We start from the raw sequence: 115,343 nt of genomic DNA, 5'->3' as shown, positions 1-115,343 counted from the left end.
ATACTATGATAGTTCTGATTAATCTATTGCTTTCGGCCATTAACATCTATTTCTATATTCTGATTGTCAGTGTATTCATGAGCTGGGTGCCTAGCATTAAAGAATCGGGCTTCGGCCAACTGATTTCTAAAATTACGGATCCCTATCTGGATATATTCAGACGCTTTATCCCGCCAATCGGTATGATTGATATTTCTCCGATTGTAGCAATTTTCACTTTAAGCTTAGCGAGCCAAGGTATTGTCGTATTGGCCGGTTATCTCATTTAACTCAAAACCTCACGTATGTGAGGTTTTTTTCTTGAAGAACTTATCATATGTGAAGGAGAATCTAGATGGAAGAGATATTTCAGCATTTCAGAAAAGAAGAGCAGCAGTTTATCGAACAAGCATCAGGGTGGCTTCGTGAAGTGGAAGACCGCTATTCGCCGAAGCTGACGGATTTTTTGGATCCCCGCCAGCGTTTTATCGTAGAAGCCGTGATGGGATCGAGTGATGTGAAAATGATGTCTTCGGGAACTTTCAAAGATGCAGAAAGGCAACGGGTGCTGCTGTATCCTTCTTATTTTGAACCGCAGCAGGAAGATTTCAATACAACGGTCTTTGAATTGAAATACCCTTCAAAATTCGTTAATTTGCGCCATCCTGATATTTTAGGGTCATTGATGTCACTCGGACTCGACCGCAGTAAATTTGGTGATATCCGCATAGATAATGAACGCGTCCAGCTTGCAGTGATGAATGAAATCAGTCCATATCTGCAAAGCAATTTTGTCAGCGCCGCGAAGGTGAAGGTGCAACTAAATGAAGTGTCTGATGCAGTTGAATTGATTGAAACGAGTGAAGAGTGGACCGAAGAGTCGTATACGGTCAGCTCAATGCGGTTGGATACGGTTATGAGTTCGGTCTATAATATTTCCAGGCAAAAAGCGTCTGCGCTGATACACGGTGGAAAAGTGAAAGTCAATTGGACCATGCAAGAGCAGCCATCATTCGAGCTGCATGAATCAGATATGATTTCTTCAAGAGGCTATGGCCGAGTCCGGTTGATCATGATCGAAGGCCGCACGAAAAAGGACAAAGTCCGGTTGCAGGTCGGCCGCCTGGAAGCAAAAAAATAGGCGGCTTTTAAAAAATCCGAAATAATACTGAAATTTAGTGCCATGAACTGTATAATAGGAAGATAAGATGACAAGTTAAGGAGAGGTTTACTCAATGCCATTATCCCCGTTAGATATACATAACAAAGAATTCAGCCGAGCATTCCGAGGATATCAGGAAGATGAAGTAAATGAATTCCTGGAACAGATCATGAGAGATTATGAAATTCTGTTGAAAGACAAGTCGACCCTGGAAGAACGGTTGCGGACAACCGATGAACGGGTTGGACATTTTAATACAATCGAATCGACGTTGCAAAAATCGATTTTTGTCGCTCAGGAAGCTTCAGAAGAAGTTCGCCGCAACTCACAAAAAGAAGCCGAATTGATCATCAAGGAAGCGGAGAAAAATGCAGACCGCATCGTCAATGAATCTTTGACAAAAGCACGCCGCATCGCTCAAGAAATCGAAGAGCTGAAAAAGCAATCACGCATTTTCAAAAATCGCTTTAAAATGCTGGTTGAAGCCCAATTGGATTTGATCGAAACAGATGATTGGGAAACATTGCTCGAATATGACATTGATACACAAAATCTCGAGAAGATTGAGAAGGATAAAGAAGAGTCGAACTCTTGACTCTGAGACTTTCTGCTTCTATAATTACGACATACAAAAAAACGCACAGATAGAGACAGTAAGCCATGCAGGACGGTAAAGCGAACCAGGGACAGTGAGAGCCTGGCACGAACGCATGGACGAAAATCACTCTTGAGCAGAATTGGTGAACGACAGTATCCAATTCCGTCTACGCCACGTTACGGTGATCGAGTGGCAGCTATCTAGCTGCAACAAGGGTGGTACCGCGAGTCTAAGCTTCTCGTCCCTTTCCAGGGATGGGGGCTTTTTATTATGCCTACAGGAGGAATGGAAATGGAATACAAAGATACGTTATTGATGCCGAAAACAGATTTTCCGATGCGCGGCAATTTGCCGAACCGGGAACCGGAAATGCAACAGAAATGGGAAGAAATGGACATCTACAAAAAAGTATTGGATCGGACAAAAGGCCGTCCCTTCTTTATTCTTCATGATGGTCCTCCCTATGCAAACGGCGATTTGCATATGGGCCATGCACTGAACAAAGTACTAAAAGATATGATCGTCCGCTCCCGTTCGATGATGGGCTTCCACGCACCATACGTTCCGGGCTGGGATACACACGGATTGCCGATTGAACAGGCTTTGACGAATAAAGGCGTAAACCGCAAAGAAATGTCATTGGCAGAGTTCCGCAAACTATGTGAAGAATATGCCTATCAGCAGATCGACAGCCAGCGCTCACAATTCAAACGCATCGGTGTCCGCGGCGACTGGGAAAATCCATATGTGACGTTAAAGCCGGCATACGAAGCCCGCCAAATTGAAGTGTTTGGCAAAATGGCCAATAAAGGCTATATCTATAAAGGGTTAAAGCCGGTTTACTGGTCTCCATCAAGTGAATCATCACTTGCTGAAGCAGAAATCGAATACCACGATAAAAAATCACCATCAATTTATGTATCTTTCCCCGTCACTGATGGCAAAGGCGTATTGGCTGAAGGCACGAACTTGGTGATCTGGACCACAACTCCTTGGACAATCCCGGCAAACCTGGGGATTTCTGTGCATGCCAAATTGGACTATGCGGAGGTTTCCGTTAACGGATCCCTGTATATCATTGCGCAGGAACTTTTAAAGGAAGTTGCGGAAGAATTGGGCTGGACAGATTACGAAGTTGTCCGAGTATTAAAAGGTGCTGAAATGGAGCATATCTTGGCGAAGCATCCATTATATGACCGCACTTCACTGGTTATGCTTGGCGATCACGTTACGACTGATTCTGGTACAGGCTGCGTCCATACGGCTCCTGGCCACGGGGAAGATGATTTCCTGATCGGCAAGAAATATGGATTGGACGTTCTTTGTCCGGTCGATGAACGCGGAGTCATGACTGACGAAGCGCCTGGATTTGAAGGCGAGTTCTACGACAAAGCAAATAAATCAATCACGGAAGCGCTGGATAATGCAGGTGCTCTTGAGAAACTTTCGTTTATCACGCACTCGTATCCGCATGACTGGCGGACGAAAAAGCCGGTCATCTACCGTGCAACGGCTCAGTGGTTTGTATCAATCGATGCTTTCCGAGACCAAATTCTGAAAGCTATCAAAGAAACTTCATTCACGCCGGCATGGGGCGAAACGCGCCTGTTCAATATGCTGCGCGACCGTGGAGATTGGAATATTTCGCGCCAGCGTGTATGGGGCGTTCCGATTCCGGTATTCTACGCTGAAAATGGCGATCCTGTCATCACAGAAGAAACCATTGCCCATATCGCTGATTTGTTCCGTGAAAAAGGATCGAATGTTTGGTTCGAACGTCCAGCTGCAGAATTATTGCCGCCCGGATTCACGCATCCAAGCAGCCCGAACGGCTTGTTCACAAAAGAGATGGACATCATGGATGTTTGGTTCGATTCAGGATCATCTCACCAAAGCGTCCTTGATGAACGCGAAGATCTTCAATATCCGGCAGACCTTTACCTGGAAGGATCTGACCAATACCGCGGCTGGTTCAACTCCTCGTTGACTACGAGCGTCGCAATCAATGGCATCGCGCCTTACAAAGGCATCTTAAGCCACGGCTTTACGCTTGACGGCAACGGCCGCAAAATGAGCAAATCACTTGGAAATGTCATCGTGCCAGCAAAAGTGATGAACCAGATGGGTGCAGATATCCTGCGACTTTGGGTTGCTTCTGTAGACTATACGGCGGATGTCCGTGTTTCTGACGAGAACTTTAAGCAAGTATCGGAAGTTTACCGCAAAATCCGCAACACGCTGAAATTCCTTCACGGGAACTTGGCTGACTTTAATGAAAAAGAGCACCGGGTAGCATTTGAAGACATGCGCGAAATGGATCAATACATGGCGATGAAATTGCAGAAGATGGTAGAAACGGTGCGCAAAGCATACGAAACCTACGAATTCTCGACCATCTATCACGCATTGAACAATTACTGTGCAAATGATTTGAGTTCGTTCTACTTGGATGTGGCAAAAGATGTTGTTTATATCGAAAGTGCAGATAACTTGCACCGCCGTGCCATGCAGACCGTTATGTTCGATTCATTGATGGCGATCTTGAAGCTGTCAGCACCAATCATTCCGCATACAGCTGATGAGCTGTGGTCTTACTTGAGCTTTGTTGAAGAAGAAAGTGTCCAGTTGACCGACTTCCCAGAAGCAGTTTCAAGTCCAGTGTTTGAAGGCTTGAATGAAAAATGGAGCCGTTTCATGGACGTTCGTGATGATGTATTAAAAGCACTGGAAGAAGCACGTGCCGCTAAAACCATCGGCAAATCTCTGGAAGCAAAAGTGACTGTTTACGGCAACGATGAATTGGCGACGCTGCTCGCTTCGACAGATGAAAATCTTGCCCAGTTGTTTATCGTTTCCAAATACGAATACGGCGGCACACAGGATCAGGCGCCGGAACACGCTGTGAAGCTGAACGAAGTTTCGGTTACAGTCGAAAAAGCAGAAGGCGAAAAATGTGAACGTTGCTGGACGATTTCAGAAGAAATCGGCAGAAGCGAAGCGCATCCGGCATTATGCCCTCGCTGCGCAAGTGTAGTAGAAAAGCAATACGCTTAAGAAAAACATAGGTTGAACTACAGAAGAGGTCTGGAGAACCGGGATTCCGGTTTTTCAGACCTTTACTTTTTCCCCTGACATTGTGTTAAAATAGATTGACTGATGAATTGACGGAGGATACGGATGTTTATTTATTATGGAATCGCATTATTGATAATCGCAGTAGATCAATGGACGAAATGGCTGGTCCTGAAAAATATGGAACTGGGTGAACGGATTCCGGTTATTGAACCTTATCTTGGCTGGCTTTCGCATCGCAACCGTGGTGCTGCCTGGGGAATGCTTGAGGGACAGATGTGGCTGTTTGGCATCATTACCGTGGCAGTCATCATCGGAATTCTTTACTATTTTCATAAACACGCACAAGGGCAGCCCCTGTTTCAGTTAAGCTTGATGATTCTCTTAGGCGGAGCGATCGGCAATTTTATCGATCGAATGGTGCGCGGGGAAGTCGTCGATTTTGTCGATGTGCTGATTCCAGTGATCAATTACGAGTTTCCAATATTTAATGTTGCTGATGCCGCTTTAACGATCGGTGTCGTTTTGATGATTATCTATATTATTTATGACGAAAAACAACAAAAGAAAAAGGTGTCTTAATGGAAGATTTAACGATTGAAATTACAGAAGAAATGGCCGGCGAACGAGTAGATAAAGCTGTGTCGTCGATAGATGAAGAATGGTCGCGTTCACAGATCGCCAATTGGGTCAAAGATGGTGCCGTAAAAGTTAATGGCCTTACCGTCAAACCAAATTACAAAGTACGTTTGCAGGATATTATCATCGTAACGCCTCCAGAGCTTGTAGAGCTGGATATCGTGCCAGAAGACCTGAATTTGGAGATCGTCTATGAAGACGAAGATGTTCTTGTCGTCAACAAACCAAAAGGTATGGTCGTTCATCCAGCTCCAGGGCATGCCAATGGAACGTTGGTTAATGGCTTGATGCATCATTGCCAGGACCTTTCCGGCATAAATGGCGTGGTACGCCCAGGAATCGTCCATAGAATCGACAAGGATACATCCGGTTTGTTGATGGTGGCAAAAAATGACGCTTCCCATACTTCACTGGTTGACCAATTAGTGAAAAAGACTGTTACCCGTAAGTACGTAGCGTTGGTCCATGGCCATATTCCCCACGACAAAGGAACGATCCAAGCACCGATTGCACGCGATCCAAAAGAGCGCCAGAACATGGCCATCGTTGATAAAGGAAAGCATGCAGTAACGCATTTCCGCGTATTGGAACGTTTTGGAAACTTCACGCTTGTGGAATGCCGTCTCGAAACAGGAAGAACCCACCAAATTCGTGTCCACATGAAATACATCGGCTATCCGCTTGTTGGCGATCCGAAATACGGACCGAAAAAAACAATGGATGTCGGGGGACAAGCTCTTCACGCGGAAGTTATCGGATTTGTTCATCCGAAAACAGCGGAATACCTGGAGTTTTCTGCAGAGCCTCCGGCTGAATTTGCAGAACTTCTGGAATCTCTTCGCGACAAGGATTGACAAACCCGAACGTCTTTCTTTATACTTGAAAAAACGAATCGAATAACGAACACCTTTAATAACAGTCCAGAGAGGCTGAGAAGGTATTTACGCAAGCCGGAAGTCTGTCTTCCGTGCTGAATTTTTCTGCGCATCTATCCTCTTGCCTCTCAGGCAAGAGGTTTTTTATTTGCAAAAAAGGAGCGGATCTCATGGTGGAAAAAGCGGACATTCTGGACGAACAAGCGATCAGCCGGGCTATCACCCGAATCGCGCATGAAATCATCGAGCGCAACAAAGGCATCGATGATTGCATACTGGTCGGGATCAAAACGCGTGGAGCTTTCATTGCAAAGCGGCTGGCGGAAAAAATTGAAAAAATCGAAGGGCGCCCAATCATGAAAGGCGAACTTGACATCACCCTGTACAGGGACGATCTGAGCATCAAAACAAAAAATCAGGAGCCCTTGGTTCAGCAGGTTGATATCAAACACAGCATACTCAATAAAAAAGTCATTCTTGTGGACGATGTGCTTTACACAGGACGGACAGTACGGGCTGCAATGGACGCTGTGATGGATCTCGGCAGGCCGGCGCAAATTCAACTGGCTGTACTGATTGACCGAGGCCACCGCGAGCTGCCAATCCGGGCAGACTTTGTCGGGAAAAATATTCCGACTTCAAGCGATGAACGGATTGTCGTACAAATGATTGAAAGCGACCGGGTTGACCGGGTAGCCATTCACGAATAGAGAGAAAGAGACAGGGGAGAATGGACAGTGAGTGAAGCAATTTTAGATGTACAAGATAAACCGAAAGCAGTCCAATGGGTTTCATTAAGCCTGCAGCATATGTTTGCAATGTTTGGAGCGACCATCCTGGTGCCGCAACTGGTCGGCTTGAGCCCAGCTATCGCGCTGTTGACAAGCGGAATCGCCACCATCATCTTTATCATCATCACGCAATTTAAAGTACCCGCATATTTAGGTTCTTCATTCGCCTTTATCGTGCCAATCACGATTGCCACTGAAACTGGAGGCATCGGCTCCGCTATGATCGGTGCCATGTTCGTTTCAGCGGTATATGCCATCGTCGCATTGATCATCTGGAAAACCGGCTACCAGTGGCTGATGAAGCTGCTGCCGCCGATTGTGGTGGGCCCCGTCATCATCGTCATCGGACTTGCCTTGTCAGGAACGGCTGTAGACATGGCCATGAATATTCCTGTCGGAAACGGATCGGAATACAGCCTGATCCATTTCTCAGCTGCCATTGTCACCTTATTGACGGCAATCATCTGCAACATCTATTTCAAGAACATCATTTCACTGATGCCCATCCTGATTGGCATTATCGTGGGTTATGTTTACTCGGCTGCCATTGGCATTATTGACTTTACGGCGATCGGCGAAGCAAGTTGGTTTGCAGTGCCGGAATTCCTGATTCCCGGAGTGGATTATTCGTTCCAAGTAACACCGACTTTGCTGTTCGTTATGGTGCCAATTGCCATCGTCACCATTTCTGAACACATCGGCCATCAGCTGGTGCTCGGCAAAATCGTAGACCGCAATTACATAAAAGATCCGGGCCTGCACCGCTCGATACTGGGCGACGGCATCGGAACCTTTATTTCTTCACTGGTCGGCGGTCCGCCAAAGACCACATACGGCGAAAACATCGGCGTTCTTGCCATAACCAAAGTATTCTCGGTTTATGTCATCTTAGGAGCTGCGGTGTTTGCCATCGCGTTTTCATTCCTGGGCAAACTGATGGCGGTGATTGAGACCATTCCGACAGCTGTTCTTGGCGGAATTTCCATCCTGCTGTTCGGCATTATCGCTTCTTCCGGATTGCGCATGCTGGTGGATAACAACATCGACTTTGGCAACAACCGCAACTTGGTTATTTCCTCAGTCATCCTGGTGATCGGCATTGGCGGAGCCAAGCTGGAATTCAGCGAATCCTTCGCGATTGAAGGAATGGCACTTGCGGCAATCGTCGGCGTAATCCTCAACCTGGTGCTGCCGGGACTGAACAAGAACGAATTAGACGACGGAACTGAATAATCACCTTTTAATGAATGTCCAGAGAGGCATGGAAAGGGTTGAAAATCGGGGTGTATTCTGCCCTTTTTTCCTCACACCTTCCTGCCCCTGGGAAGGTGTTTTTTTATAGCGGATGAAAGGATGAGATGATTTTGGCAAACTTACTATCTATGAACAACTTAGAAAACCAAACCATCATGACCTTGCTGGAACGGGCCGAAAAGTTCCGGCAAGGTGAAAAAGCACCGATAGACGGCACAGTCGTCAACCTGTTTTTTGAACCGAGTACGCGGACCAAGATGAGTTTTGAAATGGCCGAGAACAAAATGGGACTGGCCGTGCTGCCGTTTGAAACAGCCTTCTCGAGCATCTTAAAAGGGGAAACGCTGTACGACACGGTCAGGACGATGGAAGCAATCGGGGTGGATGCAGTCATCATCCGCCACGAGGAAGAGGAATACTACCAGCAGCTTGAAGGGTGCAAGGTCGCGGTCATCAACGGCGGAGATGGCTCTGGGCAGCATCCGACGCAGTCGCTTCTGGACTTGCTGACCATCTATCAGGAGTTTGGCCGAGTCGAGGGCATCCACGTCACCATCGTCGGAGATATCGCGCACAGCCGCGTAGCAAAATCGAATGCAGCGGCACTCAAACAGCTGGGGGCTGAAGTGACTTTTATCTGCCCGGAAGAATGGAGCGGAGAGTACGACTCTTCGGAACATCTGGACGACTTTATTGAAAAGACGGACGTCGTCATGATGCTGCGCGTTCAGCATGAACGCCATGCGGTATCGGCTATGTTTTCAAAAGAAAACTACCACGAGCAATACGGTTTAACGATTGAACGGGAAAAGCGTATGAAAGAGGGCGCCATCATCATGCATCCTGCGCCGATCAACCGGGGTGTTGAAATCGCAGATTGCCTTGTTGAATGTGAACGCTCACGAATTTTTAAACAAATGGCTAACGGAGTATTTGTCCGGATGGCAGTACTTGAATACGCATTGAAAGGGAGAGATTAACTTGAATTTATTCATAAAAAATGTAAACATGCTGCAAAATGGAGAACTTGCACCAACCAATATCCGCATCACCGATGGCAAAATCAATGAAATCGGCAAAGATTTAAAAGTGAAGGACGAAACGGAAATTGACGGCAATGGCCGAATGATCGCACCAGGATTTGTTGATATCCACGTTCACTTGCGTGAACCAGGCGGCGAGCAGAAAGAAACGATCGAAAGCGGGACGAAATCAGCGGCAAAAGGCGGATTTACTACAATCTGTGCCATGCCGAACACGCGCCCTGTTCCCGACACGAAAGAAAATCTGCAGCTGGTCAACGGATTGATCGAAAAAAATGCGCTTATCCGGGTTTTGCCGTATGCTTCCATCACGATCAGAGAAGCCGGGAAAGAACGCACGAATTTGCAGGAGCTGAAAGAAAACGGCGCGTTTGCCTTCACCGATGACGGTGTTGGCATCCAGCAGGCGGGCATGATGTACGAAACGATGCAGGATGCCGCAAAAATTGATATGGCGGTCGTCGCCCATTGTGAAGACAACAGCCTGATTTATGACGGTGTTATGCATGAAGGCAAACGCAGCAAAGAGCTGGGGCTTAAAGGCATTCCTTCCATTGCAGAATCTGTGCATATTGCGCGCGACATTTTGCTGGCCGAAGCTGCAGGGGCGCATTACCATGTTTGCCACGTCAGCACGAAAGAATCTGTGCGCATTATCCGTGACGCAAAACGCGCGGGTGTTCGCGTGACGGCTGAAGTAACGCCGCACCACTTGTTATTGACAGAAGACGATATTCCAGCAGATGATGCAAACTACAAAATGAACCCGCCGCTTCGTGCCAAGGAAGATTGGCAGGCTTTGCACGAAGGCTTGCTTGACGGGACGCTGGACTTTATAGCAACAGATCATGCACCGCATACAGCAGCAGAGAAAACCAACGGCATGAACGGATCGATGTTCGGCATAGTTGGATTTGAAACAGCGTTTCCGTTGCTCCACAGCAAATTCGTCAAAACAGGCGTGTGGACGCTGCAGCAATTGATCGACTGGTTGACAATCAAGCCGAGTAAAACCTTTAACTTGCCTTATGGCACGATGGAACCTGGCCAAACAGCCGACCTGGTGCTCTTGGATCTGGATAAAGAGCAGCCAATTCAGGCAGATGAATTTTTATCAAAAGGCAAAAATACACCGTTTGACGGCTGGAACTGTACAGGATGGCCGGCAATGACCATTTTTGGTGGAGAAATCGTATGGCAGGAGGAGAAAAATTGATGAAACGCTATTTGATCTTAGAAGACGGTACGGTATTTGAAGGAACAGCATTCGGCGGCGAAGATGCCTCGGTTGGGGAAATTGTCTTTAATACGAGCATGACCGGCTATCAGGAAATTTTATCAGACCCTTCCTACTGTGGTCAGATTATCACTATGACGTATCCATTGATCGGCAATTACGGCATCAACAGCGATGATTTTGAATCGATTGAACCAGCAGTCAAGGGAATGGTGGTTCGAGAAATCGCTGAGTTTCCATCCAACTTCCGAAACAATTTAACATTGGATGAATTGTTCAAAATCAAAGGCATCCCCGGAATTTCCGGAATTGATACACGCAAACTGACACGCCTGATCCGTTCAAAAGGCTCCATTAAAGGAGTATTGACGGCAGCAGGCGAAGATGTTCAAACTGAAGAAGTGGTCAAGACGCTTCAGGCGACCGTTTTGCCAAGAAACCAAGTGGCACAAGTTTCATCAGCACGCCCTTATCCGAGCCCGGGCCGGGGCAAACGAGTGGTACTCATTGACTACGGCATGAAGCACGGCATCTTGCGCGAGCTTAACAACCGCGATTGCGATGTAATTGTTGTGCCATATAATACGCCGTCAAAAGAAATTTTGGCTTGGGGACCGGACGGCGTCATGCTGTCAAACGGCCCTGGAGACCCTAAAGACGTAGAAGAATGTGTAGAAGTGGTGCGGGAACTGCTCGGGAATGTTCCAATCTTCGGCATCTGCCTGGGCCACCAATTGTTTGCAAGAGCCTGCGGTGCGGATACCTTTAAGCTGAAGTTCGGCCATCGCGGCGGCAACCATCCAGTCCGTGACTTAATCACCGGAAGGATCGAAATCACTTCCCAAAACCACGGCTACGCTGTAGATGAAGAAACACTGCAAGGCACGAGATTGAAAGTGACGCATAGCGCATTGAACGACGGAACGAATGAAGGACTGACCCATTTGGATTACCCAGCATTCACCGTCCAGTACCATCCGGAATCTTCACCGGGACCTGAAGACTCAAACTACTTATTCGACCGATTTATAGATGTAATGAACGCAACTCGAAAGGAGCAGCAACATGCCTAAAAGACAAGATATTCAAAGTATACTCGTAATCGGTTCGGGACCAATCGTTATCGGACAAGCAGCAGAGTTTGACTATGCCGGCACGCAAGCCTGCCTGGCATTGCGAGAAGAAGGTTACCGTGTCATCCTGATCAACTCAAATCCAGCAACCATTATGACGGATACCGAAATTGCAGATAAAGTCTATATCGAGCCAATTACCTTGGAATTTGTCAGCCGCATCCTCCGCAAAGAGCGTCCGGACGCGCTGCTTCCGACACTGGGCGGTCAAACAGGGTTGAACATGGCCATCGAACTAGACGAATCAGGAATTTTGGACGAGTTGAATATCGAAATCTTAGGGACCAAGCTGGAAGCCATCCATAAAGCGGAAGACCGTGACTTGTTCCGAACTTTGATGAACGAACTGGGAGAACCGGTTCCCGATTCGGATATTATCCACAACATGGCAGAAGCAGAGAACTTTATTGCACGGGTCGGCTATCCGGTTATCGTCCGTCCGGCCTTTACATTAGGCGGCACCGGCGGCGGTATCTGCCACAATTACGAAGAATTGAAGGAAATCGTGGCGAGTGGCCTGAAATACAGCCCGGTCACGCAATGCCTGCTGGAAAAATCAATTGCCGGCTTCAAGGAAATCGAATACGAAGTGATGCGCGATAAAAACGATACGGCAATTGTTGTCTGCAACATGGAAAATATCGATCCGGTGGGCATTCATACAGGCGATTCGATTGTTGTGGCGCCCAGCCAAACATTGTCTGACCGCGAATACCAGATGTTGCGCAATGTCTCGCTGAAAATCATCCGCGCATTGAAAATCGAAGGCGGATGCAACGTGCAGCTGGCGCTGGATCCATTCAGCTTTAATTACTACATCATCGAAGTAAACCCACGTGTCAGCCGGTCTTCTGCACTGGCTTCAAAAGCGACAGGCTACCCGATCGCCAAACTAGCCGCTAAAATCGCAGTCGGCTTGACACTGGATGAAATGATGAACCCGGTCACAGGCCGGACCTATGCCGCTTTCGAGCCGGCATTGGATTATGTGGTTACGAAAATTCCACGCTGGCCGTTTGATAAATTCGAATCGGCAAAACGCAATTTGGGGACGCAGATGAAAGCAACTGGAGAAGTGATGGCTATGGGCCGGACGTTCGAAGAGTCAATCCTGAAAGCTGTCCGATCGCTGGAAACAGGCCAATTCCACCTGGAGTTGAAAAATGCTGACGCCATGAGCGACGAATGGATTCAAAAACGCATCTGCCGGGCTGGAGATGAGCGCTTGTTCTTTATCGGCGAAGCGCTGCGCCGCGGAGTGACGATTGAAACCATCAACGAATGGAGCCAAATTGATTTATTCTTCCTGAAGAAGTTCGAAAACATCGTCCAATACGAAGAAACATTGAAAAACGCTGCTTTTGACTATGAGACAGCGAAACGCGCGAAACGTCTGGGCTTTGCTGACCGGACGATTGCGAAGCTATGGAATACGACCGAGCAGGAAGTTTACAATTGGCGCAAAGAACAAAAGTTGATGCCGGTCTATAAAATGGTTGATACTTGTGCTGCGGAATTCGAATCCGAAACGCCTTATTTCTACGGTACGTATGAAGATGAAAATGAATCCGTGAAAACCGACAAAGAATCCGTCATCGTTCTTGGATCAGGTCCGATCCGCATCGGCCAAGGCGTGGAATTTGATTATGCGACGGTGCATTCTGTCTGGGCCATCAAAGAAGCAGGCTATGAAGCAATCATCGTCAACAACAACCCGGAAACCGTCTCGACAGACTTCTCGATTTCGGATAAATTGTATTTTGAACCGCTGACAATCGAGGATGTCATGCACATTGTCGACTTGGAGCAGCCAAAAGGCGTTGTCGTCCAGTTCGGCGGGCAGACAGCCATCAACCTTGCAGAAAAATTGGAACAGAACGGCGTTAAAATTCTTGGGACAACTTTGGAAGATACGGACAGAGCGGAAAATCGCAATAAATTTGAAGCAGCCCTGCACGAAATCGGCATTCCGCAGCCTCTAGGCAAAACGGCCGTCAACGCAGAAGAAGCGATCATCATTGCAGCTGACATTGGCTACCCGGTGTTGGTCCGCCCTTCCTATGTTCTTGGCGGACGCGCAATGGAAATTGTTTACAACCAGGAAGACTTGAAGCATTATATGGAACATGCCGTAGAAGCAAGTCCGGAACATCCGGTTCTGGTTGACCGTTACCTGACTGGAATCGAAATCGAAGTAGATGCCATCTCGGATGGAAAACACGTATTGATCCCAGGCATCATGGAGCATATTGAACGAGCAGGCGTCCACTCGGGCGACTCAATTGCGGTCTATCCGACACAAAACATCTCTACGGAATTATTGGATACCTTGGTTGACTACACGACGCGCCTGGCAAAAGGGCTGAACATTGTCGGCTTGCTGAATATCCAGTACGTCATTTCCAAAGGTGAAGTTTTCGTCATTGAAGTGAATCCAAGATCAAGCCGGACGGTGCCGTTCATGAGCAAAATCACGTCGATCCCGATGGCCAATATCGCGACAAAAGCAATTCTGGGGCAGAGTATCGTGGATCAAGGCTATACGCCAGGACTTGCGCCGATCTCAAAAGGCGTATTCGTCAAAGTGCCGGTGTTCTCATTCGCGAAACTTCGCCGGGTGGACATAACGCTTGGGCCGGAAATGAAATCCACCGGAGAAGTCATGGGCAAAGACACGACTTTGGAAAAAGCACTTTATAAAGGGTTGGCAGCAGCCGGCATGGAAGTAAAAGACCACGGCACAGTGCTGCTGACGGTTGCGGACAAGGACAAAGAAGAAGCGATCGGTTTAGCGAAACGCTTTAAAGCGATCGGCTATCAGATTATGGCGACCGGCGGGACAGCCAAAGCTTTTGAAGAAGCGGGTATTTTGGTAGCGCCAATCGGCAAGATCGGATCAACAGGCAAAACCTTGCTGGATGTCATCCAAAACGGCGACACCCAAATCGTCATCAACACATTGACGAAAGGCAAGCAGCCGCAGCGCGACGGTTTCCGCATTCGCCGCGAATCAGTCGAAAACGGCATTCCTTGCCTGACTTCACTGGATACGGCAGAAGCGATGCTGCGCGTCATCGAATCGATGACCTTCTCAGCTGAAGAAATGGGGGCAGGTGTATGATCAAACAAGAGCGTATGCAAGTCATCAACCAGCAGGAAATCGCCAAGCACATTTTTGAACTGACAGTACAAGGCGAACTGGCCAATGAAATGGCAGAGCCGGGACAATTTGTTCACATTCGTGTGGCAGATAGCTTTGAACCCTTGCTGCGCCGGCCGATTTCTGTGGCTTCCATCGATCTGGAAGCTTCACAATTCACGATGATCTACCGTGCAGAAGGCCGCGGCACTGGACTGCTGGCAGAGAAAAAGCCAGGTGACACATTGGATATTCTTGGACCTCTTGGGCACGGCTTTCCCGTGGAAGAAGCACAGAAAAAAGCGTATTTGATCGGCGGAGGAATTGGCGTTCCTCCCCTATATGAACTCGCCAAACAATTGAACGCACGCGGCATTGAAACTGTTCATATCCTCGGATTTGAAAGCAAGCAGGCGGTCTTCTATGAAGACAAGTTCCGCAAACTTGGCGATACGCACATTGCCACAGTCGACGGCTCTCACGGCACCCAAGGGTTTGTGACGCATATTCTCAATGAACTGCCAATTGATTTTGATACGTACTACAGCTGCGGTCCGACCGCCATGCTGGAAGCAGTGCAATGGGCATATCCGCAGAAAAAAGGCTTCCTGTCCTATGAACAGCGGATGGGCTGCGGCATCGGGGCATGCTTTGCCTGTGTCTGCCGAACAACAAGAAGCGAAACGGATTATATCAAAGTTTGTTCAGACGGACCGGTATTTCCAGCAGGAGTGGTGATCTCATGACAGACTTAACCGTAAAACTACCAGGACTCGATTTAAAAAATCCGATCATGCCAGCTTCCGGCTGTTTTGGTTTCGGCAAAGAATATGCGCAATTGTATGACTTGTCGCAGCTGGGCGCCATCATGATCAAAGCGACGACTGTAGAGACGCGCCTCGGCAATCCGACGCCGCGAGTAGCGGAAACGGCATCCGGTATGCTCAATGCCATCGGTCTGCAAAACCCGGGACTTGAAAAAGTGGCCGGCCAGGAGTTGCCATGGCTGGAACAATACGATGTTCCAATCATCGCCAATGTTGCCGGAACGACGACCGAAGATTATGTGGAGGTTGCGAAAGCCATTTCACAGGTTCCGAATGTCCATGCACTAGAAATTAACATCTCCTGCCCGAACGTCAAACTGGGCGGCATCACTTTCGGTACTGATCCGGACGTTGCCCGCGAATTGACGCGTGCAGTAAAGGAAGTTTCTTCCGTGCCTGTTTATATCAAACTGTCGCCGAATGTTACAGACATCGTCTCAATTGCGAAAGCGGTCGAAGCGGGTGGAGCGGATGGCATCACCATGATCAACACGCTTCTGGGCATGCGGATGGACACGAAAACTGGGCGACCGGTCATTGCCAATATAACCGGTGGTTTGTCTGGACCAGCAATCAAACCGGTTGCATTGCGAATGGTTTATGAAGTCAGCAAGCATACCAGTCTGCCAATTATCGGCATGGGTGGGGTCACCAATGTGGATGATGTCATCGACTTTCTGTCTGCCGGCGCCAGCGCTGTTGCAGTTGGAACGGCGAATTTCGTCAATCCTTTTGTCTGCCCCGAAATCATCGGGCAATTGCCTGAACGCCTGCATGAACTTGGCTATGATTCAGTAGAACAGCTTGTCGGAAGGAGCCACCGTCTGTGAACAAACCAATCATTGCTTTGGATTTTGCATCGAAAAACCAAGTAGAAGAATTTTTGGCACAGTTTTCCGAACCGCTTTTTGTCAAAGTAGGTATGGAACTTTATTTTCAAGAAGGGCCGGAACTGGTCCGTTCCATAAAAGCACAGGGCCATGACATTTTTCTGGATCTGAAACTGCACGATATCCCGAACACTGTTGAATCCGCAATGCGGGGCTTAGCCAAACTGGATGTTGACATGGTCAATGTCCATGCCGCAGGCGGACTCGAAATGATGAAGGCGGCAAAGCGGGGGCTGTCAGGCAGCAACACGAAACTTATCGCTGTGACGCAATTGACTTCGACCAGTGAAGAAGACATGCATGAAGATCAGCTGGTTTATGTCAGCCTCGAAGAGTCGGTGCTGCATTATGCGAAGCGGGCCATGCAAGCCGGTTTGGATGGCGTCGTCTGTTCCGTGCTGGAAGCTGGTCCTATCGGAGAAGCATGCGGCCAGGATTTCTTGCGTGTTACGCCAGGCATCCGGCCAGCAGCGGTTTCCGTCGATGATCAGAAACGGGTGGCAACACCAGCCGAAGCTCAGGCAAAGGGATCTAGCCATATTGTCGTCGGCCGAGCCATTACAAAGTCGGAAAATCCGTCGGAAAGTTACGCGCAAATTGCAGCAGAATGGGGTGGACAATCTTGAAATCTAAAATAGCAAATCATTTACTGGCCGTCGGGGCAGTCGAACTTCGCCCGCAAGACCCGTTCACATGGGCATCAGGCGTCAAATCGCCGATTTATTGTGATAACCGTTTGACGATGTCTTATCCGGCAGTGCGAAAAGACATCGCCGCTGGGTTAGCAGATACCATCAAACAATTTTATCCGGAATGCGAAGTGGTGGCAGGCACAGCGACTGCCGGAATTCCGCACGCGGCTTGGGTCAGCGATTTGCTTGAATTGCCGATGGTCTATGTCCGATCGAAAGCCAAAGAACACGGCCAGACGAATATGATTGAAGGCAAAGTCGAACCGGGCAAGAAAGTGGTCGTTGTGGAAGATTTGATTTCCAAAGGCGGATCGGTGCTGCAGGCAGCTCAGGCACTGGAAGCAGCAGGTTTTGACGTACTTGGGATCGTTGCCATCTTCACTTACGATTTGCCGCAGTCGATCGAAGCAATCACGGGCTCCGGCTACACATTCCATACGCTGACGGATTTCCCGGCGCTCGTTGAACAGGCGTTAAGCACAGGAGCTATCCGTGAAGAAGATATGCCAATGCTCGCTGACTGGCATGAAAAATTAAAAGCAGGATCTCTGTAAAAACCAGCCAATTGGCTGTTTTTTTTTAGAGTTGTACTGGAAATGGTTGACAGCGAGAAAGGGATTGACTATAATCAAAGCAACTAGTTGGTAATGCAAGGTAGTTATTTTTTTGCGTCACTATCTTGCATTACCGAATACCGGAAGGAGGAACAACTATGGCTCTTAGAAGCCAGTTGCTGAAAGGGGTTTTGGATGCTTGTGTAATGGCGGTCGTAGAAGAGCAGCCAGTTTACGGCTATGAGCTGTCGCAAAAGCTGCAGAGGATCGGTTTGCCTGACATCAGTGATGGCACCATATATCCGGTGCTGCTGCGGCTTCAGAAAAATGGCTTTATTCGCGGAGAAATGAGGGCTTCTGCATCAGGGCCGAACCGCAAATATTATTTTTTGACAGATAGCGGAAAAATGGAGCTGGAGCAAATTGCTTCCGAATGGCTTCAAATTGCAACACCTGTCAGCCAATTACTGAGAAGGGGTGGAGTAGATGAGAAAAACGACTGAATTGATTGAGGAGAACAATGATAAAAGGGAACTGCTGAATTCTGACAATGAGCAAGTATATGAAAATTTGCTGCTGTATATTCGGACAGACCTTCGTGTGGACGAGCATGCGGGAGAGGAAATTTTGATGGATTTGCTGGATCATCTCCTAGAAGCGCAGGAAAACGGCAAAGACGCAGCAGACTTATTTGGCGATTCCCCACAAGCCTATGCAGATGAATTGATTGCCAATTTACCTAGCCAAAAACGCAGAAATGTCTTTTGGTTAGTGGCTTCAGGAATTATCGGATTAGTGGGCTGGTTTGCCATTACTTATGGAATTGCTAATGTTGTTATTTCTGTATTTACAGAGTGGAATAATGAAATTGCGCTTGGCAGCATCCTGTTGATTCTGCTATCAGTCAGTTTGTTTGGCTCAATCGGCGTCAAAATATTTTTTAAGATTATCCGTTCTTCTGTCTTTAAACCGAAAGATCAGCAATGGAAAACGTATGTGAAAGTAGGATTATATGGCATGGCGACATTTGCTTTTATTTTAGGGACAGCCTTCCTGTTTGATGGAATCGGTCCTGTAATGCATGTGGAGTGGTGGCTATTCCTGCTGATTGGCATTGCGTTGTTGCTTATCAACAAAGGAATCGGACGACTGTCGAACGAACAGTAAAAACATTCCATACGAGGATGAATTCTTTTAGGCTGTCCTGTATGATGAAGCTATTAGGACAATCGAACGGAAGGGGATTTATATGACCATTTTGCAGTCTCAACTAAACAGCTGGATTGAAAAATATCCATTGTTAAAGAACGTCATTGATTTAGAGCCGGTTGTCTGGCTCAATCCAAACCGACAAAAGATGGACAGCATGTCTGGTCTGGCAGTAAACCTGGAGGATATGAAACAGGCAGAAGAGCTTTGGCAGCGCTTCGCACCTTTTTTGGCAGCAGAGTTTCCAGATACGTCAGCAGCTAAGGGCATTGTGGAATCGCCGCTCTGTGAGATTTCCAATATGAAAAAGCAGCTCCAAAACCGCTGGGGCGGAGAAATTGCAGGCAGTCTGTACCTGAAATGCGATAACGACCTGCCAATAGCGGGATCCATTAAAGCGCGCGGTGGTGTTTACGAGGTGCTGCATCATGCAGAGCAGCTCGCTATGGATGCAGGCCTTCTGAGCAATGAGCAGTCTTACGAGCAGTTTTCATCCGATCGGTTCAAGCAATTTTTCAGCCAGTACGCTATTGGAGTAGGCTCCACGGGGAACCTTGGCCTCAGCATCGGCATCATCAGTGCAAAACTGGGCTTCCAAGTATCCGTCTATATGTCTTCAGACGCCAAGCAGTGGAAAAAAGATCTGCTTCGTGACAAAGGGGCAACCGTGGTGGAATTCGATGGCGATTTTAGCGAAGCTATCCTATCAGGGCGCAGGGAGACGCTTGCTAAGCGGGATGCTTATTTTGTGGACGACGAAAAGTCGAAACACTTGTTTTTGGGTTATAGCGTTGCGGCGTTCCGGCTCAAGCAACAATTGGAGAATGAGGGTATACCAGTGGATGCCGACCACCCGCTGTTTGTTTATCTGCCCTGCGGAGTAGGAGGGGCACCGGGCGGCATCGCATTCGGGCTGCGGCAAGTTTTCGGTGACGCGGTTCACTGCTTTTTTGTGGAACCGACCCACTCGCCTGCCGTGCTGATCGGTTTAATGACTGGCGAAAAAGAAAAGCTATGCGTCCAGGATCTCGGCATCGACAATGTGACCGAAGGAGATGGACTGGCAGTCGGCAGGTCATCCAGCTTTGCTTCCGGCATCAGCGAAAAAACAGTCAGCGGCATTTATACGCTGGAAGATCGGCAGCTGTTTGAACTATTGGCTCTGCTAGGAGACAGCGAAGAAATTTTTGTCGAGCCATCTGCTACTGCAGGATTGCTGGGCCCATTGAAAATCCTGGAAACCGATTATGCCGAAGCGAATGGCATTTCCATGTCTTCTGCAAACCACATTGTTTGGGCAACCGGTGGGGCTTTAGTGCCGAAAGAAGAAATGGGCGGATTTTATCAACGCGGTAAAACCTATTTGGGAGGTGCTGAATAAATGGATTTATCTTGGATACTGATTATTATTGGAGCCGTTCTAGTGTTTGGATACGTCTTTTATAATGCTACAGAACAGCGGGTAAAAGCCTTGGAAACCAGGATCAGGCATGTAGAGAAACTTCTCCAACACGCTACGCAAGGTCAAAAAATAACAGAGCCTGATATCAATGAGGAACTGCGCGAGCTTCTGCAAAAAGGAAGAATGGTCGAAGCCGTCAAACGGACAAGACAGGAATTTGGCTGGTCCCTGTTGGAAGCGAAGCAATATGTAGATGAACTGAAAGCGGGCAAGTAATGCAGCAATGTGTAAACTGCCGGACGCCATTTTCTTGGAAGCAAGTCAGTAAATCATTATGGCTAGCGTACAAGCCGATTGCCTGTCCCAACTGCGGCAGCCTCCACAAAGTTCAGTTCCTTTCACGGCTTTTGGCTTCTATATTTATGGTAATTCCAATTTATGCTGCTTACTTTTTTACACAACTGATCGGCCCAGGAACTTTTCTAATCAGTGTGCTGGTCATTATGCTATCGGTTATATTGGCGATTCCTTACTTAATGCGTTATCGCCTTGTTTAAAAGATCCTTTCCAGGGATCTTTTTTTTATTTGCAGGATATTTCAGTCGTACAGAGAATTATAGGGTTACAAAATAAAAAGAGAGGAGGGGTGAACGTGAATGTCCAAGCCAGGCAAATTTTTGTCAATCTACCGGTTAAGAATCTCGAGCGCTCAAAAGCTTTTTTTGGAGAAATTGGATTTGAGTTTGATCAACAAATGACAGATGAAAAGGGAGCCTGCATGATTATCGGGCCGTCGATTTACGCAATACTGCTGACCGAAGATTTTTTCAAGAATTTCTCAAAAAGGGAAATCGCTGATACCACTAGCAGTGCCGAAGTGATAACGGCCATTTCTGCAAACAGCAAAGCGGAAGTGGATGAGCTGACCAATGCTGCGTTTAAGGCAGGTGGCCAGCAAGCAAGCGAAACAATGGATGATGAATCTATCTACCTCAAGAGTTTCAAGGACCTGGACGGCCATATGTGGGAAGTATTCTATAGGCCGCAGGAAGCAACGGAATAGCCGCAAAAAAAGCATCCGGAAAAAAATTTCCGGATGCTTTTTTATAGATAATCTGCATAGCGTTTTTCAAGGTAGTTTTGCAGAATGGTCATTGCCGAACAGATGGCCCAGTAAACCAGTGCAACCAAAATCAGCATAGTCAATAAATCATATTCGCGGGCACCGACAATGCGTGCTTTCTGAAAAATCTCGGGAACGGTGATCATGGCTGCCAGAGAGGAGGCTTTGATCAAGTCCAAGTAGACATTCGATAATGGCGGAACCGCAATCCGCACCGATTGCGGCAAGATGATACGGCGCATGGTTTGCCAATAAGTCAATCCAAGGGCAGTGGACGATTCCCATTGCCCTTTATCGACTGAAGCCAGGGAGGAGCGGAAAACTTCTGCAATATAAGCGGCGCTGTTTATGGTGAAGCCAATCAACGCGGCCTGCACCGCTGTAAATTCAATGCCGATGACGGGAAGGGCAAAATACAGCAAGAACAGGATGACGAGGATTGGTACGCCACGCATAAAGGAAATATACAGCCTTGCCGGAAATTGCAAAATCTGCAATCGGGATGTCCGGGCAAGAGACAAGAAAAAGCCTATGATCAACCCCATAATCATACTGGCGACAGATATCAGCAAAGTATAACCGATGCCTCCCAGTACATAAGGCAGGGATTCAACAGCTAAGGCAGGGTCAAACAGCAGTCCCCATTCAATGTCATTCATAAGATGACCTCCTTAGTTTTCTTCAATATCAGGTTTGACGGAAACATCGGCACCGCCGAAAAATTCTTCGGAAATTTTAGTGATCGTGCCGTCTTCGAGCATTTCTTCCAAGGCATTGTTAACATTGTCAGCAAGCTCGGTATTGTCTTTGTTCATGACAAGGCCGACCTCTGACGGAGCGTATTTGATATCTGGGTGAATGGTAATGTTCAGCTCAGGAAAAGCCGCAACACCGAATGTCGATAAATAATAATCATTGAGGATGACATCCGTACGCCCGATTGAAACGTCACGCAAATACACTTCGTTCGTGGCATTGTCATAGGTCACTTCTTCTGCACCGTAATCACGTGCGATTTCCATGTAAATAGAGGTAGAGGCACCTGCTGCTTTTTTGCCTTCCAAGTCTTCCAAAGAAGCGATGCCGGAAAGATCATCTTTGCGGACAACCGCAGTGCCGTAGGAGTGTTTAATCGGAGTGGAGAAAATAAACTGTTCTGCACGGTCTTCGGTTATTTCAATATCATTGGCGGCAATATCGATCTGGCCGGTATTGACACTGGTCAGCATTTCATCAAATCCAAGCTCGGTAAACTCGATATCCAAATCCAGGCGTTCTCCAAGTTCCCGAACCACCTCCACCTCAAAGCCCGTCAATTCATCGGAATCTTCGTCACGGAAAGAAGTGGCAAGCAAAGTTCCGGAAGTGGCGACAGTCATTGAACCTTGTTCCTGAATTTTGTCCCAAGCTGTAGCTGTTTCTTCGGTTTGGCTTTCTTCATTGCCGCATCCTGCCAGCAATGCAAAAGCAACAGCTCCGTTGGCCATCAGCATTTTCTGCTTTGAAATATATGTATACATGCATAAAGCCCCCTAAAAATTAAGTCCTTTAAGAACATAGCATTTACTGATGGGCAGGGCAACGGGTAGAGCTTAACTTGTGAGAAAACTCAATGGTTTTAAATATTTTTATTATGTTAACTTAATGCAGCTTTTAAAAGTGATCAAGAAAAAATTTTGATGGATACAGCTAAAAACTGAGGGTCGCTTTGATTTCACTTCATCTCTTAGCGAAGGCACGTCCAGGGGCTGGGCGGAAGCGGTTTATAACATGATGATTCTCAAGTTCACCTATCTAGACTTTTTAAAGCTTCCACAGCTGACGAGCAATACAAAAATACTTAAATTGTTTGCGCTTCCTTACTTATGCGCAAAAAAACCGGAAAGCCAAAAGCTTTCCGGTTCACAAAACTACTTTTTCAACTTGATGACAAGCTCTTCATCTGGCGTCACAAATACCGTTTTTTGTTCGAAATAAATGACAAATCCAGGCTTCGATCCATTCGGCTTTTTCACTTGCCGAACTTCGGTATAGTCCACGGGGACAGAAGACGACTCGCGGGCTTTGCTGAAATAAGCTGCGATGGTGGCCGCTTCAAGTATAGTTGTTTCGTCCGGATAGGTGTCATGAATGATGACGTGTGACCCTGGAATATCTTTGGTGTGGAGCCATGTATCGGATTTGGCCGCTACTTTAAACGTCACATAATCGTTTTGCTTATTGTTTTTGCCGACAGAAATTGGCGTGCCGGTAGAGGAAACATAAGGTTCCACAGAAGGTTTTGTCGGTTTTTTCTTTTTCTTCGACTTTTGTGCTTTCATAAAGCCCTGCTCGGACAGTTCTTCACGGATTTCTTCGATATCGGAAATGCCCGCCTGTTGGACCTGCGACATCAAGGTTTCAAAATACTCGATATCTTCTTCAGTTTTGTCGATCTGTTCCTGCGTTTTCACAACGGCCGTTTTCGCTTTCTGGTAGCGCGAATAATAGCGCTGCGAGTTGTCGATCGGCGTTTTGCGAGGATCCAGAGTGATCGTCACTTTTTCATCGTTGTAATAATTATCGACTTCAATTTCCTTCATGCCTTTGGTAATGCGGTGAAGGTTGGCCATGATCAATTCGCCATTCAATTGAAGCAGATCGCGTTTTTCTGCCTGGTCTTGTTCTTTTTTTAACTTTTTCAGCTTGAGTTTTAGTTTGGAAATCTCATTTTGCAGCCATCTTTCCAAATCGCCTGCTTGCTGTTTAACACGGTCTCGTTCGGCTTTGGCGTAATACATCCGGTCGAGCAATTCACCAAGCGTCGGGAATTCCAGCCCTTCTTCTGCAATGTGGGTCAAAGGCGTTGCAGAAAAGAAACTTTTTCCTTCGTGCTCGACATAATAGCCGGTTGGCTGTGCTACTTGGAAATCTTCAAGAAATGCCTGAGCGGTTTCAGTTTTTTTGTCAGTTGACTCAAGCCGGAATGCAAGCTCACGGGCATTCAGTGGAGAAAAGCCGGAGAATTGGCCGACGATTTCCTTGGCTTCTGTTTGTGCCAATCTATCGATAGCTTCGAACGGATCTTTTTTCTCCTGGGAAGGCGGGAAGATATAGGGCTGTCCAGGAAGAATCGTCCGGAACGAATTGACGCTCGGCGGCAAATGCTTCAAGCTGTCGAGAATCATCGTCCGTTCGGCGTCAATCAGGATGACATTCGAGTGCCTCCCCATCATTTCAACATGCAGCTCGCGTTCGATGTCATCGCCGATTTCATTTTTCGCTTTGATTTTCAGCATGATGAGGCGGTCCATTCCGTATTGCGAAATCTCGGTGATGACGCCGCCTTCAATATGCTTGCGCAGCAGCATGCAGAACATCGGAGGTTCCGAAGGGTTGATGTTTGCTGCTGCTGTCAAGTGGATCCGTGAATACGACGGGTGGATCGAGATCAGTAACTTATGGTTTTTTCCTTGGGCGCGTATATGTAAAAGCAGTTCAAGCTGGTTGGGCTGATGAACTTTTGAAATCCTGCCGGTGACCAGCTGTTGAAGTTCGCCAGTCATCGATTTTGTGAATAATCCATCAAATGCCATTAAATATCCCTCTTTCAAATCGTTTTGTTCCATCTTATCATTTTCTCGGTGTATTATGATATAATAAGACAGTTAGTTAGAAAACGAAGAATAGGGATCAGCAGCGAATGGCGGTGAAGAGTGTGGCGGAAAACGTGAAGTTTATTTCCATCGGCGGCGGCAATGCAATTTCGGTCAGCCGAATAGTTGCTGTCGTTACACCGGATTCTGCACCGGCAAAGCAGCTGATCCAAGAATCGCGCAGCAAAGGGCTGCTGGTTGACGCCACAAGCGGTAAAAAAACCAGATCGATATTCATTATGGATAGCGACCATGTGGTGATTTCTGCGGTAGCTGCAGAAACGGTGCTCCCGCGATTAGAAGAAAATGATGACAAGGCAAATGAGGGATAAAATGAGAAACCAACGTGGACTGCTGATAGTCCTATCAGGGCCTTCGGGTGTTGGAAAAGGCACGGTACGAAAAGAGCTGTTCTCACAGCCGGATACAAATTACGAATACTCCATCTCGATGACGACCCGTTCGCCGCGGGAAGGTGAGGTTGATGAAGTAGATTATTTCTTCAAGACCAAAAGTGAATTTGAGGGGCTGATTGAAGAAGATCAGCTGCTTGAATATGCGGAATTTGTCGGGAATTATTACGGCACTCCGCTAGCGTATGTCAACAAGATGCGCGATGCGGGCCGCGACGTGTTTTTGGAAATCGAAGTGCAGGGCGCTGCACAGGTTCGTTCGAAAGTTCCGGATGGCCTGTTCATTTTCTTGGCACCGCCGAGTTTATCGGAGCTGGAAGAGCGGCTGGTCGGCCGCGGAACCGAGTCGGATGAAGTGATCGCTTCCCGCCTGCAGGCCGCACGCCAAGAGCTGGAAATGATGAACCTCTACGATTATGTAGTGGAAAACGATGAAGTTGAAAATGCCTGTGACCGAATCAATGCCATCATCATTGCGGAACATTGCAAGCGTGAACGTGTTGAAAAACGATATTTTGATATGCTAAAGGAGAATGTCTGATGTTATACCCATCCGTTGATAAACTAAAAAGCCGAATTGATTCAAAATACTCGCTGGTGGCACTTGCTTCTAAACGTGCCCGCCAACTGCACGAACACGGTGATGAAAAATTGGATTCATACGTTTCCACTAAATCGGTCGGAAAAGCACTTGAAGAAGTTGCAGCCGGCGCTTTAACACAGGAAAAACAAGATGAATTTGCAGTATACGAAGACGAAATTTAACCATTAATCGCAACAGACGACTCCCAGAGCAAATTTGTTCTTTGGGAGTTTGTTGTTTAGAAAGGGTGTTTGAGTTGTTGGAGAATCGTAAAATTCTACTATGTGTCAGCGGGGGAATCGCCGTCTATAAAGCTGTTGCACTCGTCAGCAAGCTGTCTCAGGCAGGCGCGGCTGTCAAAGTAATCATGACGGAGTCAGCGCAGCAATTTGTAAAGCCGCTGACGTTTCAAGTGATGTCCAGAAACGATGTATACACGGATACTTTTGATGAAAAGGATTCTTCTGTCATTGCGCATATTGATCTTGCAGATTGGGCTGATCTGATCATTGTAGCCCCGGGGACTGCCAATGTCATCGGCAAGCTGGCAGGCGGCATCGGCGATGACATGGTCACGACAACGTTGCTGGCAGCAACTGCCCCTATTTGGATTGCTCCGGCAATGAACGTCCATATGTACGACCACCCTGCGGTAAAACGCAATATTCAGCAGCTTCATGAAGACGGAATCCGTTTTATCGAACCATCCGAAGGGTTCCTGGCATGCGGCTATGTCGGCAAAGGCCGATTGGAAGAGCCGGAAAAAATCACGGAGCTGGTCAAGGACTACTTTTCGCGCGAGCACAAGCTGGCAGGCAAAAAAGTGGTTGTAACGGCCGGCCCGACACGTGAACGAATTGATCCGGTCCGTTTTTTGACCAATTTTTCGAGCGGCAAAATGGGCTATGCCATGGCCGGTGCTGCAGCAGAGATGGGTGCTGAAACCATTTTGATCAGCGGTCCCGTATCGCTGCCGGTTCCAAGCGGTGTAACACGTATTGTTGTAGAAAGCGCAGAAGACATGCTGCAGGCTGTAGATGCGCATTACGATACGGCAAACTACGTCATCAAAACGGCAGCAGTTGCTGATTATAGACCGAAAGCAGTGGCTGACAAAAAAATGAAAAAACAGGAAGGCGGTTCGACCATTGTTCTCGAACGGACCGTCGATATCCTCCAGCATCTGGGCCAGCAGAAAAAAGGCCAGGTATTGATCGGTTTTGCGGCTGAAACAAACGATGTCGGACAATACGCTAAAGAAAAACTGGAACGCAAAAATGCGGATTACATTATTGCCAACGATGTAACAGAAGCACAGGCGGGCTTTGAAGCGGATACAAATCGGGTGACTGTTTACGGGAAAAATGGCTTTGTGCAGGATTTTGAACTTATGTCCAAACAGCAATTGGCTCGCCAGTTGCTTGAAATGATCACTGATAAGGAAGAGCCGCATGATAGCTGAAGTGATCGTGGACGTTGCAGCGCATCCTATTGACCGCCCTTTTGACTACGCCATTCCGAAAAATGTGGAAGTTTTGGCAGAGCCGGGAATGCGTGTTAAAGTACCGTTCGGCAACCGCAAAGTGCTTGGGTTTATTACCAAAATTAAAGAAACCTCAGAGTTTGATCCGAAACGCCTGAAACCGATTCATGAGTTGATGGACGTTGTGCCGGTTTTAAATGAAGAATTATTGAAAATGGCCCAATGGATGAAAGAGCAGACAGTGTGTTTTGAAATTGACGCATTGCAGGTCATGGTGCCGGCAGCACTCCGTGCGAAATACGAAAAGCGCTTTGTGCTGAATGCAGCGCTTGATGAAATTGCAGCGCCATTGCGTCCATATTTTGAAAAACGTTCATTTATTCGGCTGCAAGATGCCGTCGATGTGTATAGTTTGTTGAAACAAGAAATGGAAAAAGGGAACATCTTGGCTGATACCGATATTCAGCAGCAGACAGCTGTGAAAAAAGTACGAATGATTCATATTGCTGACAGCACGGAGAAGTTGGAATCCATAGATATCCGTGCCAATGCCAAACAACAGCTGAAATTGATGGAGTATTTTCTGGAAAATGCAGGACGTTCAATAGAGTCTTCCCAGCTGCAGAAAGAAGCAAATGTTTCCCTGCCGACCATCTACAGTTTGGTGGAAAAAGGAGCGGCTCAGATTTCCAATATGGAATCTTACCGGGATCCGAAGCTGCTGACAGCGATTGAGCAGAAGTCTTCCCTGAAATTGACAGGTGCCCAGCAACTCGCTTTTGATTCGATCGAAAGCGCATTAAATACGCCTAAAACCTTCCTGTTGCATGGCATCACGGGCAGCGGAAAAACGGAAATTTATCTCCAGACGATTGATCAGGTGCTGAAGCAAGGCAAGGAAGCGATCATGCTGGTGCCTGAAATTTCACTGACGCCCCAAATGACCATACGCTTTAAAGAACGTTTTGGCGACCAGGTCGCGGTTCTCCATAGCGGATTGTCAGCTGGTGAGAAATACGATGAATGGCGTAAAATTCAACGGGCAGAAGTGAAAGTTGTTGTCGGGGCACGCTCAGCCATTTTTGCCCCATTTCAAAACCTGGGCTTGATCATCCTTGATGAAGAGCATGAATCGAGCTATAAACAGGACGATTCGCCGCGCTACCATGCACGGGATATGGCGATATGGCGCAGTGAATACCACAATTGTCCAGTAATTCTGGGCAGCGCAACGCCATCGCTGGAATCCTATGCACGTGCGCAAAAAGGCGTCTATGAATTGCTGGTGCTGGAAAAACGCGCAAAAGACCAGCCTTTGCCGGATGTCCATATTGTCGACATGCGGGAAGAATTGCGTACCGGAAACCGGTCCATGTTCTCGGTGCAATTGGCGGATGCCATCCGCGACCGCCTGGAGAAAAAACAGCAAACTGTGCTGTTTCTCAATAAACGCGGCTATTCCTCGTTTGTTCTGTGCCGGGACTGTGGAACAGTCATGCAATGCCCGAACTGTGATATTTCATTGACATATCACCGCTCCAGCGAAACGATGAAATGCCATTATTGCGGCTATGACGAACGCGTGCCGAAAACCTGTCCGGAATGCGAAAGCGAACATATCCGGTTTTTCGGAACCGGTACACAGAAGGTCGAGGAAGAGCTGGCGAAATTGGTGCCGGAAGCTCGCGTTTTGCGAATGGATGTCGATACGACCCGCAACAAAGGCGCACATGAAAAAATTCTTTCCGCTTTTGGCGAAGGCAAAGCCGACATCCTGCTGGGCACTCAAATGATTGCCAAAGGATTAGATTTCCCGAACATTACATTAGTGGGGGTATTGTCTGCGGATACGACGCTTCATTTACCTGATTTTCGGGCCGCAGAAAAAACTTATCAGCTCTTGACACAGGTCAGCGGCCGTGCGGGAAGAGATATTCTTCCCGGCATGGTATTTGTCCAGTCGTATACACCGGAACATTACGCCATTACGCTGGCAAAAGACCAATTGTATGAACCTTTTTATGAACAGGAAATGGCCATGCGCAGAGCAAGCGGCTACCCGCCGTATTACTATGTTGTCAACATCCAATTTACGCATGAAGATTTGATGACGGTTGCCGAGTACGCGGATCAAACAGTCCGTTACCTGAAGAGCCACCTGTCACCAAATACCTTAATTATCGGACCTTCAGCGTCCCTTATTGCCCGTGTCAACAATAGATATCGCTATCAATGTTTGATAAAATACAAAAAAGAACCGAAACTGACCGATACGATGCAGCAGCTGATTAAAATCCACCGTACCGAGTGGCTGAAAAAAGGTGCGACACTGTCGATCGATATGAATCCGACATCGGTCATGTAACAGAAAAGAGGAAATGAGTATGTCAATTCGAATGGTAGTGAAACACCCGAACGAAGTATTGGAAAAAAAATGTTTGCCTGTCACCACTTTTGATAAGAACTTAGCGGTTCTTTTAGACGATATGCATGAAACGATGGTGGAATCGGATGGCGTCGGCATTGCCGCGCCGCAAGTTGGGGTTGCAGTCCGTGCAGCCATTGTCGATTTCCGGGAAGGGCAGGATCCGATTGAACTGATCAATCCGGAATTGGTGCTGTTTGAAGGTGCGGAAACCGATATTGAAGGCTGCCTGAGCTTCCCTGGAATCTTCGGTGAAGTTGAGCGCTGGGACCATATCAAAATCAAAGCGCAGGAGCGCGATGGTTCCTGGTATGAATTAGAAGCAGAAGGCTACGAAGCCCGCGCGATCCAGCATGAAATGGACCACTTAGATGGAATCTTGTTTACCAGTAAAATCACAAAATATGTTACCCAGGAAGAATTGGATGAAATGATCCGCCAGCAGGAAGAAGAGGAGGAACAGGTTTGACCAAAATTGTATTTATGGGAACACCTGCCTTTTCGGCACCGATCCTGCGCATGCTTGTTGAAGAAGGCTATGACGTCATTTCCGTCGTGACGCAGCCAGACCGCCCAGTCGGACGCAAAAAAGTAATGACGGCAACACCGGTCAAAGAAGAGGCCATGCGCCTCGGCTTGCCGGTGTACCAGCCGGAAAAACTGAAAAACCCGGAAGAACTTCAGCACGTTCTTGATTTAGATGCTGATTTAGTTGTTACGGCCGCTTTTGGGCAGATTTTGCCGAGCGAATTGCTGGAGACGCCGAAACTTGGCGCCATCAATGTCCATGCTTCGCTTTTGCCGGATTACCGCGGAGGCGCGCCGATTCACCAGGCCATTATAGATGGCAAAGTCGAAACAGGCGTGACCATCATGTATATGGTAGACCGTTTGGATGCGGGGGATATTATTTCGCAGGTAACGGTGCCGATCGAAGAACGGGATCACACGGGAAGCATGTTTGATAAACTGAGCATTGCTGGACGCGACCTTTTGAAGAGAACTTTGCCTCTAATTATTGCGGGTACGAACGAACGGATTCCACAAGACGAAGGGTCCGTCACTTATGCGCGAAATATCTCGCGCGAGCAGGAACGCATTGATTGGTCCAAATCAGCTGCAGCCATTTACAATCAAGTGCGCGGCTTGCATCCATGGCCAGTTGCCTATACGACGTTCAACGGCGCCAACATGAAAATCTGGTGGACGGAAAAAACTTCGTCCCATGCCAGCGGCCAGGCCGGTCAAGTGGTAGGGCTGACCGATGATTCAATTCTGGTGCAGACCGGTGAAGGCGTTTTGGCCATCACGGAACTGCAGCCATCCGGCAAAAAGCGCATGACCGCAACAGAGTATTTAAAAGGACCTAAAATCCAGGCAGGAGATTTATTCGAATGAAAAACAAAAAACTTCAAGGCAATGTCCGCGATGCCGCTTTCTCAATTCTTTGGGCAGTTGAAAACAAGCAGGCCTACAGCAATCTATTGCTTCACCAAACAATCGAAAGCTATGGCATTGCAGCAAAAAATAGAGGGTTGCTGACAGAGATCACATACGGCACACTGCAGCATCAAATGACGTTGGACTACTATCTGGAACCTTATTTAAAAGGGAAAATCGAGCCATGGGTCAAAACCCTGCTGAGATTGTCGCTGTATCAAATCGTTTACCTAGACCGCATTCCGGCACACGCAGTCGTCCACGAAGCGGTTGAAATCGCCAAGCGACGCGGCCACGGCGGCGTGGCTTCAGTCGTCAATGGCGTACTGCGTTCAGTACAGCGCAACGGTGTCCGTTCGTTCAATACGATCAGCGATCCATACGAAAAGATTTCCATCGAAACGAGCCATCCGGTATGGATGATCAAGCGCTGGGCAGAACAGTTTGGTTTGGAGAAAACGCGTGAAATGGCATTGGAAAACAACAAGACGCCTTCCCAGACCGTGCGGGTCAACACAGCCCGGGCAACTGTTGAAGAAGTGATTGAAATGCTCCAGTCCGAGGAGTTGGAAGCTATATCGAGTAAATTGATCCCTGAATGTTTGATTGTCACGAATGGACAGCCGGCACGGACGGCAACTTTCGAAAAAGGCTTTATCACCATCCAGGATGAGAGTTCCATGCTTCCTGCCTACGCACTGCAAGTCAAGCCGGATATGACCGTGCTCGACATGTGCGCGGCGCCGGGCGGGAAAACCACTCATATTGCCGAAAAAATGAATAACAGCGGTACGCTTTATGCGCTTGACCTGCACCAGCATAAAGTCAAGTTGATTGATGAAACTGCCAAACGGCTCGGTCATACAGTCATTGAAACGGTAGTTGGAGACGGCAAGCAAAGCGTCGAACGGTTTGGTGAAGAGAAATTTGACCGTATTCTTGTAGATGCGCCTTGCAGTGGATTGGGTGTTATCAAGCGTAAGCCTGACATTAAATACACGAAAAAAGAAGAGGATTTTGCCCGTTTGCAGGAAATTCAAATTGAATTGCTGGACCAGGCCGCGCGTTTATTAAAACCAGATGGCATTTTGGTCTACAGTACCTGTACAGTGGATGCTGTTGAAAATCGGGGCACGGCAGAGCGATTTCTGAAAGAACACCCTGAAATGGAAAAGATCCAGGCAGCATTGCCTGCAGCTATGGGCATCAAGCATACAGGCTTTGTCCAAGTGTTTCCTCAGGATTATGGAAGCGACGGTTTTTTCATCGCTGCTTTTAAAAAGACTGAAAAGACCGCAACAGCTTGATGCAGGAAAAGACTAGAATCGGGGTGTCGTGATTTGTTCCAATATGTGGTAGAAAGTGATACGGGTAAAATTCGTGAAGTGAACGAAGACAGTGTGGCGGTCTTGAAACGTCCGGACGGACTGATTCTGGCAATTGTGGCCGATGGCATGGGCGGACATAAAGCTGGCGATGTTGCCAGCAAAATGACTGTCGACCAGCTGGGCCGTTATTTTTTAGAAGACCAAGAAGAAGCATTTTCGACACTTGATAATAAGAAAGAATGGCTGTCTGAGCGTGTTCAGTTGATTAACCGGTCGGTCTATGACCACTCAATGGAGCATTTGGAGTGTAAAGGGATGGGCACAACCCTGATCGCTGCGCTGCTTGAAGGCAACGAAGGCATTTTATGCCATATCGGCGATAGCCGTGCCTACCTGATAAACGGCGGAATTGAGCAGATTACACGGGACCATTCCTATGTCAATGTGCTGGTGGACAGCGGGGAAATCAGCCAGGAAGAAGCGGAAGAGCATCCAAAGAAAAACTGGATTGTTCGTGCGCTTGGCACTGAAGCCGATATTGAAAGAGAGTTGATCCATTTTTCATTTGTGGATGCTTCTTATTTACTGATTTGTTCAGATGGCTTGAGCAACAAAATTCCGAAAGAAGAACTCGCCTCCATCGTTCACACAACGGCTCCTTTATCTCAAAAAGGCCAGGAGCTGGTAACCATTGCCAACGATCGTGGAGGAGAAGATAATATTTCATTCGTTCTTCTGTCCTCTATGGATGAGGAGGTGTAAACATGCTGATTGGCAAAAGCATTAACGGCCGCTATAAAATCAAAAAATTGATTGGCGGCGGGGGAATGTCCAATGTGTATTTGGCGCATGACATGATTTTGGACCGGGATATTGCGATCAAGATTTTGCGCTATGATTTTTCCAATGAAGAAGAACTGCGCAGGCGCTTCCAAAGAGAGGCCTTGTCTACGACCAGTTTGGCGCATCCGAACATCGTCAATATTTTTGACGTCGGGGAAGATGGTTCTATTCATTATTTGGTAATGGAATATGTTCCGGGAAAAACTTTGAAAGACTACATAATCGAACATTCACCAGTATCCCCTGAACGGGCTGTTGAGATTATGAAACAATTAACATCGGCTTTGGCACACGCCCACCACAATCAAATTGTCCACCGGGACATCAAGCCGCAAAATATCTTGATGGATGCAGAAGGCAATGTGAAAATATCCGATTTTGGCATAGCGATGGCATTAAGTGCAACATCCTATACCCAAACCAATTCGGTGCTTGGAACAGTCCATTACTTATCCCCTGAACAGGCGCGAGGCGGGATGGCAAATAAAAAATCTGATATTTATTCACTCGGCATTGTCATGTACGAATTGATTACAGGCAAGCTGCCGTTTTCGGGAGAATCGGCCGTGTCAATTGCTTTAAAACATCTGCAGACGGATACCCCTTCTTTGCGCGAAACCGTTCCCAACTTGCCGCAAAGCCTGGAGAATGTGGTGTTAAAAGCGACGGCAAAAAACATTCAGCACCGCTACCAGTCTGCTGATGAAATGGAGGCAGACCTGGAGACGGTGTTATTGCCGGAACGGTTGAATGAACCAAAATTCGTGGTGCCAGTCGACCAGGATGAAACACGTGCCATGCCGGCTATCAAAGATGCGGCTGCATACACGAGCGCTGCAGAGACGAAAACCATGCCGTTGCCGCTGAACAAGGAGAAAAAAGAACCGAAGAAAACTCCTGAAAAAAAGAAAAAGAAGTGGCCATGGATCCTGGGCATCCTGGCATTTTTGCTGATTGGCGGACTGATCCTCGCAATTGCATTTCCAGGTCTGTTCGAACCGAGGCAAATTGCTGTACCGGATGTTTCGGAAATGGAGCATAACGAAGCGCTTGAAGAGCTTCAGGCAGCTGGTTTTGTTGCAGGTGAAGAAACCGAAGAATACTCGGAGCAGGTCGAGGCAGACCATATTATCCGGACCATTCCGGAAGCCGGGAAAATGAGGGACCGTGAAACGGAAATTCAACTATTCGTCAGTCTGGGCAAAGAAATGACCGAAATGGACGATTTTGTCGGCAGCACGATTGAAGAAGCAAACGAGGCACTCGAAGACGAGAATTTCGCCTCAGTGGAATCGACTGAAGAGTTTTCCGAAGAACCGGTTGGCACAATCCTAAACCAAGAACCATTGGCTGGAGAAAATGTCATCGTCAGTGAAACCAATGTGGAATTTATCGTCAGCAAAGGTGAAGACCTGCGTGAAGTCGAAGATCTGGCTGGCTTTACAGAAGAGAATCTTAACGACTATGCCCGTTCTTCCGGCTTTAATATCCGCATCATTTCAGAGCAGTCATCAGACACAGTGGAGGCAGGCAAAGTCATGTCCCAAACTCCGGCAGCTGGCGAACAGCTTGTAGCTGGCAGCACAATTGAAGTTACCCTGTCGTCGGGTGTGGCAGAACAGCCGATGAAGACTTATATCCATACCGTGGAAATTCCTTACGAACCGGCTGAACCTGCCGAAGAAGGCGAAGACCCTGTAGAACAAACAATCCAGGTTTATATTCAGGACAACACCCAGACCATGGTGGAGCCGTTCGAAGAGTTTACGATCACGGAAGATCAGTCACACCGCATTGAATTGGAGATTGCAGAAGGTGAAACGGCGTCATACCGGATTGTCCGAGATTCCACGATTATACTGGAAGAAACTTTTGAGTATTCAAGCGTAGAATAAAACAAGAGCAAAAGGAGTGAAAAGATGCCGAAAGGTCAAATCAGAAAAGCATTGAGCGGGTTTTATTACGTACTGGATGAAGATGGCAAGCGCTATATCCAGTGCCGGGGACGCGGGGTTTTCCGCAACCGCCAGATAACGCCGCTGGTTGGAGATTATGTCGATTACAAAGCGGATAACGACCTGGAAGGAACAATTTTGCACGTTTACGAACGAAAAAACGAGCTGGTGCGTCCGCCAATTACGAATGTGGACCAGGCAATTCTTGTTTTTTCGGCCAAGCAGCCTGATTTTCATCCATTGCTATTGGATCGATTTTTAACAGCCATCGAATCCCATTCGATTCAGCCGATCATTTGCCTGACAAAAATGGATCTGTTAAAAGAAACAGAAACAGAAAAGATTCAGCATTTTATTGCAGATTATGAAAAAATCGGCTATGAAGTGATTCCGACATTCATCGATGACCCTGCCTTGAAAGACCGTTTGATGCCGGTGCTTGAAGGCAAAATCAGCGTACTCGCTGGCCAGTCGGGTGTTGGGAAATCGACTTTGCTGAATACTATTCTGCCATCGCTGGAACTAAAAACAGACGATATTTCAAAAGCGCTGAACCGAGGCAAGCATACGACGCGGCACGTGGAACTGATTGCCGTCAACAACGGACTGCTGGCAGATACGCCAGGCTTTAGTTCGTTTGACTTTGAAACCATGGAACGGGAAGAGTTGTCTGCATGTTTCCCTGAATTTGCTGCACGCTCCAACGCTTGCAAATTTCGGGAATGCCTGCACATGAACGAACCAAAATGCGCCATTAAAGCTGCTGTAGAAGCCAAGGAAATACCGGAATATCGCTATAAGCATTATTTGAAATTTTTAGAAGAAATCATGAGCCGAAAGCCGAGGTATTCAAATGATTAAAATTGCACCGTCTATCCTAGCCGCCGATTTTTCGAAACTTGGAGAAGAAGTATTGGAAGTGGAGAAAGCTGGAGCCGATTGGATTCATGTTGATGTCATGGATGGCCACTTTGTTCCGAATATTTCATTTGGGCCGATTGTCTTAAATGCCATCCGGCCGTTGACCAAATTGCCAATGGATGTTCATTTGATGATTGAAAATCCAGATCAGTATATTGAAGAGTTTGCAAAAGCAGGCGCTGACTTTATCACCGTTCATGTAGAAGCCTGTCCTCACTTGCATCGGACCATTCAATTGATCCGCTCGCTGGGCGTCAAGCCGGGTGTCGTCCTGAATCCGCATACACCGATCGAAACTATCCAGCATGTCCTGGAAGATATTGATCTGGTGTTGTTCATGACGGTCAATCCCGGATTTGGCGGACAGAAGTTTATTCATTCGGTTGTGCCGAAAGTCAAACAGCTTTCCGACATCATTAAAGAAAAAGGGCTGTCTGTCGAAATTGAAATTGATGGCGGCATCAATGAAGAAACAATCGGAGCCTGCGCAGAAGCGGGAGCGACTGTTTTTGTAGCCGGTTCAGCCATCTACAGTAAGAAAGACCGGACGCAAGCACTTCAAGCAATCAGGAAAGCGGGAGAAGAGGCGATTTCATGAACGTTATTTTAATCGCAGGAGGTCCGGCAGGCGAACTGCCGGATTTCTCTTTTTTCCCGGAAGCCCTCTATATCGGAATCGATTCCGGGACACTGGTGCTGCTTGAGAAAGAGATTCAGCCCGCTGCCGCTGTCGGAGATTTTGATTCGGTCAGCGACGAAGACTATGAGAAAATTCGTGCCGCATTGCCGGAACTGGAACGTTATCCATCTGAAAAAGACCAGTCTGATACAGAGCTGGGACTGGAGAAAGCAATGGAGTATCAGCCGGAGCAGGCCATACTCACGGGAGTCACTGGAGGGCGATTGGATCATTACATGAGCGCGCTGCACACAATGTTCAAGTACCAGCAGGAATTTCCTGCAACACGCTTTCTGCTGCTGAACAACCAAAATCGCATCCGTTTTCTAAAGCCCGGCACGCATCTGCTGGTTAAAGATGAACAGTACCGCTACGTATCGTTTTATCCGTTTGCGGAAGAAGTCGGCGGCTTGACGCTGACAGGGTTTAAATACCCCGTAACGGACGAAGCCGTTCCATTTGGTACGACACGCTTTATCAGCAACGAACTATTGGGTCGTGGAAGCGTAACTATCCAAAGCGGCCACTGCCTGATGGTGGAAAGTTCGGACACTTGAAACAATTGCTGAACAAAAAACAGGCAACGAAAAGGGAGATCCTTTCGTTGCCTGTTTTTGAATTGTTCTATTTATGCTGAACTTGCAAATCATCATTTTACAAATTGCTTGTGCTGCTTTGGACAAAATAAAGACGATTGCTTATCGCCGAGCTTCGCCCATAGTCGGCAACCGCGCTAAGAATAGTTGCTCTAGACCACGAAAAAATGCCGGGCTGATTAGATCAGCGCCGGCATTATCGATGAGCGATTATACGCGCTCAACTTTTCCTGATTTCATTGCTCTTGCAGAAACCCATACACGTTTCGGTTTACCGTCTACAAGGATGCGAACTTTTTGAAGGTTTGCTCCCCATGTACGTTTTGTCGAATTCATTGCGTGCGAACGGGCATTTCCGGCGCGAGCTTTACGTCCACTAATTGCACATACTTTAGGCATGTAAGTCCCTCCTCACAAGTGAAGCTGAAAATTATTATAGAATTTCAGTTCGTTTTTCGTTTCACATACTTTAATAATTTACCACAGACATATCGTGTTTGCAACTAAATTTAGAGGTCTTTAAAGAAAAAAACCTTTACACCCTAAAACGGCTGCTTTTCTTCTATAAGGCTTTAAGGTAGAATGATAAGAGTGAAATAGGACTTGAGGAGGAATTTCAATGTCGATTGAATTGAAGAACGAATATGGTCAAATCGATATTTCCAATGATGTAATTGCCCAAATAGCAGGCGGTGCAGCAATTGAATGCTATGGCATTGTAGGCATGGCAACTAAGCACCAAATACGTGATGGCTTAACGGATATACTCCGCAAAGAAAATTTTGCCAAAGGAGTTCTGGTACGCCAGGAAGATGATGATTTGGTAGTGGATATGTATGTCATCATCAGCTATGGAACTAAAATTTCCGAAGTGGCTTATCAGGTCCAGTCCAAAGTAAAATATACGATCAACAAAACATTGGGTATGTCAGTAAAAGCGGTAAATATTTTTGTCCAGGGCGTTCGTGTAACGAACCCGTAGGAGGAGGAAGAGTCGGTTATGAAGTCATTAAATGGAGTAAAGTTCGCAGAAATGGTACAGATGGGATCTCATCATCTTTTTCAAAATGCGGATTATGTTGATGCATTAAATGTTTTCCCTGTGCCTGATGGCGATACGGGAACAAATATGAATTTATCGATGACTTCCGGAGCGAAAGAAACAACTGCTCAAGCAGAAGACCATATCGGAAAAACAGCAGGCGCTTTGTCCAAAGGGTTATTGATGGGCGCTCGCGGAAACTCTGGTGTTATTCTTTCACAGCTTTTCAGAGGATTTGGCAAATACATTGCATCAGAATCAGAATTGACAGCGCTTAAGTTTGCGGAAGCTCTTCAGCACGGTGTTGAAACAGCCTACAAGGCCGTCATGAAACCGGTAGAAGGAACAATTTTGACCGTCGCAAAAGATGCAGCTGCCAAAGGCATGGAAGTTTCAAAAACGGAAAAGGACATTATCGTTTGGTTTGAGGCTGTTGTTGCAGAAGCTCAGGCTTCTTTGGAACGGACACCGGACCTGTTGCCGGTCTTGAAAGAAGTAGGGGTTGTCGACAGCGGCGGGCAGGGCCTCGTTTACATTTACGAAGGATTCCTCGCTTCACTGAAAGGTGAAGAATTGCCGGCAAAACATGCGCATAATACGATGACCGATCTTGTCAGTGCGGAACACCATAAAAATATTGCCAGTTTTATGGATACAGCAGATATTGAGTTTGGCTATTGTACAGAATTCATGGTGAAATTCGAAAAAGGCAAAAAAGAGTTTAACGAAGCTTTATTCCGTTCTGATTTAAGCGAATATGGCGATTCGCTATTGGTCATCTCTGATGATGAAATTGCGAAAATTCATATCCATTCGGAAGAGCCAGGAAAAGTGCTTACATATGGCCAGGATTACGGAAGTTTGATCAGCATGAAAATAGAAAATATGCGCCAGCAGCATATCGATATTGTGGGCGAAGACTTCCAGAAAAATGCGCCAAAACAGGAAGCTGTACATCCTTATGCCGTAGTGACGGTTGCAATGGGTGAAGGAATTGCTGAATTGCTGCGCAGCATCGGTGCTTCGTACGTCATTGAAGGCGGACAGACAATGAACCCGTCGACAGAAGACATCGTCAATGCAGTTAAATCAATTGGCGCAGAACGTGTGCTGATTCTGCCGAACAACAAGAACATCATCATGGCAGCCGAACAGGCAGCTGAACTTTTGGATATCGAAGCGGCTGTTGTCCCGACGAAAGATGTGCCTCAAGGCATGTCAGCATTACTGGCATTTAATCCAGGCGCTTCCGTAAAAGACAACCAGGCGGCGATGGCAAGTGCATCAAAACACGTAAAATCAGGATCTGTGACATTTGCGGTCCGTGATACATCGATTGATGGGATTTCTATCAAGAAAGATGATTTCATGGGCATTTCTGAAGGGAAGATTGTTGTTTCCGACAGCAGCCTGGATGCCGTCACAGAAGAACTGGCTAAAAAGCTGGTGGACAGCGATGCTGAAATCGTCACAATCCTTTATGGAGAAGACGTGGCAGCGGCAGATGCTGAAAAGCTGGGTGAATTTATCGAATCGCTCAACGGCGAAGTCGAAGTTGAAATCCATAACGGCAAACAGCCTTTGTATCCATTTATAATTGCTGTCGAATAGTATTTCAGTTCATTTGCCAATATGATAACAAAGCGGAGCGCATACGGATGTATGCGCTTTTTTATTTTTGTTTAATATGCCAAAATCATGTAAACTAAAGGTATACGTAACCGAAAGTGAGGGGTTTGAGCCATGAAGTTCAAATCTGTTTTTGATATAATCGGCCCGGTCATGATCGGGCCTTCTTCTTCGCATACTGCGGGAGCAGCCCGCATCGGAAGAGTGGCGAGGGATTTATTTGGCAGGCAGCCGCAATGGGCAAAAGTCCATCTATACGGATCATTTGCAGAAACTTATAAAGGCCACAGCACGGATGTGGCAATCATCGGTGGATTATTAGATTACGATACCTTTGACGAACGCATCAAAACCTCGTTCGAAGAGGCAGACAAAGCCGGGATGTCTTATGAATTTATTCCAGAGACAGGCCATGTGGATCACCCGAATACAGCACGCATCGTCATTGGAGACCAAGATTCTGAAATGTCGATGATGGGCATTTCAATTGGCGGCGGCAAAATCGAGATTACAGAGTTGAATGGCTTTCCGCTTCGTTTGTCGGGCAATCACCCGGCCATTCTCGTCGTTCACGAAGACCGTTCAGGCTGCATCGCGAATGTTGCAAACTGCCTGTATAAATACGACATCAATATTGGCCACATGGAAGTATCGCGGAAAGAGCGCGGGCATATGGCCTTGATGGTCATCGAAGTAGATCAAAATGTGGACAAAGAAGTGATGGACGAATTGAAAAAACTTCCGAATATCACGCAGGTGACAAGAATCGCCGATTAAATTGGAGGGTATGAACATGGAAGCTTTATTCCGTAATGTAAGAGAATTGGTTGAACGGGCTGAGAAAGAGCAGAAAATGATTTCTGAAATTATGATTGAGCAGGAAATGCTTCTGACTGACCGTTCACGTGAAGATATTATGATTCAGATGGACCGCAATTTAACTGTTATGGAAGAAGCGGTGGAAAAAGGGCTGAAAGGCGTTCATTCCGCTTCAGGCTTAACAGGCGGTGACGCTGTTCTGTTGCAGGCTTATCGTGAAAAAGGCAATACACTGTCAGGCGATTTGTTGCTTGACGCTGTCAGCAAAGCGGTAGCGACCAACGAAGTCAATGCCGCAATGGGTACTATCTGTGCAACGCCGACAGCAGGATCTGCAGGCGTCGTACCGGGTACATTATTCGCAGTCAAAAATAAATTAGACCCGACACGGGAGCAAATGATCCGTTATTTATTTACGGCAGGAGCTTTCGGATTTGTTGTGGCGAACAATGCATCGATTTCAGGTGCGGCCGGCGGTTGCCAGGCAGAAGTCGGATCGGCAGCTGGAATGGCGTCAGCCGCTATTATCGAAATGGCCGGCGGAACCCCGCAGCAAAGTTCGGAAGCATTCGCAATCACGATGAAGAATATGCTTGGTCTGGTCTGCGATCCAGTGGCGGGATTAGTGGAAGTGCCTTGCGTAAAGCGTAATGCGATGGGAGCAGCCAATGCAGTAGTGGCCGCAGATATGGCGTTAGCCGGTGTCACCAGCCGCATTCCGTGCGACGAAGTCATCGGGGCGATGTTTGAAATCGGCCAATCCATGCCGAGTGCGCTGAGAGAAACCGCAAAAGGCGGACTTGCCGCAACTCCTACCGGAAAATGGCTCGAGTCCAAAATTTTCGGGGGAGCAGTTGTTGGAAGTGGGCAGTAGAGATTCCGTCGCCACATTAAAAGGGGTAGGCAAGCAAGCAGCAGAAACCCTGCAGGAAATGAAAATCGAAACTATACATGACCTGATCATGACATTCCCGTATCGCCATGAAGATTTTCAATTGAAGGATCTGGCGGATACGCCTCATAATGAACGCGTTACCGTGGAGGGAAGGGTTGAAAGCGAGCCTTCCGTCCTTTTTTTAGGCAAGAAAAAATCGCGTACTCAAGTACGGGTTTTAGTTGGCCGCCATTTGGTCAAAGCGATTTTCTTCAATCAGCCCTATGTTAAGGCCAAATTGCATCTGGGAGAAATCATTACCTTGACCGGCAAATGGGACCGTGGGCGGCAAGTCATCACGGTATCAAACCATTCGATTGGTCCGCGTACGGATGGAGCTGATTTTGAACCTGTCTATAGCCTAAAAGGCAGCATCCACCAAAAAACCTTCCGCAAGCTGATGAGGCAGGCACTTGATTTGGCAAAAGGGGACATGGAGGATTGCTTGCCAAAAAGTTTGGTTGAAACTTATCAATTGGCGCCGATTCAAGATGCTTTGGAATGGGTTCATTTCCCTCCGGACGGCGAGGCGGTCAAACAGGCACGCCGGCGTTTTGTCTACGAAGAGCTGTTGGTGTTCCAATTGAAGATGCAGGCGCTGCGCAAAAAAAACCGTGAAGAAGAGGGCGGCTCGTTCATCGATTATGACCTGGAACGCTTAAAAAAATTTATTGATAGCCTGCCTTTTGATCTGACCGCTGCACAAAAGCGAGTGGTCAATGAAATTTGCAAGGACATGAAAGAGCCGTTCCGCATGAACCGTCTCCTGCAAGGGGATGTAGGCTCCGGCAAAACCGTCGTGGCTGCCATTGCACTGTATGCAGCCCATTCTGCGGGGCTGCAGGGCGCATTGATGGCACCGACTGAAATTTTGGCTGAGCAGCATGCCAATACGCTTGAGCAATGGTTCCGTCCGTTTTCAATGAACATTGCGCTGTTAACGGGTTCGGTCAAAGGCAAAAAGCGTCAATTGATCCTGGAGCAACTGGCAGCTGGAGAAATTGATATTTTGATCGGCACCCATGCTTTGATTCAGCCTGAGGTCAAGTTCCATAAGCTGGGGCTTGTCATCACAGACGAGCAACACCGTTTTGGTGTGGATCAGCGCCGTGTGCTGAAAGACAAGGGCTATAATCCGGATGTACTGTTTATGACGGCTACGCCGATTCCGCGTACGCTGGCGATTTCGGCTTTCGGGGAAATGGACGTATCGATCATTGATGAGATGCCCGTGGGCCGCAAAGAAATTGAAACCTACTGGATGAAAAAAGACATGTTTGGCAAAATAGTCGGCCGGATGGAAAAGGAACTGTCCGCAGGAAGACAGGCCTATGTTATTTGTCCGCTGATTGAGGAGTCGGATAAACTTGATTACCAAAATGCGGTCGATCTGTTCCAGCAGTTGTCAATGTATTTCAAGGACCGGTTTACGGTCGGCTTAATGCATGGCCGTCTGCATTCAGAAGAAAAAGAACAGACGATGCGCGAATTTACAGAGGGCAAAGTGGATGTATTGGTATCGACGACTGTCGTAGAGGTTGGAGTCAATGTACCGAATGCCTCGTTTATGCTCATCTATGATGCCGAGCGTTTCGGTTTGTCCCAGCTGCACCAATTGCGAGGGCGCGTCGGACGCGGCAGTGAACAGTCTTATTGTGTGCTGTTGGCAGACCCAAAAACGGAGATTGGCAAAGAGCGCATGGCGACGATGACTGAAACCAACGACGGCTTTGTGCTGGCGGAAAAGGATTTGCAGCTGAGAGGACCCGGGGACTTTTTTGGCCGCAAACAAAGCGGCATCCCGGAATTTAAAATGGCTGACCTGGTCCATGATTACCGGGCGCTTGAGACGGCCAGAAAAGATGCAGAGAAATTGATCAGCGGCGCAGAATTTTGGCAGGCGGAAGAAATGCGCTGCCTGCGTCAGCAAATCGAACATTCGGGTATATTATCAGGCGGCAGACTGGATTAAGAATGCAGGGATCGTGATTTTCCTTGCATTCTTTTTTTGTTATTTATATACTCATATTAGTACCAAGTGCTAATAGCGGGCGGTGACACAGTGAAAAGACCAAAAAAACAGCGGCAACAGGCGTTAAAAGATTCTATAAAAGACAACCCGTTTGTGACGGATGAAGAACTGTCAGTCGAATTTGATGTCAGTGTGCAGACAATCCGGCTAGATCGGATGGAACTTGCCATTCCCGAACTGAGGGAACGCATTAAACACGTAGCCGTGAAAACATTTGAAGATGAAGTGAAATCTTTGCCGATCGACGAAGTGATCGGAGAGATTATCGATATTGAACTGGACAACAAAGCAATTTCGATTTTCGATGTCAAACCGGAACATGTTTTCCAGCGCAACAAGATTGCCAGAGGCCATCATTTATTTGCGCAGGCCAACTCCTTGGCGGTTGCGGTAATGAATGAAGAATTGGCTTTGACTGTGAAATCGGAGCTGCAATTTTTGCGGCCGGTCACAGCGGGCCAGCGCGTAGTTGCAAAGGCGGAAGTGATCGAAAGCCATCCTGAAAAAAACAGGGCATTTGTTAAAGTGGTTTCTTCTGTCGATCAACAAACGGTTTTTATCGGCACATTTGAAATGTACCGTATGACAGAGCAAAGCGAAGGTGAAGCAAAATGAAAATAGCAGTAGATGCAATGGGCGGAGACAATGCCCCGAAAGAAATCATTGCAGGTGTCTTTAAAGCTCTGGATGAATTTAAGGATATTAAAATTCAGCTTTTTGGCCATCAGGACAAGATGCAGGAATTTCTGAAGGAACATGAACGCCTGACAATCGTCCATTGTGAAGAAGTCATTGAGTCAGAAGACGATCCTGTGCGGTCAGTCAAACGAAAAAAAGACGCATCAATGGTCCGAATGGCGCAAGCTGTGAAAGACGGAGCCGCTGATGCTTGTGTATCTGCAGGCAACACAGGAGCGCTTATGTCAGCCGGTTTGTTCATAGTGGGCCGTATCGACGGCGTTGACCGTCCAGCACTGGCTCCGACTTTGCCAACCATTGACGGCAAAGGATTCGTTATGCTGGATATGGGCGCCAACGCGGAAGCCCGTCCGGAACACCTGGTTCAATACGCCATCATGGGAAGCATTTATGCTGAAAAGGTGCGCGGCATTCAAAATCCGACAGTCGGATTGCTGAACATTGGAACCGAAGAGAAAAAAGGCAACGACTTGACGAAAGCTGCCTTCCCGTTACTAAAAGAAGCGCCTGTCAATTTTATTGGCAACGTGGAATCACGTGATTTGCTGAACGGTGTGGCTGATGTGGTCGTAACCGACGGATTTACCGGGAATATGGTATTAAAGACAATCGAAGGAACAGCCATGAATGTATTTTCGATGATCAAAGACGTCTTCATGACTAACGCCAAAACAAAAGTTGCGGCTTTTCTGGTCAAGGACAATATCAAAGGCCTAAAGGGCATGCTGGATTACAGCGAGTATGGCGGTGCGGGACTGTTCGGCTTGAAAGCGCCGGTCATTAAAGCACATGGTTCTTCAAATGCGACAGCTCTTTTCAATGCCATACGCCAGACGCGGACAATGGTTGAATATGATGTAACCGGAACAATTTACAGTACGCTGAAAAAGGAGACCTAACATGAAGACTAAGATTGCATTTATATATCCCGGCCAAGGTTCGCAGACAGTCGGAATGGGCGAAAGCTTTTTAGCGGATGACACGAGCCGCAAATTCTTTGAAAGCGCGGATCAGTCACTCGGCATCGAATTGTCCAAGCTGATGCTTGAAGGCCCTCAGGAAGAGTTGACGCTGACTTATCACGCCCAACCGGCTTTGTTGACAGTGAGTTCAATGATTACAGAACGATTGATTCGTGCAGGCATCCGGCCAGACTATACAGCCGGCCATAGCTTAGGCGAATACAGCGCATTGGTGACTTCCAATGTGTTGGATTTTCCAACAGCGGTCAATATTGTACATAAACGCGGATTGTTTATGAACACTGCTTTTCCAGCAGGAGAAGGCACCATGGCGGCGATTCTGGGACTGGAAAGTGAAGAACTGGAAAAAGTGACGAATGAAGTGACAGATACAACAGGCGTCGTTCAGCTCGCCAACTTAAACTGTCCCGGACAAATTGTCATTTCCGGCACAAAAGCAGGAGTAGAGCAAGCTTGTGTTGTCGCCAAAGAGCGCGGCGCGAAACGGGCAATTCCGCTGGACGTCAGCGGTCCTTTCCATTCGGAATTGATGCGTTCGGCGTCACAGGATTTAGCGAAAGAATTGAGCACGTCTTTCCTGCTTGATGCCAAAGTGCCAGTGGTTTCAAATGTGACGGCGAAAGCTGAAACCAATGCGACACAAATACAGGACCTTCTGGTACGCCAATTGTATTCACCAGTTTTATGGGAGCAGTCGGTGCGCGAAATGATCGATCTTGGTGTTACGGTATTTATCGAAATCGGACCAGGAAAAGTGTTAAGCGGCCTGGTGAAAAAGATTGACCGCTCAGTTAAAACTTTGCCGGTCTATGACGTGGAGTCATTTGAAAAAGCGGTAGAGGAGTTGGCGAAATGAGTAAACTTGCAGGGAAAACAGCCATCATTACAGGGGCATCGCGCGGAATCGGTGCGGAAATCGCTCGGAAATTTGCAGCAGACGGCGCCAAAGTGGTTGTCAATTACAGCGGCAGCCAGGAAAAAGCGGAAGCCGTTGTAGCAGACATTCAGGCTAATGGCGGAGAGGCAATTGCAGTCAAAGCCAATGTATCGGATGCAGAATCGGTCAAAGCTATGGTTGATGAAACGATGAAAACTTTCGGGTCGGTTGATATTTTAGTGAACAACGCCGGCATTACCCGTGACAATTTGATGATGCGCATGAAAGATGATGAATGGGATGATGTGATCAACATCAACTTAAAAGGCGTCTTTATCTGCACGAAAGCAGTGACACGCCAAATGATGAAGCAGCGCGCAGGCCGCATTGTTAACATTGCGTCCATCGTCGGAGTCATGGGCAATGCCGGGCAAGCGAATTATGTTGCCTCAAAAGCAGGCGTCATCGGCTTGACCAAAACAACCGCTCGTGAATTGGCAAGCCGCGGCATTACGGCAAACGCCGTAGCACCCGGATTTATCACAACGGACATGACAGACCAATTGACCGATGAAGTCCAAAAAGCCATGCTGGAACAAATTCCGTTGAACCGCTTTGGCGCTCCGGAAGATGTCGCAAAAGCGGCGCTGTTCCTGGCTTCTGATGATGCCTCCTACATGACAGGCCAAACGCTTCACCTTGATGGCGGTATGGTCATGTAAGTAAGAGTTTTGTATACTGATTTGAGGGGAGGTGACGACATTGTCAACAGTATTAGATAGAGTAACTAAAGTAATCGTGGATCGTCTAGGTGTAGAAGAAAGCGATGTGAAACTTGAAGCTTCATTTACCGGTGACCTAGGTGCAGATTCATTGGACGTAGTGGAATTGGTTATGGAACTTGAAGATGAGTTCGATATGGAAATTTCTGACGAAGACGCTGAGAACATGGCTACAGTAGGCGACGCAGTAACATATATCGAAAAGAAACAAGCTTAAGCAAGAAATGCTGAAGCGATCGTCTAGATTCGACAGGCATAAGACACTCCGGCGAAGCGGCGTACTTTGCCGCATAGCCGGGTTGGCTTATGACCCTAGAATCTGGCCGCTGGGGCTGGACACCATGAAAAGCGAAAGCGGCCGTCCAGCCCTTCTGCTCAACACCCATACTTAAACACCCATTGACGCACAATTGCTGTTATACTAAGCAGTTGTGCGTCAATTCTCTTTTTGCACAAAAGCTGAAAAAAAGGTAAAATTGATGGAAGTACACAAAGGAAGGCAGATAAAAATGGCAATGAATAGAAAAACAAATCACCAAAAGCCGGGCGTCATAAAAGAAAACGCAAAAGCGGCATTTGAACAACTGCAAAAAGAACTGAATGTTTCATTTAACAAGCCTGCATTGCTGTATCAAGCTTTCACGCATTCATCCTATGTGAATGAGCATCGAAGAAAACAATTTACCGACAACGAACGTTTGGAATTTCTGGGAGATGCGGTATTGGAATTATCCGTTTCGCATTACCTGTACGCGAAATATCCTGAAATGAGCGAAGGTGAATTGACGAAGCTGCGTGCAGCGATCGTTTGTGAACCTTCACTTGTTTTATTTGCCAACGAACTTGGTTTTGGCAAATACATCCTGTTGGGCAAAGGGGAAGAGCTGACTGGCGGAAGAACACGTCCAGCACTTTTAGCAGATGTTTTCGAATCGTACATCGGTGCCCTTTACCTTGACCAGGGGTTGGAACCTGTTGTCGCATTTTTGGAGATGGTGTTGTTTCCAAAAGTGGAAATCGGTGCTTTTTCGCATGTGATGGATTATAAGAGCCAATTGCAGGAATTGGTCCAGCAGAAAAACACTGGAGCATTGACTTATGAAATTATTGATGAAATCGGCCCGGCCCATAGCCGTGTATTTGTGACCCGCGTCTCTCTGGCGGAGCAGGAACTGGGTGTAGGCAATGGCCGATCGAAAAAAGAAGCGGAACAGCAGGCAGCCCAGCTGGCAATCCGTAAATTGCAGGAAGCAGCGGAGGAGTAACAATGTTTTTGAAAAGATTGGAAGTCATGGGGTTCAAATCTTTTGCCGATCGCATCGGCATCGACTTTGTGCCTGGAGTAACAGCTGTTGTTGGTCCGAATGGCAGCGGCAAAAGCAACGTCACCGATGCTATCCGTTGGGTGCTCGGAGAACAATCTGCCAAATCGCTGCGCGGCGCTAAAATGGAAGATGTCATTTTTGCCGGCAGCGATTCGAGAAAGCCGCTGAATTTTGCGGAAGTCACATTAGTTTTAGACAATACGGATGGGCGTGTCCCTCTTGATTACAGCGAGGTCAGCGTAACAAGAAGGGTTTTTCGCAGTGGCGAAAGTGCTTATCTATTGAACAAGCAAAATTGCCGGCTGAAAGACATCACGGATCTGTTTATGGATTCGGGGCTTGGCAAAGAAGCGTTCTCGATCATTTCGCAGGGGCGTGTGGACGAGATACTGAATTCGAAGGCAGAAGAGCGCCGATCGATTTTCGAAGAAGCTGCCGGCGTTCTAAAATACAAGCAGCGCAAGAAAAAAGCTGAAGTAAAATTAAATGAAACCGATGAAAACTTAAGCCGTGTGCTTGATATCCTCCACGAATTGGACGGCCGGATGGAGCCGCTTCAAATTCAGGCTTCTACAGCCCGTGATTATTTGGATATGAACGAACAGTTGAAGGATGCCGACATCGCTTTACTGGCCTATGATGCGGGTAACCTGCAGCAGGAATTGGATCAGCTGACGCATGACGCTGCCGCTCATTCAGAAAAAGAACAGCAACTGTCAGCAACCATCAACAAGAAAGAACAGGCGGTAGGCAGCATTCGCCGCACTCTTGCTGGTTTGGATAATAAAATAGACCAGGCGCAAAATGCCCTGGTGGAAGCCAGCGCTGAGACGGAAAAATGGCAGGGCCGCAAGCTGCTGATGTCTGAGAAAAAAAGCAATGCACACCGACAGGCACAACAGCTGCAGGACAATCTTGATGCAGAAAAACTGGAAAACGACTTTCTGATGCAAAAGCACAGCGAACAGCTGGCTTTGCTGGAAGAACGCAAAGCGGAGCAGCGGGCGATCCGGACAGCCATCAAAAGTCTGGAAGAGCAGCTCAACCGGACGCCAGCTGACATCGACAACGAAATTGAAAATGGCAAATCGGTTTATATCGATTTAATGAACGAACAGGCAACAGTCAAAAATGAACTGAAAAATATCGACTTGCAGGCACAGCAATTGTCAGAGTCTACCGGACGCATTGTGTCGCAGCGGACAGACTTTACAGCCGAGCTGACTAAGTTGGAGAAGGAAAAAGTGCAGGCGTCTGGGAACGTTCAGGAAATCCGTACGCTCCTTGAAGACAAGCGTCAGCAATACAAAGACAGTGAAACTTCCTACCAGCTCCAAAAGCAGGCGTTCGACCAGAAACAATCCATGCTGTTCCAGGCATATCAGTCACAAAAACAGTTAAGTGCAAGGATTGACACGCTGCAGGAATTGGAAGCCGATTTTTCGGGCTTTTTCCAAGGCGTCCGTGAAGTGTTAGTGGCACGTGAAAAAGGCCTCTTATCGGGAATCCGGGGAGCCGTCGCTGAGATTGCCCAGGTAGAGAAAAATTACGCCAAAGCGATCGAAACGGCTTTAGGTGCTTCCAGCCAGCACATCGTTACAGAAAACGAACAGCATGCCCGGGAAGCGATTGATTTCCTGCGCAAAAAAAGAGCGGGCCGCTCTACATTCCTGCCAATGACTGTCATGAAGGCACGAAAAATACCGGACCATACCTTAGCTGCCGTAAGTGAGCATCCTTCTTATATTAATATGGCATTTGAATTGGTCCAATACGATCCGCAATACGCCATGATCATAGAAAATCTTCTGGGCAATGTCATTATTGCCGAAGACCTAAAAGGCGCGACGGCCATCGCAAAAGCAACAGGCAACCGGTTCCGTGTCGTAACGCTCGAGGGCGATATCGTCAATGCCGGAGGATCGATGACCGGCGGCGCCAATAAAACACAAGCTTCTTTCTTTTCCCGGAAAGCTGAGCTTGAGCAATTGCTCGTGCAAGCAGGAGAATTGAAAGAAACGATTTTAAATGCTGAAAAAACAGTTCAGAAAGAACAAGCCGAAGTTAAAGCCGCTGAAGAAGCTATTCAGATCCTGCGGACCGAGGGCGAAAAATACCGGGATATGGAAGCGGAAAGCTCTATTATTCTGCGTGAAATCGAAGCGGTGCTAAAGACAACCTTAGAGCGTTTCCAGCTTTTCGAAGCTGAACAGCGCAACAAAGCATACGATTTAACGGCCATCACCGGGCGAAAAGAAACAGCCTCTGCGCGACTCGATAGCATCGTTGGCGAACTGGATGCCATTACGGTGAAAATCGATGAATTGACTTTGTTCAAGCAGCAAAACGAATCGGCAAGAGATCAGGTGCTGGAAAAATTGGCGGACCAGAAGTCGCTCCATGCTGTGACAAAAGAACGCGTCATCCAATTGACAGCAAGTGAAGCCGAACTTTTTGAACGTTTGGAAAAAAGCAGCAGAAAGCTCCAGGAACATCAAAAAGAATTGCAGTGGATCCAGTCAGAAGAAGCGGCGAAAGTTTATTCCGATGAAGAAATTCTTCAGGAAATTCAGTCTTGGTCAACGAAAAAATCGCAGATGCTGGAAACCGTCGACCAGACAAAAGAACAGCGTGCGGCGCAGCAAAGCGGATTGAACGACCTCGAAGAGGATCTGAAAGAGCAACAGCGCATCTATAAAGGATACGTAGAAGCGGTTCGGATATGTGAAGTCAAATCCACACGCCTGGAAGTCCAAATCCAAAGCTTGGTATCGCAACTCGAAACCAGCTACCAGTTGACGCTCGAGCAAGCCAAACAGTTCGATATGGTGGACGAGGAAGCGGCTGTCCGCAGAAAAGTCAAGTTGCTGAAGCAGTCTATCGAAGAATTAGGTCCGGTCCATATTGGCGCTATCGAAGAGTTTGACCATGTCTCGGATCGCCACGCCTTTTTAACCGAACAGCGCAATGATTTGAATGAAGCAAAAGAAACCTTGCGTACTTTAATTCGGGAAATGGACGGGGAAATGACCAGCCGTTTCGACGATACTTTCCATTCGATCCGGAAGCAATTCCAGCTAGCATTTAAAGAGTTGTTTGGTGGAGGTTCGGCTGACCTGGTGCTGACCGATCCGCAGGACATGCTGCGGACTGGTGTGGAAATTATCGCCCAGCCGCCCGGCAAAAAGCTGCAGAACCTGAGCCTGCTGTCAGGCGGAGAACGTGCACTGACCGCCATCGCGCTATTGTTTGCGATTTTGAATGTGCGCCCTGTGCCATTTTGTGTACTGGACGAAGTCGAGGCGGCGCTTGATGAATCGAATGTCGTGCGTTACAGTCAATACCTGAAGAAGTTCAGTGAAGATACCCAATTTATCGTAATCACCCACCGCAAAGGAACGATGGAAGGTGCGGATGTTCTATATGGCATTACGATGCAGGAATCAGGGATTTCAAAATTGGTTTCAGTTAAGCTGGAAGAAAAAATTTAACAGAGGAGTGGTCACGTGAGTTTCTTTAAAAAATTAAAAGATAAATTTGCCGGAAACACCGAGGCTGAAGAGTCAACAGAAAAATACAAAGAGGGATTAACCAAAACCCGCACTGGCTTTACGTCAAAGATCAATGATCTGGTAGCAAAATACCGCAAAGTCGACGAAGACTTTTTCGAGGAATTGGAAGAAATCCTGCTGCAGGCAGATGTGGGCTTTGAAACGGTCATAGAACTGATGGATGAATTGCGCTATGAAGTACAGCGCAAAAATGTCAGAGACACATCCAACGTCCAGTCTGTCATTTCAGAAAAACTGGTGGATATCTACCAGGCTGGTGAAGCAGAAACGAATGAAATCAATTTCGTTGATGGATTAACGGTTATTTTAGTGGTTGGCGTCAATGGTGTCGGCAAAACTACGACCATCGGCAAATTGGCTCACCGCTTCAAAAATGAAGGCAAAACCGTTATGCTGGCTGCCGGGGATACGTTCCGTGCCGGTGCAATCGAACAGCTGGATGTATGGGGACAGCGCGTAGGCGTCGATGTGATCAAGCAAAGCGAAGGCTCGGATCCGGCTGCGGTCATGTATGACGCTGTCCGTTCAGCTAAATCCCGCGGGGTGGATGTATTGATCTGCGATACGGCAGGGCGCTTGCAGAACAAAGTCAATTTAATGAATGAACTGCAGAAAGTGCACCGCGTCATTTCCCGTGAAATTCCGGGGGCGCCCCACGAAGTGCTGCTGACTCTTGATGCGACGACTGGGCAAAATGCCATGATTCAAGCCCAGACGTTTAAAGAAGTTACGGATGTCACAGGCATCGTCCTGACAAAACTTGATGGAACGGCAAAAGGCGGAATTGTTTTGGCCATCCGCAATAAGCTTAAGATTCCAGTGAAATACGTGGGACTCGGTGAAAAACTGGATGACCTGCAGCCGTTCGATGCTCAAAAATACGTCTATGGCCTGTTTGCTGAAGGATTGGACAAAGAACAGCAATTGGAAGATGCAGACAAGTAAAACTACTTGACAGCTTTAACAATTTTCAGTATTCTAAGCAGTAGAATGAGTGGGGTGAGCGTCAATGATGGGATTGGAAAAAACAACACGCATGAATTATTTGTTTGATTTCTATCAGGAGCTACTGACACCTAAACAGCGGAGCTACATGATGCTGTATTATTTAGATGACCATTCACTGGGCGAAATTGCGGAAGAATACGACATCACCCGCCAGGCGGTCTATGACAATATCCGCCGGACGGAAGCGATGCTGGAAGAATATGAACGCAAATTGCAGCTGTTCGAGAAGTTCCAGAAACGGCAGCAATTGGTTTCGTCATTTGAAAAACAGCCATTTACCGAAGAGCGCATCCAGCAATTTTTGGGCGAACTGAAGGAATGGGACTAGGAGGCGGAAAGAATGGCATTTGAAGGATTATCCGAACGCCTGCAAGGCACCATGACAAAGATCAAGGGCAAAGGAAAAGTCAACGAAGCAGATGTTAAGGAAATGATGCGTGAAGTACGCTTTGCCTTAATCGAAGCGGATGTCAACTTAAAAGTCGTCAAGGAATTCGTCAAGAAAGTCAGCGAACGGGCAATCGGCCAGGATGTCATGGACAGTCTGACACCGGGCCAGCAGGTCGTCAAAATTGTAAAAGATGAGCTGACCGAATTGATGGGCGGCGAAGAGCGGAAAATCGAGTTTTCATCAAAACAGCCGACTGTCATTATGATGGTTGGTCTGCAAGGGGCTGGTAAAACGACCACTTCCGGAAAACTCGCCAACCTGCTGCGCAGAAAACACAACCGCAAGCCGTTATTGGTAGCGGCCGACGTTTACCGTCCGGCAGCGATCCAGCAGCTTGAAACAATCGGCAAGCAATTGTCGCTGCCAGTTTTCTCCAAAGGGACGGATATGTCTCCAGTGGAAATTGCACGGCAAGCGATTGAACACGCAAAAACCGAACATTTGGATACCGTCATCATCGATACGGCAGGCCGTCTGCATGTTGATGAGGCATTGATGCAGGAATTGAAGGACATCCGTGCCCTTAAAGAGCCGGATGAGATCTTCCTGGTGGTCGATTCCATGACCGGTCAGGACGCGGTAAACGTTGCTCAAAACTTCGATGCAGCAATCGGCATCACCGGCGTCGTTCTGACAAAGCTTGATGGCGATACACGAGGCGGTGCAGCGTTGTCGATCCGTACCGTTACCCAAAAACCGATTAAATTTGTCGGGATGGGCGAAAAAATGGACGCACTTGAAGCTTTCCACCCGGAACGCATGGCATCACGGATTCTTGGCATGGGCGATATGCTGTCGCTGATTGAAAAAGCGCAGTCAAGCGTCGATGAAGAAAAAGCGAAGGAACTGGAAGAAAAATTCAGAACTTCGACCTTTACGTTTGACGATTTTCTTGAACAAATGTCACAGGTCAAACAAATGGGGCCATTGGATGAAATTCTAAAAATGCTCCCAGGCGCCAATAAGATCAAAGGGCTCGAAAACGCAAAAGTGGATGAAGGCCAAATGGATCGTGTAGAAGCCATTATTTATTCCATGACGAAAAAAGAGAAAACCACTCCTGAAATCATCAATGCAAACCGCAAAAAACGGATTGCAAAAGGTTCAGGAACGACGATTCAGGATGTCAACCGGCTCTTGAAACAGTTTGAAGACATGAAGAAAATGATGAAGCAAATGTCTGGCATGAACACAAAAAAAGGCAAAAAGAAAATGGGAATGCCAGGCCTGGACTCACTTTTCAAGTAAAATTTTAAGGTGTTAAGAAAAAATACTTTACAAACTATTTAAAGCTTGCTAATATAATATCTTGTGTGAAACTATTCGGAGGTGCTTTAAGAAATGGCAGTAAAAATTCGCTTGAAACGTATGGGAGCTAAAAAATCTCCTTTTTACCGTATTGTAGTAGCTGACTCACGTGCTCCACGTGACGGCCGTCAAATCCAGACAGTAGGTACTTACAACCCGCTGACAGTTCCAGCTGAAGTTAAAATCGACGAAGAACTAGTGTTGAAATGGCTTCATGATGGTGCAAAACCATCTGACACTGTCCGCAACTTGTTTTCTCAAAAAGGCATTATGGAGAAATTCCATAACGAAAAACTAAACAAGTAAGGGAGATTTTCTTATGAAGCAGCTGATTGAGACCATTGTCAAACCGTTAGTTGATTATCCGGAAGAAGTTCGTGTCGAAACTGACGAAAACGCAAGCCGAATTGTCTACAAGCTTTCTGTGCATCCTGAGGATACAGGGAAAGTGATCGGAAAACAGGGACGTGTAGCGAAAGCTGTCCGTTCAATTGTGTACTCAGCAGCAGGCGGTTATCATAAGAAAAAAACTTACCTTGATATTGTCGATTAAGAAAGAAGGAGGAGCCTAGGTTCCTTCTTTTTTTTTCAGAAAAATAGCAATGGAAGGATGTTTTTTCGTGCAATGGTTTAATGTAGGAAAAATTGTAAATACCCATGGAATTCGCGGGGAAGTACGTGTTTTGTCGCGTACCGACTTTCCGGAAGAGCGTTTTGCGGTAGGTGCAAAGCTCGGCCTTTTTACCCCGGACGCCAAAAAGCCGATCATGGTGAAAATTGCCAGCCACCGCCAGCATAAGAATTTCGAGTTGCTTACTTTTGAAGGCTACCCGAACATCAATGACGTGGAAGCGTTCAAAGAGTCTTATTTGAAAATTGCTGAACATGATTTGACTGAACTGGAGGACAATGCATTCTACCATCACGAGATTCTTGGATGCACAGTTTTTTCAACCGAAGGGCAGGAACTCGGAACCATCAGTGAAATTTTGGAGACGGGCGCCAACGATGTTTGGGAAGTGACACCGAAAACAGGGAAGAAGCATTACATCCCGTATATTGAAGACATCGTCAAAGAAATCGACATTGATGAAAAGAAAGTGGTCATCGAAGTGATGGAAGGCTTGTTGTCCTGATGAACATAAATGTCTTATCGCTGTTTCCGCCTATGTTTGAAGGTGTCTTCCAACATTCGATCATGAAAAAAGCACAGGAAAAAGGTGCAGTCAGTTTGAACGTTGTAGACATCCGGGAATTTGCCGACAACAAACGGCAAGTAGATGATTATCCATTTGGTGGAGGCGCCGGCATGGTGCTAAAACCGGAACCAATCTTCAATGCCGTAGAAAGCCTGACCCCAAACAGCAAGCGGCGCGTCATTTTAATGTGTCCCCAAGGCGAGCGTTTTACGCAGGAAAAAGCCGAAGAGCTGGCTGGCGAGCAGGAACTGGTGTTTATCTGTGGCCATTACGAAGGCTACGATGAACGGATCCGGGAACATTTGGTGACAGATGAGATCTCTATTGGCGATTTTGTGCTGACCGGTGGAGAGTTGGCAGCCATGACCGTTATTGACAGTATCGTCAGACTGCTTCCAGGGGTGCTTGGCAACGCCGATTCCCCTGTTCGCGACTCTTTCTCTACAGGGTTCCTGGAACATCCCCAATACACGCGTCCAGCTGATTTTAGAGGATGGAAAGTGCCGGATGTCCTGACTTCCGGCAATCACGGGAAAGTCGACGAATGGCGCGAGGAACAAACGTTGAAACGGACGCTGGAGCGGCGGCCGGACCTGCTTGATAAAATAGAATTGAGCGCTAAACAGAAAAAAACGATTGATAAATTGAAAGAACAAAAATAGAATGCAAGTTGCTCTTGCGCACACAACGGATCAATGGTATTATGGACACTGTACTTTTATGTGAAGTACAGGATCACGATGTTCCGCTGCAACAGTCTATTTGTGTGCAAGAGCGTCTGTAGAAGGAGAGAAAAATAATGCAAAACATTATTACAGAAATCACTAAAGAACAACTTCGTACGGATCTTCCAACGTTCCGTCCTGGAGATACTGTCCGCGTCCACGTTAAAGTTGTCGAGGGTACACGCGAACGTATTCAGGTATACGAAGGAGTCGTAATCAGCCGTCGCGGAGGCGGAATCAGTGAATCATTCACTGTTCGCAAAATCTCTTACGGTGTTGGTGTTGAGCGTACATTCCCTGTACACACGCCAAAAATTGCACAGCTTGAAATTACCCGTCGCGGTAAAGTACGTCGTGCGAAATTGTACTACTTGCGTGACCTACGCGGTAAAGCAGCTCGTATCAAAGAAATTCGATAAGATCGCATGGATGAAAGAGGGCGCTTGCGCCCTCTTTCTTTTTGCTAAAAAGTTTGATTCCTTGTACAATTAAGCCAGTAAGCATGGGGAGGAACACGCATGGAGACTGAAGTGAAGAAGAAGAATGAAATGTGGGAATGGTCTAAAGCTCTATTGATCGCCTTCGGTTTGGCAGCAATTATCCGTTTCTTTTTATTCACGCCGATTGTCGTTGATGGAGAGTCGATGATGCCGACTTTGGAACACGGGGACCGCATGATCGTTAACAAGATCGGTTATTCAGTCGGAGAACCTGACCGTTTTGACATCATCGTTTTCCATGCGCCGGAAGAAAAAGATTATATTAAGCGCATAATTGGTTTGCCGGGTGATCACATAGCCTATGAAGACGATCAGTTATATATAAATGGAGAAGCAGTGGAAGAGCCTTATCTGGATATTTATAAGCAGGGAATCACCGGTACGCTGACAGAGGATTTTGTTCTGGAGGATGTCACCGGCGAAAGCATCATACCCGAAGGCTCTGTATTTGTCATGGGCGATAATCGCCGTGCAAGCAAAGACAGCCGCCATATCGGATTGGTCCCGACCGACGAAGTGATCGGGGACACAAGTCTCGTTTTCTGGCCGTTGCCTGAAGCGGGGATTGTAAAATAAGGAGTGGTTTTATGACGATACAATGGTTTCCTGGACACATGGCAAAAGCACGAAGACAAGTTACTGAAAAACTGAAATTGGTGGATATTATTTTTGAACTTGTTGATGCCAGGTTGCCTTTATCTTCACGAAATCCGATGATCGATCAAGTGATTCAGCAAAAACCGCGTCTCATTATTTTAAACAAAATGGACATGGCAGATGAAGTTGAAACGAAAAAATGGATTCGTTATTTTGAGGATCAAGGTACCCGTGCAGTAGCCATCAATTCACTTGAAGGCAGAGGGCTGCAGCTTGTGACGAAAGCATCAAAAGAAATACTGGAAGACAAATGGAACCGGATGATTGCCAAAGGCATCAAACCCCGCGCCATCCGAGCCATGATTGTCGGCATCCCGAACGTCGGAAAGTCGACCCTCATCAACCGCTTGTCGAAAAAAAGCCTGGCCAAGACCGGTAATATGCCGGGTGTAACAAAAGCTCAGCAATGGATCAAAGTCGGCAAGGAAATTGAATTATTGGATACGCCAGGTATTTTGTGGCCGAAGTTTGAAGATCCCGAAACCGGCTTGAAACTAGCGGTTACAGGAGCGATCAAAGATTCGGTCATCCAAATGCAGGAGCTGGCTATCTATTCCTTGAGATTCCTGGAAGAACGTTATCCGGAGCGTATGATGGAGCGCTACGGCATTGATCATGTTGACGAAGAAATCGTTAACACCTTCGACCATATCGGCAAAAAGCGCGGCTGTTTCGACCAGCATGGCGATATCGACTATGAAACAACCGCTGAAATAGTAGTTCGGGATATCCGGAACCAATATCTTGGCAAAGTAACGTTCGATTACAGAGATGAAATGATCGAAAAAGAAGAGGCGTGAAGGTTGCCTTATCTGATAAAAAGCTGTTTCTCGATTCCGGGAAACAGCTTTTTTGATATGATGGAAAGAGAATTTACCGGTTACTATATAAGTTGAACTAATGATCTTCGCCTGTTGATATTCCACCAATCAGCTCCGCTCTTTCGGGCCCGCAGGAAGCGGGTCATGCAGCTGGCACCGAACTAACTCGGGCTTTTGGCCCGAGTGGATTTCTTGCATGTCGTTGCATCGCTGCGCTGTTCCCTTGGGAGTCTCCGCTGATTTGCTCCATATCCTTTATGATTACAGGGAGAAAACAGAGGCTCACTTCAATTTCACTCTCTCTCTTAGCGCCGGCGCGCCCAGGAGCTATGCCCAAAGCGTCCGAAGCGTTGGGTAAAAGCTAGATTCTTTAGTTCAACATATATAGCAGTTCTTTTTCGAGCAAAGGCGGCTGCATCAACCAAAATTATTGCTGATACCTAACAACGCTAATGGACAATCCAGCTTAAAGAAAGAAGTTGAAAAGATGAAAAAAACAACAGAAATAAAAGAAGAATTAAATAGGGAGGCGGAATGGCAGCCGTGGATGGAGGAGCTTCAAAGCGATCCGCGGAAAAGTGTCCAGGCTTTATTGGCATCCTGGCAGCGCAAACGGGAGCAGCGCGGCAAGCTATTGCTGAATCATGGCTTGAAGCTGCAGTTTGATGCCGCATTCAGAAGTAGTGAAGGTGATTTGGTGGCAGGCATCGATGAAGCGGGACGCGGCCCTCTAGCAGGCCCTGTGGTGACCGCTGCTGTGATCTTGCCGAAAGATTGTTCGAGCTTGATTGGTTTGGACGACTCAAAGCAGCTAAGCAAAGCCAAACGCGATCGGTTTGCCGAAATCATCAAGCGGATTGCCGTTAGCTATGCAGTCCATGTTCAGCCGCCCAAAGAGATTGACCGGATCAATATCTATCAGGCGACAAAAAGCTCAATGACAGAAGCGGCTCTAGCTCTAACTCCACAGCCTGCCATCGTGCTGGCTGATGCCATGATGCTGGATGTGCCGATGCCGTGTGAATCCATTATCAAGGGGGATGCCAAGAGCCTGAGCATTGCAGCAGCTTCGATATTGGCCAAGACGGGAAGAGATGCCCTTATGACGGAGTATGCTGCCCAGTATCCGCAATACGGGTTTGACAAGCATGCCGGCTACGGGACAAAAGAGCATGTCGCAGCGCTTGAAAAATACGGCCCTTGCGAAATCCACCGCACAACATTCGAACCGGTCAAATCTCTTTTGACGCAAAATTCACTGTTTTAAGCAGGTTAAGTTTTGCCAGAACAGCTAACAACGGTGGACATTTTATGACAACTTTAATACAATGGTAGAGGCAATAAAATTACGATAGAGATGTTTGATTGGAGGATGACAGATGAATATCCATGAATATCAAGGAAAAGAACTCCTCAGACAATACGGCGTAGCAGTTTCTTACGGCACTGTTGCTTTTTCTCCGGAAGAAGCAGTAAAGGCAGCTAAAGAACTGAGTACGGATATTGTCGTGGTAAAAGCACAAATCCACGCAGGTGGACGAGGCAAAGCCGGCGGTGTTAAAATCGCTAAAAACCTGGATGAAGTCCGTACATACGCGAAGGAACTTTTAGGTAAAGTTCTTGTGACTCACCAGACAGGTCCAGAAGGCAAAGAAATCAAACGCCTGTTGATCGAAGAAGGATCTGACATCAAGAAGGAATATTATGTCGGATTGGTGCTTGACCGCCAAACTTCACGCGTCACTCTTATGGGTTCTGAAGAAGGCGGAGTTGATATCGAGGAAGTTTCTGAGAACACTCCTGAAAAAATCTTCAAAGAAGTTATCGACCCAGTGATCGGTTTGACTGGTTTCCAGGCACGCCGCATGGCTTTCAACATGAACATTCCGCCTAAGCTTGTAAACAAAGCAGCGAAATTCATGCTTGGCCTTTACACTGTATTTATCGAAAAAGACGCTTCAATCGTCGAAATCAATCCGTTGGTAGAAACTGGCGACGGCAATATTCTGGCGCTTGATGCAAAATTCGATTTCGATGAAAACGCTCTTTACCGCCACAAAGACATTGTGGAACTTCGTGATTTCGACGAAGAGGATTCAAAAGAAATTGAAGCTTCCAAGTATGACTTGAGCTATATTTCTTTGGATGGGAACATCGGCTGTATGGTTAACGGCGCCGGACTTGCTATGGCAACGATGGATACGATCAACTACTACGGCGGAACACCCGCTAACTTCCTTGACGTTGGGGGCGGTGCTACCGCTGAGAAAGTAACGGAAGCTTTCAAGATCATTCTTTCTGATAAGAATGTAAAAGGAATCTTCGTTAACATTTTCGGCGGTATCATGAAGTGTGACATCATTGCGGAAGGCGTAATCCAGGCAGCAAAAGAAGTAAGCCTCGATGTACCTCTTGTAGTCCGTCTTGAAGGAACCAATGTAGAAATCGGTAAAAAACTGCTTAATGAATCAGGTCTTAATATTGTGGCTGCCGGTACAATGGCAGACGGCGCTAAACAGATCGTAGAACTTGTAGGCTAAAGAAGGGCAGGGACAAAAATGAGTGTATACATTAACAAAGACACAAAAGTGCTTGTACAGGGAATTACAGGGTCAACTGCCCTTTTCCATACAAAGCAAATGCTTGAATACGGAACGAAAATCGTTGCGGGTGTAACACCAGGTAAAGGCGGAACTGAAGCTGAAGGCGTACCTGTCTTCAATACTGTGGAAGATGCAGTAAAAGCTACAGGAGCAAACGTATCTGTAATTTACGTACCGGCACCTTTCGCAGCTGACGCAATTCTTGAAGCTGTTGAAGCTGAGCTTGACATGGCAATCTGCATCACTGAGCACATTCCTGTATTGGATATGGTCAAAGTGAAGCGTTACATGGAAGGCAAGAAAACACGTCTTGTTGGACCAAACTGCCCGGGCGTAATCACTCCGGATGAATGTAAAATCGGCATCATGCCTGGATACATTCATAAAAAAGGACACGTAGGCGTTGTTTCACGTTCTGGTACATTGACGTATGAAGCAACTCACCAGTTGTCTGAAGAGGGAATTGGCCAGTCGACAGCTGTCGGCATCGGCGGAGACCCAGTAAACGGCACGAACTTTATCGACGTATTGAAGGAATTCAACGAAGATGAAGATACTTACGCAGTCGTTATGATCGGTGAAATCGGCGGAACAGCTGAAGAAGAAGCTGCTGAGTGGGTTAAAGCCAACATGACTAAACCTGTAGTAGGATTTATCGGTGGACAAACTGCACCTGAAGGAAAACGTATGGGCCATGCCGGTGCGATCATTTCTGGAGGAAAAGGAACAGCTGCTGATAAAATCAAAGCAATGAACGAAGCGGGCATCGAAGTTGCAGACACTCCATCAGTTATCGGAGAAACTTTGATCAAAGTGATCAGAGAAAAAGGGTTATACGACAAGTGTAAAACCCATTAATACTAAAAGGCTCAAAACGTTGGTAACACAGCGTTTTGAGCCTTTTCTTTTTATTATTATTAATTCACTCGTACAAAGATTGAAATTTGGTTTTAAATTGGTTGTTTGAAATTTTATAAGTATTAGCGAATTAATCTACAGAAAATCCTTCAGTTAAGATTAAAAACAGATCCATAGCAAACCACATGCCAAATGCTATATAGAACAAGAAGATGAAAACATTTAATTTGTTAAAGCCCTTTTTGCTAAGTAAAATTACGAGGTATAAAAATAGCGTTATGTATAGCGGGTGTTCCCAGTAACCGGCATGCAAAGAATATTTATAAACAAAATAAGCGGCTGAAGTGAACCAAAGTATGGTTGCGACAAGGCGTATTTTCTGTAGAGCTTTCATTTTTCACGTCACCTTTCAGAGAGAGTCAGAAATGTAAGGTAGTAGCTGAGTTAATGGCAGCTAAATACAATGTTTGGATGAGCCTATAGAAAATAATTTTGATATCGTCATTTGGCCCAGCATTAGTAGAGGACCTTCCTATTTAGTTTAGCATTGTACTAAGTGAATTGATGCTGAGAAATGTAAGGGTTTAAATAAGTTCCAACACTGAAACCGTAAAGTAAGTTTGGCCCGTTATTGCAAAGTATTGCGAAAGTAATTTTTTTTGTGTAGAAAATATTACGGAGCATGTCAAACTATTCCGGGTTTACGCCAAGAGCAAAACCCCTTACTATAAAGAAGAGCTGCGTCTTAGCTGATGGAGCTTTTTGTATTTTAAAATAGAACAGGAGGAACAAAATGAACAAAGAATTTACGGAGCGCTTGTTGGCGCTGCATTACGTCTATCCAAAAAGTTTGCAAAAATTGCTGCCTCTGCTAGCTGAGGATCCCGATCTGTCAAAGCTTGAACGGAAAACCCCTTATGAATTAATGATGCTGTTGAATATCCAAATGGATCAAGCAGCCAAACTGAAAGCCTCTTATCAACAATCCCTGACGTTCCCCTTAAGTGAAACCTACAGAAAGCATAAGATACTCCCCATATCTTATCAACATCCTCTATATCCTGGAAGCCTGCTGGAACTGTTTGATCCACCCGCAATTCTTTACGCCAAAGGCGAAGCTGCTCTGCTTGAAGAACCAAAAAAAGTAGCCATTATCGGCTCGCGCAAAGCCTCTTCCTATAGCCAAAAAGCTTTGCAAAAGATTGTTCCGCCGCTGGTTGAACACGGGTTTGTCATTGTCAGCGGGTTGGCAAGAGGAGCGGATGCCATGGCTCATCAAAAAGCGATTGATTTGGGCGGCCGGACAATCGCTGTTACCGGCAGCGGCTTTCTGCATCCATACCCGAAAGAAAATGCAGCCTTAAACCATATAATAGAAGAAAAACATTTGGTTTTGACGGAATATCCGCCATATATGGAGCCGCGCAAATGGAACTTTCCGATGAGAAACCGCATTATCAGTGGTTTGTCCAGAGGCATCATTGTGACAGAAGCTCTTGTAAAAAGCGGAACCTTAAGTACGATCGAGCATGCATTAGACCATGGAAAGGATATTTTTGCGGTTCCCGGCGATATCGGTTCTCCCTTATCCGAAGGACCCCATAAATTAATTTTAGAAGGGGCAAAACCGGTATGGAATGGCTGGCAAGTGCTAGAAGAATACCAGCAAATGACAGCTGAAAAAAGATGAAAAAAATGAAAAGCCTTGCATTAAGCCAAAATCTGTTATACATTTTGCAACAGGTAATTCTTTTAAGCAGTTTTGAGAAACCTCTATGAGGAGGAAATAGTTATGGCGGATTTTTTAGTGATTGTTGAGTCGCCTGCAAAGGCTAAGACAATCGAACGGTATTTGGGCAAGAAATATAAAGTCCGTGCTTCACTTGGACATTTACGCGATTTGCCCCGGAGTCAAATGGGTGTGGACGTGGAAAACAATTATGAACCTCGTTATATTACGATAAGAGGCAAAGGCCCGATATTACAGGATCTTAAAAAAGAAGCGAAAAAAGCGAAGAAAGTCTTTCTCGCAGCTGACCCCGACAGAGAAGGGGAAGCGATTGCATGGCATTTGGCCACTGCACTCGGAATTGACCAAACTTCGGATTGCCGTGTGGTCTTTAATGAAATCACTAAAGATGCCATTAAGGAATCGTTCAAACACCCGCGCAAAATTGATATGGATCTGGTCGATGCGCAACAGGCACGCCGAATTTTGGATCGTCTTGTTGGCTACAGCATCAGCCCACTGCTTTGGAAAAAGGTTAAAAAAGGATTATCTGCTGGGCGCGTACAATCTGTAGCTCTTCGGCTGGTCATTGATCGGGAAAATGAAATTAAAAGCTTTGAACCGGAAGAATACTGGTCCATTACGGGAGAGTTTGAAAAAGCCAAGAAGCAATTCGAAGCACAATTCTACGGCAATACAAAAGAAAAAATGAAACTGAACAACGAAGCAGATGTCAAAGCTGTCATGGCTTCCATGAAAGGCAAAGACTTTACAGTAAACCGCGTGGTGAAAAAAGAGAGAAAAAGAAATCCATCCCCTTCTTTTACAACCTCTTCACTCCAGCAGGAAGCAGCCCGCAAATTAAACTTCCGAGCCAAAAAAACAATGATGCTTGCACAGCAATTGTATGAAGGTATTGCAGTCGGAAAAGAAGGCATTACCGGTTTGATTACTTACATGCGAACGGATTCTACACGTATCTCGGATACGGCGAAAAAAGATACGATTGATTTTATCGTTGAAAACTACGGTGAGCAATACGTTACGCAAAAAGCGGCTGCCAAGCAGTCAGCAAAATCACAGGATGCCCACGAAGCGGTGCGTCCGACGAGTGTAATGCGGACTCCGGAATCGATGAAAAGCATCCTGTCCCGGGATCTCCACCGTTTGTATAAACTGATTTGGGATCGTTTTGTTGCCAGCCAAATGGCGCCAGCAGTTTTGGATACCGTTATGGCGGAACTGCAGAATGGTGAAGCGGTATTCCGTGCAAACGGTTCACAAGTTAAATTTCCTGGTTTCATGAAACTTTACATTGAAGGTACAGACGATCAAAAAGAAGAAAAAGATAATATTTTGCCGGAAATGGCTGAAGGCGACATCGTGAAAGCGGTTGAAGTTACGCCCAATCAGCATTTTACGCAGCCGCCTCCACGTTTTACAGAGGCCCGTTTGGTACGGACACTCGAAGAACTTGGAATAGGACGTCCGTCAACCTATGCACCAACACTGGATACCATCCAAAAGCGCGGATACGTGACGCTGGATGCTAAACGATTCATTCCGACCGAATTAGGCGAAATCGTCCATCAGTTGGTACTCGAATTTTTCCCTGATATTCTGAATATCGAATTCACCGCTAAAATGGAGCACGATCTGGATACCGTTGAAGAAGGTGAAATCGAGTGGCGTTCGATCATCAACGCATTTTATCTGGAGTTTGAGAAAAATGTTGAAGTGGCAGAAGAAGAAATGGAAAAAGTACAGATCAAAGATGAGCCGGTAGGCGAAGATTGTGAATTATGCGGTTCGCCGCTGGTCTACAAGCTTGGGCGATACGGTAAATTCATGGCCTGCAGCAATTTTCCGGAATGCCGCAATACAAAAGCCATCGTCAAGCATATTGGCGTTAAATGCCCGACATGCAAAGAAGGCGAGATTGTTGAAAGAAAAAGCAAAAAACGCCGTATTTTCTACGGCTGTGAACGCTATCCGGAATGTGAGTTTGTATCGTGGGACAAACCGATCGAACGGCCATGTCCGAAATGCAGCGAACTGCTGGTAGAGAAAAAAGTGAAAAAAGGCGTTCAAATCAATTGCACAAGCTGCGATTATAAAGAAGAAGTTCAATAATCATATAGAGGTGTTTTAAATGACGAAATTTGTAAACGTAATTGGAGCAGGACTGGCTGGCAGTGAAGCAGCCTGGCAAATCGCCAAACGGGGAGTCAATGTCCGTTTATATGAAATGCGCCCAGTAAAACAGACCCCAGCCCATCACACCGACAAATTTGCAGAGCTGGTTTGCAGCAACTCGCTGCGCGCCAATTCCTTGACCAATGCAGTCGGTGTCATCAAAGAGGAAATGCGCAAACTGGACTCGGTAATTATCGAGTCGGCTGACCGGGCATCTGTTCCCGCCGGTGGAGCGCTTGCGGTAGATCGCCACGAGTTCGCAGGTGCAGTAACTGACAAAGTCAGAAACCACCCGCTTGTCGAAGTGATCAATGAAGAAGTGACTGAAATTCCAGAAGGCATCACAATTATTGCCACTGGTCCCCTTACCTCTCCAGCGCTGGCCGAAAAGATTCGTAAATTGACAGGCGAAGATTACTTGTACTTTTACGATGCGGCAGCACCGATTGTTGAAAAAGACAGCATCGATATGGATAAAGTCTATTTGAAATCCCGCTACGACAAAGGGGAAGCAGCTTATTTGAACTGTCCAATGACTGAAGAAGAGTTCAAACGTTTCCATACAGCGCTTGTCGAAGCGGAAGTGGTACCGTTGAAAGAATTTGAAAAAGAGATTTATTTTGAAGGCTGCATGCCGGTAGAAGTCATGGCCTCACGAGGTGAGAAAACCCTGACTTTCGGACCGATGAAGCCGGTAGGGCTGGAAGATCCGAAAACAGGTAAAATTCCTTACGCGGTCGTTCAGCTTCGCCAGGATGATGCAGCGGGAACGCTTTACAATATCGTTGGGTTCCAGACGCATCTGAAATGGGGACCTCAAAAAGAAGTGCTCAAATTGATTCCGGGATTAGAAAACGTGGAAATTGTGCGTTATGGTGTCATGCACCGCAATACGTTTATCAATTCCCCACGCGTCTTAAAGCCGACTTACCAGTTAAAAGCTGACGAGAACATCTTCTTTGCCGGTCAAATGACTGGTGTAGAAGGGTATGTTGAATCAGCAGGCAGTGGTTTGCTGGCAGGGATCAATGCGGCAAAACTAGCATTGGGTGAAGAGTTGCTGGTATTCCCTGCTGAAACGGCTTTAGGCAGCATGGCCCGTTACATCACGGAGGCGGACAGCAAAAACTTCCAGCCGATGAATGTTAACTTTGGGTTGTTCCCGGATCTGGGCGAACGGATCCGTTCAAAACAGGAGCGTGCAGAAAAACACGCAAACCGGGCATTGGCTTCAATTCAAAATTATATGAATACAGTGACTGTTTAATTGATAAAAGCCTCTAAATGTTGTTATAATTTAGAGGCTTTTGTATTTGGTGAAAGGTGGAGCATAGATGGAGAAAGAGAAGATGCTTGAATCTTTTATGACTTATATTCAACTGGAGAAAAATTATTCTGAACACACCGTCCACCATTATGCGCATGATTTGGCGGATTTTTTTCTGTTTCTGAATGCGGAAGGCGTGCCTGATATCAGAGAAGTCGAATATATGCATGCACGAAACTATGTTACGAAACTATACGATGCCAAATTATCCCGAACCACCGTTTCCAGAAAAATTTCTGCAATCCGTTCTTTTTTCCGTTACGGCAATCGTGAGTTTGGTTTGGATGAAGCTGCATTCAGATCGCTGTACCATCCGAAAAAAGAAGAACGGCTGCCGCAATTTTTCTATGAGGAAGAGCTGGCGCAGCTTTTTAAGTCGGTACTGGGGGAAGACAAGCTGTCTATCCGCAACACAGCACTTTTGGAACTGCTGTATGCGACGGGGATGCGCGTCAGCGAATGCGTTTCTATTCGCTTAAGCGATTTAGACCAGACCATGCAGATTGTGAAAGTGATGGGAAAAGGCAGAAAAGAGCGTTACATTCCTTATGGCCAGTTTGCACAGGACGCACTGGAACATTACTTGGAAGATGCGCGTCCTAAACTGATGAAGAACCAAAAACACGATTACTTGTTTGTAAATAGCCGTGGAGAGACGGTAACGGACCGGGGCGTTCGCCACATTTTAAGCGAATGCATGAAAAAAGCCTCTGTCAACTCTTCTATTTACCCGCATATGATTCGCCATACGTTCGCAACTCATCTGATAAACAACGGAGCCGATATTCGGACCGTCCAGGAATTGCTGGGGCATTCCCATTTGAGTTCTACGCAAGTGTATACGCATGTCACCAAAGAGCATTTACGAAATACGTATTTAAATTCGCACCCGAGAGCTTAGAAAGGGGAATTTTACGATGCAGCAATTTCACGCTACCACGATATTCGCAGTTCAACATAACGGCGAATGTGCCATGTCTGGCGATGGCCAAGTGACATTTGGCAATGCCGTAGTCATGAAGCATACAGCAAAAAAAGTACGTAAATTATACAATGGCCAGGTTCTGACTGGATTTGCAGGATCTGTTGCAGATGCTTTTACATTGTTTGAAATGTTTGAAGGCAAACTGACCGAGTATAACGGCAACCTCCAACGGGCAGCGGTCGAACTCGCCAAGCAATGGCGGGGCGACAAAATGCTTCGCCAACTGGAAGCCATGCTCATCATCATGAACAAAGATGAATTGCTGCTGGTGTCAGGCACCGGAGAAGTCATCGAACCCGACGATGGGATTTTAGCCATCGGTTCAGGCGGAAACTATGCACTGGCTGCGGGGCGTGCGTTGAAAAAATACGCCGGCGACAATATGACTGCCGCACAAATTGCACAATCTGCGCTTGAAACAGCTGCAGACATCTGTGTCTACACCAATCATCAAATCATAGTGGAGGAATTGTCCTAATGAAAAATCAAACCGATTTAACGCCAAGACAAATTACTGACCACCTGGACCGCTATATCGTCGGCCAAAAAGATGCGAAGCGGTCGATTGCCATCGCTTTGCGCAACCGCTACCGCAGAAGCCGGCTGGATGAAGAAATGCGCGGTGAAGTTATTCCAAAAAACATTTTAATGATCGGGCCAACAGGTGTCGGGAAAACTGAAATCGCCCGCCGGATTGCCAAATTGACCGGGGCTCCTTTCATCAAAGTGGAAGCGACCAAGTTTACTGAAGTTGGCTATGTCGGCCGCGACGTTGAATCCATGGTGCGCGACCTGGTTGAAGCAGCCGTAAGGATTGTTAAAGAAGAAAAGTTCGAAGCGGTCCAATTTCAGGCAGAGTCAGCCGCCAATGAACGAATCGTAAAATTATTGGCTCCATCGATGCGTAAAAAGCAAACGAACCAAAACCCGCTGGAGATGCTTTTCGGCCAGAAACTTGAGCAGGAAGAAGAAGAACCTACTGCGGAAGTGGAAGTGCGTGTCAAAAGAAGAGAAATTGCTGCTGACTTGAAAGCCGGCAAACTGGAAGACGAATGGGTAACCGTCGAAGTGGTTGAAAATTCCCTTTCCATGTTTGATGCGCTGCAGGGCTCGGGTATGGAGCAGATGGGCGCAAACATGCAGGATGCGTTTTCGTCGCTTATGCCAAAGAAAAAGAAAAAACGGCGTTTGCAGGTAAAAGAAGCCCGTCGCATTTTGACAGCGGAAGAGGCGGCCAAACTCGTGGATGATGAAGAAGTGGCAATGGAAGCGATCGAGCGTGCAGAACAGCATGGCATTATTTTTATCGATGAAATGGACAAAATAGCCAGCAAGGGCAATTCTTCTTCTGCGGATGTTTCGCGGGAAGGCGTTCAACGTGATATTTTGCCAATAGTCGAAGGCTCCACAGTTTCTACGAAATACGGCGCAGTCAAAACGGATTATGTGCTGTTCGTTGCTGCAGGCGCATTTCATATGTCCAAGCCATCCGATTTAATACCGGAATTGCAGGGACGCTTCCCGATTCGGGTAGAACTGCAGAAGCTGGAAGTAGAGGATTTTGTTAAAATTCTAACAGAACCAAAACATTCTTTGATAAATCAATATAAAGCCCTTCTCGAAACCGAGGGAGTTGTGGTACACTTCAATGATGCCTCAATAATCAGACTTGCAGAAATTGCATATGAAGTAAATCAGGACACAGATAACATCGGCGCGCGCAGGCTGCACACAATATTGGAGCGCTTGTTGGAAGATTTGTCTTTCGAAGCTTCCGAGATTTCACCGGCACAAATTGACATAACCCCCCAATATGTGAACGAAAAACTCGAGAATGTGGCAAAAAACAAAGACTTGTCACAATTTATTCTGTAAAACAAGGCAAATTAGTTTCAATAAAGAGTAAAAACCTTTAGAATATTGAATAAATACGGAACGAATTATGTAGGAGGTTCATTTAAATGAATTTATTAGGAAAAACAAGACGAATTAACTCTATGCTGGAAGCAGCAGGCGGAAAAAAAGTAAACTTTAAAGATATGGCTGAAACTTTAAGCGAAGTGATCGAATGCAACGCATTCGTCGTTAGCCGTAAAGGTAAAGTATTGGGTTACGCAATCAATCAGCAAATCGAGAACGAACGCATGATAGGGATGCTGGAAGAGCGTCAATTTCCGATTGAATACACACAAAAACTTTCAAACATCACCGAAACTACTGAAAACTTGGACGTTAACAGCGAACACACGATTTTCCCTGTGGAAGAACGTGAATTGTTCAAAAACGGCTTAACAACTATCGTACCGATCAACGGCGGCGGCGAACGTCTTGGAACATTGCTTCTTGGGCGCGTTGACGCAGAATTCCATGACGATGATTTAATTCTTGGCGAATACGGCGCAACTGTTGTAGGGATGGAAATCCTTCGCGAAAAAGGCGACCGCATCGAAGAAGAAGCACGCAGCAAAGCTGTCGTGCAAATGGCGATTTCTTCACTTTCATACAGCGAACTTGAAGCAATCGAACATATTTTTGAAGAGCTTGACGGCAACGAAGGTTTGCTTGTCGCTTCAAAAATCGCTGACCGTGTAGGTATTACGCGTTCAGTTATCGTTAACGCACTTCGTAAGCTTGAAAGTGCAGGCGTTATCGAATCACGTTCTCTAGGAATGAAAGGGACGTACATCAAAGTATTGAACACAAAATTCCTTGCAGAACTTGAACAATTGAAAATGAACTAATGAACTCTTAAAAGGTGCCGGAAATTTTCCGGCACCTTTTGTTATTGGCATTTTCATTTCTTGAAAGAAACTTGTTGCGGTGTGAAGGAATAGCATGGTATAATTTCAAATGGTGTTAAATACACACGCATTTCGATTTGAGCCGCAGGTGCCCAACCGGGTAACGGTTCAGAGAAGAAAAATGCGGAGGGAAAAAATAACCTATCAGGAGGAAACATATCATGGCAGTAATCTCAATGAAACAATTGTTAGAAGCTGGTGTACACTTTGGCCACCAAACTCGCCGCTGGAACCCGAAAATGAAAAAATATATCTTCGTGGAACGTAACGGCATCTACATTATCGATCTTCAAAAAACAGTCCGCAAATTGGAGGAAGCTTATAGCTTCATGAAACAAGTGGGCGAAGAAGGCGGTAAAGTACTTTTCGTTGGTACGAAGAAACAAGCTCAGGACGCGATCAAAGAAGAAGCAGAACGTTCTGGCAACTACTACATCAACCAACGTTGGTTGGGTGGAACACTTACAAACTTCGGTACAATCCAAAAACGTGTGAACCGTTTGAAACAAATCGAGCGTATGGAAGAAGATGGAACTTTTGAAGTTCTACCGAAAAAAGAAGTTGTTCAGTTGAAAAAACAACACGAACGCCTTGTTAAATTCCTTGGCGGTATCCGTGACATGAGTTCACTACCGGACGTAATGTTCGTAGTTGATCCACGTAAAGAACGCATTGCAGTTGCAGAAGCAATGAAATTGAACATCCCTATCGTTGGTATCGTTGATACGAACTGTGATCCGGATGAAATCGATTATGTTATTCCTGCAAACGACGATGCAATCCGCGCAGTTAAATTGTTAACTGGTAAAATGGCGGACGCTTTGCTTGAGTCAAAACCGGAAGAAGAAGAAGAAACTCAAGCTGAATCTGCTGAGTAATTCGCAATTTACACAGGTGATAAGCGGCCAACCCCACTTATCACCTTTTTTTGAGAAAATGCACCAAATTATAGAGGAGGAATTTAATCATGGCAGTTACAGCACAAATGGTAAAAGAATTGCGTGCAAAAACAGGCGCAGGTATGATGGATTGCAAAAAAGCTTTAGTGGAAACAGATGGAGATATGGAAGCGGCTCTAGATTTCTTGCGTGAAAAAGGTCTTTCAAGCGCTTCTAAAAAAGCAGACCGCATTGCAGCTGAAGGAACAACTTCAATTCTTGTTAAAGAAAACGAAGCAATTATCTTCGAAGTAAACGCAGAAACTGACTTTGTTGCGAAAAACGAAGGCTTCCAAACTTTGGTTAAAGAATTGGGCGAGCACTTGATCACTACAAAACCGGCTACAGTTGAAGAAGCTAACGCTTCAACAATGTCGAACGGTTTGACAGTTGCAGACCACATTTCAAACGCAATCGCTAAAATTGGTGAAAAAATCACTTTGCGCCGCTTTGAAATCCGTACAAAATCAGATGCTGACGCTTTTGGCCCTTACCTTCACATGGGTGGACGCATTTCAGTTCTAGTGGTTCTTGAAAACTCTACTGATTCAGATGCTGCTCGCGACATCGCTATGCACATCGCTGCATTAAACCCTAAATACGTTTCACGCGACGAAGTTTCTGCTGACGAAGTAGAACATGAACGCAAAATTTTGACTGAGCAAGCATTGAACGAAGGCAAGCCAGAAAAAATCGTTGCTAAAATGGTTGAAGGCCGCCTTGGCAAATATTTCGAAGACATCTGCTTGCTTGATCAGGCGTTTGTTAAGAACTCAGACCAAAAAGTTCGTGATTTTGCAGCTTCTACTGGTGGATCTGTTAAAGAATTCATCCGTTACGAAGTTGGAGAAGGCATCGAAAAACGTGAAGACAACTTTGCTGATGAAGTTATGAGCCAGGTTAACAAAAAATAACATTGTTTATTATATGATTTATCTTGGGGAACACGAGAATGTGTTCCCTATTTTTCAATAAAAGTGTAATGGAGGGTACCGATGAGTGTTCAGCAATATAAACGCATTGTATTAAAACTAAGTGGTGAAGCAATGGCAGGAGGACAAGGTTTCGGTCTGTCCCCTGAAATTATCAAATCAGTAGCAAGCCAGGTAAAAGAAGTGGTTGAACTTGGAGTGGAAGTTGCAGTCGTAGTTGGCGGCGGCAACATCTGGAGAGGCAAAGTCGGTTCTGAAATGGGTATGGACCGTGCAACAGCTGACTATATGGGCATGCTGGCAACGGTTATGAACTCGTTGGCTTTGCAGGATTCCTTGGAAAAGCAGGACGTTGAAACACGCGTTCTTTCATCCATCGAAATGCGCCAAGTCGCTGAGCCTTACATCCGCAGAAGAGCTATTCGCCACCTGGAGAAAAAGCGGGTTGTCATTTTTGCAGCTGGTACTGGAAATCCTTATTTTTCAACTGATACAACAGCAGCTTTGCGCGCGGCCGAAATCGAAGCCGATGTCATTTTAATGGCGAAGAACAATGTTGATGGCGTGTATTCAGCTGATCCGAAAACGGATTCCACTGCTGTGAAATATGAAGAACTTTCTTATTTCGAAGTGATTCAACAAGGCTTGCAGGTGATGGATTCTACCGCTTCCACACTTTGTATGGACAATGACATCCCACTCGTAGTATTCTCAATTATGGAAAACGGAAATATAAAACGGGCTGTACTCGGAGAAAAAATCGGGACAGTAGTGAGGAGAACGATATAATGCCGAAATCAGTGATGAATGACACTAAATCTAAAATGACCAATGCAATCCAGGCTTTTTCCCGTGATCTGGCTTCTATCCGTGCCGGACGTGCGACTCCATCTATTTTGGACAAGTTAACGATCGATTATTACGGTGCTCCAACACCGGTCAATCAAGTAGCAGGCATTTCGATTCCTGAAGCTCGTTTGATCATGATTCAGCCGTATGACAAATCGGTTCTTGGCGATATCGAGAAAGCCATCCTGAAATCCGACCTGGGCCTAAGCCCGTCAAACGATGGATCGGTCATCCGATTGGCAGTTCCTGCTTTGACGGAAGAGCGCCGCAAAGATCTTGTGAAACAAGTGAAAAAAGAAGCAGAAGAAGCGAAAGTCGGAATCCGCAATATCCGCCGCGATGCCAATGATGAGTTTAAAAAACTGGAGAAGAAAAGCGAAATTACAGTTGATGACTTGCGTGGCTATTCGGACGATGTTCAGAAATTGACAGATGACAACATCTCGAAAATTGATGAAATGGCTAAAGATAAAGAAAAAGAGATTATGGAAGTTTAAATCGAACTTCATTTCATGTCTGGCGTCCTGTTAAGCAGGACGCTTTTTCATGCCAAAAAATAACGCTGTCTCTTGAAAGAAGCGCACAATGCCGTTTTTTTTGATATGATAAGCATTAGACATGCCGATTTGCAATAGGTGGAGGACTAACTATGTTTAATAAACTATTAAAACGAAATACTGATTTGGTCTTGGAAAGTGGAGATCGCTCAGTTTTGATTTCAAACGAAGCCGTTCCGGCTCATATTGCGATTATTATGGACGGCAATGGGCGCTGGGCAAAAAAACGTTCACTTCCAAGAGTTGCCGGGCACCACGAAGGAATGAAGACTGTCCGCAAAGTGACCAAGCTTGCCAATGAACTTGGTGTCAGCGTATTAACTTTGTATGCATTTTCCACTGAAAATTGGAAACGGCCAAAAATCGAAGTGGATTTTTTGATGCGCTTGCCAGAAGAGTTTTTGACGACTTTTCTGCCGGAATTAATTGAGGAAAATGTTCGAGTGGAAATGATGGGATATCATCATAACTTGCCATTGCATACGCTCAGAGCCATAAAAAAAGCAAAAGAAGCAACAAAAGACAATACAGGGCTTGTGCTGAATTTTGCCTTGAATTATGGCAGCCGTGCAGAGATTGTAGATGCTGTAAAAGATATTGCAGCCCAAGTCGCGGCGGGAACGCTGGACGTCTGTGATATCAACGAAGACCTTATTTCCGGTGGATTGATGACAAAAGATCTGCCTGAACCGGATTTGCTGATTCGCACAAGCGGTGAAGTCCGTTTAAGCAATTTTATGCTTTGGCAATTGGCTTATACTGAGTTTTGGTTCACGGAAACCTTGTGGCCCGATTTTAATGAAGATTCCTTGCTTGAAGCGATTGAGATTTATCAAAAACGCAATCGCAGGTATGGAGGGTTGAAAGGAGACGAAGTGAAATGAAACAACGGATCATTACAGGCGTCATTGCGGCAGCTCTTTTCATTCCTTTTGTTATTTATGGCGGGATTCCATTTATTTTATTGGTTTATTTATTGGGTACGGTGGCATTACAAGAACTTTTGAAAATGAAGGGCCGGAGCTTAAGGAGCATTCCCGGCCTTATTTCGCTGTTGGCGCTTTACGCATTCATGCTGCCTGATCAGTGGGCGGTTCACGTTTATGAGTGGACAGGCTATGAAAAAGTCGAATTTGCATTTTTAGCTGTTATCCTTCTTTTAATACATACTGTAATAGTGAAAAACAGCTTTACTTTCGACGATGCTGCTTTTGCTGTTCTAGGAACTTTATATGTCGGCATCGGTTTCTTTTATTTTATCGAAACACGTGAAGCCAGCCTCAGTGTGTTGATTTTTGCATTGCTGGTTGTCTGGTTTACGGATTCCGGCGCTTATTTCACAGGGCGCAAAATTGGAAAACGGAAGCTATGGCCAGAAATTTCACCGAACAAAACGGTGGAAGGCTTTGTGGGTGGAATTTTTTGGGCAATTGGATTTGCGCTTGTTTTCAATTATTTCATTCCGTTAAACCACTCAATCTTTCTGGTTATTGTTGTAACTATCATCGCCTCGGTCTTTGGCCAGATGGGCGACTTGGTGGAATCAGCGTTAAAGCGCCATTTTAACGTAAAAGACTCTGGCTCAATCCTGCCTGGACATGGAGGGATTTTGGATCGCTTTGACAGCATCCTATTCGTTATGCCCTTGCTTCATTTTTTACATTTCATCTAAGAGAGGAAATTGCTGAATGGTTAAAAAAATCATCCTGCTGGGCGCTACCGGTTCTATTGGAGTGCAGACAGCTGACATTATTCGCGAACATCCGCAAGAATTTTCGTTAATTGGATTTTCTGCTGGAAAAAATATAGACATTACCCGCAAATTAATTGCTGAATTCAATCCTGAGATTGTCTGTGTACAGCAATTGCAGGATGCTAAAAGCTTAGCTGCTGAGTATCCTGCTGTGTCATTTGTAAATGGCGCCGAAGGATTGACGGAAATTGCTGTTTATGACGCAGATATTTTAGTGAATGCTGTACTCGGCAGTGTGGGTCTAGAACCGACACTGGAAGCGATCAAACTTGGCCGTACAATTGCGATTGCCAATAAAGAAACTTTGGTGACAGCAGGCCACTTGGTCATGGACAGCGCAAAACAATACGGAGCCGTCATTTTGCCGGTAGACAGCGAACACTCAGCCCTCTTCCAGGCACTGAACGGCGAAAAGAAAGATCAGGCCAGCCGATTGATCCTAACTGCTTCCGGAGGCAGCTTCCGTGACTTGACGCGAGAGCAGTTGAAAAATGTTTCCGTCCAGGATGCATTAAACCATCCCAACTGGTCGATGGGATCCAAGATCACCATTGATTCTGCTACCATGGTCAACAAAGGGCTTGAAGTGATCGAGGCACATATTCTGTTCGATTTTGCTTACGCGGACATTGATGTAGTTCTTCACCGCGAAAGCATCATCCACTCCATGGTTGAATTTCATGATACGAGTGTAATGGCGCAGCTCGGGACACCGGACATGCGCGTGCCGATTCAATACGCCTTGTCTTATCCAGATCGCCTGCCGCGTCCTCAAGCAAAGCGTTTGAACTTGGCTGAAATCGGAAAGTTGAATTTCAAGGAAATGGACTACAAACGTTTCCGTGCTTTGCAGCTGGCTTTTGATGCCGGTATTGCCGGAGGAACAATGACGACTGTTCTCAATGCAGCAAACGAACAGGCAGTTGCTTTATTCCTCAATGAAGAAATCAAATTCCTGCAGATCGAGGAAATGATTGAACGCGCCATGGACCAGCACGAAGTTCTGGTGAATCCGGATTTGGAAACGATTTTGCATGTCGATGCTGAAACGAGAAAATCTGTAAAAAACATGCTAAAATAACTAAAGATCAAAACCGAATAAGTTTATCCCGCTTTGCCGGTCATTAGATCAACTAACACTTAGTGGGCGCCAGATAAGTCCACCAAGCAAGTTTCTCTTTAAAAGGGTGGGTTCATAATGGAAACAGTAATATCGTTTATAATAATTTTCGGTGCTTTAGTATTTTTTCATGAATTTGGCCATTTTCTTTTTGCAAAGCGCGCGGGCATTCTAGTCCGGGAATTTGCAATAGGAATGGGTCCGAAAATTTTGGGCATTACCAAAGGAGAAACACTTTACACCTTGCGTTTGCTGCCGATTGGCGGCTATGTGCGCATGGCAGGCGAAGATATGGATACTATCCACCTTCAGGCAGGCCATCGCATCGGCGTTCTGTTAAACAAAGAAGGCCAGGCTAAAAAGGTCATCATGAACCAAAAGCATGTTTATCCAGAAATCCTGTTTCTTGAAGTAGAAGAAGCGGATCTTGAAAAAGACCTGTGGATTAAAGGTTACGACGAAGATGAAAAGCTGGTTCGCATAGAAGTGGCGCGCGATGCGGTTGTAGAGGAAAATGGCAGAGAAACCATTTTGGCTCCTTATGACCGCCAGTTCGATTCAAAATCGGTTGGAAAGCGTTTTATGACGATTTTCGCAGGACCGCTGTTTAACTTTATTCTGGCATTTCTGATTTTTACAGCGCTTGGCATGATGCAGGGTGTTCCGACTTTTGAACCTGTTATTACCGAAGTCACAGAAGAAAGTCCGGCAGCAGAAGCTGGAATGCAAAATGGTGATCTGGTCACTGAAATTGAAGGGAATCCGATTGGCACGTGGGACGAACTGGTTGAGTCGGTTCAGAGCAATGCCGGCAATCCGCTTGATTTTAATGTTGACCGTGACGGTGAGCCGTTAAACTTCACTATTACACCTGAAATTTCAGAACAATCCCCTGAAGAAATCGGTGTTATTGGCGTACTTTACCAAAGCCCGGTTGAAAAAGATTTTCTCGGGTCTTTTGTCTACGGTGCTGAGCAAACCATCTTTTGGTTCAAGGAAATTTTCCGATTGTTGGGAATGCTGGTAACAGGACAATTTACGATTGATGCCTTGTCAGGTCCGGTTGGAATTTACAAAACGACTGAAGAAGTCGCACAATATGGATTCTTTACTTTGATGAGTTGGGCTGGCATGCTCAGCATCAACTTAGGAATTATGAACCTTCTGCCGCTTCCTGCGCTTGACGGAGGACGTCTAATGTTCTTCATTCTTGAAGCTGTGCGCGGCAAACCGGTTGATCGGCAAAAAGAAGGAATGGTTCACTTTGTTGGAATCATGCTTCTGATGCTGTTGATGATTGTTGTCACTTGGAACGATATCCAAAGATATTTCTTTTAATATAAGCGAGGGGGCATTACCGGACAGGCAGTCAATTTTGCCTGTCCTGAACTTTTAATTCATCAATAAAAATTCTATAGTCAGTTGAGGTGTATTCTGGAATGAAACAAACAGCAACTTTTATCCCGACTTTACGCGAAACTCCCGCCGATGCAGAAGTGAAATCGCATCAGCTCTTGTTGCGCGCAGGCTTTATCCGTCAAAACACCAGCGGCATCTATTCGTTTCTGCCGCTCGGCAAGCGCGTCCTTCAAAAAGTTGAAACCGTAATCCGTGAAGAAATGGAAGCTGCCAACAGCGTTGAAATCTTCATGCCTGCCCTTCAGCAGGCGGAACTGTGGCAGGAATCCGGACGCTGGTATTCATATGGCGACGAATTAATGCGTTTGAAAGACCGCAATGACCGGGAATTTGCACTGGGGGCGACACACGAAGAAGTTATTACGAGCCTCCTGCGCGATGAAATCAAATCGTACAAGAAGCTCCCTTTGAACCTCTACCAAATACAATCAAAGTTCAGAGACGAAAAGCGCCCACGTTTTGGTTTGTTGCGTGGACGTGAATTCCTGATGAAAGATGCTTATTCATTCCATGCTACTGCTGAGAGCCTGGATGAAACATATGACGTTATGATGCAGGCATATACCAACATCTTTACACGTCTCGGATTGAATTTCCGGGCAGTTATAGCCGATTCTGGTGCCATTGGCGGAAAAGACAATCATGAATTCATGGTGCTGTCGGAAATTGGTGAAGACACGATTGCTTATTCAGATAGTTCATCTCATGCAGCCAATATCGAAATGGCCGCGGTCAACGTTTCCTACCCAGTTTCAAATGAAACACCCCAAGCGATGGAAAAAGTGGCGACACCAGGCAAAAATACCATTTCTGATGTAGCAGAATTCCTTGAAGTCTCTGCTGAAAAATGCCTTAAAACGCTTGTGTTTAAAGCTGACGAGGAATTGGTCATTGTTTTGGCAAGAGGCGATCATGAAATCAACGACGTTAAAGTCAAACATGCAACAGGTGCCAAAGTGATTGAAATGGCAACACCAGAAGAAGTTCAGCAATTATTGTCTTGCGACATCGGCTCGCTTGGCCCAATCAACCTGCCAGAAGACGTTCGGTTGTTTGCAGATCATGCAGTCGAAACTATGGTCAACGGAGTGACGGGTGCCAACGAAAGCGGTTATCATTATAAGAACGTCACTCCTGGAAAAGACTTTGAACTTGCTGCATATCATGACCTGCGTTTTGTCCAAGAAGGAGATGCATCTCCAGACGGACAAGGAACAATCCAATTTGCAAAAGGCATCGAAGTCGGCCATATTTTCAAATTGGGCACGACTTACAGCATTCCGCTGAAAGGCACATTCCTGAACGATCAAGGTAAAGCGATGCCTTATATTATGGGGTGTTATGGAATCGGCGTGTCTCGTGTCATGGCAGCGATAGCTGAACAGTTCCAGGACGACAATGGCTTTACATGGCCGGACGTTGTAGCACCTTATGAGGTCCACCTGGTGCCGGTTAATGTTAAAGACGATGCACAGCGCGAGCTTGGAGAAGAGCTGTACACATTGCTGAAATCCAACCGCTACGAAGTGCTGCTCGATGACCGCAAAGAACGGGCGGGCGTAAAATTCACTGATGCAGATTTGATCGGTTTGCCGATCCGCATCACCATCGGCAAAAAAGCAGCTGAAGGAATCCTGGAAGTCAAAATACGGCGGACCGGTGAAACATTCGAATGGACGCGTGAAGAATTGCTCGATCAATTGCAGCAGTTTTTTAAAAAATAACAGCAAAATCTGATATGATGAAAGGAAAGTACATTATGTACTTTCCTTTCTTTTTCTGCTCGCTTTTGCGAAAAAATGACTTATATAGTTTTCAAGAAGCTGCAGCCTTACATTCATTAGTTCAACATATAAATTGCTCAGGCTTCAACGCCAATAAGGCAACAGGCATTTACGTATACTTAAATCACTACCACGAAGGGGATAATTATGACAAACCAGCAAGATCCTAAGATGCGCTTTAAATTGCTGCTTCAGCATCTCGACTTAACGGACGATGTCCATATGCCCTTTTTCGAAGAGGCTGAACTGACTCGGATGACCGTCCACAAAAAAGAGCGGTCCTGGAAATTTCTTGTGAAAGTGAGAGGCATCCTGCCAATCGAATTGTACTTATTATTAAAGCAACGTTTGTATAGCACCTTTTCTCCGATTGCTTCCATTCAGTTGAACATTGAGTCTGCTCAGGAAACGGCTCAAGAAGAGCTGGTCATGGCTTATTGGAAATATGCTGTTGAAGAACTGGCAGACATGGCGCCGCCGCTGCGCGATCGGCTCCTATCACAGGCGCCTGTATGGAACGGCAATAAGCTTATGCTGCAGTGCAATCACCAGCACGAAATGATGGCATTGAAATCCAAATACAGCGACAAGCTTGCGGGAGTCTATCAGCAGTTTGGTTTTCCTCACGTTGCGATCGATTTCCAACTGTCGGACGAAAACCAGGAAGCGGCTCATGAAGCATTCATGGCTGAACGTCTAAGAGAAGAAGAAGAAATGGCAAAAAAAGCCCTGTCAGATATGAAAAAACGGGAAACAGACCGTAAAGAAAACGGTGCTCCTGCGGGGCCATTCCAAATGGGAACGGCCATCAAACCGGATGAAACCATTTCCGAGATCAAATCCATTGTTGATGAAGAACGCCGTGTAACGATCGAAGGCTATGTCTTTGATGCAGAAGTGAGAGAGCTTCGAAGCGGGCGTTCCCTGTTGACGGTGAAAATCACCGATTATACGGATTCCATTCTTGTTAAAATGTTCTCGCGTGACAAAGAAGATGCCGAGCTGATGGCAAATGCCAAAAAAGGCATGTGGCTGAAAGCGCGCGGATCGATCCAAACCGACACTTTTGTGCGTGATTTGGTGATGATGGCGCAGGATATGGTCGAAATCAAACCCGAGCTTCGCCGGGATACAGCTGAAGAAAAGCGGGTTGAGCTGCATCTGCATACGCCGATGAGCCAAATGGACGCAGTTTCGTCTGTTGAGTCATTGGTCAGCCAAGCTGCTAAATGGGGGCATCCAGCCATTGCTATTACGGATCATGCTGGTGTCCAGTCGTTTCCGGATGCCTATGCCGCGAGCAAAAAACATGGCATAAAAGCCATTTTTGGCTTGGAAGCGAATTTAGTGGATGATGGCGTGCCGATTGCCTACGAAGAGCGCCATGCTTTACTCGAAGAAGAGACTTTCGTGGTGTTTGACTTGGAGACAACTGGCTTGTCTGCTGTTTACGACACTATCATTGAGCTTGCTGCAGTGAAGATCAAAGGCGGCCAGATTATTGACAAGTTCGAGAGCTTTGCGAATCCGCATCATGAATTGTCGTCCACGACGATTGACTTGACCGGAATCACCGATGATATGGTCAAAAATGCACCGGAAGTGGAAGAAGTGATTCGCAAATACCACGAATGGGCAGGCGACCATATTATGGTAGCCCACAATGCATCTTTTGATATGGGCTTCTTGTATGTTTGCTATAAAAAGTTCGGCATTGATACGAAGCACGCGACCATCGATACATTGGAATTGGCACGTATGCTGCATCCAGAGTTGAAAAATCATCGGTTGAATACATTGGCCAAAAAATTCGGCATTGAATTGACCCAGCATCACCGAGCCATATACGATACCGAAGCAACTTCTTATTTATTGACTTATTTACTAAAAGAAGCCGATCAAAAAGGCATTCTGTATCATGACCAACTGAACGATTATGTCGGCAGCGGCGATGCTTACAAGCGGTCGCGGCCAACCCATTGTACGCTGTTGGCGCAAAATGATGAAGGGTTGAAAAACCTTTTCAAACTGGTCTCTGCGTCGCATATCGATTATTTCTACCGAGTGCCGCGCATTCCGCGTTCGCTTCTTCAAAGACACCGTAAAGGTTTGCTGGTCGGTTCCGGCTGCGACAAAGGCGAAGTTTTTGAAGCTGTCATGCAAAAGTCGATGGAAGAAGTCGAAAAGACAGCGCAATTCTATGATTATTTGGAAGTTCATCCTAAAGAAGTTTATTCCCATTTGATTGAACGGGAAATGATTCGCGATGAATGGAATTTGGAAGACATTATCCGCAAACTCGTGAAAATCAGCCGCAAGTTGGAAATTCCGCTCGTGGCCACCGGTAACGTTCATTACTTGGACGAGACGGATGCGATTTTCCGTCAAGTGCTGATTGGATCTCAAGGCGGGGCAAATCCTTTGAACCGCCACAAATTGCCGAAAGTGCATTTCCGTACGACCAGTGAAATGCTGGATGCTTTCGAATTTCTTGGCAGTGAAACAGCACATGAGCTTGTAGTAGCGAACTCGGTAAAAATTTCTGAGATGATTGATGTTGTGAAGCCAATCAAAGATGAACTGTACACGCCTAAAATCGAAGGCGCTGACGAAGAAGTCCGGGAGTTAAGCTACGGCATGGCTCACCAAATTTATGGTCCGACTTTGCCTGAAATCGTGGAAGCCCGTATTGAAAAAGAATTGAAATCCATCATCGGGCACGGATTTGCGGTAATCTACCTGATTTCGCACAAACTCGTTAAAAAATCCCTGGATGATGGCTATCTGGTTGGTTCCCGAGGATCGGTCGGTTCTTCGCTGGTTGCGACATTGACGGAAATCACAGAAGTAAACCCGCTGCCGCCGCATTATATTTGCAGAAAATGCAAAAAATCGGAGTTTTTCGATGACGGTTCCGTCAGTTCCGGATTTGACTTGAAAGATAAGAATTGCCCGGATTGTGATATTCCGTACCAAAAAGAAGGACAGGATATTCCATTTGAAACATTTTTAGGATTTAAAGGAGATAAAGTTCCCGATATCGATTTGAACTTCAGTGGTGAATATCAGTCCAAAGCCCATAATTACACGAAAGAGTTATTTGGAGAAGACAATGTGTTCCGTGCTGGGACCATCGGAACGGTTGCTGAAAAAACGGCCTATGGCTATGTTCGCGGCTATGCGAACGACCGGGAGATGACGCTAAGAGGCGCTGAAATTGATCGCCTTGTTCAAGGGTGCTCGGGCGTTAAGCGAAGCACCGGACAACATCCAGGGGGAATTATCGTTGTTCCGGACTATATGGATATCTACGACTTCTCGCCGATTCAGTTTCCGGCAGATGCCCAGGATTCTGAATGGAAAACGACTCATTTTGATTTCCATTCGATCCACGATAATTTACTGAAGCTGGATATACTTGGGCACGATGACCCGACCGTTATCCGCATGCTCCAGGATTTATCCGGCATCGATCCAAAGACGATTCCAACAGACGATCCGGAAGTCATGAAAATATTCGCCGGTCCAGAATCGCTTGGAGTCACCAAAGAGCAGATTGGCTGCAAAACCGGAACATTGGGCATACCGGAATTTGGTACGCGCTTTGTGCGTCAGATGCTGGAAGAAACAAAGCCGAACACGTTCTCGGAGCTGGTCCAAATTTCCGGTCTGTCCCACGGGACGGACGTCTGGCTGAGCAATGCGCAGGAACTGATCCAAAACGGAACCTGCCAGCTGTCCGATGTCATCGGCTGCCGGGATGACATTATGGTCTATCTGATTTATCAGGGGCTGGAATCTTCATTGGCATTTAAAATTATGGAGTCTGTCCGTAAAGGGAAGGGCTTAACGCCGGAATTCGAAGAAGCAATGAAAAAAGAAGGCGTACCGAACTGGTATATTGAATCCTGCAAAAAGATCAAGTACATGTTCCCGAAAGCCCACGCGGCTGCCTATGTGCTGATGGCTGTGCGGATTGCCTACTTTAAAGTGCATTTCCCTGTTCTTTATTACGCAGCTTACTTCACAGTTCGTGCAGAAGATTTTGATGTTCAAGCGATGGCCAAAGGGTCGCACGCCATCCGGGCCAAAATTGATGAAATCAATGCCAAAGGATTGGAAGCATCGACAAAAGAGAAAAACTTATTGACGGTTATGGAACTGACGCTTGAGATGGTAGAGCGCGGCTTTACTTTCCAAAAGGTGGATCTGTATAAATCATCTGCCGATCAGTTTATCATTGACGGCAATAGCCTGATTCCGCCGTTCAATGCCATTCCGGGGTTAGGCACCAATGCTGCAAAATCCATCGTTGCTGCACGAGAGCATGGGGAATTCCTGTCGAAGGAAGACCTTCAGCAACGGGGCCGTGTTTCAAAAACAATCATCGAATACATGGACGATCTTGGATGCCTCGAAGGAATGCCTGAGGCCAACCAGCTGTCCTTGTTCTAGCTAGTTGCACCACAGCGCCATTTGTGGTATTATTGTAGTAACATTTACTGATAGCTCTGTCGCAGAAGAGTGGGTTCTCCCGCTCTTTTCTGTTTGTTATGGCATAAAATTGGCGGGAGGCATGTATGAGCAAAATTACAGAACAAATCGAGCAGATAGTACAGCCCATTACCAGTGAATTAGCACTGGAACTTGTAGATGTGGAATTCTTAAAAGAAGGCCGCGACTGGTTTCTACGAGTATATGTGGACAACCCGGAAGCACCTATTGACATTGATCAATGTGCGCTGGTAAGTGAGAAACTTAGTGAGATTTTGGATCAGCTAGATCCGATCGAACAAAACTACTTCCTGGAAGTTTCATCGCCAGGGGCAGAACGTCCATTAAAGAAAGAAAAAGATTTCGAAAAAGCTCTCGGCAAATTTATTTATATTAAGACTTATGAGCCGGTTGAAGACGCCAAAGAGTTTGAAGGCTACTTAAAGTCTTATGATGATGAACAAGTGGAAATTGAAATTAAAATCAAAACACGCAGAAAAATAATTAACATTCCAAAAGAGAAAATTGCAGTTATCCGTTTGGCTATTGATTTTTCTGTAAAACCTGATTGAAGAACCTGGGAGTGAATATAAATGAGCAGTGAGTTATTGGATGCTTTTGAAGTATTAGAGAAACAAAAAGGGATTTCGCGTGAAGTTCTGATTGAAGCTATTGAAGCGGCATTGGTAACGGCATATAAACGGAATTTCAACCAAGCGCAAAATGTCCGTGTGGATTTGAACTTGAACACTGGCACAATGCTGGTTTATTCCCGCAAAGATGTAGTGGAAGAAGTCGAAGACGAACGCCTTCACATTTCTTTGGAAGACGCCAAAGTGATCAACCCGGCATACGAGCTTGGAGATGTTGTAGAAGAAGAAGTGACGCCGCGCAATTTTGGGCGCATTGCTGCACAAACAGCGAAACAAGTGGTTACCCAGCGTGTCCGTGAAGCTGAACGCGGCTTGATCTTCGAAGAGTTCGTTGATCGTGCAGACGATATCGTCAATGGCATCGTCGAGCGTATGGATGCACGCAACCTTTATGTTGGCCTTGGCAAAGTAGAAGCTGTGCTTCCGCAGACAGAGCAAATGCCAAATGAACATTACAAACCGCATGACCGCATCAAAGTGTATATTACGAAAGTGGAACGCACTACACGTGGACCGCAAGTTTTTGTTTCACGCACCCATCCAGGATTGCTTCGCCGTTTGTTCGAGAACGAAGTACCTGAAATTTATGATGGCATTGTTGAAATCAAGTCTATTGCACGTGAAGCGGGAGATCGTTCAAAAATCTCTGTTTTTGCTCATCGTGACGACATCGATCCAGTTGGATCATGTGTTGGATCTAAAGGCGGCCGTGTTCAGACAATCGTCAATGAACTAAGCGGAGAAAAAATTGATATTGTGGAATGGTCTGAAGAGCCTGTTGTCTTTGTTGCAAATGCGCTTAGCCCATCCAAAGTGTTGGATGTCCAAGTGAATGAAGATGCGAAGTCAACTACGGTTGTCGTTCCAGACTATCAATTATCTCTTGCAATCGGCAAACGCGGACAAAATGCGCGCTTGGCAGCAAAATTAACCGGTTGGAAAATCGACATTAAGAGCGAGACAGATGCGCGGGAACTTGGAATTTATCCAAATCCGAACGCTGATATCGAATTAGTGGAATCCGATGAAGAACTGGACGACTTTGATTTTTACGAAGAAAAAGAATAATGTAGAAAAGGTGATGTCCGTTGGCTCTGCAAAAGAAAATTCCATTACGGAAGTGTGTAGCTACAGGCGAGATGCATCCTAAAAAAGAAATGATCCGCGTTGTACGTTCAAAAGAAGGCGAAGTATTTGTCGATTTGACGGGCAAGAAATCAGGACGCGGCGCGTACGTTTCGAAATCGGAAGATGCCATCGCGGCTGCCCGTAAAAAGAAAGTGCTGGACAAGCACTTGGAAGTTAAGGTTCCAGACGAAATCTATGATGAGTTAATTCGCGTCGTTCTCAGAGAGCAGTTGAAATAATGACTAAACAAAAAATTCTTCAATTGCTGGGATTGGCTACACGTGCAAGAATGACCATTTCCGGTGAAGAAATGACCGTGAACGAAGTCCGAAAAGGCAAAGCAAAATTAGTAATTGTCTCTGAAGATGCTTCAGACAACACCAGTAAAAAATTGCACGACAAATGCAAATCGTATGGAGTGGATGTTCATGTTTTTGCATCCCGTTTCGAGTTGGGACATGCGATAGGCAAAGAAGAGCGGGTAGTGATTGCAATTACCGATAAAGGTTTTGCAAAAAAAATAACCAGCTTATTCGAAGAAATTAATCGGGGGCGAGCAGATGACCAAAATTCGAGTACATGAATACGCTAAGAAGGTAGACAAGCCAAGCAAAGAGATTATTAATGAGTTGTCTAAACATAATATTACCGTACAAAACCATATGGCTACATTAGAAGACAATGCTGTATCGAAGTTAGACAGCATATACAAAAATGCTTCGGCTGGACAGCGTCCGCAAGCACCATCACGTCCATCAAGCCAAGGGCAATCACGTCCGGCACAAAGTGGACAATCACGCCCATCGCAAGGAGGGCAATCACGTCCATCAAGCCAAGGGCAATCGCGTCCATCGCAGGGCGGACAGTCGCGTCCATCAAGCCAAGGGCAATCACGCCCATCACAAGGCGGGCAGTCGCGTCCATCAGGACAAAGCCAATCACGTCCGGCAGCAGCACCGAGTCAAGGGCAATCCCGTTCACAAGGGAATGGCCAACGACCAACTACACCTGCGAAAACAGGTTCCAACTTTACTCCAAAAGCAGCTAAACCTACAGCAGGTCCTGGCCAGCGTTCTTCAGGACGTCCAGGCGGCGGAAACCGCAGCGGCTTCCAAAACCGCAACCGCAAAGGGAAGCAGCAGCAACCGGTAAATCCGTTGCCGCCAATGCCTAAAAAAGAAAAAGAATTACCAGCTAAAATCACTTTCAGCGAGTCGTTGACAGTAGCTGAGCTGGCGAAAAAATTAGGACGCGAGCCGTCTGAAATCATCAAAAAATTATTCATGCTTGGTGTAATGGCGACCATTAACCAAGAGTTGGATAAAGATGCAATCGAATTGATCTGTGCTGAGTACGAAGTTGAAGTAGAAGAAGAGATCTTGGTGGATAAAACCGATCTTGAAGTTTACTTTGAACCGGAAGACGAAAGCCTTAACCAAGAACGTCCACCGGTCGTAACCATCATGGGACACGTTGACCATGGTAAAACGACTTTGCTTGACTCAATCCGCCACACGAAAGTGACGGCAGGAGAAGCAGGCGGAATTACACAGCATATCGGCGCATACCAGGTAGTCGATAACGGCAAAAAAATCACGTTCCTTGATACACCTGGACACGCAGCTTTTACAACAATGCGTGCTCGTGGAGCTAAAGTAACGGATCTTGCGATTATCGTTGTTGCAGCTGATGACGGCGTTATGCCGCAAACGGTTGAAGCAATCAACCACGCCAAAGCAGCAGAGGTTCCAATTATCATTGCAGTCAACAAAATGGATAAGCCTAGTGCAAATCCTGACCGTGTTATGCAGGAATTGACAGACCATGGATTGGTTCCCGAAGCTTGGGGCGGCGATACGATTTTCGTACCGATTTCCGCTTTGAAAGGCGACGGCATCGATTCATTGCTTGAAATGATCTTATTGGTATCAGAGGTCGGCGAACTAAAAGCCAACCCTGCACGCCGTGCGATTGGTACGGTTATTGAAGCGGAGCTTGATAAAGGCCGCGGTTCAGTAGCTACACTACTTGTGCAAGATGGAACATTAAAAGTTGGAGACCCAATCGTTGTCGGCAATACTTTCGGCCGCGTTCGTGCAATGGTATCTGACCTTGGCCGCCGCGTAAAAGAGGCTGGTCCATCAACACCGGTTGAAATCACAGGTTTGAATGATGTACCTCAAGCAGGAGATCGCTTTGTTGTCTTTGAAGATGAAAAAACAGCTCGTCAAGTGGGAGAAACGCGTGCTACTTCAGCGCTTCAAGTTCAGCGTTCTGAAAAAACACGGGTAACGCTTGATAACTTGTTTGATCAATTGAAACAAGGCGAGATGAAAGAATTGAACTTGATTGTCAAAGCTGACGTTCAAGGAGCAGTTGAAGCAATGGCTGCGTCTCTTCTGAAAATTGATGTTGAAGGCGTTAATGTGAAGATCATCCACACAGGCGCTGGTGCTATCACAGAATCTGATATTTCATTGGCGGCTGCATCTAATGCCATCGTTATTGGATTCAACGTCCGTCCTGATGCAAACGCGAAACGCGCTGCTGATGCAGAAGGCGTAGACATCCGTCTACACCGCATCATTTATAAAGTGATCGAAGAAATTGAATTTGCGATGAAAGGATTGCTTGATCCGGAATTTGAAGAAAAAATTATCGGCCAAGCAGAAATCCGCAGCACGTTTAAAGTTTCTAAAGTCGGAACAATTGCCGGAAGCTATGTAACAGAAGGCAAAATCACGAGAGACAGCGGCGTTCGTGTCATTCGTGAAGGCATTGTTGTATTCGAAGGTGAAATCGATACCTTGAAGCGCTTTAAAGACGATGCCAAAGAAGTGGCAAAAGGCTACGAATGCGGAATTACCATCAAAAACTTCAATGATGTGAAAGAATTGGATATTATCGAAGCTTACGTTATGGAAGAAATCGAACGTAAATGATCCTGTACATGGAATGCGAATTTTTCATTCCAACGGCACATTCGTTAAAAGATAAGCGGGCAGTGGTGAAAAGCATGCTGACCCGCAGCAGGCAGAAATTCAACGTTTCCGCAGCAGAGATTGATCACCAGAATGTTTGGCAGCGGACCCGCATCGCCTTTGTAATTGTGTCATCCTCAAAAGAGGTGGCAGATAAAGAAATGGCGCAGGTACTCTACTATCTGGAAAGCAATCCTGCGTGGGAATGCTTGGAGATTGAAAAAGAATATTTGTAAGAACGAGGTGGATTAGCAATGACAATGCGCGCGAATCGTGTAGCTGAGCAGATGAAAAAAGAGCTCAGCGATATCATCAGCCGAAAACTGAAAGATCCACGTATCGGATTTGTCACTGTAACAGATGTTGAAGTTACAGGAGATCTCCAGCAGGCAACTGTATACATCAGCGTTTTAGGCGAAGACCACGCAAAAGAGCAGACATTGCTTGGGTTAACGAAGTCAAAAGGATTTATCCGTTCTGAAATTGGACAGCGGATCCGTCTTCGTAAAACTCCTGAACTGTCTTTCGAAATCGATTCATCTGTTGCTTACGGCAATCGGATTGATTCGCTGTTGCGTGACATTCAAGAACCAAAAGAAGATTAAAATCAAAGCCTGCTGTCTATTCCAGATAGCAGGCTTTTTTTTGCATCAAACAAAGGAGCTATGGATTATGGCGCTAAATGGAATTCTTCCATTATGGAAAGAAAAAGGGATGACCTCCCATGACTGTGTTTTTAAATTGAGAAAAATCCTGCAAACAAAAAAGGTCGGACATACCGGGACGCTGGATCCTGAAGTGGATGGCGTGCTGCCAATCTGCATCGGCAACACGACCAAAGTTGCTGAATACATCACCGACCAGGGAAAGACTTATGAAGCGGAAGTGACAATCGGCTATTCGACTGAAACGGAAGATGCGACTGGAGAAACAGTGGACACGGACGATTCAGAGAAGCATATTACACGGGAGCAAGTCGAAGTGGCATTGTTTGGGCTGACAGGAAGCATCAAACAAATTCCGCCCATGTATTCGGCGGTTAAAGTAAATGGCAAGAAACTTTATGAGTACGCGCGCCAGGGACTTCCTGTTGAACGTCCGGAGCGCACAGTTCGCATCGACTCGATTGAGTTGCTGGATGATGATCAGCAATGGGCAGGACAGGAGATTAAGTTCAATATCCGCATCCGTTGCGGCAAAGGAACATACATCCGAACATTAGCCGTGCAGATTGGAGAAGCATTAGGCTATCCTGCACATATGTCTAGGCTTACCCGAACAGAATCCGGTAAATTCAGCCAAAAAGATTGTGTCACGCTTGCCGAAGTGGCCGAACTTGCTCAAAATGGACATATCGGCGACATTTTGAAACCGCTCAGCTATGGCTTAAGTGCGTTTCCATTTATGGAGATTGAACCTAAGCAGATTTTTGCTGTGAAAAATGGTCAGGTGCTGGCACGCCATGCCATACTCGATCAAATGGGATTTGTGGTATTGACGTATAAGGGGCAGCCTGTAGCACTTTATAAAAATCATCCTGAAAAAGCGGACAAGATGAAACCTGAAAAAATGTTCGGTTTTCCGACAGCAGACGAGGTGTAAGATGGAAATTATTCATTTGAGTTATCCAATTCACGTAAAACCTGATAGCGAAACCGGTCCTTTGTCGCTGGCGCTCGGCTTTTTTGACGGGGTACATAAAGGGCATCAGCGGGTTATAGGCGAAGCAATGGAACAGGCTGTAGAAAAAAACATCAAGTCCGCAGTCATGACCTTTGATCCGCATCCGTCTCTGGTGCTTGGCGGACGCAAAGAAGAAGTCTTCTACATCACGCCCATGCAGCAAAAAATGGAGATACTGGAAGAGATGGGCGTGGATTACTGCTTTATTGTCCGCTTTACATCCGAATTCGCCAAATTGACCCCTGAGGAATTTATCGAGATTTTTATTAAAGGCCTCAATGTAAGGCATGTTACTGCTGGATTTGATTTTTCATTTGGCAGCAGGGGCAAAGGCGATATGGCGTTGATGAAAAGAGCTGCCGAAAGCTTTTACGATGTCACAGTGATCGATAAGCAAGAAGCAGGTGATGAAAAAATCAGCTCGACGCGCATCCGCGAATTATTAAAGCAAGGCACCGTTGATCAGGTATGCCACCTTCTGGGTCGTCCGTTCCGGGTAATCGGCACCGTTGTCAATGGCGACAAGCGCGGCCGCACTATTGGTTTTCCGACAGCTAACGTAGAACCCGAGCTTGGTGCCATCGTGCCAAGCCGCGGCGTCTACGCCGTCAGAATTCAGGTGCAAGGGCAATTTTACAACGGTGTCTGCAACATCGGCTACAAACCGACCTTCAATAATCCAGATGTAAAAAAACAAGTGATCGAAGTCCATATCCTCGATTTTGACAAGTCGATCTACGGGGAAATGGTAGAAGTCGAATGGCATGAACGGATCCGGGATGAGCAGAAATTTTCGGGCATCGACGAGTTGAAGGCGCAGATTCAGCGGGACAAAGAGACAGCCGAAAGGTTTTTTGCAGCCATTAATTAGCCGGTGCAGTTGATTTTGAAAAAGCCTTATGCTATTATTTATGAGTACTGAATGTACAAACCGTTGCTTGGCAAATCGAATCACCAACGTTTGCTCGGTAATTGGGGATATCAGAAATTAGGAGGTGGAAACAGTATGGCAATCACACAAGAACGTAAAAATGAATTGATCAATGAATACAAAGTGCATGACACTGATACTGGGTCTGCAGAAATTCAAATCGCCATTCTTACAGAAGACATCAACAACTTGAATGAGCACTTACGTACTCACAAAAAAGATCATCACTCACGTCGTGGTCTATTCAAAATGGTTGGACGCCGTCGTAACTTGCTGAAATACTTACGTGAAAACGAAGTAGCTCGCTACCGCGAGTTAATCGCAAGACTTGGCCTACGCCGTTAATAGCAAACAGAAAAAAGCGGGATTCGTCCCGCTTTTTCTTTATGGATAAAACTTTAATCTGGCGCATCGCACACCGGATGCATTTTTGATACACTACTAATGGATACATATAGTATATAGAAACAAGGTAATAGAGAGGAGCTCGATATTATGGAGCAAACAAAAAAAGTTTACACACTTGATTGGGCAGGCCGTGAATTACAGGTTGAGGTCGGCCAATTGGCAAAACAAGCAAACGGAGCAGCATTGATCCGTTATGGTGATACAGCAGTTCTTTCAACTGCAACCGCTTCAAAAACTCCAAAACCACTGGATTTCTTTCCACTGACAGTAAACTACGAAGAGCGTCTATACGCTGTCGGCAAAATTCCAGGCGGATTTATCAAACGCGAAGGACGTCCTTCTGAAAAAGCGACGTTGACAAGCCGTTTGATCGACCGTCCAATCCGCCCGCTATTTCCGGATGGCTTCCGTAATGAAGTACAGGTTATTTCAATGGTTATGTCAGTCGATCAGGATTGCCCTTCAGAAATGGCTGCCATGTTCGGCTCTTCATTAGCGTTAATGATTTCCGATATTCCATTCGGTGGACCGATTGCTGGAGTAATCGTTGGCTTGATCGATGGACAATTCATCATCAACCCGACAAATGACCAGCTTGACAAGAGCTCGATCAACTTGACGGTTGCCGGAACAAAAGAGGCCATCAATATGGTGGAAGCAGGAGCGAAAGAAGTTTCTGAAGAAATCATTTTGGAAGCGATCATGTTCGGCCACGAAGAAATCAAGAAATTGATTGCTTTCCAGGAACAGATTGCTGCTGAAGTCGGAAAAGATAAAACTGATATCCAGCTTTACGAACTAGATGCAGAATTGACAAGCTCACTTAAAGAAGCTGTAGAAGCGGATTTGAATGCGGCTGTCCAAATCAATGAAAAACAAGCGCGCAATGAAGCGATTGATGAAGTTAAAGCCCGCGCGATGGCATCTTACGAAGAATCGGACGATGCAGTGAAAAAACAAGCTGGCCAAATTCTTGATAAAATGGTTAAAGATGAAGTTCGCCGTTTGATCACTGACGAGAAAATCCGTCCGGATGGCCGTGGGCCTTCTGAAATCCGTCCATTATCTTCTGAAGTCGGCATTTTAAACCGTACACACGGTTCTGGTTTGTTCACGCGTGGACAAACGCAGGCGATGAGCATTTGTACACTAGGCGCTTTAGGTGATGTTCAAATCATCGACGGCCTTGGCATTGAAGATACGAAACGCTTTATGCATCATTACAACTTCCCGTTGTTCTCAGTAGGCGAAACCGGATTCCTTCGTGGACCTGGCCGCCGCGAAATTGGACACGGGGCACTTGGAGAACGTGCGCTTGAAGCGGTCATTCCAAACGAAAAAGATTTTCCATACACAATCCGTCTAGTAGCGGAAGTATTGGAATCAAATGGTTCCACTTCACAGGCAAGCATCTGTGCGTCAACGCTTGCTATGATGGATGCTGGTGTTCCATTGTCAGCTCCAGTAGCAGGTATCGCGATGGGTCTTGTTAAAAAAGGCGATAACTATACCGTGTTGTCTGATATCCAAGGCATGGAAGATTACCTTGGCGATATGGACTTTAAAGTGGCGGGTACTGCTAAAGGCATTACGGCTCTTCAAATGGACATTAAGATCGATGGTCTTTCTCGTGAAATTTTGGAAGAAGCATTGGCTCAGGCTCAAATCGGCCGTATCCACATCCTTGAATCGATGCTGGCAACGATTGCTGAACCTAGAACAACTCTTTCCAAATTCGCACCTAAAATCATCATGGTGAAGATCAACCCTGACAAGATCCGCGATGTTATCGGACCTGGCGGCAAAGTGATCAACAAAATCATTGATGAAACAGGCGTTAAGATTGATACAGAACAAGATGGCACCATCTTCATTTCATCTGTTGACGAAGAAATGAATGCAAAAGCGAAAGCGATGATTGAAAACATCGTGCGTGAAGCAAAAGTCGGCGAATACTACGAAGGCAAAGTAAAACGCATTGAGAAGTTCGGTGCCTTCGTGGAATTGTTCCCAGGCAAAGATGGCCTTCTTCATATTTCTGAAATCCAGGAAGAACGGACAAAAGAAGTTGAAGATGTTCTGAAAATGGATCAGGTTCTTCAAGTCAAAGTAATTGAAATTGACCGCCAAGGACGTGTAAACTTATCACGTAAGATTGTATTGAAAGAACAAAAAGAAGCAGCAGAAAAACAAAACCAAGAATAATCAACCATTCAAATTGCCGACTTTGTCGGCAATTTTTTACTATGAGGAGGAACATGCACATGGTGACTACTAAGACTTGCAAAAACGGATTGCGCATTGTTTCCGAACATATTCCCTATTTCCATTCAGTAGCGGTAGGGGTCTTTGTCAATAATGGCTCCCGTGATGAACTTCCGGAAGAAAACGGGATTACGCATTTTATCGAACATATGCTGTTCAAAGGAACTGACCTGCGCACAGCAAAGGAGATTGCCCGGGAATTTGACCGTATCGGCGGGGATATCAATGCCTATACGTCAAAAGAGTATACTTGCTATTACGCTAAAGTATTGGATCATCATGCAGAACATGCCGTGGCTGTATTAGCTGATATGCTGTTCCATTCGCAAATGGATCCAGTAGAGTTCGATAAGGAACGCCAAGTCATTCTTGAGGAAATCAGCATGACAGAAGATATGCCGGATGATGATGTCCACGAACAGCTGTGGCGCGTCATGTATCCGAAAAATTCGATCGGAGCACCCATACTTGGGACCGCTGAAACACTCGCCAGCTTCACACCGGAGAAGATCCGCGATTACATGGACCGGCATTACACACCAGCTAACACCGTCGTTTCGGTAGCTGGCAATATTACACCAGCATTGCTGGAGACGATTGAAGCGTTGTTTGGTGCTTTTGAAAGGAAAGAAAGTCCTAAAAAATATGAACTGCCTGTTTTTACATCCGGTTACTCTTTAAAGAACAAAGAAACAGAACAGGGTCATCTATGCCTCGGATTTCCCGGGCTGTCGCTAAACGATCCTGATATTTATAACATCACTGTTTTAAATAATATTATCGGCGGCTCGATGTCTTCAAGGCTGTTCCAGGAAATTCGGGAGCAACGCGGTTTGGCTTATTCGATCTTTTCGTATCATTCAGCCTACTCCGATCACGGAACCTTGGCGATATACGGCGGAACTTCAGACGAACAGATGGCTGAAATGCAGCAGGTAATTTTGAGCTTGCTGAAAGAATTGAAAAACGGAGGGATTACGCAGCAGGAAATCACCGACTCAAAAGAGCAGCTGAAAGGCAGCTTGATGCTGGGGCTAGAAAGCACCAGTGCCCGCATGAGCCGAAACGGCAGACATGAATTGCTGCTGGGCAAACACCAAACGTACGATGAAGTACTTGAGCAAATCGATCTTGTATCACTCGAAAAAGTTTTATCCTTGCTGGATATTCTGGTGAAGTCACCTGCCATTTCCATTATTCGTCCGAAAGAAGCTCTCTTAGTTTAAGGGAGCTTTTTGTTGTTTCGTTTCTCTAGCAGACTAAATTATGTTACAATAACTCAAATCACCATTGAAGGAGCGAATATTGTGAAAACATATAACGTAGCAATTATGGGAGCAACAGGGGCAGTTGGCCAACAAATGAAAGATCAATTGGAGAAGCGGAAATTTCCGGTAAAAGACATTGTCTTTTTGTCTTCAAGCCGTTCGGCCGGTAAAGAAATTAGATTCAACGGCAAAACATTCACCGTTCAGGAAGCAAAACCTGAATCATTTGAAGGCATCGACATCGCGTTGTTCAGTGCTGGCGGCAGTGTATCGGAAAAGTTTGCGCCGGAAGCTGTCAAGCGCGGGGCAATCGTCATCGACAACACCAGCGCATTCCGGATGGACAAGGAAGTGCCGCTTGTCGTACCTGAAGTGAACAAAAGCGACCTCTCTCTACATAAGGGCATCATCGCCAACCCGAACTGTTCCACCATCCAGATGGTCTGCGCCTTGCAGCCGTTGAAAGAGCAGTTTGGCATGACCAAAATTGTCGTCTCTACCTATCAGGCCGTTTCAGGAGCGGGCATTGACGCCATTAATGAACTAAAAGCCCAGTCGGCTGATTTTGACAACGCCAAAACGGCGGATGCGAACATGCTGCCGGTCAAGTCTGCCGCGCGTCATTATCCGATTGCATTTAATGCGATTCCGCAAATCGATCAGTTTACAGACAACGGCTACACATTTGAAGAAATGAAAATGATCAATGAAACCAAGAAAATCATGCATGACGATTCCTTGGCTGTCGCAGCTACATGCGTGCGGCTGCCTGTGGTCACAGGGCATTCAGAATCAGTGTATGTCGAGCTTAAAGGCGCAGCAACTGTTGAACAGATCAAACAGGCAATGGTCGATGCGCCAGGTGTTGAATTGATGGATGATCCTTCAAACCAAGTCTACCCAATGCCGTTGATGGCTGCAGGACTGGACGAAGTGTTTGTCGGGCGTATCCGCCAGGACCTGGACAATCCGAATGGCTTCCACCTATGGGTCGTTTCAGACAACTTGGTCAAGGGTGCCGCACTGAATTCGGTGCAGATTGCAGAAGCATTAATCGACGAAAATATCATTTAAATTAAAACAGCAATCGTTTAAATAAACCGGCCATTGCGCCGGTTTATTTTTTTCTTTGGACTGTTTCAGGGGATTCCCGTATAATGAAGTTTATGGATGTGTACGGGTGAATTTTAGGAGGAAATAAATTGAGTAAAATTAAAAATGAAGTAATACGAGTTATCCCTTTAGGCGGCGTCGGCGAAATCGGCAAAGCCATGTACGTAATCGAAATTGACGAAGATCTGTTTGTTGTAGACAGCGGATTGATGTTCCCGGAAGATGAAATGCTGGGCGTCGATATCGTCATTCCAGATATGACTTTCCTGGAAGAAAACAAAGACCGCGTCAAAGGAGTTTTCTTGACGCATGGCCATGAGGACGCAATCGGTTCCATCGCTTATTTACTGAAGAAAATCCAGGCTCCGGTTTATGGATCGAAATTGACAATTGCATTAGCGAAAGAACATATTAAAGAACAAGGTTCTTTAAAACATGTAAAATTCTTTGAAGTGACCAACAAAAGCCGCATGAACTTTGATAAAACGCATGTGACGTTTTTCCATACGACACACAGCATTCCTGACGCACTTGGAATCGTCTTCCACACATCAGAAGGCGCCATTGTGCATACAGGCGAATTTAAATTCGATCAATCCGCTAAAGGAAGCTACAGACCGGATATTGCAAAAATGGCGAAATTGGGAGAAGACGGCGTACTTATGCTGTTGTCTGACTCGACTGAAGCTGAACGTCCAGGCTATACCACGTCTGAAATTGTCGTTGCCGACCATATTCTTTCAGCATTTCTTGCTGCAGAAGGCCGCGTATTGGTATCCCTGTATTCATCAAACTTTATCCGCATCCAGCAAGTATTCGACATTGCGGCAGCTACAGGCAAAAAAGTCGCTGTAGCAGGCAGAAGCTTGGAAAGCAGCTATGAAGTCGGCTTGCGCCTAGGCTACTTGACCGTTCATGAAGATACCGTCATTTCCTTGAAAGACCTGGAAAACTACCGTGATGACGAAGTAGTTATTATCGTTACCGGCAACCAGGGAGAACCGCTGGAAGCATTGGACAAGATGGTCCGCAAACAGCACAAAGACGTTAAAATTAAAGAAACTGACACCATATTGATTACATTCACACCATCACCCGGTATGGAAGTTCCTATGTTCCAAACAATGAACAAACTGGCAAAAGCCGGTGCAAACGTTTTGACTGCCAGCAAGAAAGTCCACGTCTCAGGACATGGCAGCCAGGAAGATTTAAAAATGATGCTGAACATGATGAAACCCAAGTATTTCATTCCCATCCAGGGTGAATACAAAATGCTGATTGCCCATTCTAAATTGGCTCAGCAAGTAGGATTGCATAAGTCTGAAATTTTTATTGCCGATAAAGGCGATATCGTGGAATACAAAGGCGGCAAAGTTCGAATGAGCGGCCGCGTTACAGCCGGCAATGTGCTGATTGATGGCATTGGCATCGGTGATGTTGGAAATATCGTTTTGCGTGACCGTAAGTTGTTGTCACAGGACGGAATTTTCATCGTTGTGGTGACATTGAACCGCAAAGAAAAGAAAATTGCTTCCGGTCCGGAAATGATTTCACGCGGTTTTGTTTATGTCCGTGAATCAGAAGAGCTGATGGATGAATCTACAAGACTTGTCCGCAAAGTCGTTGAAAAATACGTAACCAGAGACGCGTTCGAGTGGAATAACATCAAGCAGGAAATTCGTGATACGTTGAATTCTTACCTGTTCCAGCAGACAAAACGCCGTCCAATGATTATCCCGATTATTATGGAATACTAAGAGAAAAAGAAAAAGGATTTCCATACCGAGTCATTCGGAGGAAATCCTTTTTCGATTACGGAGGAAATGAGGAATGGCGATGACCAGGGCTCGAACAACCACAAAAGCAAAACCTAACGCAAGAGCAAAAGCAAAACCAAAAACAAAACCGAAAAACAAAAAACGGCAGCCAATGCCAATGATCGCCTATGAAATGATCGGGTTGGTATTGTTGGGGATATCCGTATTAATGGTGTTTCAACTGGGCGTTATCGGCAAAATGTTCTACAACATGGCTGAATTTATAGCAGGCTATATGGCCTTCCTAATTCCGCTGGCACTTGTCTATATCGCTGTTTACGTAATGGTAAAACGTTCATGGCCAAAGCCGAGGGCGAAAATAGCGATTGGGTCGGCATTTGTTCTGATCGGCATATTGCTGATTTGCCACTTAATCTGGGCAGCCGGCACCATTTTGCCGATTACGTCAGGAAATGTCTTATCCGAGACCATCCGCAACACACAAATGACCGGAACGGTTTGGAGTACTTATTTGGCTACTGGAGGCGGAATCATCGGTGCATTGCTGTACGCTATGCTGCATGTACTATTTGATACTGCCGGCACGTGGGTAGTGGCGATCATCTTGCTGTCGATCGGGGCCATTATTTTAACAGGAAAAGCAGCAGCGCCTTTTATTGCTGAAAAGATTCCAAGTGCCCGTCCAGCGATCGATGCGCTAATAAGCCGCTTTCAACGGGAAAAGCCGAAGAAACTGCGGGCTCCCCGGAAAAAGTCGGAACCGGAGCAAGTGCTGGAAATCAATGAATCTCTAGCCTATGAGGAGGAAGAAGAGGAAGAAGATCTCTTGTACCGTCCAAAACAGGAAGAACCGATCATTTCTGCATTTACTGAAAACGTTAAACCGAAACAGGCAGAAACAGCGCCGGAGCCGATTGTGGAACCGGAGACTGGAGAAGTCCAGTTGCTGTCGACTGCAGAAGAACTGGAAAATGAAGAATACCAGCTGCCGCCACTCAGCCTGTTAACCTTGCCTCCGCATCATGACCAAAGCGGAGAGTATTCAGGCATTCAGAAAAACGCCAAGAAGCTCGAAAAAACTTTCCAAAGCTTCGGCGTTCGTGCCAAAGTGACGCAAGTCCATCTGGGTCCTGCGGTCACCAAGTATGAAGTCTTGCCGGATACCGGTGTGAAAGTAAGTAAAATTGTCAGTTTGCACGACGATTTAGCTTTGGCTTTGGCAGCCCGCGATATCCGTATTGAAGCGCCGATTCCAGGGAAATCCGCTATTGGGATCGAAGTGCCAAATTCGGAAGTATCAATTGTCAGCCTGCGCGAAGTGCTGGAATCGGAAGAAAACAACCGCCCGGATGCCAAGCTGCTGTTTGCTCTGGGCAGAGACGTGACCGGACAAGCTGTAATGACAGAGTTAAACAAAATGCCTCATTTGCTGGTTGCCGGATCAACAGGCAGCGGGAAATCGGTGTGCATAAATGGCATTATCACCAGCATCATCATGCGCGCCAAGCCGCATGAAGTGAAAATGATGATGATTGATCCGAAAATGGTGGAACTGAATGTCTACAACGGCATTCCGCATCTGTTGGCACCGGTTGTGACAGATCCGCGCAAAGCGGCACAAGCCTTGAAGAAAATCGTTTCAGAAATGGAAAGAAGATATGAGCTGTTTTCGCATACCGGTACACGTAATATTGAAGGCTATAACGAATATGTCCGTATTTTCAATGAAGAAAACGAAGACAAGCATCCAAAACTGCCGTTTATCGTGGTTATCGTCGATGAGTTGGCTGATTTGATGATGGTCGCTTCAAACGAAGTAGAAGATGCCATTACGCGCTTGGCCCAGATGGCCCGTGCGGCAGGCATCCACTTGATCATCGCCACACAGCGGCCAAGCGTCAACGTCATCACCGGTGTTATCAAAGCGAATATTCCATCCCGCATCGCTTTTGCTGTCTCATCTTCCATCGATTCTCGGACAATCCTGGATATGGGCGGCGCCGAAAAATTGCTGGGCCGCGGAGACATGCTGTTCCTCGGAGCCGGACAGTCAAAACCGGTTCGTGTTCAAGGGGCATTCCTGTCGGATTCAGAAGTCGAAAAAATTGTTGATTTTGTCATCGAACAGCAAAAAGCACAATACCAGGAAGATATGATTCCAACTGAAATTGACGATACCAAGATAGATGAAGAAACAGATGAAATCTATGATGAGGCCGTTCAATTAGTGACAGAAATGCAGACAGCATCGGTTTCCATGCTTCAGCGCCGGTTCCGTGTCGGCTATTCACGTGCTGCCCGGATCATAGACCAAATGGAGCAGCGGGGAGTGGTTGGTCCTTATGAAGGCAGCAAACCACGAACGGTATTAGTTCCAAAGCAGGAAGATTACTGAGATTTTGGGGTTTTTTTGTGACATAATGATTAGTATTTTAGATAATGAAGAAATGAAAATTCGCTAAATTCGACAAATTACTATTTATTTCATTTCTAATAAGTGGTATAGTAATTTTGATTAGTAGGAATGTTTTACATCAGATGTCTGATCTCTGTCATGGGTGGTGAATCGTATGACAATTAAGTCGGATCATCGTGCTTTGTACCTTCAAGTGATCGATCGAATGAAACAGGATATTGCGGCGGGCGTATACAAAGAAAAAGAGAAGTTGCCGTCCGAATTCGAGTTATCGAAAACACTGGGAGTCAGCCGCGCGACTTTACGAGAAGCGCTGCGGTTGTTGGAAGAAGATAATATTATCGTCAGACGCCACGGAGTCGGAACATTCGTCAATTCAAAACCATTATTTTCTTCAGGAATTGAACAATTGACAAGTGTCTCCGATATGATCCGACAGGCGGGAATGGAACCGGGTGCCATCTACTTGAGCACTTCGGAAAGCCTTTCCTCTGAAGAAGATATAAAACGCTTTCATTGCACTGGCGATGATACTATTATTACTATTGAACGCGTCCGTACGGCAAACGGAGACCCTGTCGTCTATTGCATCGACAAGGTACCTTCGGATTATTTGCCTGCAGATTTTCTGGGACGCACCGAAAGTTCCATTTTTACAGCGATTGAGGAATCAGGAGATATTCATATATCCTACGCGGTGACGTTTATCGATCCGACCGGATATCATGAAGAAGCTTCGCCAATCCTGGAATGTGAACCGGAAACAGCATTATTGGTATTAAAACAGCTCCATTACGATGAAGACGATCGCTTGGTGCTTTATTCAAAAAATTATTTCAGAGCTGATAAATTCAGCTTTCATGTGGTTCGCAAACGCGTGTAAAACATCAAATTCCTGCTAATATCAAAAAACCTTGGGGGTTATTACATTGACAAAACGTAAATTTGGTCTTGGTTTATCATTAATGCTTGCTGCTGGTACGATGCTTGCTGCTTGTGGAAGCGAAGAAGATACTTCAACTGGCGAAACTGGCGGAGGAGAAGAAGGCACTGAAGAAGCTGCTGATTTCTCGGTTGCCATGGTTACAGATGTCGGCGGTGTGGATGATAAATCCTTCAACCAATCTGCTTGGGAAGGAATCCAGCAATTTGGTGAAGAAAATGGCCTTGAAAAGGGCGATGGCGGCTTTGATTACCTTCAATCTGCATCAGACGCGGATTACAACACCAACTTGAACAATTTAATCCGTCGTGACTTTGACGTAGTTTACGGCATCGGCTTCTTGATGGAAGGCGCTGTAGCTGAAATTGCTGAACAGCAGCCTGAAGCTCAAATCGCGATTATTGATGCAGTAGTAGATGCTCCAAACGTTGCAAGTGTCTTGTTTAAAGAGCAGGAAGGCGCATTCCTTGCGGGTGTAGCAGCAGCTCTAATGACAGAAACTAATAAAATCGGATTTGTTGGCGGGATGGAAATTCCGGTAATCGAGCGTTTTGAAGCAGGATTCCTTGAAGGAGTTGCAACTGTTGACGATACTATTGAAGTCGATGTTCAATACACAGGGGCTTTTGATAAAGCGGAATTAGGTAAAACAACTGCGAACCGTATGTACTCTGCTGGAGCAGACATCATTTTCCACGCTGCTGGCGGCACTGGAAACGGCGTATTCACTGAAGCAAAAGAACGTAAAGAAGCAGATCCAGAAGCAAACGTTTGGGTTATCGGCGTAGATGCTGACCAATACGATGAAGGCCAAACTGGCGATGCCAACGTAACATTGACTTCAGTATTGAAGCGTGTTGATACAGCTGTAATCAATATTTCTGAACAGGCGATGGCTGGCGAATTCCCAGGCGGCGAAACAATCACTTATGGTTTGTCTGATGAAGGTGTAGGCCTTGCAGATTCACGCGGAGCAATTCCTGAAGACGTGATGGCGCAACTCGAAGATTATCAGCAGCAGGTTATCGATGGCGACATCGTAGTTCCAGATACTTTACAGTAAAAGTTAATTAGCAGCACGGTCATCATAAAGACCGGTTCAACCGGTCTTTATGATTTTTTTTGCCCATATGCAGGAAATTAATAGATGAAAGGCTTTTGGCAACGGAAGCCTTTCCTGTATTAATTAATTCAATCACAAGAAGTTAGTAGCTTTCAGGGGAGTGACAACAGTGGAGTATGTAATCGAAATGCTGAATATCCGTAAAGAGTTCGGTACATTTGTCGCCAATGACAATATTACGCTGCAACTGCAAAAAGGAGAAATTCATGCGCTATTAGGGGAAAACGGGGCAGGGAAATCTACTTTAATGAACGTCCTATTCGGTTTGTACCAGCCGGAAGGCGGAGAAATCCGTGTGCGCGGCCAAAAAGTGGATATTGCCAATCCGAACGTCGCCAATGATCTTGGCATCGGAATGGTTCACCAGCATTTTATGCTGGTTGAAAACTTTTCTGTTACCGAGAACATCATTTTGGGAAGTGAGCCAACCAAATACGGCATCACCAATAAAAAGGATGCAGCTAAAAAAGTTCAAGCCCTTTCTGAGCAATATGGCTTGAATGTTGATCCTTATGCGATCATCGAGGATATTTCGGTGGGCATGCAGCAGCGTGTAGAAATATTGAAGACTTTATACCGTGGAGCCGAGATTTTGATTTTTGATGAGCCGACTGCTTCATTGACGCCTCAGGAAATCACGGAATTGATTCAGATTATGAAACGGTTGATTGCTGAAGGCAAATCCATCATTTTGATTACACATAAATTAAAAGAGATCATGGATGTTTCAGACCGGGTAACAGTCATTCGCAAAGGCCAGGGAATCGGAACGGTTATTACCTCAGAAACCAACCCGAATGATCTGGCATCATTGATGGTTGGTCGCCAAGTGGAATTTACTACGGTTAAAGGCCAGGCATTTCCAGGGGAAGAAATTCTGGATATTAAAAATCTCGTGGTTCAGGATTACCGTGGAGTAGAGAAAGTGAAAAGCCTGAATTTGAACGTCCGTAAAGGCGAAATTGTCGGAATTGCGGGAATTGACGGCAATGGACAGTCTGAACTGATCGAAGCAATAACAGGGTTGCGTAAAGTGAAAAGTGGGACTATCTTCATCAACGGCAAAGACGTCACCAATATGAAACCGAGAAAAGTAACTGAATCGGGCGTAGGGCATATACCTCAGGATCGTCATAAACATGGTTTGGTATTGGATTTCCCAATTGGCCATAACATTTCGCTTCAAACATACTACACAAAACCGATTTCCAAATCTGGCATTATCGATTACAACAAAATTAATGATAAAGCGCTGCAGATCATCAAGGATTTTGATGTCCGGACTCAAGGTCCTGGAGAGTTGGCCCGTTCCCTATCCGGGGGCAATCAGCAAAAAGCCATTATCGGCCGTGAAGTCGACCGGGATCCGGATCTGTTGATTGCGGCTTTGCCGACTCGTGGATTGGACGTTGGTGCCATTGAATTTATCCATAGCCGGTTGATCGAACAACGCGATAACGGCAAGGCAGTTTTACTGATTTCTTTCGAATTGGATGAAGTCATGAACGTTTCAGACCGAATTGCAGTTATCCATGACGGTGAAATTGTGGACATAGTGACACCGGAAAGCACGAGTGAGCAGGAGTTGGGATTATTGATGGCAGGTCATACCGGCCATAAGGAATCCCAGGATTTGACGAAGAAAGGTGAGGATCAGCATGTCGAATAGAATGACCAATCTCCTGGTCCCCATCGTTTCCGTTATTTTAGGACTATTGGTAGGTGCGGTGATCATGCTGGTCAGTGGCTATAACCCATTGGAAGGCTATGCTGCTCTATGGAACGGTATTTTCGGAGATATGTACACAATCGGCGAAACAATCCGCCAAATCACACCTTATTTGTTAGCTGGTCTTGCGGTTGCTTTTGCATTCCGCTCTGGTCTTTTCAATATCGGTGTTGAGGGGCAATTGATCGTCGGATGGTTTGCTGCAGCTTATGTAGGGGTGGCTGTAGAATTGCCGAAAATCATCCACTTGCCATTAGCAATCATCGCGGCAGCAGTAGCTGGCGCATTATGGGGCTTTGTACCAGGCCTCCTAAAAGCTAAGTTCCATGTTCATGAAGTAATTATTACCATCATGATGAACTATATCGCATTGCACGTAACAAACGCATTAATCCGTACGGTTTCCGATGGAGGAGACCGGACAGAAAATATTTTTGCCAGCGCATCCTTGCGTTCTGAGTTTCTTGAAAACCTCACGGAATTTTCACGGCTCCACTTGGGAATCGTCCTCGCTCTGGTTATGGTTGGGGTAATGTGGTTTATCCTTGAAAAAACAACGCTTGGCTTTGAGTTAAAGGCTGTTGGATTTAATAAAAACGCCTCTCAATACGCAGGCATGAATGTCAACAAGAACATTATTTTGGCGATGGTCATCTCTGGGGCATTTGCTGGTATGGCCGGCGCTATGGAAGCACTTGGGACGTTTGAGTATGTATCGTCCAAAGGCGGCTTTACGGGTATCGGATTTGATGGAATCGCGGTCGCCTTATTAGGGATGAATACGCCGCTCGGTGTCATCTTCGGGGCTACGCTGTTCGGATCCTTGAAGTATGGAGCATTGAACATGCCGAATGCTGCCGGTATTCCGATCGAGATTGTAGAAATCGTTATCGCAGTTATCATCTTTTTTGTAGCTTCCGGCTACATTATTCGCTTGCTGCTGCTCCGTGCGTCAGCTAAGAAGAAGGAGGCGAAGTAATATGAGTTTCCTTGACGTTCTATACTTCATCATTCCTTCAGCGATTTTCTATGCAGCTCCACTTATTTTAGTGGCGATTGGCGGCGTATTCTCGGAGAAATCCGGAGTCGTCAATATTGGTCTCGAGGGGCTGATGGTCATTGGGGCATTTGTCGGAATCCTGTTCAACTTATTGTATGCTGATACATTCGGTGCAGCGACGCCTTGGATTTCACTCATTGCAGCGATGGTAGCTGCTTTGCTGCTTTCCCTGCTGCATGCAGTAGCGTCCATTTCGTTCCGGGCAGACCAAGTTGTATCGGGTGTTGCCATCAACTTGCTGGCTGTTGCACTATCTCTGTACTTAGTGAAAAGAATTTTCGATAAAGGTCAGACAGACTTTATAACAGAGCGGTTTGCTCGCTATAATGTACCGTTCTTGTCGGATATTCCTGTAATCGGACCTTTATTCTTTACTTCTGTCTACAATACATCGTTCTTTGCGATTGCCATCGCCTTTGTGGCATGGTTTGTCATTTACAAGACGCCGTTCGGCTTGCGCTTGCGTGCTGTCGGGGAACATCCGATGGCTGCAGACACAATGGGTGTCAACGTAGCAAGAATGCGTTATATTGCCGTTATGATTTCTGGTGCGTTAGCAGGAATTGGCGGAGCGATTTATGCACAGACCATCACCAATGATTTTGGTCACGCTACAATCAATGGCCAGGGCTTTATGGCACTGGCAGCGATGATTTTTGGGAAATGGCATCCACTGGGCGCCATGGGAGCTGCTTTGTTCTTCGGCTTTGCACAATCCTTGAGCATTGTCGGTTCATCCATTCCAATCATCCAAGAGATTCCAAACGTCTTCCTATTAATATTGCCGTATGTTTTGACAATCTTTGCGCTTGCCGGATTTATCGGCCGTGCCAATGCACCGCTGGCAAACGGAAAACCGTATATCAAAGGACAACGTTAAGCTATTTGAAAGAGCCGTCACTGCGACGGCTCTTTTATTTTGTGGACTATAGGGGCCGCTTTCGCTTTTCTTATGATCCAGCTCCGGTGGCCAGATTCTAGGGTCATAAGCTCCCCTGACTATGTGGCAAAGGACGCCACTTCGTCAGGGCTTCTTATGCCCGTCGAGGGGCCGCAGGAAGCGGGTCAGCTAACCGTCGCGACAGGACGTCGCGCCCTTAGGTTAGCTTCACTTAGCCGCTTTCGCTTTTCTTTATTTGCAATTAACGGAAAAGGTTCGGTATAGTTAGAACATGAACGACGAGAGGGGATTCCAAATGTTTGAAACGATTAATATTGCCAAAGGCGTTAATGTGCATGTCAATGAGACGACACAATTTAAAACGATAAATTTTTCGATTAAGTTCAAAGATAAACTCACTAAGGAAAAAGCGTCTGCCCGCTCAATTTTGGCAAACGTGCTGCAGCACAGCAATGAAGTCTATCCTTCACACACCGCACTGCGCATGGTGTTGGACGATCTTTACGGGACATCTCTTTACATAGATTCTTCAAAACGGGGCAACGAACATGTCGTAACTTTGAATGTAGAAACAGTCAACGATCAATACTTGTCTGAAAAAGGCGTATTGGAAAAAGTACTGAATTTAATGTACATCGTCTTGTTCAAACCTAATTTTGAGCACGGGCAGTTTAAAGAATCTATTTTCCTTCGTGAAAAAAATGCCATTGTGCAGCGCATTGAATCTGTATTTGATGAAAAAACGCGCTATGCGCAACAGCGTATGATGGAGCTTGCATTGCCAAACCATCCAGCTTCGATTACTTCGAATGGCACGATCGAAGATGTGGAGAACGTCACCAACGAACAATTGGTTGCCGAGTACAATGAAATGGTAGCTGAAAATGAAATTGAAATTTACGCTGTAGGCGATGTCAAACCAGAGATGATCGCTTCCCATATTCGTGAGTTTTTCCATTTTAAAGACCGCGAAAAGACGATAGCGGTCCCTCCATTGGAACTTGTGAAACCGGAACAATCGCATGTGCTCGAATACGAGGATATGAAACAAGGAAAGCTTCATATGGCATTTTTTACGCCAATTACTTTTCGTGACGAAAAATTTCCGGTCATGCAATTGATGAACGGAGTATTCGGCGGCTATGCGCATTCCAAGCTATTTGTTAATATCCGTGAAAAAGAAAGCATGGCTTATTACGTATCGAGCTCTTTTGCTTCGCAATTCGGCCTGATGTTCGTTCTGGCGGGCATTGACTCAAAGCTGGAAGAAAAAGCGGTGAAGTTGGTTCTTGAGCAATTGGAAGAAGTTAAAAAAGGCAATATTTCCGATATGGAACTGGACCAGACAAAAGCCCTTTTGATAAATCAATTGAAAGAAGCTCTCGATTCAGCTCGCGGCCAAATTGATATTTACGATCAATATATGGAGTTAATGGATAAATTCGAACCGGAGTTCATGATCAACAGATGGAAGAATGTCACGAAAGAAGATATCGCTGATGTAGCCCAACAGCTTTCTTTGGAAATGACGTACTTCCTATCAGGCAAGGAGGATGAAAGGGATGCATAAAGTTGAATTTGAACAATTGGAAGAAACACTTTTTCATGAAAAGCTGGACAATGGCCTGAATGTTTACATTCTCCCTAAAAAAGGTTTTTCAAAAACCTTCGCCACTTTCACAACCAAATACGGCTCAATTGACAATCATTTTGTTCCTCAGGGTGGAACTGAACCCATTAAAGTACCGGACGGTATCGCTCATTTTCTGGAGCATAAAATGTTTGAAAAAGAAGAAGGGGATGTTTTTCAGGAGTTCAGCAAGCAGGGAGCTTCAGCAAATGCCTTTACTTCGTTCACACGGACAGCCTATTTGTTCTCGGCAACCGGAGAAATCGATAAAAATGTCAAAACTTTATTGAATTTTGTCCAAACTCCTTATTTTACGGAAAAAACTGTTGAAAAAGAAAAAGGCATCATTGCACAAGAAATCACCATGTATGACGATCAGCCGGATTGGCGCCTGTATTTCGGCATTATCGAAAACCTCTATAAAAATCATCCGGTGAAAATTGATATTGCCGGAACTGTAGAATCTATTCAGGACATCACGGCGGAACATTTATACACTTGTTACAACACCTTTTACCACCCTTCCAACATGGTCTTGTTCGTAGTCGGCAACGTCGATCCGGAGCAAATGATGAAATTGGTGAAAGAAGATCAGGCACAGAGAACTTTTGTGGAACCGACAGAAATCAAGCGCATTTATCCGGATGAGCCGAAAGAAGTGGCCATCAAGGAGCGGGTGCTGGAAATGAGCGTCCAAAAACCAAAAGTCTTCTACGGCATCAAACCGGAGAAACTGGATTTGATCGGACCCGACATGCTCAAGCATGAACTGGCCGCTCAACTGGCTTATGAACTGCTGTTTGGGCGGACTTCTGACTTCTATCACCATGCTTATGAAAACGATTGGATCGACGAATCATATTCGTTTGACTACTCATTGGAAAACGGCTTTGGCTATGCGCTGATCGGCTCTGATACACACAAACCGGAAATCCTGATCAAGGAAATCAAACACACGCTTCAAAATGCGGTAGAAAAATGGCCGTTTGGACAGGAAGATCTTGATCGTGTACGCCGAAAAAAAATCGGCTTTTTCATGAGAGCGCTGAATTCTCCAGAATACATCGCCAACCAGTTTACCCATTATGCGTTTAATGAAATGAATTTATTTGATGTGGTTCCTGTATTGGAAGGGCTGGAAGTTTCAGACCTTCAAAACGCATTCGCATTGGTCAGCCATGAGCCTCAGCATTCCGTCTTTACCATCATGCCTACGAAAAAGGATGAACAGTGAAACGGTTTGCTGTCCTGTTAGGGGCATCCGGAGAAATTGGTGAAAGCATTGCGCTGCAGTTGGCCGAAAGCGGTTGGTCTCTTTACTTGCATTGGAATAGCCGGCCGACAGGCGCATTGGCACAGCAGTTGGCTGAAAAGTATCCTTCACAGGAATTTATTGCCGTACAGGCTGATTTTGCTGAAGCATCAGGGGCGCAGCAGCTTGCAGCCAATGTCTATGATGCCAGCTGCATTATTGTGGCAAGTGGCCAGTCGCTGGTGAAAATGCTGACGGATACTACAGATGAAGAAATGGAATCATTGTGGCGGGTGCATGTGAAAAATCCGATCTCGACAATTCGGCTGATTTCCCCATTTTTCCATCGCCATGACAAATCTTATATCGTCTTTATTTCCTCTATTTGGGGAGAGACGGGGGCTTCCATGGAAACCGTCTATTCATCTGTGAAAGGTGCACAGCTGGCGTTTGCCAAAGCCTATGCCAAGGAAATGGCGCCCTCTGGAACCCGTGTCAACGCAGTTGCGCCTGGATTTATCCAAACAGAAATGAATGCATCCCTGACAGCAGAAGAACTGCAAGAAATAGAAGAGGAAATTCCACTGGGGCTTGGTTCGCCTCAAGACATAGCAGATGCAGTCGATTTTCTTGTAAACGGCAAAGCGGATTATATGACGGGGCAAACGCTGCGCGTCAATGGCGGATGGCTGATGTAATGGCGTTTCACTGCTCTTCATGTAACTAATTGCCCTTTTCCTATTGCGCCAAATCAGCTATTATATTAACTAAAGATCTCTTTGGAGAAAGGTCGGGGATTTGCATGAAAGAATGGTATTTCGAATACGAAATTCAAGTGAACCGTCCGGGCCTGCTTGGTGATATTGCATCTCTTTTGGGGATGCTGCGGGTAAATATCGTAACGATCAATGGTGTGGACCAAGGCCGCCGCGGAATGTTGCTGCGCGCCGAGCACGATGTCCAACTGGAGCGATTTGAACAGATCCTGTCAACAATTGAAACTATTGCAGTAACGAAATTCCGTGAACCGAAGCTGCGCGATATTCTGGCAGTGCGGCACGGACGGTATATCCAGCGAGACGCTGATGACCGCAAAACTTTCCGTTTTGTGCGCGATGAACTGGGGCTGCTGGTCGATTTTATGGCAGAAATCTTCAAGCAGGAAGGCCATAAACTGGTCGGTCTGAGAGGGATGCCGCGCGTTGGCAAAACGGAGTCGATTGTGGCCGCAAGTGTCAGTGCCAATAAAAAATGGATTTTTCTGTCTTCCACGATGATCAAACAGACTGTGCGCAACCAATTGATGGGCGATGAACACAATGCCAACAATATTTTCATCCTCGATGGCATAGTTACACGCCGATCTGCGGACGAACGCCATATGCAGCTGGTGCGTGAAATGATGCGCATGCCAACCATTAAAGTTGTGGAGCACCCCGATAAATTTGTCGAGCAGTCAGAATACAGCATCGACGATTTTGATTATATTATTGAACTGCGCCATCATCCGGAAGAGAAAATCACCTATGAAGTGTTGGAGAAAAACACCTTTATGGACGAAAAATCACAAGGGGATATGTTTGGGGACGGATTCAACTTCTAAGTAGGCAGGTGATCGTTTTGAGTGAGTTGGGTACTCGGCTGAAACAGGCCAGAATCGCCAAAGGATATAGTTTGGAAGATTTACAGGACTTGACTAAAATACAGAAGCGTTATTTGGCTGGTATAGAAGATGGCAATCACAGCATGATGCCGGGTGCATTTTATGTGCGGGCTTTTATCAAACAATACGCGGCAGCAGTTGGGCTGAATGGTGAAGAACTGCTTGAACAGCATAAATTGGAAATGCCGGAAAAGGAACCGGCTGCCCGGCCCCAAATGCCGAGTTCACTTACTTCCCGGAGCAGTTCTGTGTCAAGAACCGCGCCAAGCGCAGCCTATGCCGAATTTATGCCCAAAGTTTTGGTTGCGCTGTTTATCGTTTTGATTCTTGCAGTAGTTTGGTATTTCTACAGCGCCTCGACCAATAGCGGCTCACCAAATCTGCCGGTGGATGAAGACGATGGAATTTCTTACGAGGAACCCGCCCCTGCTGCACCAGAGGAAACGGAAGAGCAAGCTGCCGAGGAACCGGTCGAGGAGCCTGCAGCAGAACCTGCAGAGCCTGAGGCCGTGCTCGCTGTAGAAGAAACCCAAGGTGAGACCACGACTTACTCGTGGCAAGGACCGGCTGATCGTCAGCTCGAAATCGCTGCGGATGGTCCATCCTGGATTGCGGCTACTGACCAGAACCAAACCGAACTGACTTCTGGAGCACGTGTAATGCAAGCAGAGGAAACAGAAACACTCGATTTATCAGAAGTCGATTTTGTTCGCTTGCGTATTGGCGACTATTCAAATATTGCACTAACTTTAAATGGTCAACCGATTGAGTATGAACAGCAACTTCAACCCCAAAATATCGTTATTCAATTTACAGACGCCGAATAGCCATCTTTGGATGGCTATTTTTCATGAAAGTTCGAAAGGAGAAACAGCAATGAATATACCAAATCAGATTACCATTTCGAGGATTTTATTGATTCCAGTATTTATGGTGATCATGCTCGCCGGTTTTGACTGGGGCACTATGACGCTTTTTGGTGCTACTATGCCCGTCACTCATTTTGTCGGAGGACTTATTTTTATCTTTGCATCATTAACCGATTGGGTGGACGGCTTTTATGCCCGGAAATATAATCTGGTCACGACTTTCGGGAAGTTTTTAGATCCTTTAGCCGACAAGCTTCTAGTTTCAGCCGCTTTAATCATTTTAGTGGAACTGGGATTTGCCGCTTCTTGGATCGTCATTATCATCATCAGCCGTGAGTTTGCGGTCACTGGACTGCGCCTTGTGCTTGCGGGCGAAGGGGAAGTGGTTGCCGCAGGCGGTTTAGGGAAAATCAAAACAACTGCACAAATTTTGGCGATTTCTGCATTGTTGCTGCATAATACGATTTTCACCTTGGTCGGCTTGCCGTTTGCTGAAATCATGCTTTATATTGCACTGATTTTCACAGTCTGGTCAGGATGGGATTACTTTTATGCCAACCGCCGTGCGTTGATGGCTTCAAAATAAGCTTGTAAAAAGGGGATTAGACAGATGAACGCAGAGATTATTGCGGTAGGTTCAGAATTATTACTAGGTCAGATCACCAATACGAATGCCCGTTTTCTGTCCAATCACTTAGCGGAACTTGGCATTAATGTTTATTACCACACGGTTGTTGGAGACAATGCCGACCGTCTGGAAGATGCTATAAATATCGCAGAAAATCGTGCAGACTTGATCCTGTTCACAGGAGGGCTGGGGCCGACCAAAGATGACTTGACGAAAGAGTCGATTGCCCGGCACTTGAATACAACACTTGAAATGAACGGGGAAGCACTGGATTCCATTGTGGCGTTTTTTGAGCGTGCTGGCCGCCCTATGACAGAGAATAATAAAAAGCAGGCATTGGTGTTAAAAGACAGCGATGTTCTGGTCAACCATAACGGAATGGCGCCGGGCATGATGTACAAAAAAGATGGCCGTGTTTACATACTCTTGCCTGGTCCGCCAAAAGAGATGGAGCCGATGTTCCAATTTGAAGCTAAGCCGAAGCTGGCGCATTTATTGAACAAAGAAGATGTCATCCTGTCTCACGTCCTGCGTTTTTACGGAATCGGCGAGGCTGAGCTGGAAGACCGCCTCCATGACATTCTGGACAAACAGTCGAACCCGACAATTGCGCCTCTGGCCGCTGACGGTGAAGTGACCCTGCGCATTACGGCTAAAACCAATACGACTGAAGAAGCCTGGGAATTGATCAATGGTACAAAAGAAGAAATTTTGGATTTGGTAGGCGAATATCTGTACGGCTATGATAATGATTCGCTGGCTTCCAAATCAATTGAGCTGTTAAAAGAGCAAAGCAAAACTATTTCAGCTGCTGAAAGCTTAACTGCGGGCCTATTTCAATCCGAATTAGCTTCTGTCGCTGGAGCAAGCGCGGTTCTGGCGGGTGGCGTTATCACTTATAATGAAGAGATGAAAGTTCACCAGCTTGGGCTGTCTGCTGAATTGCTTGCTGAATACGGAGTTGTCAGCGAACAGACAGCATTGGCAATGGCTGAAGCTGTTCGGGACAAGTTTAAGACCGACATCAGTGTTTCACTGACGGGTGCAGCAGGTCCGGATGCACACGGCGATCAGCCGGCTGGCACTGTTTGGATTGGCATCGCTACGGAGCAAGGTTCCGAATCCTACCGTCTCCAGCTTTCCGGCATGCGCAACACCAATCGTTTGCGCGCTGTAAAACTTGCACTGCATTATGTGATCCGAACGTTAACTGAAGAAGATGCACGCAAAATTTAATTTTGCGTGTTTTTTTCTGTCCAAAAATGGGGAATGGATTGTATAGGGCTTCTAAAT

At 46.2% G+C, this 115,343-nt stretch carries 108 protein-coding genes and 1 other annotated feature; of the genes, 104 read left to right on the top strand and 4 right to left on the bottom strand.

Annotation, left to right across the window (positions count from 1 at the left end):
• Positions 1–5: 5 nt before the first annotated feature.
• From QOZ98_RS03305 to QOZ98_RS03200, 22 genes are all read left to right on the top strand, one after another.
• On the top strand, positions 6–269 hold the full coding sequence (locus tag QOZ98_RS03305; protein ID WP_308786080.1) for a YggT family protein: 264 nt from the start codon (positions 6–8) through the stop codon (positions 267–269).
• Positions 270–334: 65 nt separating this feature from the next.
• Positions 335–1,120 carry a YlmH family RNA-binding protein gene (locus QOZ98_RS03300; protein WP_308786079.1) on the top strand — a complete coding sequence of 262 codons (786 nt, stop codon included), beginning with the start codon at positions 335–337 and terminating at the stop codon, positions 1,118–1,120.
• A gap of 94 nt (positions 1,121–1,214) precedes the next feature.
• Complete coding sequence (locus tag QOZ98_RS03295; protein WP_142826622.1) at positions 1,215–1,736, top strand: DivIVA domain-containing protein; 522 nt, start codon at positions 1,215–1,217, stop codon at positions 1,734–1,736.
• Between the two features lie 37 nt (positions 1,737–1,773).
• Positions 1,774–1,988: a binding site (T-box leader), on the top strand.
• 42 nt (positions 1,989–2,030) lie between these two features.
• Positions 2,031–4,793, top strand: a complete 2,763-nt coding sequence (gene ileS / locus QOZ98_RS03290) for an isoleucine--tRNA ligase (RefSeq protein ID WP_308786078.1) — start codon at positions 2,031–2,033, stop codon at positions 4,791–4,793.
• 123 nt (positions 4,794–4,916) lie between these two features.
• Positions 4,917–5,393 carry a signal peptidase II gene (gene lspA / locus QOZ98_RS03285; RefSeq protein WP_308786077.1) on the top strand — a complete coding sequence of 159 codons (477 nt, stop codon included), beginning with the start codon at positions 4,917–4,919 and terminating at the stop codon, positions 5,391–5,393.
• Positions 5,393–6,304, top strand: a complete 912-nt coding sequence (locus tag QOZ98_RS03280) for an RluA family pseudouridine synthase (protein ID WP_142826619.1) — start codon at positions 5,393–5,395, stop codon at positions 6,302–6,304. The genes lspA and QOZ98_RS03280 overlap by 1 nt, the downstream gene beginning before the upstream one ends.
• Positions 6,305–6,498: 194 nt before the next feature.
• On the top strand, positions 6,499–7,035 hold the full coding sequence (pyrR, locus tag QOZ98_RS03275) for a bifunctional pyr operon transcriptional regulator/uracil phosphoribosyltransferase PyrR (RefSeq protein WP_308786138.1): 537 nt from the start codon (positions 6,499–6,501) through the stop codon (positions 7,033–7,035).
• A 27-nt stretch (positions 7,036–7,062) separates the two neighbouring features.
• Entirely contained in the window at positions 7,063–8,349 is a 1,287-nt protein-coding gene (locus QOZ98_RS03270; RefSeq protein WP_308786076.1) for a solute carrier family 23 protein, read from the top strand.
• A 131-nt stretch (positions 8,350–8,480) separates the two neighbouring features.
• The gene (locus QOZ98_RS03265) at positions 8,481–9,350 is read left to right on the top strand and encodes an aspartate carbamoyltransferase catalytic subunit (RefSeq protein WP_308786075.1); all 870 of its coding nucleotides are present in this window, start codon (positions 8,481–8,483) and stop codon (positions 9,348–9,350) included.
• A 1-nt stretch (position 9,351) separates the two neighbouring features.
• Positions 9,352–10,629 carry a dihydroorotase gene (locus QOZ98_RS03260; protein ID WP_308786074.1) on the top strand — a complete coding sequence of 426 codons (1,278 nt, stop codon included), beginning with the start codon at positions 9,352–9,354 and terminating at the stop codon, positions 10,627–10,629.
• Positions 10,626–11,723 (top strand): carbamoyl phosphate synthase small subunit, encoded by a 1,098-nt coding sequence (locus QOZ98_RS03255; protein ID WP_308786073.1) that lies wholly within the window; start codon positions 10,626–10,628, stop codon positions 11,721–11,723. The genes QOZ98_RS03260 and QOZ98_RS03255 overlap by 4 nt, the downstream gene beginning before the upstream one ends.
• The gene (gene carB / locus QOZ98_RS03250) at positions 11,716–14,904 is read left to right on the top strand and encodes a carbamoyl-phosphate synthase large subunit (RefSeq protein ID WP_308786072.1); all 3,189 of its coding nucleotides are present in this window, start codon (positions 11,716–11,718) and stop codon (positions 14,902–14,904) included. The genes QOZ98_RS03255 and carB overlap by 8 nt, the downstream gene beginning before the upstream one ends.
• Positions 14,901–15,668, top strand: coding sequence for a dihydroorotate dehydrogenase electron transfer subunit (locus QOZ98_RS03245; protein WP_308786071.1), 768 nt, complete (start codon positions 14,901–14,903; stop codon positions 15,666–15,668). Before carB ends, QOZ98_RS03245 begins: the two co-directional genes overlap by 4 nt.
• Positions 15,665–16,579 (top strand): dihydroorotate dehydrogenase, encoded by a 915-nt coding sequence (locus QOZ98_RS03240; protein WP_308786070.1) that lies wholly within the window; start codon positions 15,665–15,667, stop codon positions 16,577–16,579. Before QOZ98_RS03245 ends, QOZ98_RS03240 begins: the two co-directional genes overlap by 4 nt.
• Positions 16,576–17,265: an orotidine-5'-phosphate decarboxylase gene (pyrF, locus tag QOZ98_RS03235; protein ID WP_308786069.1), complete on the top strand. Its 690-nt coding sequence runs from the start codon at positions 16,576–16,578 to the stop codon at positions 17,263–17,265. The genes QOZ98_RS03240 and pyrF overlap by 4 nt, the downstream gene beginning before the upstream one ends.
• On the top strand, positions 17,262–17,885 hold the full coding sequence (gene pyrE, locus QOZ98_RS03230) for an orotate phosphoribosyltransferase (protein ID WP_308786068.1): 624 nt from the start codon (positions 17,262–17,264) through the stop codon (positions 17,883–17,885). Before pyrF ends, pyrE begins: the two co-directional genes overlap by 4 nt.
• A gap of 158 nt (positions 17,886–18,043) precedes the next feature.
• The gene (locus QOZ98_RS03225) at positions 18,044–18,388 is read left to right on the top strand and encodes a PadR family transcriptional regulator (RefSeq protein WP_308786067.1); all 345 of its coding nucleotides are present in this window, start codon (positions 18,044–18,046) and stop codon (positions 18,386–18,388) included.
• A complete protein-coding gene (locus tag QOZ98_RS03220) occupies positions 18,372–19,052 on the top strand; it encodes a DUF1129 family protein (RefSeq protein WP_308786066.1) in 681 nt (226 codons plus the stop codon). Before QOZ98_RS03225 ends, QOZ98_RS03220 begins: the two co-directional genes overlap by 17 nt.
• Positions 19,053–19,134: 82 nt before the next feature.
• Entirely contained in the window at positions 19,135–20,475 is a 1,341-nt protein-coding gene (locus tag QOZ98_RS03215) for a D-serine ammonia-lyase (RefSeq protein WP_308786065.1), read from the top strand.
• Positions 20,476–20,772, top strand: coding sequence for a hypothetical protein (locus QOZ98_RS03210; protein ID WP_308786064.1), 297 nt, complete (start codon positions 20,476–20,478; stop codon positions 20,770–20,772).
• Positions 20,772–21,053 (top strand): TIGR04104 family putative zinc finger protein, encoded by a 282-nt coding sequence (locus tag QOZ98_RS03205; RefSeq protein ID WP_308786063.1) that lies wholly within the window; start codon positions 20,772–20,774, stop codon positions 21,051–21,053. The genes QOZ98_RS03210 and QOZ98_RS03205 overlap by 1 nt, the downstream gene beginning before the upstream one ends.
• A gap of 89 nt (positions 21,054–21,142) precedes the next feature.
• Complete coding sequence (locus QOZ98_RS03200) at positions 21,143–21,559, top strand: VOC family protein (RefSeq protein WP_407676692.1); 417 nt, start codon at positions 21,143–21,145, stop codon at positions 21,557–21,559.
• Positions 21,560–21,600: 41 nt separating this feature from the next.
• Here QOZ98_RS03200 and QOZ98_RS03195 read toward each other — a convergent pair whose 3' ends face one another.
• From QOZ98_RS03195 to QOZ98_RS03185, 3 genes are all read right to left on the bottom strand, one after another.
• Positions 21,601–22,278 (bottom strand): amino acid ABC transporter permease, encoded by a 678-nt coding sequence (locus tag QOZ98_RS03195; protein ID WP_308786061.1) that lies wholly within the window; start codon positions 22,276–22,278, stop codon positions 21,601–21,603.
• A gap of 12 nt (positions 22,279–22,290) precedes the next feature.
• Positions 22,291–23,139: a transporter substrate-binding domain-containing protein gene (locus QOZ98_RS03190; RefSeq protein ID WP_308786060.1), complete on the bottom strand. Its 849-nt coding sequence runs from the start codon at positions 23,137–23,139 to the stop codon at positions 22,291–22,293.
• A gap of 390 nt (positions 23,140–23,529) precedes the next feature.
• Complete coding sequence (locus QOZ98_RS03185) at positions 23,530–25,194, bottom strand: Rqc2 family fibronectin-binding protein (protein ID WP_308786059.1); 1,665 nt, start codon at positions 25,192–25,194, stop codon at positions 23,530–23,532.
• Between the two features lie 107 nt (positions 25,195–25,301).
• On the opposite strand from QOZ98_RS03185, the gene QOZ98_RS03180 reads away from it, so the two are divergent.
• From QOZ98_RS03180 to QOZ98_RS03120, 13 genes are all read left to right on the top strand, one after another.
• Positions 25,302–25,586 (top strand): extracellular matrix/biofilm biosynthesis regulator RemA family protein, encoded by a 285-nt coding sequence (locus tag QOZ98_RS03180; protein WP_308786058.1) that lies wholly within the window; start codon positions 25,302–25,304, stop codon positions 25,584–25,586.
• Position 25,587: 1 nt separating this feature from the next.
• Positions 25,588–26,208, top strand: a complete 621-nt coding sequence (gene gmk / locus QOZ98_RS03175; RefSeq protein WP_142826600.1) for a guanylate kinase — start codon at positions 25,588–25,590, stop codon at positions 26,206–26,208.
• Positions 26,208–26,432: a DNA-directed RNA polymerase subunit omega gene (gene rpoZ / locus QOZ98_RS03170; RefSeq protein WP_142826599.1), complete on the top strand. Its 225-nt coding sequence runs from the start codon at positions 26,208–26,210 to the stop codon at positions 26,430–26,432. Before gmk ends, rpoZ begins: the two co-directional genes overlap by 1 nt.
• Positions 26,433–26,506: 74 nt before the next feature.
• Complete coding sequence (gene coaBC, locus QOZ98_RS03165) at positions 26,507–27,712, top strand: bifunctional phosphopantothenoylcysteine decarboxylase/phosphopantothenate--cysteine ligase CoaBC (protein WP_308786057.1); 1,206 nt, start codon at positions 26,507–26,509, stop codon at positions 27,710–27,712.
• Positions 27,702–30,098: a primosomal protein N' gene (priA, locus tag QOZ98_RS03160; RefSeq protein WP_308786056.1), complete on the top strand. Its 2,397-nt coding sequence runs from the start codon at positions 27,702–27,704 to the stop codon at positions 30,096–30,098. Before coaBC ends, priA begins: the two co-directional genes overlap by 11 nt.
• Positions 30,099–30,117: 19 nt before the next feature.
• Positions 30,118–30,627 (top strand): peptide deformylase, encoded by a 510-nt coding sequence (gene def / locus QOZ98_RS03155; RefSeq protein ID WP_142826596.1) that lies wholly within the window; start codon positions 30,118–30,120, stop codon positions 30,625–30,627.
• Positions 30,624–31,556 (top strand): methionyl-tRNA formyltransferase, encoded by a 933-nt coding sequence (fmt, locus tag QOZ98_RS03150; protein ID WP_308786055.1) that lies wholly within the window; start codon positions 30,624–30,626, stop codon positions 31,554–31,556. The genes def and fmt overlap by 4 nt, the downstream gene beginning before the upstream one ends.
• Positions 31,553–32,905, top strand: a complete 1,353-nt coding sequence (gene rsmB / locus QOZ98_RS03145) for a 16S rRNA (cytosine(967)-C(5))-methyltransferase RsmB (RefSeq protein WP_308786054.1) — start codon at positions 31,553–31,555, stop codon at positions 32,903–32,905. Before fmt ends, rsmB begins: the two co-directional genes overlap by 4 nt.
• 33 nt (positions 32,906–32,938) lie before the next feature.
• Positions 32,939–33,688 (top strand): Stp1/IreP family PP2C-type Ser/Thr phosphatase, encoded by a 750-nt coding sequence (locus QOZ98_RS03140; RefSeq protein WP_308786053.1) that lies wholly within the window; start codon positions 32,939–32,941, stop codon positions 33,686–33,688.
• Between the two features lie 2 nt (positions 33,689–33,690).
• Positions 33,691–35,664, top strand: a complete 1,974-nt coding sequence (gene pknB / locus QOZ98_RS03135; protein ID WP_308786052.1) for a Stk1 family PASTA domain-containing Ser/Thr kinase — start codon at positions 33,691–33,693, stop codon at positions 35,662–35,664.
• A gap of 24 nt (positions 35,665–35,688) precedes the next feature.
• Positions 35,689–36,585: a ribosome small subunit-dependent GTPase A gene (gene rsgA / locus QOZ98_RS03130; RefSeq protein ID WP_308786051.1), complete on the top strand. Its 897-nt coding sequence runs from the start codon at positions 35,689–35,691 to the stop codon at positions 36,583–36,585.
• Positions 36,578–37,243 carry a ribulose-phosphate 3-epimerase gene (gene rpe / locus QOZ98_RS03125; protein WP_308786050.1) on the top strand — a complete coding sequence of 222 codons (666 nt, stop codon included), beginning with the start codon at positions 36,578–36,580 and terminating at the stop codon, positions 37,241–37,243. Before rsgA ends, rpe begins: the two co-directional genes overlap by 8 nt.
• Complete coding sequence (locus QOZ98_RS03120) at positions 37,240–37,881, top strand: thiamine diphosphokinase (protein WP_308786049.1); 642 nt, start codon at positions 37,240–37,242, stop codon at positions 37,879–37,881. Before rpe ends, QOZ98_RS03120 begins: the two co-directional genes overlap by 4 nt.
• A gap of 249 nt (positions 37,882–38,130) precedes the next feature.
• On the opposite strand, the gene rpmB is transcribed toward QOZ98_RS03120, so the two are convergent.
• On the bottom strand, positions 38,131–38,319 hold the full coding sequence (rpmB, locus tag QOZ98_RS03115; protein ID WP_049693306.1) for a 50S ribosomal protein L28: 189 nt from the start codon (positions 38,317–38,319) through the stop codon (positions 38,131–38,133).
• Between the two features lie 220 nt (positions 38,320–38,539).
• Between rpmB and QOZ98_RS03110 the strand changes: the two genes are divergently transcribed.
• The 69 genes from QOZ98_RS03110 to QOZ98_RS02770 all read left to right on the top strand — a co-directional run bounded on the left by QOZ98_RS03110 (position 38,540) and on the right by QOZ98_RS02770 (position 115,286).
• The gene (locus QOZ98_RS03110) at positions 38,540–38,902 is read left to right on the top strand and encodes an Asp23/Gls24 family envelope stress response protein (RefSeq protein WP_142826588.1); all 363 of its coding nucleotides are present in this window, start codon (positions 38,540–38,542) and stop codon (positions 38,900–38,902) included.
• 18 nt (positions 38,903–38,920) lie between these two features.
• Positions 38,921–40,573, top strand: coding sequence for a DAK2 domain-containing protein (locus QOZ98_RS03105; protein ID WP_308786048.1), 1,653 nt, complete (start codon positions 38,921–38,923; stop codon positions 40,571–40,573).
• 132 nt (positions 40,574–40,705) lie between these two features.
• On the top strand, positions 40,706–41,368 hold the full coding sequence (gene sdaAB / locus QOZ98_RS03100; protein ID WP_142826586.1) for an L-serine ammonia-lyase, iron-sulfur-dependent subunit beta: 663 nt from the start codon (positions 40,706–40,708) through the stop codon (positions 41,366–41,368).
• A gap of 16 nt (positions 41,369–41,384) precedes the next feature.
• The gene (gene sdaAA / locus QOZ98_RS03095) at positions 41,385–42,284 is read left to right on the top strand and encodes an L-serine ammonia-lyase, iron-sulfur-dependent, subunit alpha (RefSeq protein WP_308786047.1); all 900 of its coding nucleotides are present in this window, start codon (positions 41,385–41,387) and stop codon (positions 42,282–42,284) included.
• Positions 42,274–44,316 carry an ATP-dependent DNA helicase RecG gene (recG, locus tag QOZ98_RS03090; protein WP_308786137.1) on the top strand — a complete coding sequence of 681 codons (2,043 nt, stop codon included), beginning with the start codon at positions 42,274–42,276 and terminating at the stop codon, positions 44,314–44,316. Before sdaAA ends, recG begins: the two co-directional genes overlap by 11 nt.
• Before the next feature lie 90 nt (positions 44,317–44,406).
• Positions 44,407–44,991: a transcription factor FapR gene (fapR, locus tag QOZ98_RS03085; RefSeq protein ID WP_308786046.1), complete on the top strand. Its 585-nt coding sequence runs from the start codon at positions 44,407–44,409 to the stop codon at positions 44,989–44,991.
• Positions 44,988–45,974, top strand: coding sequence for a phosphate acyltransferase PlsX (plsX, locus tag QOZ98_RS03080; RefSeq protein ID WP_308786045.1), 987 nt, complete (start codon positions 44,988–44,990; stop codon positions 45,972–45,974). The genes fapR and plsX overlap by 4 nt, the downstream gene beginning before the upstream one ends.
• Position 45,975: 1 nt before the next feature.
• On the top strand, positions 45,976–46,914 hold the full coding sequence (gene fabD / locus QOZ98_RS03075; RefSeq protein WP_142826582.1) for an ACP S-malonyltransferase: 939 nt from the start codon (positions 45,976–45,978) through the stop codon (positions 46,912–46,914).
• Entirely contained in the window at positions 46,911–47,657 is a 747-nt protein-coding gene (gene fabG / locus QOZ98_RS03070; RefSeq protein WP_308786044.1) for a 3-oxoacyl-[acyl-carrier-protein] reductase, read from the top strand. Before fabD ends, fabG begins: the two co-directional genes overlap by 4 nt.
• Positions 47,658–47,697: 40 nt before the next feature.
• A complete protein-coding gene (locus QOZ98_RS03065) occupies positions 47,698–47,934 on the top strand; it encodes an acyl carrier protein (RefSeq protein ID WP_308786043.1) in 237 nt (78 codons plus the stop codon).
• Between the two features lie 292 nt (positions 47,935–48,226).
• Entirely contained in the window at positions 48,227–48,982 is a 756-nt protein-coding gene (gene rnc, locus QOZ98_RS03060; RefSeq protein WP_308786042.1) for a ribonuclease III, read from the top strand.
• 2 nt (positions 48,983–48,984) lie between these two features.
• Positions 48,985–52,533, top strand: coding sequence for a chromosome segregation protein SMC (gene smc, locus QOZ98_RS03055; RefSeq protein WP_308786041.1), 3,549 nt, complete (start codon positions 48,985–48,987; stop codon positions 52,531–52,533).
• A gap of 15 nt (positions 52,534–52,548) precedes the next feature.
• On the top strand, positions 52,549–53,559 hold the full coding sequence (gene ftsY / locus QOZ98_RS03050; RefSeq protein WP_308786040.1) for a signal recognition particle-docking protein FtsY: 1,011 nt from the start codon (positions 52,549–52,551) through the stop codon (positions 53,557–53,559).
• A 67-nt stretch (positions 53,560–53,626) separates the two neighbouring features.
• Positions 53,627–53,950 carry a putative DNA-binding protein gene (locus QOZ98_RS03045; protein ID WP_240747947.1) on the top strand — a complete coding sequence of 108 codons (324 nt, stop codon included), beginning with the start codon at positions 53,627–53,629 and terminating at the stop codon, positions 53,948–53,950.
• 12 nt (positions 53,951–53,962) lie between these two features.
• Positions 53,963–55,321, top strand: a complete 1,359-nt coding sequence (gene ffh, locus QOZ98_RS03040; RefSeq protein ID WP_142826577.1) for a signal recognition particle protein — start codon at positions 53,963–53,965, stop codon at positions 55,319–55,321.
• A gap of 93 nt (positions 55,322–55,414) precedes the next feature.
• Entirely contained in the window at positions 55,415–55,687 is a 273-nt protein-coding gene (rpsP, locus tag QOZ98_RS03035; RefSeq protein WP_008430833.1) for a 30S ribosomal protein S16, read from the top strand.
• Between the two features lie 13 nt (positions 55,688–55,700).
• Positions 55,701–55,934: a KH domain-containing protein gene (locus tag QOZ98_RS03030; protein WP_142826576.1), complete on the top strand. Its 234-nt coding sequence runs from the start codon at positions 55,701–55,703 to the stop codon at positions 55,932–55,934.
• Between the two features lie 67 nt (positions 55,935–56,001).
• Entirely contained in the window at positions 56,002–56,517 is a 516-nt protein-coding gene (gene rimM / locus QOZ98_RS03025) for a ribosome maturation factor RimM (protein ID WP_142826575.1), read from the top strand.
• Positions 56,517–57,242, top strand: a complete 726-nt coding sequence (gene trmD / locus QOZ98_RS03020; protein WP_308786039.1) for a tRNA (guanosine(37)-N1)-methyltransferase TrmD — start codon at positions 56,517–56,519, stop codon at positions 57,240–57,242. Before rimM ends, trmD begins: the two co-directional genes overlap by 1 nt.
• Before the next feature lie 137 nt (positions 57,243–57,379).
• Complete coding sequence (rplS, locus tag QOZ98_RS03015; RefSeq protein ID WP_142826573.1) at positions 57,380–57,724, top strand: 50S ribosomal protein L19; 345 nt, start codon at positions 57,380–57,382, stop codon at positions 57,722–57,724.
• A 99-nt stretch (positions 57,725–57,823) separates the two neighbouring features.
• Positions 57,824–58,381, top strand: a complete 558-nt coding sequence (gene lepB, locus QOZ98_RS03010; RefSeq protein ID WP_308786038.1) for a signal peptidase I — start codon at positions 57,824–57,826, stop codon at positions 58,379–58,381.
• An 11-nt stretch (positions 58,382–58,392) separates the two neighbouring features.
• The gene (ylqF, locus tag QOZ98_RS03005; protein WP_308786037.1) at positions 58,393–59,262 is read left to right on the top strand and encodes a ribosome biogenesis GTPase YlqF; all 870 of its coding nucleotides are present in this window, start codon (positions 58,393–58,395) and stop codon (positions 59,260–59,262) included.
• A gap of 508 nt (positions 59,263–59,770) precedes the next feature.
• On the top strand, positions 59,771–60,550 hold the full coding sequence (locus QOZ98_RS03000) for a ribonuclease HII (protein WP_308786036.1): 780 nt from the start codon (positions 59,771–59,773) through the stop codon (positions 60,548–60,550).
• A 112-nt stretch (positions 60,551–60,662) separates the two neighbouring features.
• On the top strand, positions 60,663–61,823 hold the full coding sequence (gene sucC, locus QOZ98_RS02995; protein ID WP_308786035.1) for an ADP-forming succinate--CoA ligase subunit beta: 1,161 nt from the start codon (positions 60,663–60,665) through the stop codon (positions 61,821–61,823).
• Positions 61,824–61,841: 18 nt separating this feature from the next.
• Positions 61,842–62,744 (top strand): succinate--CoA ligase subunit alpha, encoded by a 903-nt coding sequence (gene sucD / locus QOZ98_RS02990; RefSeq protein WP_142826569.1) that lies wholly within the window; start codon positions 61,842–61,844, stop codon positions 62,742–62,744.
• 793 nt (positions 62,745–63,537) lie between these two features.
• Positions 63,538–64,434 (top strand): DNA-processing protein DprA, encoded by an 897-nt coding sequence (gene dprA / locus QOZ98_RS02985; protein ID WP_308786034.1) that lies wholly within the window; start codon positions 63,538–63,540, stop codon positions 64,432–64,434.
• A gap of 102 nt (positions 64,435–64,536) precedes the next feature.
• Positions 64,537–66,606, top strand: coding sequence for a type I DNA topoisomerase (gene topA, locus QOZ98_RS02980; RefSeq protein ID WP_308786033.1), 2,070 nt, complete (start codon positions 64,537–64,539; stop codon positions 66,604–66,606).
• A 19-nt stretch (positions 66,607–66,625) separates the two neighbouring features.
• Entirely contained in the window at positions 66,626–67,936 is a 1,311-nt protein-coding gene (gene trmFO, locus QOZ98_RS02975; protein ID WP_308786032.1) for an FADH(2)-oxidizing methylenetetrahydrofolate--tRNA-(uracil(54)-C(5))-methyltransferase TrmFO, read from the top strand.
• A 67-nt stretch (positions 67,937–68,003) separates the two neighbouring features.
• Entirely contained in the window at positions 68,004–68,897 is an 894-nt protein-coding gene (xerC, locus tag QOZ98_RS02970; protein WP_308786031.1) for a tyrosine recombinase XerC, read from the top strand.
• A 16-nt stretch (positions 68,898–68,913) separates the two neighbouring features.
• The gene (gene hslV, locus QOZ98_RS02965) at positions 68,914–69,459 is read left to right on the top strand and encodes an ATP-dependent protease subunit HslV (RefSeq protein WP_142826563.1); all 546 of its coding nucleotides are present in this window, start codon (positions 68,914–68,916) and stop codon (positions 69,457–69,459) included.
• Positions 69,459–70,856 carry an HslU--HslV peptidase ATPase subunit gene (hslU, locus tag QOZ98_RS02960; RefSeq protein WP_308786030.1) on the top strand — a complete coding sequence of 466 codons (1,398 nt, stop codon included), beginning with the start codon at positions 69,459–69,461 and terminating at the stop codon, positions 70,854–70,856. Before hslV ends, hslU begins: the two co-directional genes overlap by 1 nt.
• 86 nt (positions 70,857–70,942) lie before the next feature.
• Entirely contained in the window at positions 70,943–71,722 is a 780-nt protein-coding gene (gene codY, locus QOZ98_RS02955; RefSeq protein ID WP_308786029.1) for a GTP-sensing pleiotropic transcriptional regulator CodY, read from the top strand.
• 221 nt (positions 71,723–71,943) lie between these two features.
• Positions 71,944–72,660 carry a 30S ribosomal protein S2 gene (rpsB, locus tag QOZ98_RS02950; RefSeq protein ID WP_142826560.1) on the top strand — a complete coding sequence of 239 codons (717 nt, stop codon included), beginning with the start codon at positions 71,944–71,946 and terminating at the stop codon, positions 72,658–72,660.
• Positions 72,661–72,749: 89 nt separating this feature from the next.
• Positions 72,750–73,634, top strand: coding sequence for a translation elongation factor Ts (gene tsf, locus QOZ98_RS02945; RefSeq protein WP_142826559.1), 885 nt, complete (start codon positions 72,750–72,752; stop codon positions 73,632–73,634).
• A gap of 81 nt (positions 73,635–73,715) precedes the next feature.
• Positions 73,716–74,441 carry a UMP kinase gene (gene pyrH / locus QOZ98_RS02940; protein WP_006828253.1) on the top strand — a complete coding sequence of 242 codons (726 nt, stop codon included), beginning with the start codon at positions 73,716–73,718 and terminating at the stop codon, positions 74,439–74,441.
• Positions 74,441–74,998 (top strand): ribosome recycling factor, encoded by a 558-nt coding sequence (frr, locus tag QOZ98_RS02935; protein WP_142826558.1) that lies wholly within the window; start codon positions 74,441–74,443, stop codon positions 74,996–74,998. The genes pyrH and frr overlap by 1 nt, the downstream gene beginning before the upstream one ends.
• A 152-nt stretch (positions 74,999–75,150) precedes the next feature.
• A complete protein-coding gene (locus QOZ98_RS02930) occupies positions 75,151–75,942 on the top strand; it encodes an isoprenyl transferase (protein WP_142826557.1) in 792 nt (263 codons plus the stop codon).
• Positions 75,939–76,730 (top strand): phosphatidate cytidylyltransferase, encoded by a 792-nt coding sequence (locus QOZ98_RS02925; RefSeq protein WP_308786028.1) that lies wholly within the window; start codon positions 75,939–75,941, stop codon positions 76,728–76,730. Before QOZ98_RS02930 ends, QOZ98_RS02925 begins: the two co-directional genes overlap by 4 nt.
• 16 nt (positions 76,731–76,746) lie before the next feature.
• Complete coding sequence (dxr, locus tag QOZ98_RS02920) at positions 76,747–77,892, top strand: 1-deoxy-D-xylulose-5-phosphate reductoisomerase (RefSeq protein WP_308786027.1); 1,146 nt, start codon at positions 76,747–76,749, stop codon at positions 77,890–77,892.
• A 117-nt stretch (positions 77,893–78,009) separates the two neighbouring features.
• On the top strand, positions 78,010–79,269 hold the full coding sequence (gene rseP, locus QOZ98_RS02915; protein WP_308786026.1) for an RIP metalloprotease RseP: 1,260 nt from the start codon (positions 78,010–78,012) through the stop codon (positions 79,267–79,269).
• Between the two features lie 101 nt (positions 79,270–79,370).
• Positions 79,371–81,074 (top strand): proline--tRNA ligase, encoded by a 1,704-nt coding sequence (locus tag QOZ98_RS02910; protein WP_308786025.1) that lies wholly within the window; start codon positions 79,371–79,373, stop codon positions 81,072–81,074.
• 207 nt (positions 81,075–81,281) lie between these two features.
• A complete protein-coding gene (locus QOZ98_RS02905; RefSeq protein ID WP_308786024.1) occupies positions 81,282–85,589 on the top strand; it encodes a PolC-type DNA polymerase III in 4,308 nt (1,435 codons plus the stop codon).
• 125 nt (positions 85,590–85,714) lie between these two features.
• Positions 85,715–86,200 (top strand): ribosome maturation factor RimP, encoded by a 486-nt coding sequence (gene rimP / locus QOZ98_RS02900; RefSeq protein ID WP_142826551.1) that lies wholly within the window; start codon positions 85,715–85,717, stop codon positions 86,198–86,200.
• A 21-nt stretch (positions 86,201–86,221) separates the two neighbouring features.
• On the top strand, positions 86,222–87,349 hold the full coding sequence (nusA, locus tag QOZ98_RS02895; RefSeq protein WP_308786023.1) for a transcription termination factor NusA: 1,128 nt from the start codon (positions 86,222–86,224) through the stop codon (positions 87,347–87,349).
• 20 nt (positions 87,350–87,369) lie between these two features.
• On the top strand, positions 87,370–87,648 hold the full coding sequence (rnpM, locus tag QOZ98_RS02890) for an RNase P modulator RnpM (protein WP_308786022.1): 279 nt from the start codon (positions 87,370–87,372) through the stop codon (positions 87,646–87,648).
• The gene (locus QOZ98_RS02885) at positions 87,648–87,992 is read left to right on the top strand and encodes a YlxQ family RNA-binding protein (protein ID WP_142826548.1); all 345 of its coding nucleotides are present in this window, start codon (positions 87,648–87,650) and stop codon (positions 87,990–87,992) included. The genes rnpM and QOZ98_RS02885 overlap by 1 nt, the downstream gene beginning before the upstream one ends.
• Positions 87,970–90,351, top strand: coding sequence for a translation initiation factor IF-2 (gene infB / locus QOZ98_RS02880; RefSeq protein WP_308786021.1), 2,382 nt, complete (start codon positions 87,970–87,972; stop codon positions 90,349–90,351). The genes QOZ98_RS02885 and infB overlap by 23 nt, the downstream gene beginning before the upstream one ends.
• Entirely contained in the window at positions 90,348–90,626 is a 279-nt protein-coding gene (locus tag QOZ98_RS02875; RefSeq protein ID WP_142826546.1) for a DUF503 domain-containing protein, read from the top strand. Before infB ends, QOZ98_RS02875 begins: the two co-directional genes overlap by 4 nt.
• Positions 90,627–90,644: 18 nt before the next feature.
• Positions 90,645–90,995 (top strand): 30S ribosome-binding factor RbfA, encoded by a 351-nt coding sequence (rbfA, locus tag QOZ98_RS02870; RefSeq protein ID WP_142826545.1) that lies wholly within the window; start codon positions 90,645–90,647, stop codon positions 90,993–90,995.
• A 67-nt stretch (positions 90,996–91,062) separates the two neighbouring features.
• Complete coding sequence (gene truB / locus QOZ98_RS02865; RefSeq protein ID WP_308786020.1) at positions 91,063–91,992, top strand: tRNA pseudouridine(55) synthase TruB; 930 nt, start codon at positions 91,063–91,065, stop codon at positions 91,990–91,992.
• A 1-nt stretch (position 91,993) separates the two neighbouring features.
• Positions 91,994–92,944, top strand: coding sequence for a riboflavin biosynthesis protein RibF (gene ribF / locus QOZ98_RS02860; protein ID WP_308786019.1), 951 nt, complete (start codon positions 91,994–91,996; stop codon positions 92,942–92,944).
• 135 nt (positions 92,945–93,079) lie between these two features.
• Positions 93,080–93,349: a 30S ribosomal protein S15 gene (gene rpsO, locus QOZ98_RS02855; RefSeq protein WP_142826542.1), complete on the top strand. Its 270-nt coding sequence runs from the start codon at positions 93,080–93,082 to the stop codon at positions 93,347–93,349.
• Positions 93,350–93,499: 150 nt separating this feature from the next.
• Positions 93,500–95,617, top strand: a complete 2,118-nt coding sequence (gene pnp / locus QOZ98_RS02850; protein WP_308786018.1) for a polyribonucleotide nucleotidyltransferase — start codon at positions 93,500–93,502, stop codon at positions 95,615–95,617.
• Between the two features lie 59 nt (positions 95,618–95,676).
• Entirely contained in the window at positions 95,677–96,903 is a 1,227-nt protein-coding gene (locus QOZ98_RS02845; RefSeq protein WP_308786017.1) for a M16 family metallopeptidase, read from the top strand.
• A gap of 78 nt (positions 96,904–96,981) precedes the next feature.
• On the top strand, positions 96,982–98,019 hold the full coding sequence (locus QOZ98_RS02840) for an aspartate-semialdehyde dehydrogenase (protein WP_308786136.1): 1,038 nt from the start codon (positions 96,982–96,984) through the stop codon (positions 98,017–98,019).
• 128 nt (positions 98,020–98,147) lie between these two features.
• Entirely contained in the window at positions 98,148–99,815 is a 1,668-nt protein-coding gene (locus QOZ98_RS02835) for a ribonuclease J (RefSeq protein ID WP_308786016.1), read from the top strand.
• 79 nt (positions 99,816–99,894) lie between these two features.
• Positions 99,895–102,231 carry an FtsK/SpoIIIE family DNA translocase gene (locus QOZ98_RS02830; protein WP_308786135.1) on the top strand — a complete coding sequence of 779 codons (2,337 nt, stop codon included), beginning with the start codon at positions 99,895–99,897 and terminating at the stop codon, positions 102,229–102,231.
• Positions 102,232–102,406: 175 nt separating this feature from the next.
• Entirely contained in the window at positions 102,407–103,135 is a 729-nt protein-coding gene (locus tag QOZ98_RS02825) for a GntR family transcriptional regulator (RefSeq protein WP_142826538.1), read from the top strand.
• A 46-nt stretch (positions 103,136–103,181) separates the two neighbouring features.
• Positions 103,182–104,258 (top strand): BMP family lipoprotein, encoded by a 1,077-nt coding sequence (locus QOZ98_RS02820; protein WP_308786015.1) that lies wholly within the window; start codon positions 103,182–103,184, stop codon positions 104,256–104,258.
• A 169-nt stretch (positions 104,259–104,427) separates the two neighbouring features.
• The gene (locus tag QOZ98_RS02815) at positions 104,428–105,987 is read left to right on the top strand and encodes an ABC transporter ATP-binding protein (RefSeq protein WP_308786014.1); all 1,560 of its coding nucleotides are present in this window, start codon (positions 104,428–104,430) and stop codon (positions 105,985–105,987) included.
• On the top strand, positions 105,977–107,026 hold the full coding sequence (locus tag QOZ98_RS02810) for an ABC transporter permease (RefSeq protein WP_308786013.1): 1,050 nt from the start codon (positions 105,977–105,979) through the stop codon (positions 107,024–107,026). The genes QOZ98_RS02815 and QOZ98_RS02810 overlap by 11 nt, the downstream gene beginning before the upstream one ends.
• 1 nt (position 107,027) lies before the next feature.
• Positions 107,028–107,987 (top strand): ABC transporter permease, encoded by a 960-nt coding sequence (locus tag QOZ98_RS02805; protein WP_308786012.1) that lies wholly within the window; start codon positions 107,028–107,030, stop codon positions 107,985–107,987.
• 316 nt (positions 107,988–108,303) lie between these two features.
• The gene (gene yfmF, locus QOZ98_RS02800; protein ID WP_308786011.1) at positions 108,304–109,578 is read left to right on the top strand and encodes an EF-P 5-aminopentanol modification-associated protein YfmF; all 1,275 of its coding nucleotides are present in this window, start codon (positions 108,304–108,306) and stop codon (positions 109,576–109,578) included.
• Positions 109,571–110,872, top strand: a complete 1,302-nt coding sequence (yfmH, locus tag QOZ98_RS02795) for an EF-P 5-aminopentanol modification-associated protein YfmH (protein ID WP_308786010.1) — start codon at positions 109,571–109,573, stop codon at positions 110,870–110,872. Before yfmF ends, yfmH begins: the two co-directional genes overlap by 8 nt.
• Entirely contained in the window at positions 110,869–111,588 is a 720-nt protein-coding gene (gene ymfI, locus QOZ98_RS02790) for an elongation factor P 5-aminopentanone reductase (protein ID WP_308786009.1), read from the top strand. Before yfmH ends, ymfI begins: the two co-directional genes overlap by 4 nt.
• A 104-nt stretch (positions 111,589–111,692) precedes the next feature.
• Positions 111,693–112,493 (top strand): YmfK family protein, encoded by an 801-nt coding sequence (locus tag QOZ98_RS02785; RefSeq protein ID WP_142826530.1) that lies wholly within the window; start codon positions 111,693–111,695, stop codon positions 112,491–112,493.
• 17 nt (positions 112,494–112,510) lie between these two features.
• A complete protein-coding gene (locus QOZ98_RS02780) occupies positions 112,511–113,380 on the top strand; it encodes a helix-turn-helix domain-containing protein (RefSeq protein WP_308786008.1) in 870 nt (289 codons plus the stop codon).
• Positions 113,381–113,429: 49 nt separating this feature from the next.
• Entirely contained in the window at positions 113,430–114,008 is a 579-nt protein-coding gene (gene pgsA / locus QOZ98_RS02775) for a CDP-diacylglycerol--glycerol-3-phosphate 3-phosphatidyltransferase (RefSeq protein ID WP_308786007.1), read from the top strand.
• Between the two features lie 24 nt (positions 114,009–114,032).
• Entirely contained in the window at positions 114,033–115,286 is a 1,254-nt protein-coding gene (locus tag QOZ98_RS02770; protein ID WP_308786006.1) for a competence/damage-inducible protein A, read from the top strand.
• The last annotated feature ends 57 nt before the right edge of the window (positions 115,287–115,343 follow it).

It is taken from the genome of Planomicrobium stackebrandtii (assembly GCF_030814955.1).
Taxonomy (GTDB): Bacteria; Bacillota; Bacilli; order Bacillales_A; family Planococcaceae; genus Planococcus; species Planococcus stackebrandtii.
The sequence above is the reverse complement of the archived record's forward strand: the minus strand, read 5'-3'. Positions and strand labels throughout refer to the sequence as shown.

Bases quoted from the DNA above. Each gene is read 5' to 3' on its own strand.
- QOZ98_RS03305 (WP_308786080.1), top strand. From the start codon at position 6: ATGATAGTTCTGATTAATCTATTGCTTTCGGCCATTAACATCTATTTC.
- QOZ98_RS03300 (WP_308786079.1), top strand. From the start codon at position 335: ATGGAAGAGATATTTCAGCATTTCAGAAAAGAAGAGCAGCAGTTTATC.
- QOZ98_RS03295 (WP_142826622.1), top strand. From the start codon at position 1,215: ATGCCATTATCCCCGTTAGATATACATAACAAAGAATTCAGCCGAGCA.
- ileS (WP_308786078.1), top strand. From the start codon at position 2,031: ATGGAATACAAAGATACGTTATTGATGCCGAAAACAGATTTTCCGATG.
- lspA (WP_308786077.1), top strand. From the start codon at position 4,917: ATGTTTATTTATTATGGAATCGCATTATTGATAATCGCAGTAGATCAA.
- QOZ98_RS03280 (WP_142826619.1), top strand. From the start codon at position 5,393: ATGGAAGATTTAACGATTGAAATTACAGAAGAAATGGCCGGCGAACGA.
- carB (WP_308786072.1), top strand. From the start codon at position 11,716: ATGCCTAAAAGACAAGATATTCAAAGTATACTCGTAATCGGTTCGGGA.
- QOZ98_RS03245 (WP_308786071.1), top strand. From the start codon at position 14,901: ATGATCAAACAAGAGCGTATGCAAGTCATCAACCAGCAGGAAATCGCC.
- QOZ98_RS03240 (WP_308786070.1), top strand. From the start codon at position 15,665: ATGACAGACTTAACCGTAAAACTACCAGGACTCGATTTAAAAAATCCG.
- QOZ98_RS03225 (WP_308786067.1), top strand. From the start codon at position 18,044: ATGGCTCTTAGAAGCCAGTTGCTGAAAGGGGTTTTGGATGCTTGTGTA.
- QOZ98_RS03220 (WP_308786066.1), top strand. From the start codon at position 18,372: ATGAGAAAAACGACTGAATTGATTGAGGAGAACAATGATAAAAGGGAA.
- QOZ98_RS03215 (WP_308786065.1), top strand. From the start codon at position 19,135: ATGACCATTTTGCAGTCTCAACTAAACAGCTGGATTGAAAAATATCCA.
- QOZ98_RS03210 (WP_308786064.1), top strand. From the start codon at position 20,476: ATGGATTTATCTTGGATACTGATTATTATTGGAGCCGTTCTAGTGTTT.
- QOZ98_RS03205 (WP_308786063.1), top strand. From the start codon at position 20,772: ATGCAGCAATGTGTAAACTGCCGGACGCCATTTTCTTGGAAGCAAGTC.
- QOZ98_RS03195 (WP_308786061.1), bottom strand. From the start codon at position 22,278: ATGAATGACATTGAATGGGGACTGCTGTTTGACCCTGCCTTAGCTGTT.
- QOZ98_RS03190 (WP_308786060.1), bottom strand. From the start codon at position 23,139: ATGTATACATATATTTCAAAGCAGAAAATGCTGATGGCCAACGGAGCT.
- QOZ98_RS03185 (WP_308786059.1), bottom strand. From the start codon at position 25,194: ATGGCATTTGATGGATTATTCACAAAATCGATGACTGGCGAACTTCAA.
- QOZ98_RS03180 (WP_308786058.1), top strand. From the start codon at position 25,302: ATGGCGGTGAAGAGTGTGGCGGAAAACGTGAAGTTTATTTCCATCGGC.
- gmk (WP_142826600.1), top strand. From the start codon at position 25,588: ATGAGAAACCAACGTGGACTGCTGATAGTCCTATCAGGGCCTTCGGGT.
- rpoZ (WP_142826599.1), top strand. From the start codon at position 26,208: ATGTTATACCCATCCGTTGATAAACTAAAAAGCCGAATTGATTCAAAA.
- priA (WP_308786056.1), top strand. From the start codon at position 27,702: ATGATAGCTGAAGTGATCGTGGACGTTGCAGCGCATCCTATTGACCGC.
- def (WP_142826596.1), top strand. From the start codon at position 30,118: ATGTCAATTCGAATGGTAGTGAAACACCCGAACGAAGTATTGGAAAAA.
- rsmB (WP_308786054.1), top strand. From the start codon at position 31,553: ATGAAAAACAAAAAACTTCAAGGCAATGTCCGCGATGCCGCTTTCTCA.
- pknB (WP_308786052.1), top strand. From the start codon at position 33,691: ATGCTGATTGGCAAAAGCATTAACGGCCGCTATAAAATCAAAAAATTG.
- rsgA (WP_308786051.1), top strand. From the start codon at position 35,689: ATGCCGAAAGGTCAAATCAGAAAAGCATTGAGCGGGTTTTATTACGTA.
- rpe (WP_308786050.1), top strand. From the start codon at position 36,578: ATGATTAAAATTGCACCGTCTATCCTAGCCGCCGATTTTTCGAAACTT.
- QOZ98_RS03120 (WP_308786049.1), top strand. From the start codon at position 37,240: ATGAACGTTATTTTAATCGCAGGAGGTCCGGCAGGCGAACTGCCGGAT.
- rpmB (WP_049693306.1), bottom strand. From the start codon at position 38,319: ATGCCTAAAGTATGTGCAATTAGTGGACGTAAAGCTCGCGCCGGAAAT.
- QOZ98_RS03110 (WP_142826588.1), top strand. From the start codon at position 38,540: ATGTCGATTGAATTGAAGAACGAATATGGTCAAATCGATATTTCCAAT.
- QOZ98_RS03105 (WP_308786048.1), top strand. From the start codon at position 38,921: ATGAAGTCATTAAATGGAGTAAAGTTCGCAGAAATGGTACAGATGGGA.
- sdaAB (WP_142826586.1), top strand. From the start codon at position 40,706: ATGAAGTTCAAATCTGTTTTTGATATAATCGGCCCGGTCATGATCGGG.
- sdaAA (WP_308786047.1), top strand. From the start codon at position 41,385: ATGGAAGCTTTATTCCGTAATGTAAGAGAATTGGTTGAACGGGCTGAG.
- plsX (WP_308786045.1), top strand. From the start codon at position 44,988: ATGAAAATAGCAGTAGATGCAATGGGCGGAGACAATGCCCCGAAAGAA.
- fabD (WP_142826582.1), top strand. From the start codon at position 45,976: ATGAAGACTAAGATTGCATTTATATATCCCGGCCAAGGTTCGCAGACA.
- fabG (WP_308786044.1), top strand. From the start codon at position 46,911: ATGAGTAAACTTGCAGGGAAAACAGCCATCATTACAGGGGCATCGCGC.
- rnc (WP_308786042.1), top strand. From the start codon at position 48,227: ATGGCAATGAATAGAAAAACAAATCACCAAAAGCCGGGCGTCATAAAA.
- smc (WP_308786041.1), top strand. From the start codon at position 48,985: ATGTTTTTGAAAAGATTGGAAGTCATGGGGTTCAAATCTTTTGCCGAT.
- QOZ98_RS03045 (WP_240747947.1), top strand. From the start codon at position 53,627: ATGGGATTGGAAAAAACAACACGCATGAATTATTTGTTTGATTTCTAT.
- ffh (WP_142826577.1), top strand. From the start codon at position 53,963: ATGGCATTTGAAGGATTATCCGAACGCCTGCAAGGCACCATGACAAAG.
- rpsP (WP_008430833.1), top strand. From the start codon at position 55,415: ATGGCAGTAAAAATTCGCTTGAAACGTATGGGAGCTAAAAAATCTCCT.
- QOZ98_RS03030 (WP_142826576.1), top strand. From the start codon at position 55,701: ATGAAGCAGCTGATTGAGACCATTGTCAAACCGTTAGTTGATTATCCG.
- trmD (WP_308786039.1), top strand. From the start codon at position 56,517: ATGAACATAAATGTCTTATCGCTGTTTCCGCCTATGTTTGAAGGTGTC.
- rplS (WP_142826573.1), top strand. From the start codon at position 57,380: ATGCAAAACATTATTACAGAAATCACTAAAGAACAACTTCGTACGGAT.
- lepB (WP_308786038.1), top strand. From the start codon at position 57,824: ATGGAGACTGAAGTGAAGAAGAAGAATGAAATGTGGGAATGGTCTAAA.
- ylqF (WP_308786037.1), top strand. From the start codon at position 58,393: ATGACGATACAATGGTTTCCTGGACACATGGCAAAAGCACGAAGACAA.
- QOZ98_RS03000 (WP_308786036.1), top strand. From the start codon at position 59,771: ATGAAAAAAACAACAGAAATAAAAGAAGAATTAAATAGGGAGGCGGAA.
- sucC (WP_308786035.1), top strand. From the start codon at position 60,663: ATGAATATCCATGAATATCAAGGAAAAGAACTCCTCAGACAATACGGC.
- sucD (WP_142826569.1), top strand. From the start codon at position 61,842: ATGAGTGTATACATTAACAAAGACACAAAAGTGCTTGTACAGGGAATT.
- dprA (WP_308786034.1), top strand. From the start codon at position 63,538: ATGAACAAAGAATTTACGGAGCGCTTGTTGGCGCTGCATTACGTCTAT.
- topA (WP_308786033.1), top strand. From the start codon at position 64,537: ATGGCGGATTTTTTAGTGATTGTTGAGTCGCCTGCAAAGGCTAAGACA.
- trmFO (WP_308786032.1), top strand. From the start codon at position 66,626: ATGACGAAATTTGTAAACGTAATTGGAGCAGGACTGGCTGGCAGTGAA.
- xerC (WP_308786031.1), top strand. From the start codon at position 68,004: ATGGAGAAAGAGAAGATGCTTGAATCTTTTATGACTTATATTCAACTG.
- hslV (WP_142826563.1), top strand. From the start codon at position 68,914: ATGCAGCAATTTCACGCTACCACGATATTCGCAGTTCAACATAACGGC.
- hslU (WP_308786030.1), top strand. From the start codon at position 69,459: ATGAAAAATCAAACCGATTTAACGCCAAGACAAATTACTGACCACCTG.
- codY (WP_308786029.1), top strand. From the start codon at position 70,943: ATGAATTTATTAGGAAAAACAAGACGAATTAACTCTATGCTGGAAGCA.
- rpsB (WP_142826560.1), top strand. From the start codon at position 71,944: ATGGCAGTAATCTCAATGAAACAATTGTTAGAAGCTGGTGTACACTTT.
- tsf (WP_142826559.1), top strand. From the start codon at position 72,750: ATGGCAGTTACAGCACAAATGGTAAAAGAATTGCGTGCAAAAACAGGC.
- pyrH (WP_006828253.1), top strand. From the start codon at position 73,716: ATGAGTGTTCAGCAATATAAACGCATTGTATTAAAACTAAGTGGTGAA.
- frr (WP_142826558.1), top strand. From the start codon at position 74,441: ATGCCGAAATCAGTGATGAATGACACTAAATCTAAAATGACCAATGCA.
- QOZ98_RS02930 (WP_142826557.1), top strand. From the start codon at position 75,151: ATGTTTAATAAACTATTAAAACGAAATACTGATTTGGTCTTGGAAAGT.
- QOZ98_RS02925 (WP_308786028.1), top strand. From the start codon at position 75,939: ATGAAACAACGGATCATTACAGGCGTCATTGCGGCAGCTCTTTTCATT.
- dxr (WP_308786027.1), top strand. From the start codon at position 76,747: ATGGTTAAAAAAATCATCCTGCTGGGCGCTACCGGTTCTATTGGAGTG.
- rseP (WP_308786026.1), top strand. From the start codon at position 78,010: ATGGAAACAGTAATATCGTTTATAATAATTTTCGGTGCTTTAGTATTT.
- QOZ98_RS02910 (WP_308786025.1), top strand. From the start codon at position 79,371: ATGAAACAAACAGCAACTTTTATCCCGACTTTACGCGAAACTCCCGCC.
- QOZ98_RS02905 (WP_308786024.1), top strand. From the start codon at position 81,282: ATGACAAACCAGCAAGATCCTAAGATGCGCTTTAAATTGCTGCTTCAG.
- rimP (WP_142826551.1), top strand. From the start codon at position 85,715: ATGAGCAAAATTACAGAACAAATCGAGCAGATAGTACAGCCCATTACC.
- nusA (WP_308786023.1), top strand. From the start codon at position 86,222: ATGAGCAGTGAGTTATTGGATGCTTTTGAAGTATTAGAGAAACAAAAA.
- QOZ98_RS02885 (WP_142826548.1), top strand. From the start codon at position 87,648: ATGACTAAACAAAAAATTCTTCAATTGCTGGGATTGGCTACACGTGCA.
- infB (WP_308786021.1), top strand. From the start codon at position 87,970: ATGACCAAAATTCGAGTACATGAATACGCTAAGAAGGTAGACAAGCCA.
- QOZ98_RS02875 (WP_142826546.1), top strand. From the start codon at position 90,348: ATGATCCTGTACATGGAATGCGAATTTTTCATTCCAACGGCACATTCG.
- rbfA (WP_142826545.1), top strand. From the start codon at position 90,645: ATGACAATGCGCGCGAATCGTGTAGCTGAGCAGATGAAAAAAGAGCTC.
- truB (WP_308786020.1), top strand. From the start codon at position 91,063: ATGGCGCTAAATGGAATTCTTCCATTATGGAAAGAAAAAGGGATGACC.
- ribF (WP_308786019.1), top strand. From the start codon at position 91,994: ATGGAAATTATTCATTTGAGTTATCCAATTCACGTAAAACCTGATAGC.
- rpsO (WP_142826542.1), top strand. From the start codon at position 93,080: ATGGCAATCACACAAGAACGTAAAAATGAATTGATCAATGAATACAAA.
- pnp (WP_308786018.1), top strand. From the start codon at position 93,500: ATGGAGCAAACAAAAAAAGTTTACACACTTGATTGGGCAGGCCGTGAA.
- QOZ98_RS02845 (WP_308786017.1), top strand. From the start codon at position 95,677: ATGGTGACTACTAAGACTTGCAAAAACGGATTGCGCATTGTTTCCGAA.
- QOZ98_RS02830 (WP_308786135.1), top strand. From the start codon at position 99,895: ATGACCAGGGCTCGAACAACCACAAAAGCAAAACCTAACGCAAGAGCA.
- QOZ98_RS02825 (WP_142826538.1), top strand. From the start codon at position 102,407: ATGACAATTAAGTCGGATCATCGTGCTTTGTACCTTCAAGTGATCGAT.
- QOZ98_RS02810 (WP_308786013.1), top strand. From the start codon at position 105,977: ATGTCGAATAGAATGACCAATCTCCTGGTCCCCATCGTTTCCGTTATT.
- QOZ98_RS02805 (WP_308786012.1), top strand. From the start codon at position 107,028: ATGAGTTTCCTTGACGTTCTATACTTCATCATTCCTTCAGCGATTTTC.
- yfmF (WP_308786011.1), top strand. From the start codon at position 108,304: ATGTTTGAAACGATTAATATTGCCAAAGGCGTTAATGTGCATGTCAAT.
- yfmH (WP_308786010.1), top strand. From the start codon at position 109,571: ATGCATAAAGTTGAATTTGAACAATTGGAAGAAACACTTTTTCATGAA.
- QOZ98_RS02785 (WP_142826530.1), top strand. From the start codon at position 111,693: ATGAAAGAATGGTATTTCGAATACGAAATTCAAGTGAACCGTCCGGGC.
- pgsA (WP_308786007.1), top strand. From the start codon at position 113,430: ATGAATATACCAAATCAGATTACCATTTCGAGGATTTTATTGATTCCA.
- QOZ98_RS02770 (WP_308786006.1), top strand. From the start codon at position 114,033: ATGAACGCAGAGATTATTGCGGTAGGTTCAGAATTATTACTAGGTCAG.